This is a genomic window from Clostridium sp. DFI.5.61 (genome assembly GCF_024462915.1).
Classification (GTDB): domain Bacteria; phylum Bacillota; class Clostridia; order Oscillospirales; family Oscillospiraceae; genus Lawsonibacter; species Lawsonibacter asaccharolyticus.
In genome coordinates this window covers 56238-160001 of the sequence record NZ_JANGBZ010000001.1, presented here as the reverse complement: position 1 = coordinate 160001, position 103764 = coordinate 56238, and the positions used below count along the sequence as shown (strand labels likewise).

159 protein-coding genes and 2 pseudogenes (2 of these 161 running past the window's edge) are annotated in these 103764 nt (G+C 53.6%); 15 read left to right on the top strand and 146 right to left on the bottom strand.

Annotated elements, in window-relative coordinates:
• The 22 genes from NE584_RS01075 to NE584_RS00970 form a co-directional block, all read right to left on the bottom strand.
• A protein-coding gene (locus tag NE584_RS01075; RefSeq protein WP_256181414.1) for a class I SAM-dependent methyltransferase crosses the window boundary here: on the bottom strand, positions 1-310 show its 5' portion. It extends 62 nt beyond the left edge of the window; 310 of the gene's 372 nt are visible here — the first part of the coding sequence; the start codon lies at positions 308-310; the stop codon falls past the left edge of the window.
• On the bottom strand, positions 307-690 hold the full coding sequence (locus NE584_RS01070; RefSeq protein ID WP_256181413.1) for a hypothetical protein: 384 nt from the start codon (positions 688-690) through the stop codon (positions 307-309). Before NE584_RS01070 ends, NE584_RS01075 begins: the two co-directional genes overlap by 4 nt.
• 12 nt (positions 691-702) lie before the next feature.
• Positions 703-963, bottom strand: coding sequence for a hypothetical protein (locus NE584_RS01065; protein WP_256181411.1), 261 nt, complete (start codon positions 961-963; stop codon positions 703-705).
• Positions 964-977: 14 nt separating this feature from the next.
• Positions 978-1193 (bottom strand): hypothetical protein, encoded by a 216-nt coding sequence (locus tag NE584_RS01060; RefSeq protein ID WP_256181410.1) that lies wholly within the window; start codon positions 1191-1193, stop codon positions 978-980.
• Positions 1194-1400: 207 nt separating this feature from the next.
• Positions 1401-1769 (bottom strand): hypothetical protein, encoded by a 369-nt coding sequence (locus NE584_RS01055; protein ID WP_256181409.1) that lies wholly within the window; start codon positions 1767-1769, stop codon positions 1401-1403.
• Positions 1766-1987: a hypothetical protein gene (locus NE584_RS01050; RefSeq protein ID WP_256181408.1), complete on the bottom strand. Its 222-nt coding sequence runs from the start codon at positions 1985-1987 to the stop codon at positions 1766-1768. The genes NE584_RS01055 and NE584_RS01050 overlap by 4 nt, the downstream gene beginning before the upstream one ends.
• Positions 1988-1998: 11 nt before the next feature.
• The gene (locus NE584_RS01045; protein WP_256181407.1) at positions 1999-2430 is read right to left on the bottom strand and encodes a hypothetical protein; all 432 of its coding nucleotides are present in this window, start codon (positions 2428-2430) and stop codon (positions 1999-2001) included.
• Positions 2409-3011 carry a hypothetical protein gene (locus NE584_RS01040; RefSeq protein ID WP_256181406.1) on the bottom strand — a complete coding sequence of 201 codons (603 nt, stop codon included), beginning with the start codon at positions 3009-3011 and terminating at the stop codon, positions 2409-2411. The genes NE584_RS01045 and NE584_RS01040 overlap by 22 nt, the downstream gene beginning before the upstream one ends.
• Before the next feature lie 14 nt (positions 3012-3025).
• Complete coding sequence (locus NE584_RS01035) at positions 3026-3364, bottom strand: hypothetical protein (protein ID WP_256181405.1); 339 nt, start codon at positions 3362-3364, stop codon at positions 3026-3028.
• Positions 3361-3693, bottom strand: a complete 333-nt coding sequence (locus NE584_RS01030; protein ID WP_256181404.1) for a hypothetical protein — start codon at positions 3691-3693, stop codon at positions 3361-3363. The genes NE584_RS01035 and NE584_RS01030 overlap by 4 nt, the downstream gene beginning before the upstream one ends.
• The gene (locus NE584_RS01025) at positions 3690-4010 is read right to left on the bottom strand and encodes a hypothetical protein (protein WP_256181403.1); all 321 of its coding nucleotides are present in this window, start codon (positions 4008-4010) and stop codon (positions 3690-3692) included. Before NE584_RS01025 ends, NE584_RS01030 begins: the two co-directional genes overlap by 4 nt.
• A complete protein-coding gene (locus NE584_RS01020) occupies positions 4007-4360 on the bottom strand; it encodes a hypothetical protein (protein ID WP_256181402.1) in 354 nt (117 codons plus the stop codon). Before NE584_RS01020 ends, NE584_RS01025 begins: the two co-directional genes overlap by 4 nt.
• Entirely contained in the window at positions 4332-4511 is a 180-nt protein-coding gene (locus NE584_RS01015; protein WP_256181401.1) for a hypothetical protein, read from the bottom strand. Before NE584_RS01015 ends, NE584_RS01020 begins: the two co-directional genes overlap by 29 nt.
• Before the next feature lie 127 nt (positions 4512-4638).
• On the bottom strand, positions 4639-4938 hold the full coding sequence (locus NE584_RS01010) for a hypothetical protein (RefSeq protein WP_256181400.1): 300 nt from the start codon (positions 4936-4938) through the stop codon (positions 4639-4641).
• A gap of 7 nt (positions 4939-4945) precedes the next feature.
• On the bottom strand, positions 4946-5197 hold the full coding sequence (locus NE584_RS01005) for a hypothetical protein (protein WP_256181399.1): 252 nt from the start codon (positions 5195-5197) through the stop codon (positions 4946-4948).
• Positions 5194-5517, bottom strand: coding sequence for a hypothetical protein (locus NE584_RS01000; protein WP_256181398.1), 324 nt, complete (start codon positions 5515-5517; stop codon positions 5194-5196). The genes NE584_RS01005 and NE584_RS01000 overlap by 4 nt, the downstream gene beginning before the upstream one ends.
• A 9-nt stretch (positions 5518-5526) precedes the next feature.
• Positions 5527-5883, bottom strand: a complete 357-nt coding sequence (locus NE584_RS00995; RefSeq protein ID WP_256181397.1) for a hypothetical protein — start codon at positions 5881-5883, stop codon at positions 5527-5529.
• A 209-nt stretch (positions 5884-6092) separates the two neighbouring features.
• Entirely contained in the window at positions 6093-6251 is a 159-nt protein-coding gene (locus tag NE584_RS00990) for a hypothetical protein (RefSeq protein WP_256181396.1), read from the bottom strand.
• A 222-nt stretch (positions 6252-6473) separates the two neighbouring features.
• Complete coding sequence (locus NE584_RS00985; protein ID WP_256181395.1) at positions 6474-6638, bottom strand: hypothetical protein; 165 nt, start codon at positions 6636-6638, stop codon at positions 6474-6476.
• A gap of 121 nt (positions 6639-6759) precedes the next feature.
• On the bottom strand, positions 6760-7260 hold the full coding sequence (locus tag NE584_RS00980; protein WP_256181393.1) for a hypothetical protein: 501 nt from the start codon (positions 7258-7260) through the stop codon (positions 6760-6762).
• Positions 7257-7520 (bottom strand): hypothetical protein, encoded by a 264-nt coding sequence (locus NE584_RS00975; protein ID WP_256181392.1) that lies wholly within the window; start codon positions 7518-7520, stop codon positions 7257-7259. Before NE584_RS00975 ends, NE584_RS00980 begins: the two co-directional genes overlap by 4 nt.
• A 199-nt stretch (positions 7521-7719) precedes the next feature.
• Positions 7720-8046 carry a helix-turn-helix domain-containing protein gene (locus NE584_RS00970; RefSeq protein ID WP_256181391.1) on the bottom strand — a complete coding sequence of 109 codons (327 nt, stop codon included), beginning with the start codon at positions 8044-8046 and terminating at the stop codon, positions 7720-7722.
• 142 nt (positions 8047-8188) lie between these two features.
• Between NE584_RS00970 and NE584_RS00965 the strand changes: the two genes are divergently transcribed.
• Entirely contained in the window at positions 8189-9208 is a 1020-nt protein-coding gene (locus NE584_RS00965; protein ID WP_256181390.1) for a DUF4236 domain-containing protein, read from the top strand.
• Positions 9209-9212: 4 nt separating this feature from the next.
• The gene (locus tag NE584_RS00960) at positions 9213-9848 is read left to right on the top strand and encodes a hypothetical protein (RefSeq protein ID WP_256181389.1); all 636 of its coding nucleotides are present in this window, start codon (positions 9213-9215) and stop codon (positions 9846-9848) included.
• A gap of 70 nt (positions 9849-9918) precedes the next feature.
• On the opposite strand, the gene NE584_RS00955 is transcribed toward NE584_RS00960, so the two are convergent.
• The 25 genes from NE584_RS00955 to NE584_RS00835 form a co-directional block, all read right to left on the bottom strand.
• A complete protein-coding gene (locus tag NE584_RS00955) occupies positions 9919-11877 on the bottom strand; it encodes a hypothetical protein (RefSeq protein ID WP_256181388.1) in 1959 nt (652 codons plus the stop codon).
• Positions 11867-12511 (bottom strand): hypothetical protein, encoded by a 645-nt coding sequence (locus NE584_RS00950; RefSeq protein ID WP_256181387.1) that lies wholly within the window; start codon positions 12509-12511, stop codon positions 11867-11869. Before NE584_RS00950 ends, NE584_RS00955 begins: the two co-directional genes overlap by 11 nt.
• 478 nt (positions 12512-12989) lie before the next feature.
• Positions 12990-13415, bottom strand: a complete 426-nt coding sequence (locus NE584_RS00945; RefSeq protein WP_256181386.1) for a hypothetical protein — start codon at positions 13413-13415, stop codon at positions 12990-12992.
• A gap of 1 nt (position 13416) precedes the next feature.
• Entirely contained in the window at positions 13417-13647 is a 231-nt protein-coding gene (locus NE584_RS00940; protein WP_256181385.1) for a hypothetical protein, read from the bottom strand.
• Positions 13634-13837 (bottom strand): hypothetical protein, encoded by a 204-nt coding sequence (locus NE584_RS00935; RefSeq protein WP_256181384.1) that lies wholly within the window; start codon positions 13835-13837, stop codon positions 13634-13636. Before NE584_RS00935 ends, NE584_RS00940 begins: the two co-directional genes overlap by 14 nt.
• On the bottom strand, positions 13834-14190 hold the full coding sequence (locus NE584_RS00930; RefSeq protein ID WP_256181383.1) for a hypothetical protein: 357 nt from the start codon (positions 14188-14190) through the stop codon (positions 13834-13836). The genes NE584_RS00935 and NE584_RS00930 overlap by 4 nt, the downstream gene beginning before the upstream one ends.
• The gene (locus tag NE584_RS00925; RefSeq protein ID WP_256181382.1) at positions 14187-14777 is read right to left on the bottom strand and encodes a hypothetical protein; all 591 of its coding nucleotides are present in this window, start codon (positions 14775-14777) and stop codon (positions 14187-14189) included. Before NE584_RS00925 ends, NE584_RS00930 begins: the two co-directional genes overlap by 4 nt.
• A gap of 14 nt (positions 14778-14791) precedes the next feature.
• Positions 14792-16402 carry a hypothetical protein gene (locus tag NE584_RS00920; RefSeq protein ID WP_256181381.1) on the bottom strand — a complete coding sequence of 537 codons (1611 nt, stop codon included), beginning with the start codon at positions 16400-16402 and terminating at the stop codon, positions 14792-14794.
• A 38-nt stretch (positions 16403-16440) separates the two neighbouring features.
• On the bottom strand, positions 16441-16890 hold the full coding sequence (locus NE584_RS00915) for an ASCH domain-containing protein (protein WP_256181380.1): 450 nt from the start codon (positions 16888-16890) through the stop codon (positions 16441-16443).
• A 404-nt stretch (positions 16891-17294) separates the two neighbouring features.
• Positions 17295-17570: a hypothetical protein gene (locus NE584_RS00910; RefSeq protein ID WP_256181379.1), complete on the bottom strand. Its 276-nt coding sequence runs from the start codon at positions 17568-17570 to the stop codon at positions 17295-17297.
• Positions 17571-17574: 4 nt separating this feature from the next.
• Entirely contained in the window at positions 17575-18093 is a 519-nt protein-coding gene (locus NE584_RS00905) for a hypothetical protein (RefSeq protein ID WP_256181378.1), read from the bottom strand.
• Positions 18077-18733, bottom strand: a complete 657-nt coding sequence (locus NE584_RS00900; RefSeq protein WP_256181376.1) for an HD domain-containing protein — start codon at positions 18731-18733, stop codon at positions 18077-18079. Before NE584_RS00900 ends, NE584_RS00905 begins: the two co-directional genes overlap by 17 nt.
• Positions 18730-18999 (bottom strand): hypothetical protein, encoded by a 270-nt coding sequence (locus tag NE584_RS00895; RefSeq protein WP_256181375.1) that lies wholly within the window; start codon positions 18997-18999, stop codon positions 18730-18732. Before NE584_RS00895 ends, NE584_RS00900 begins: the two co-directional genes overlap by 4 nt.
• On the bottom strand, positions 18981-19286 hold the full coding sequence (locus NE584_RS00890) for a hypothetical protein (protein WP_256181374.1): 306 nt from the start codon (positions 19284-19286) through the stop codon (positions 18981-18983). Before NE584_RS00890 ends, NE584_RS00895 begins: the two co-directional genes overlap by 19 nt.
• Positions 19283-19636: a hypothetical protein gene (locus NE584_RS00885; RefSeq protein ID WP_256181372.1), complete on the bottom strand. Its 354-nt coding sequence runs from the start codon at positions 19634-19636 to the stop codon at positions 19283-19285. The genes NE584_RS00890 and NE584_RS00885 overlap by 4 nt, the downstream gene beginning before the upstream one ends.
• Positions 19637-19642: 6 nt before the next feature.
• Positions 19643-20065, bottom strand: a complete 423-nt coding sequence (locus tag NE584_RS00880; protein ID WP_256181371.1) for a hypothetical protein — start codon at positions 20063-20065, stop codon at positions 19643-19645.
• Positions 20062-20343, bottom strand: coding sequence for a hypothetical protein (locus NE584_RS00875; RefSeq protein ID WP_256181370.1), 282 nt, complete (start codon positions 20341-20343; stop codon positions 20062-20064). Before NE584_RS00875 ends, NE584_RS00880 begins: the two co-directional genes overlap by 4 nt.
• 17 nt (positions 20344-20360) lie before the next feature.
• Positions 20361-20603 (bottom strand): hypothetical protein, encoded by a 243-nt coding sequence (locus NE584_RS00870; protein ID WP_256181369.1) that lies wholly within the window; start codon positions 20601-20603, stop codon positions 20361-20363.
• The gene (locus NE584_RS00865) at positions 20563-20994 is read right to left on the bottom strand and encodes a hypothetical protein (protein ID WP_256181368.1); all 432 of its coding nucleotides are present in this window, start codon (positions 20992-20994) and stop codon (positions 20563-20565) included. Before NE584_RS00865 ends, NE584_RS00870 begins: the two co-directional genes overlap by 41 nt.
• Positions 20995-21055: 61 nt before the next feature.
• Entirely contained in the window at positions 21056-21373 is a 318-nt protein-coding gene (locus NE584_RS00860; protein WP_256181367.1) for a hypothetical protein, read from the bottom strand.
• Positions 21370-21612 carry a hypothetical protein gene (locus NE584_RS00855; protein WP_256181366.1) on the bottom strand — a complete coding sequence of 81 codons (243 nt, stop codon included), beginning with the start codon at positions 21610-21612 and terminating at the stop codon, positions 21370-21372. Before NE584_RS00855 ends, NE584_RS00860 begins: the two co-directional genes overlap by 4 nt.
• Positions 21613-21628: 16 nt before the next feature.
• Positions 21629-21946: a hypothetical protein gene (locus NE584_RS00850; RefSeq protein WP_256181365.1), complete on the bottom strand. Its 318-nt coding sequence runs from the start codon at positions 21944-21946 to the stop codon at positions 21629-21631.
• Positions 21936-22367, bottom strand: coding sequence for a hypothetical protein (locus NE584_RS00845; protein WP_256181364.1), 432 nt, complete (start codon positions 22365-22367; stop codon positions 21936-21938). Before NE584_RS00845 ends, NE584_RS00850 begins: the two co-directional genes overlap by 11 nt.
• Before the next feature lie 14 nt (positions 22368-22381).
• On the bottom strand, positions 22382-22618 hold the full coding sequence (locus NE584_RS00840; RefSeq protein ID WP_256181363.1) for a flagellar biosynthesis anti-sigma factor FlgM: 237 nt from the start codon (positions 22616-22618) through the stop codon (positions 22382-22384).
• The gene (locus NE584_RS00835; protein WP_256181362.1) at positions 22618-22956 is read right to left on the bottom strand and encodes a hypothetical protein; all 339 of its coding nucleotides are present in this window, start codon (positions 22954-22956) and stop codon (positions 22618-22620) included. The genes NE584_RS00840 and NE584_RS00835 overlap by 1 nt, the downstream gene beginning before the upstream one ends.
• A gap of 486 nt (positions 22957-23442) precedes the next feature.
• On the opposite strand from NE584_RS00835, the gene NE584_RS00830 reads away from it, so the two are divergent.
• Positions 23443-23742, top strand: coding sequence for a hypothetical protein (locus NE584_RS00830; RefSeq protein WP_256181361.1), 300 nt, complete (start codon positions 23443-23445; stop codon positions 23740-23742).
• Between the two features lie 87 nt (positions 23743-23829).
• Here NE584_RS00830 and NE584_RS00825 read toward each other — a convergent pair whose 3' ends face one another.
• The 57 genes and pseudogenes from NE584_RS00825 to NE584_RS00545 all read right to left on the bottom strand — a co-directional run bounded on the left by NE584_RS00825 (position 23830) and on the right by NE584_RS00545 (position 68054).
• Positions 23830-24300, bottom strand: coding sequence for a retropepsin-like aspartic protease (locus tag NE584_RS00825; protein ID WP_256181359.1), 471 nt, complete (start codon positions 24298-24300; stop codon positions 23830-23832).
• A gap of 84 nt (positions 24301-24384) precedes the next feature.
• Positions 24385-24624 carry a hypothetical protein gene (locus tag NE584_RS00820; protein WP_256181358.1) on the bottom strand — a complete coding sequence of 80 codons (240 nt, stop codon included), beginning with the start codon at positions 24622-24624 and terminating at the stop codon, positions 24385-24387.
• Positions 24625-24864: 240 nt separating this feature from the next.
• Positions 24865-25479 carry a hypothetical protein gene (locus NE584_RS00815; RefSeq protein WP_256181357.1) on the bottom strand — a complete coding sequence of 205 codons (615 nt, stop codon included), beginning with the start codon at positions 25477-25479 and terminating at the stop codon, positions 24865-24867.
• Between the two features lie 190 nt (positions 25480-25669).
• Entirely contained in the window at positions 25670-26875 is a 1206-nt protein-coding gene (locus NE584_RS00810; protein ID WP_256181511.1) for a LysM peptidoglycan-binding domain-containing protein, read from the bottom strand.
• A gap of 7 nt (positions 26876-26882) precedes the next feature.
• Positions 26883-27077, bottom strand: a complete 195-nt coding sequence (locus tag NE584_RS00805) for a phage tail tip lysozyme (protein WP_256181356.1) — start codon at positions 27075-27077, stop codon at positions 26883-26885.
• Between the two features lie 12 nt (positions 27078-27089).
• Entirely contained in the window at positions 27090-27545 is a 456-nt protein-coding gene (locus NE584_RS00800; RefSeq protein WP_256181355.1) for a hypothetical protein, read from the bottom strand.
• Position 27546: 1 nt separating this feature from the next.
• Entirely contained in the window at positions 27547-28110 is a 564-nt protein-coding gene (locus tag NE584_RS00795; protein WP_256181354.1) for a hypothetical protein, read from the bottom strand.
• 361 nt (positions 28111-28471) lie between these two features.
• Positions 28472-28603, bottom strand: a complete 132-nt coding sequence (locus NE584_RS00790) for an XkdX family protein (RefSeq protein ID WP_256181353.1) — start codon at positions 28601-28603, stop codon at positions 28472-28474.
• Between the two features lie 20 nt (positions 28604-28623).
• A complete protein-coding gene (locus NE584_RS00785; protein ID WP_256181352.1) occupies positions 28624-29409 on the bottom strand; it encodes a hypothetical protein in 786 nt (261 codons plus the stop codon).
• 105 nt (positions 29410-29514) lie between these two features.
• Positions 29515-29931, bottom strand: a complete 417-nt coding sequence (locus tag NE584_RS00780) for a hypothetical protein (protein ID WP_256181351.1) — start codon at positions 29929-29931, stop codon at positions 29515-29517.
• 21 nt (positions 29932-29952) lie between these two features.
• Positions 29953-30708, bottom strand: coding sequence for a hypothetical protein (locus tag NE584_RS00775; protein ID WP_256181350.1), 756 nt, complete (start codon positions 30706-30708; stop codon positions 29953-29955).
• Between the two features lie 98 nt (positions 30709-30806).
• Positions 30807-31361 (bottom strand): hypothetical protein, encoded by a 555-nt coding sequence (locus tag NE584_RS00770; protein WP_256181349.1) that lies wholly within the window; start codon positions 31359-31361, stop codon positions 30807-30809.
• 80 nt (positions 31362-31441) lie between these two features.
• Positions 31442-31966, bottom strand: a complete 525-nt coding sequence (locus NE584_RS00765) for a hypothetical protein (protein WP_256181348.1) — start codon at positions 31964-31966, stop codon at positions 31442-31444.
• The gene (locus NE584_RS00760) at positions 31966-32382 is read right to left on the bottom strand and encodes a hypothetical protein (RefSeq protein ID WP_256181347.1); all 417 of its coding nucleotides are present in this window, start codon (positions 32380-32382) and stop codon (positions 31966-31968) included. Before NE584_RS00760 ends, NE584_RS00765 begins: the two co-directional genes overlap by 1 nt.
• 70 nt (positions 32383-32452) lie before the next feature.
• Positions 32453-33160, bottom strand: a complete 708-nt coding sequence (locus tag NE584_RS00755; protein ID WP_256181346.1) for a hypothetical protein — start codon at positions 33158-33160, stop codon at positions 32453-32455.
• A 38-nt stretch (positions 33161-33198) separates the two neighbouring features.
• A complete protein-coding gene (locus NE584_RS00750) occupies positions 33199-33510 on the bottom strand; it encodes a hypothetical protein (protein ID WP_256181345.1) in 312 nt (103 codons plus the stop codon).
• Between the two features lie 16 nt (positions 33511-33526).
• Positions 33527-34969: a hypothetical protein gene (locus NE584_RS00745; protein WP_256181344.1), complete on the bottom strand. Its 1443-nt coding sequence runs from the start codon at positions 34967-34969 to the stop codon at positions 33527-33529.
• 33 nt (positions 34970-35002) lie between these two features.
• Positions 35003-36034, bottom strand: a complete 1032-nt coding sequence (locus NE584_RS00740) for a phage tail protein (protein WP_256181343.1) — start codon at positions 36032-36034, stop codon at positions 35003-35005.
• Between the two features lie 35 nt (positions 36035-36069).
• A complete protein-coding gene (locus tag NE584_RS00735) occupies positions 36070-36912 on the bottom strand; it encodes a DUF2612 domain-containing protein (RefSeq protein WP_256181342.1) in 843 nt (280 codons plus the stop codon).
• Positions 36905-38356, bottom strand: a complete 1452-nt coding sequence (locus NE584_RS00730; RefSeq protein WP_256181340.1) for a hypothetical protein — start codon at positions 38354-38356, stop codon at positions 36905-36907. The genes NE584_RS00735 and NE584_RS00730 overlap by 8 nt, the downstream gene beginning before the upstream one ends.
• Positions 38349-38702, bottom strand: a complete 354-nt coding sequence (locus tag NE584_RS00725; protein ID WP_256181339.1) for a hypothetical protein — start codon at positions 38700-38702, stop codon at positions 38349-38351. Before NE584_RS00725 ends, NE584_RS00730 begins: the two co-directional genes overlap by 8 nt.
• A gap of 133 nt (positions 38703-38835) precedes the next feature.
• Entirely contained in the window at positions 38836-39174 is a 339-nt protein-coding gene (locus NE584_RS00720; RefSeq protein WP_256181338.1) for a PAAR domain-containing protein, read from the bottom strand.
• A gap of 15 nt (positions 39175-39189) precedes the next feature.
• On the bottom strand, positions 39190-39741 hold the full coding sequence (locus tag NE584_RS00715; protein WP_256181337.1) for a Gp138 family membrane-puncturing spike protein: 552 nt from the start codon (positions 39739-39741) through the stop codon (positions 39190-39192).
• A complete protein-coding gene (locus NE584_RS00710) occupies positions 39741-40610 on the bottom strand; it encodes a hypothetical protein (protein WP_256181335.1) in 870 nt (289 codons plus the stop codon). Before NE584_RS00710 ends, NE584_RS00715 begins: the two co-directional genes overlap by 1 nt.
• Before the next feature lie 554 nt (positions 40611-41164).
• The gene (locus tag NE584_RS00705) at positions 41165-41485 is read right to left on the bottom strand and encodes a hypothetical protein (RefSeq protein WP_256181333.1); all 321 of its coding nucleotides are present in this window, start codon (positions 41483-41485) and stop codon (positions 41165-41167) included.
• A gap of 130 nt (positions 41486-41615) precedes the next feature.
• Positions 41616-42236 (bottom strand): phage baseplate protein, encoded by a 621-nt coding sequence (locus tag NE584_RS00700; RefSeq protein WP_256181332.1) that lies wholly within the window; start codon positions 42234-42236, stop codon positions 41616-41618.
• A 13-nt stretch (positions 42237-42249) separates the two neighbouring features.
• Positions 42250-44718, bottom strand: coding sequence for a tape measure protein (locus NE584_RS00695; protein ID WP_256181331.1), 2469 nt, complete (start codon positions 44716-44718; stop codon positions 42250-42252).
• 19 nt (positions 44719-44737) lie between these two features.
• Positions 44738-44902 (bottom strand): hypothetical protein, encoded by a 165-nt coding sequence (locus tag NE584_RS00690; protein ID WP_256181330.1) that lies wholly within the window; start codon positions 44900-44902, stop codon positions 44738-44740.
• Between the two features lie 20 nt (positions 44903-44922).
• Positions 44923-45453 carry a phage tail assembly chaperone gene (locus tag NE584_RS00685; protein ID WP_256181328.1) on the bottom strand — a complete coding sequence of 177 codons (531 nt, stop codon included), beginning with the start codon at positions 45451-45453 and terminating at the stop codon, positions 44923-44925.
• A gap of 63 nt (positions 45454-45516) precedes the next feature.
• Entirely contained in the window at positions 45517-45933 is a 417-nt protein-coding gene (locus tag NE584_RS00680; RefSeq protein WP_256181326.1) for a phage protein, read from the bottom strand.
• A 17-nt stretch (positions 45934-45950) separates the two neighbouring features.
• Positions 45951-47510, bottom strand: a complete 1560-nt coding sequence (locus NE584_RS00675) for a DUF3383 family protein (RefSeq protein WP_256181324.1) — start codon at positions 47508-47510, stop codon at positions 45951-45953.
• Positions 47507-48250, bottom strand: coding sequence for a hypothetical protein (locus NE584_RS00670; RefSeq protein WP_256181323.1), 744 nt, complete (start codon positions 48248-48250; stop codon positions 47507-47509). The genes NE584_RS00675 and NE584_RS00670 overlap by 4 nt, the downstream gene beginning before the upstream one ends.
• A complete protein-coding gene (locus NE584_RS00665; protein ID WP_256181322.1) occupies positions 48247-48699 on the bottom strand; it encodes a hypothetical protein in 453 nt (150 codons plus the stop codon). The genes NE584_RS00670 and NE584_RS00665 overlap by 4 nt, the downstream gene beginning before the upstream one ends.
• 3 nt (positions 48700-48702) lie before the next feature.
• Complete coding sequence (locus NE584_RS00660) at positions 48703-49158, bottom strand: hypothetical protein (protein ID WP_256181321.1); 456 nt, start codon at positions 49156-49158, stop codon at positions 48703-48705.
• 3 nt (positions 49159-49161) lie between these two features.
• Positions 49162-49557, bottom strand: coding sequence for a DUF4054 domain-containing protein (locus NE584_RS00655; protein WP_256181320.1), 396 nt, complete (start codon positions 49555-49557; stop codon positions 49162-49164).
• Positions 49558-49572: 15 nt separating this feature from the next.
• Positions 49573-49821 carry a hypothetical protein gene (locus NE584_RS00650; RefSeq protein ID WP_256181319.1) on the bottom strand — a complete coding sequence of 83 codons (249 nt, stop codon included), beginning with the start codon at positions 49819-49821 and terminating at the stop codon, positions 49573-49575.
• Positions 49822-49922: 101 nt separating this feature from the next.
• Positions 49923-50957, bottom strand: a complete 1035-nt coding sequence (locus tag NE584_RS00645; RefSeq protein ID WP_256181318.1) for a DUF2184 domain-containing protein — start codon at positions 50955-50957, stop codon at positions 49923-49925.
• A gap of 23 nt (positions 50958-50980) precedes the next feature.
• A complete protein-coding gene (locus tag NE584_RS00640; RefSeq protein ID WP_256181317.1) occupies positions 50981-51634 on the bottom strand; it encodes a hypothetical protein in 654 nt (217 codons plus the stop codon).
• A 1-nt stretch (position 51635) separates the two neighbouring features.
• A complete protein-coding gene (locus NE584_RS00635; protein ID WP_256181316.1) occupies positions 51636-52610 on the bottom strand; it encodes a hypothetical protein in 975 nt (324 codons plus the stop codon).
• A 102-nt stretch (positions 52611-52712) separates the two neighbouring features.
• A pseudogene (locus NE584_RS19795) lies at positions 52713-53180 on the bottom strand (DUF2213 domain-containing protein); the annotation flags it as partial.
• A 64-nt stretch (positions 53181-53244) separates the two neighbouring features.
• A complete protein-coding gene (locus NE584_RS00625) occupies positions 53245-53883 on the bottom strand; it encodes an AP2 domain-containing protein (protein ID WP_256181314.1) in 639 nt (212 codons plus the stop codon).
• 122 nt (positions 53884-54005) lie between these two features.
• Complete coding sequence (locus tag NE584_RS00620) at positions 54006-54323, bottom strand: hypothetical protein (protein WP_256181313.1); 318 nt, start codon at positions 54321-54323, stop codon at positions 54006-54008.
• A gap of 130 nt (positions 54324-54453) precedes the next feature.
• Complete coding sequence (locus tag NE584_RS00615; protein ID WP_256181311.1) at positions 54454-54627, bottom strand: hypothetical protein; 174 nt, start codon at positions 54625-54627, stop codon at positions 54454-54456.
• A gap of 5 nt (positions 54628-54632) precedes the next feature.
• Positions 54633-55565 (bottom strand): minor capsid protein, encoded by a 933-nt coding sequence (locus tag NE584_RS19790; protein ID WP_256181310.1) that lies wholly within the window; start codon positions 55563-55565, stop codon positions 54633-54635.
• A gap of 54 nt (positions 55566-55619) precedes the next feature.
• Positions 55620-55976 carry a hypothetical protein gene (locus NE584_RS00605; protein ID WP_256181309.1) on the bottom strand — a complete coding sequence of 119 codons (357 nt, stop codon included), beginning with the start codon at positions 55974-55976 and terminating at the stop codon, positions 55620-55622.
• 131 nt (positions 55977-56107) lie between these two features.
• Positions 56108-59470 (bottom strand): phage portal protein, encoded by a 3363-nt coding sequence (locus NE584_RS00600; protein ID WP_256181308.1) that lies wholly within the window; start codon positions 59468-59470, stop codon positions 56108-56110.
• 29 nt (positions 59471-59499) lie between these two features.
• On the bottom strand, positions 59500-60894 hold the full coding sequence (terL, locus tag NE584_RS00595) for a phage terminase large subunit (protein ID WP_256181307.1): 1395 nt from the start codon (positions 60892-60894) through the stop codon (positions 59500-59502).
• Between the two features lie 12 nt (positions 60895-60906).
• The gene (locus NE584_RS00590) at positions 60907-61482 is read right to left on the bottom strand and encodes a hypothetical protein (protein ID WP_256181306.1); all 576 of its coding nucleotides are present in this window, start codon (positions 61480-61482) and stop codon (positions 60907-60909) included.
• An 87-nt stretch (positions 61483-61569) separates the two neighbouring features.
• Positions 61570-61800 (bottom strand): hypothetical protein, encoded by a 231-nt coding sequence (locus NE584_RS00585; RefSeq protein ID WP_256181305.1) that lies wholly within the window; start codon positions 61798-61800, stop codon positions 61570-61572.
• The gene (locus tag NE584_RS00580) at positions 61790-62674 is read right to left on the bottom strand and encodes a hypothetical protein (protein ID WP_256181304.1); all 885 of its coding nucleotides are present in this window, start codon (positions 62672-62674) and stop codon (positions 61790-61792) included. Before NE584_RS00580 ends, NE584_RS00585 begins: the two co-directional genes overlap by 11 nt.
• 179 nt (positions 62675-62853) lie before the next feature.
• Positions 62854-63579: a hypothetical protein gene (locus NE584_RS00575; RefSeq protein ID WP_256181303.1), complete on the bottom strand. Its 726-nt coding sequence runs from the start codon at positions 63577-63579 to the stop codon at positions 62854-62856.
• A complete protein-coding gene (locus NE584_RS00570; protein ID WP_256181302.1) occupies positions 63576-63878 on the bottom strand; it encodes a nucleotide modification associated domain-containing protein in 303 nt (100 codons plus the stop codon). Before NE584_RS00570 ends, NE584_RS00575 begins: the two co-directional genes overlap by 4 nt.
• Positions 63878-64564, bottom strand: a complete 687-nt coding sequence (locus NE584_RS00565; protein ID WP_256181300.1) for a WbqC family protein — start codon at positions 64562-64564, stop codon at positions 63878-63880. Before NE584_RS00565 ends, NE584_RS00570 begins: the two co-directional genes overlap by 1 nt.
• Positions 64561-65250, bottom strand: coding sequence for a PIG-L deacetylase family protein (locus NE584_RS00560; protein WP_256181299.1), 690 nt, complete (start codon positions 65248-65250; stop codon positions 64561-64563). The genes NE584_RS00565 and NE584_RS00560 overlap by 4 nt, the downstream gene beginning before the upstream one ends.
• A gap of 1 nt (position 65251) precedes the next feature.
• Positions 65252-66232, bottom strand: a complete 981-nt coding sequence (locus NE584_RS00555; RefSeq protein WP_256181298.1) for an SDR family NAD(P)-dependent oxidoreductase — start codon at positions 66230-66232, stop codon at positions 65252-65254.
• Positions 66229-67428, bottom strand: a complete 1200-nt coding sequence (locus NE584_RS00550; protein WP_256181297.1) for a DegT/DnrJ/EryC1/StrS aminotransferase family protein — start codon at positions 67426-67428, stop codon at positions 66229-66231. Before NE584_RS00550 ends, NE584_RS00555 begins: the two co-directional genes overlap by 4 nt.
• Positions 67425-68054 (bottom strand): hypothetical protein, encoded by a 630-nt coding sequence (locus tag NE584_RS00545; RefSeq protein WP_256181296.1) that lies wholly within the window; start codon positions 68052-68054, stop codon positions 67425-67427. Before NE584_RS00545 ends, NE584_RS00550 begins: the two co-directional genes overlap by 4 nt.
• A 238-nt stretch (positions 68055-68292) precedes the next feature.
• Between NE584_RS00545 and NE584_RS00540 the strand changes: the two genes are divergently transcribed.
• Positions 68293-68469: a hypothetical protein gene (locus tag NE584_RS00540; protein ID WP_256181295.1), complete on the top strand. Its 177-nt coding sequence runs from the start codon at positions 68293-68295 to the stop codon at positions 68467-68469.
• A 137-nt stretch (positions 68470-68606) separates the two neighbouring features.
• Positions 68607-69158 carry a hypothetical protein gene (locus NE584_RS00535; RefSeq protein WP_256181293.1) on the top strand — a complete coding sequence of 184 codons (552 nt, stop codon included), beginning with the start codon at positions 68607-68609 and terminating at the stop codon, positions 69156-69158.
• Between the two features lie 656 nt (positions 69159-69814).
• Here NE584_RS00535 and NE584_RS00530 read toward each other — a convergent pair.
• The 28 genes from NE584_RS00530 to NE584_RS00395 all read right to left on the bottom strand — a co-directional run bounded on the left by NE584_RS00530 (position 69815) and on the right by NE584_RS00395 (position 83776).
• Positions 69815-70189 carry a DUF262 domain-containing protein gene (locus NE584_RS00530; protein WP_256181292.1) on the bottom strand — a complete coding sequence of 125 codons (375 nt, stop codon included), beginning with the start codon at positions 70187-70189 and terminating at the stop codon, positions 69815-69817.
• Between the two features lie 18 nt (positions 70190-70207).
• Positions 70208-70489 (bottom strand): hypothetical protein, encoded by a 282-nt coding sequence (locus NE584_RS00525; RefSeq protein ID WP_256181291.1) that lies wholly within the window; start codon positions 70487-70489, stop codon positions 70208-70210.
• Between the two features lie 12 nt (positions 70490-70501).
• Positions 70502-70720, bottom strand: coding sequence for a hypothetical protein (locus NE584_RS00520; RefSeq protein ID WP_256181290.1), 219 nt, complete (start codon positions 70718-70720; stop codon positions 70502-70504).
• 48 nt (positions 70721-70768) lie between these two features.
• Complete coding sequence (locus tag NE584_RS00515) at positions 70769-70906, bottom strand: hypothetical protein (RefSeq protein ID WP_256181289.1); 138 nt, start codon at positions 70904-70906, stop codon at positions 70769-70771.
• Positions 70903-71130 (bottom strand): hypothetical protein, encoded by a 228-nt coding sequence (locus NE584_RS00510; RefSeq protein WP_256181288.1) that lies wholly within the window; start codon positions 71128-71130, stop codon positions 70903-70905. Before NE584_RS00510 ends, NE584_RS00515 begins: the two co-directional genes overlap by 4 nt.
• Before the next feature lie 14 nt (positions 71131-71144).
• Positions 71145-71417 (bottom strand): hypothetical protein, encoded by a 273-nt coding sequence (locus NE584_RS00505; RefSeq protein ID WP_256181287.1) that lies wholly within the window; start codon positions 71415-71417, stop codon positions 71145-71147.
• Positions 71414-71806 carry a hypothetical protein gene (locus NE584_RS00500; protein WP_256181286.1) on the bottom strand — a complete coding sequence of 131 codons (393 nt, stop codon included), beginning with the start codon at positions 71804-71806 and terminating at the stop codon, positions 71414-71416. The genes NE584_RS00505 and NE584_RS00500 overlap by 4 nt, the downstream gene beginning before the upstream one ends.
• A 218-nt stretch (positions 71807-72024) precedes the next feature.
• Complete coding sequence (locus NE584_RS00495) at positions 72025-72549, bottom strand: hypothetical protein (RefSeq protein WP_256181285.1); 525 nt, start codon at positions 72547-72549, stop codon at positions 72025-72027.
• 19 nt (positions 72550-72568) lie between these two features.
• Positions 72569-72907 (bottom strand): hypothetical protein, encoded by a 339-nt coding sequence (locus tag NE584_RS00490; protein WP_256181283.1) that lies wholly within the window; start codon positions 72905-72907, stop codon positions 72569-72571.
• Between the two features lie 14 nt (positions 72908-72921).
• Complete coding sequence (locus NE584_RS00485) at positions 72922-73338, bottom strand: deoxyuridine 5'-triphosphate nucleotidohydrolase (RefSeq protein WP_256181282.1); 417 nt, start codon at positions 73336-73338, stop codon at positions 72922-72924.
• Between the two features lie 4 nt (positions 73339-73342).
• Positions 73343-74122, bottom strand: coding sequence for a DUF5131 family protein (locus tag NE584_RS00480; RefSeq protein ID WP_256181281.1), 780 nt, complete (start codon positions 74120-74122; stop codon positions 73343-73345).
• 12 nt (positions 74123-74134) lie between these two features.
• Complete coding sequence (locus NE584_RS00475; RefSeq protein WP_256181280.1) at positions 74135-74569, bottom strand: single-stranded DNA-binding protein; 435 nt, start codon at positions 74567-74569, stop codon at positions 74135-74137.
• Entirely contained in the window at positions 74559-75257 is a 699-nt protein-coding gene (locus tag NE584_RS00470) for a putative HNHc nuclease (RefSeq protein WP_256181279.1), read from the bottom strand. The genes NE584_RS00475 and NE584_RS00470 overlap by 11 nt, the downstream gene beginning before the upstream one ends.
• Before the next feature lie 26 nt (positions 75258-75283).
• The gene (locus tag NE584_RS00465; protein WP_256181278.1) at positions 75284-75442 is read right to left on the bottom strand and encodes a hypothetical protein; all 159 of its coding nucleotides are present in this window, start codon (positions 75440-75442) and stop codon (positions 75284-75286) included.
• Between the two features lie 11 nt (positions 75443-75453).
• Entirely contained in the window at positions 75454-75633 is a 180-nt protein-coding gene (locus NE584_RS00460) for a hypothetical protein (protein ID WP_256181277.1), read from the bottom strand.
• 1 nt (position 75634) lies between these two features.
• Positions 75635-76546 (bottom strand): hypothetical protein, encoded by a 912-nt coding sequence (locus NE584_RS00455; RefSeq protein ID WP_256181276.1) that lies wholly within the window; start codon positions 76544-76546, stop codon positions 75635-75637.
• A 15-nt stretch (positions 76547-76561) separates the two neighbouring features.
• Positions 76562-76795 (bottom strand): hypothetical protein, encoded by a 234-nt coding sequence (locus tag NE584_RS00450; RefSeq protein ID WP_256181275.1) that lies wholly within the window; start codon positions 76793-76795, stop codon positions 76562-76564.
• Positions 76796-76847: 52 nt separating this feature from the next.
• Positions 76848-77285 carry a RusA family crossover junction endodeoxyribonuclease gene (locus NE584_RS00445; protein WP_256181273.1) on the bottom strand — a complete coding sequence of 146 codons (438 nt, stop codon included), beginning with the start codon at positions 77283-77285 and terminating at the stop codon, positions 76848-76850.
• On the bottom strand, positions 77275-77469 hold the full coding sequence (locus tag NE584_RS00440) for a hypothetical protein (protein ID WP_256181271.1): 195 nt from the start codon (positions 77467-77469) through the stop codon (positions 77275-77277). Before NE584_RS00440 ends, NE584_RS00445 begins: the two co-directional genes overlap by 11 nt.
• A gap of 6 nt (positions 77470-77475) precedes the next feature.
• Positions 77476-78369 (bottom strand): ATP-binding protein, encoded by an 894-nt coding sequence (locus NE584_RS00435; protein ID WP_256181269.1) that lies wholly within the window; start codon positions 78367-78369, stop codon positions 77476-77478.
• A complete protein-coding gene (locus NE584_RS00430; RefSeq protein WP_256181268.1) occupies positions 78369-79166 on the bottom strand; it encodes a hypothetical protein in 798 nt (265 codons plus the stop codon). Before NE584_RS00430 ends, NE584_RS00435 begins: the two co-directional genes overlap by 1 nt.
• Positions 79167-79212: 46 nt before the next feature.
• Positions 79213-80130, bottom strand: a complete 918-nt coding sequence (locus tag NE584_RS00425; RefSeq protein WP_256181266.1) for a hypothetical protein — start codon at positions 80128-80130, stop codon at positions 79213-79215.
• 34 nt (positions 80131-80164) lie between these two features.
• The gene (locus NE584_RS00420; protein WP_256181264.1) at positions 80165-80875 is read right to left on the bottom strand and encodes a hypothetical protein; all 711 of its coding nucleotides are present in this window, start codon (positions 80873-80875) and stop codon (positions 80165-80167) included.
• A gap of 100 nt (positions 80876-80975) precedes the next feature.
• The gene (locus tag NE584_RS00415) at positions 80976-81602 is read right to left on the bottom strand and encodes a PD-(D/E)XK nuclease family protein (protein WP_256181262.1); all 627 of its coding nucleotides are present in this window, start codon (positions 81600-81602) and stop codon (positions 80976-80978) included.
• Entirely contained in the window at positions 81586-81993 is a 408-nt protein-coding gene (locus tag NE584_RS00410) for a hypothetical protein (protein ID WP_256181260.1), read from the bottom strand. Before NE584_RS00410 ends, NE584_RS00415 begins: the two co-directional genes overlap by 17 nt.
• Positions 81994-82204: 211 nt before the next feature.
• Positions 82205-82912 (bottom strand): transglycosylase SLT domain-containing protein, encoded by a 708-nt coding sequence (locus tag NE584_RS19785; RefSeq protein ID WP_256181258.1) that lies wholly within the window; start codon positions 82910-82912, stop codon positions 82205-82207.
• 34 nt (positions 82913-82946) lie between these two features.
• Positions 82947-83459, bottom strand: coding sequence for an XRE family transcriptional regulator (locus tag NE584_RS00400; RefSeq protein WP_256181256.1), 513 nt, complete (start codon positions 83457-83459; stop codon positions 82947-82949).
• A gap of 89 nt (positions 83460-83548) precedes the next feature.
• Positions 83549-83776 carry a helix-turn-helix transcriptional regulator gene (locus tag NE584_RS00395; RefSeq protein ID WP_256181254.1) on the bottom strand — a complete coding sequence of 76 codons (228 nt, stop codon included), beginning with the start codon at positions 83774-83776 and terminating at the stop codon, positions 83549-83551.
• 188 nt (positions 83777-83964) lie between these two features.
• On the opposite strand from NE584_RS00395, the gene NE584_RS00390 reads away from it, so the two are divergent.
• From NE584_RS00390 to NE584_RS00375, 4 genes and pseudogenes are all read left to right on the top strand, one after another.
• Positions 83965-84336: a helix-turn-helix domain-containing protein gene (locus NE584_RS00390; protein WP_256181253.1), complete on the top strand. Its 372-nt coding sequence runs from the start codon at positions 83965-83967 to the stop codon at positions 84334-84336.
• Positions 84296-84766: a hypothetical protein gene (locus NE584_RS00385; RefSeq protein ID WP_256181251.1), complete on the top strand. Its 471-nt coding sequence runs from the start codon at positions 84296-84298 to the stop codon at positions 84764-84766. The genes NE584_RS00390 and NE584_RS00385 overlap by 41 nt, the downstream gene beginning before the upstream one ends.
• Positions 84759-86279, top strand: a complete 1521-nt coding sequence (locus NE584_RS00380) for a recombinase family protein (protein ID WP_256181250.1) — start codon at positions 84759-84761, stop codon at positions 86277-86279. Before NE584_RS00385 ends, NE584_RS00380 begins: the two co-directional genes overlap by 8 nt.
• A gap of 19 nt (positions 86280-86298) precedes the next feature.
• Positions 86299-86628: pseudogene (locus tag NE584_RS00375) on the top strand (manganese catalase family protein); the annotation flags it as partial.
• A gap of 121 nt (positions 86629-86749) precedes the next feature.
• Here the strand turns inward: NE584_RS00375 and NE584_RS00370 are convergent.
• From NE584_RS00370 to NE584_RS00360, 3 genes are read right to left on the bottom strand one after another with little or no spacing between them, the layout of a single operon-like run.
• Positions 86750-88024, bottom strand: coding sequence for a hypothetical protein (locus NE584_RS00370; protein ID WP_256181249.1), 1275 nt, complete (start codon positions 88022-88024; stop codon positions 86750-86752).
• Positions 88008-89048 carry a hypothetical protein gene (locus NE584_RS00365; RefSeq protein WP_256181248.1) on the bottom strand — a complete coding sequence of 347 codons (1041 nt, stop codon included), beginning with the start codon at positions 89046-89048 and terminating at the stop codon, positions 88008-88010. Before NE584_RS00365 ends, NE584_RS00370 begins: the two co-directional genes overlap by 17 nt.
• A 24-nt stretch (positions 89049-89072) precedes the next feature.
• Positions 89073-89999 carry a YafY family protein gene (locus NE584_RS00360; RefSeq protein ID WP_256181246.1) on the bottom strand — a complete coding sequence of 309 codons (927 nt, stop codon included), beginning with the start codon at positions 89997-89999 and terminating at the stop codon, positions 89073-89075.
• Positions 90000-90179: 180 nt separating this feature from the next.
• Here NE584_RS00360 and NE584_RS00355 point away from each other — a divergent pair, with 180 nt between their 5' ends.
• Positions 90180-90512 carry a helix-turn-helix domain-containing protein gene (locus tag NE584_RS00355; RefSeq protein WP_256181245.1) on the top strand — a complete coding sequence of 111 codons (333 nt, stop codon included), beginning with the start codon at positions 90180-90182 and terminating at the stop codon, positions 90510-90512.
• Here NE584_RS00355 and NE584_RS00350 read toward each other — a convergent pair.
• From NE584_RS00350 to NE584_RS00330, 5 genes are all read right to left on the bottom strand, one after another.
• Positions 90509-91063, bottom strand: a complete 555-nt coding sequence (locus tag NE584_RS00350) for a recombinase family protein (protein WP_256181244.1) — start codon at positions 91061-91063, stop codon at positions 90509-90511. The two genes, NE584_RS00355 and NE584_RS00350, sit on opposite strands and share 4 nt — an antisense overlap.
• A 360-nt stretch (positions 91064-91423) precedes the next feature.
• Positions 91424-91813, bottom strand: coding sequence for a DUF3846 domain-containing protein (locus tag NE584_RS00345; protein ID WP_256181243.1), 390 nt, complete (start codon positions 91811-91813; stop codon positions 91424-91426).
• Entirely contained in the window at positions 91794-92729 is a 936-nt protein-coding gene (locus tag NE584_RS00340) for a hypothetical protein (RefSeq protein WP_256181242.1), read from the bottom strand. The genes NE584_RS00345 and NE584_RS00340 overlap by 20 nt, the downstream gene beginning before the upstream one ends.
• 103 nt (positions 92730-92832) lie before the next feature.
• Positions 92833-93846, bottom strand: coding sequence for an amidoligase family protein (locus tag NE584_RS00335; protein ID WP_256181241.1), 1014 nt, complete (start codon positions 93844-93846; stop codon positions 92833-92835).
• On the bottom strand, positions 93843-93965 hold the full coding sequence (locus NE584_RS00330; RefSeq protein ID WP_256181240.1) for a hypothetical protein: 123 nt from the start codon (positions 93963-93965) through the stop codon (positions 93843-93845). Before NE584_RS00330 ends, NE584_RS00335 begins: the two co-directional genes overlap by 4 nt.
• A gap of 250 nt (positions 93966-94215) precedes the next feature.
• On the opposite strand from NE584_RS00330, the gene NE584_RS00325 reads away from it, so the two are divergent.
• Positions 94216-94428 carry a helix-turn-helix domain-containing protein gene (locus NE584_RS00325; RefSeq protein ID WP_256181238.1) on the top strand — a complete coding sequence of 71 codons (213 nt, stop codon included), beginning with the start codon at positions 94216-94218 and terminating at the stop codon, positions 94426-94428.
• 107 nt (positions 94429-94535) lie between these two features.
• On the opposite strand, the gene NE584_RS00320 is transcribed toward NE584_RS00325, so the two are convergent.
• Complete coding sequence (locus NE584_RS00320) at positions 94536-96683, bottom strand: hypothetical protein (RefSeq protein WP_256181236.1); 2148 nt, start codon at positions 96681-96683, stop codon at positions 94536-94538.
• Positions 96684-96852: 169 nt separating this feature from the next.
• On the opposite strand from NE584_RS00320, the gene NE584_RS00315 reads away from it, so the two are divergent.
• The 4 genes from NE584_RS00315 to NE584_RS00300 all read left to right on the top strand — a co-directional run bounded on the left by NE584_RS00315 (position 96853) and on the right by NE584_RS00300 (position 99414).
• Positions 96853-97119, top strand: coding sequence for a hypothetical protein (locus NE584_RS00315; RefSeq protein WP_108981235.1), 267 nt, complete (start codon positions 96853-96855; stop codon positions 97117-97119).
• Positions 97101-97577 carry a relaxase/mobilization nuclease domain-containing protein gene (locus NE584_RS00310; protein WP_256181235.1) on the top strand — a complete coding sequence of 159 codons (477 nt, stop codon included), beginning with the start codon at positions 97101-97103 and terminating at the stop codon, positions 97575-97577. The genes NE584_RS00315 and NE584_RS00310 overlap by 19 nt, the downstream gene beginning before the upstream one ends.
• A 63-nt stretch (positions 97578-97640) precedes the next feature.
• On the top strand, positions 97641-97790 hold the full coding sequence (locus tag NE584_RS00305) for a hypothetical protein (protein ID WP_157954755.1): 150 nt from the start codon (positions 97641-97643) through the stop codon (positions 97788-97790).
• Between the two features lie 67 nt (positions 97791-97857).
• Entirely contained in the window at positions 97858-99414 is a 1557-nt protein-coding gene (locus tag NE584_RS00300; RefSeq protein ID WP_256181233.1) for a recombinase family protein, read from the top strand.
• A 101-nt stretch (positions 99415-99515) separates the two neighbouring features.
• On the opposite strand, the gene cas2e is transcribed toward NE584_RS00300, so the two are convergent.
• The 5 genes from cas2e to cas7e form a co-directional block, all read right to left on the bottom strand.
• Entirely contained in the window at positions 99516-99869 is a 354-nt protein-coding gene (gene cas2e / locus NE584_RS00295) for a type I-E CRISPR-associated endoribonuclease Cas2e (protein ID WP_108981238.1), read from the bottom strand.
• On the bottom strand, positions 99866-100798 hold the full coding sequence (cas1e, locus tag NE584_RS00290) for a type I-E CRISPR-associated endonuclease Cas1e (protein WP_108981239.1): 933 nt from the start codon (positions 100796-100798) through the stop codon (positions 99866-99868). Before cas1e ends, cas2e begins: the two co-directional genes overlap by 4 nt.
• A gap of 1396 nt (positions 100799-102194) precedes the next feature.
• Positions 102195-102809 (bottom strand): type I-E CRISPR-associated protein Cas6/Cse3/CasE, encoded by a 615-nt coding sequence (gene cas6e, locus NE584_RS00285; RefSeq protein WP_157954756.1) that lies wholly within the window; start codon positions 102807-102809, stop codon positions 102195-102197.
• Positions 102790-103485, bottom strand: a complete 696-nt coding sequence (gene cas5e / locus NE584_RS00280; protein ID WP_108981241.1) for a type I-E CRISPR-associated protein Cas5/CasD — start codon at positions 103483-103485, stop codon at positions 102790-102792. Before cas5e ends, cas6e begins: the two co-directional genes overlap by 20 nt.
• A 10-nt stretch (positions 103486-103495) precedes the next feature.
• A protein-coding gene (cas7e, locus tag NE584_RS00275; RefSeq protein ID WP_256181232.1) for a type I-E CRISPR-associated protein Cas7/Cse4/CasC crosses the window boundary here: on the bottom strand, positions 103496-103764 show its 3' portion. Its footprint extends 874 nt past the window's final position; the window shows 269 of its 1143 coding nt (coding positions 875-1143); its start codon lies beyond the right edge, outside the window — the gene reads right to left on this strand; the stop codon is at positions 103496-103498.

Below are 103764 nucleotides of genomic sequence, written 5' to 3'. Positions count from 1 at the left end.
AAACGATATTCCGCTTCAAAATCTCCTCCGTTCCTGGCAGGACTTCCAAGAGCCTCGCTCTGGCCTCAACAACATTGTCCTGGAGGATGTCAATACCGAATATCGTGCTGGCGGCCTCGTCCGGTGTCATACCGGCAGCGTGCTTCCGCCTTGCGATTTCAACCAGGAAGTTCCCATTCCCGCAAGCGGGTTCAAGGACATTCCCGGTCCACTTCGGTATCAGGTCGCACATTGCCTTGACCTCCCGTTCTGCGGTGAACACCTCTCCATGGTCTCTGACCCGTTTCTTGCTCTTGATCTGGCCGCTCAACCGTACACCAGCTCCCCGAATATCGCATACTGGATGATGGCATCGGCGCACCCGGCGTCGATGTTGCAGCAGTCAACCTCGGAGCCTTGGACAGCGCCATATTGGTCTCCGCCGTTCTCAATCCAGAGCTGAAAGCCCTTCAGGAACTTTTCCAGGTCGAGCCAATACTTCTCCCCGCTTTCCATGTCGTAGAGCTTCAGCATCCCGCCCCGGCTGATCTGCTCGCTGGCGTACTCCCCCAAATAGTCCCCGATGACCTCCGCTTTGAAGCACCAGTAGTCAATTCCGCCTTCAAGGGCCGCTACCATGATGTCGTCGATATCCTGCTGGGTCAGATCGACGTTGATTTCCGCCTTCACGGGAAACTTCTTCTTTTCCATGTTTCATCCTCCTCAATACTGGAGCTCGTACAGCTTCCTGACAGATGCGTACACAGCCCCACGGCTTCTGTTCTTCAGCAAACACCACTTAATCGTCGTTTCCTTTGGATAGTTGGTGCTGTGGAGCGTTTCAACTCCGACAACATCAAGATTTTCGTCGAGCAGTTGAACGGAGAATACCGCTTCTACGACAGCTTCCTGGTCGTCCTCCACATATTCATCCAGTTGCGGAAGGCTGTCGTGTACGCTTCCGTCTCTCTTGAGATATTTCATGGCGATTCCTCCCTTCAGAACGTGTATTCCACGTCTTCCTCGATGGGCCACTCCCGGTCGCCCGCCGGACAGCCGGGGATATAGGTTTCTCCGTCCAGACTGAATTTCCCGATGTTGAACAGATCCTGAATCATGCCTTTTCCGGCCGGGCCGCCCTTCTCGATTTCCGTAATCTCTCTTTCGGATAACATTACGGTAACGCCCAGGCGCATCCATACCGCCTTCTTCACTGTGTTGACCTCCTATCTATCTTCTATGGTGGTGTTTTGATCTACAATCTTATCTTACAATGCCTACCGCCGTGGTCAATAGAGAAATACACGTTTTCGTTTATTTTTCTAAATGAGTGGGCCACCTATGCTTTTTGACGAATTCCAAATGGGTGGTAGGTTGCTGCGGGCCGCTGGAAACGCTCCTATCTGGTCCGGCCCCAGTCATCAGGAATGCCGGACTTCCCCAAATAGAGCAAACTGAACGATGCAGTCCGCATCAATCATGGTGACATCCTCTGGGACAAGATGCCCGTCCTCTACCCGAACGTGGCAGCCCTCCTCCAGATAGAGCCGGACTCCCTTTTCAAATTTTTCCGGCGTAAGGCTGTACGTTTCTCCGCCGATCCGGTCGTGGATCAGCACCCTCCCGCCAAGGCCGACCTGCTCGCATACCCTTTCACCGAGCTTTCCGCCGCTGGCCCAGATCTTATCGGCCCAGAGCGAGATCCCGCCAGCGTTGAAGGCGCTGAACAGGATAGAATCCACATCTTCCTTTCGGATGTTGACCTCAATCCTAGCTACCAATTTCATCACGCTCTCTTTCTCTTCTGATTGAAGCGGCAACTATCAGTCTCCCGGTCATAGTCACAGGGTAGCGCATCATCTGCGTGTTGGCACTCATCGCAGAGCATGAGCCGGTTTCCACAGGCCGGGCAAAATGACTTATAACCCCTGTCCTCGACGTTCCAGGTCATCTCAATCTCGCTTTCGCAGTGTGGGCACCATTCAGTGACCGTGTACTCTTCGCTCATAATTTCCTCCATCAAAACTTGTAATAGGAAATCTGCCGGAGTTCGGCGTGGCCTGTTTCGTATGCGCCGGTTGCCACCGCCTCCTGAAATCCATATCCGATTTCGTAAAGGATGCCGCTCTCCTCAATATCGCTGCCGAAGAACCCCCAGCAGGAATCAAGCTGATTCCAGTCGTCTTCATCGTCCCCGGGTTCTCTTTCATAGAGTGTGTATCTGTACACGTCTCCGGTGAGCATCTTATCGTACAGCTCCACATCACCCTTCATAGCCTCGACAGCACGACCCCTCCAGGTCTTATCGGTCAAGGCCCGGGTGAGGTAGCTCCAGGTGGACGGTGCTCCCTCATGCTTGTGCTCAATACGAATACGCTCCCCGTTTTTGTCAAGAACGTATTCGGCCATCTCTCGCATAACGGTTTCTTTCAGAGCGATGATCCATCCCACACACCCAGAATCCCAGCGATCAGCGTACTGCCCGACACGGGCGCCGCAGGACATCGTGATCCCCGAGTGGGGTCATACAGCCAAAGTGGCATCCACTCCGCATACGGCTCCATGAGGGTCATGCAATGGCCCACATTCAGGTCATCCATCAGGTGATAGACCACGCTGTCCTTCGCAACATCCTCATACTCCAGAGTCTCCTTCGGCTCAGTGCTCCCAACCGCCGTCCTCCAGTAGCAGGTTTCGTAGATGTCATAGATCCCTTTGGCCTTCCATTTCAGGCGAATGCCTTGGAGCTTTCCGTCTCTGGCCGCCTTGAACACCTCCTCTTCCGGCACGTTTTCACGCACAAGCCGCCGCCAGAAGTCCTCCGGCTCATCATCCTCGATCTTGTCACCAAGACGATACCGCCGGTGCCAGCAGGCCATGATCGTTACATTGTCCATATCCGCTCGTGGGTTCATCGGCATTTCGTCCTGCTGGATGTGTAGGCAGTAGCACTTGCCCTCGTTCTCCCACTTCACCGTATCATCATCGTACAGGTTGAGAGAAGCCGGCTTGGCCTTTTTCAGTGCAAGCATTTCTATCCCTCCAATCAATCGTCGTCAATTACTTCGTCCACTGCTGAGGACGGGTGCTGCCAGTCGCAGTACCAGAACAGGCGCTCGGCCAATTCAAGACTTCCGTTACATTCCTCGATGAAGTCGTTGCCGGTGTAGCAGTTTCCGACCACTTCGTCAATAGTTTCATCATCAGTGATGCAGGTGCTTCGCGGAATCATGTTCAGATACACGTCCGGGATATAGATGATTTCATCCCCGGCTCTGAACTGATCCGCCTTGAAAATATCGCAATCCTGCCCGGGGACGAAGTCGAAGGCATCATCCATGGAGTAGCCGGCCTTCAAATGGTCCCGCAGTTCCGCTTTTGTCATGCCGCATCACCTCTCAATTTCAGGCCATACACGGGGACCCGGTTCTTCACGGCTCCGATCTCCCACCAGGACCCGTCTCCGTAATAGTCCTCAGCATAGACCGTCCGGCGGTCTGTGGTGACCAGGGCGCTGATCTGGCGCCCGGTGTAATCCCGGTATCTGAAGTTCTTCATGGCCGCCAGAATATCTACATCGTCGAGATCCGCACCCACGGCAGGCTCGACCTCCAGCGTTCCCAAGTAGAACCGCTCATTTTCCTGCCAGCCGCTTTCATCCAGAAACACGTCGAGCAGATACACCTCGAACTTCTGCTTCTTATCTTCGTTCATTGGCTCGCCTCCCTATCTCCGATAAGCCACTCCATACACTCCATCCTGCCAGGAAACTCCTCCGTCCAAGCGTGGCCGGTTTCATTGTCGATTCCGACGACTTCAATTCCGGTATCGAGCAGAAACAGTCCCCTCGGCTCCCGGGTGTTGATGATGTCCTCTGCCTCCTTCTGGCTAATACACCGATACCAGCTCCGGTCCTCATGGACTACACCGCACTTTTGGCAGGCCCAGACCGGAGTGCCAAACTCGTCGATCTGGATATTCCGAACAGTGAGTTCTCCGCAATCCGGGCAGACAACCGCTTCCAGAATCATCCTGCCACCTCCTTCTGGTATTCCTCCTCTGCCTTTCGCAGAGCATCGGCCAGCTCGAACGCCATTTCCTTGATGGCGTCCGCATCATCAATGAGGGTGCGGATACTATCCGGCACTCCCCTTTTCCCTCTGCTTTCCACCCACATCTCAGCGTGCTCGTCGGGGTCGAAATCGTATGCGTATTCCCGAACCTGCTCTGCCACACGGGCTTCATCGTTTCCCGTGATGGTGAAGATGAAGTCCTCCCCCGCCGGGCTGTACTTTTCAAACTCGATGCAGTCGTCGTAGATATGTACGGACCAGTCCAGCAATTCAGCGGCATCAATGAGCACATCCATTAACTTCGGCATGAACCTCACCTCCCTCGGGCTTGTAGAATTCTGCGGCCATATTATCGGCGCACATCTGGTCAATACCCATCCGCTCAAACCGGCGGTATGCCCGCTCCTTTTCCCCCTGGTCTCCGGCGGTCAGCAGGTCCATTATCAAATCGAACAGCATTTCCGAGACACCTCTTTTTGATACCAAACGGTAATCTAACTATATCTTTACTTTACGACACCGACCACCTAAGTCAATAGACCGGGCAAAAGTTTTCAAAAATATTCGGAACCGTTTATCTTGCTATTCAAGCATAGTCAGAGGCGAACTGAGCAAGTTCTTTCGTGGAGCCAATCTCCTGCCCAAACAGGTGGTTCTTCGGCACCAGCTCACACTCCCCCGTCTTCTTCTGGTGCAGGTAAACCGGGAACTCCTTCACAGCCTCCAGGATCTTCTCCATGCTTTTGGTGGAGAGATCAGAAAATATATCTTTAGGCACCTCGAAACCGTCTGGCTCCCCATCTCCGAAGTAGCAGCTGCACTGCTGGTAAAACCGGTCTTTCCGGTGGTTCCTTGCGTGGCGCATGGCCTGTTCATAACCGGTCACGCTGTCATCATCCCCATCTCCCCCTCCACCACTCCAGATCCGCCGGGTCAGCCGGAACGGGTCTCACCTGCACCAACTCGACATCCTTCCAGTTTCTCTTTTCATCCAGGCGGTTCCAGCCGTTGAACATGAACAGCTTTCCGTCCTTCTCGAAAAACTTATGAGTCGCCGTGCTTACATCCGGCGTAATATCCACGAACCCCGCATCTTCGATGACGGTGACGGCGTCTACATGGTGTCCGCTTTTTAGAACGATCATGGTGCCTCCTCCTTTCTTCCCTCCCGGAACTTTTCCAGTTCCTCTTCCCAATTTTCAATCCTGTCAATGTTGGTTCCACAGCCGGCACTTCTGCACAGATCTACCGTATCATTTTTTCTTATGATTCCGCTCAGAAATTCGTACTCTCCTTTATCGTGTCCTGTAAAACTGGAAACAAGTGCCTCGCTTGCTGCAAGGCGGAGCCGGAGATCGCAGTTTTCCATCCTCAATGCTCGGTTTTCGTAGATGATTTCTGCAACTTCGAGCATCATATTCTCCGCTTCTATGCGCCGAATATCTCTCTTATAGTGATTTACCATAAACCCCTCTTATTCAATCTCCCCACAGGCCATCAGCCGTCGGGTCTCCGCATCGGCCAGGTGATAGCGCAGCCACCAGTCCTCAAGCCGCTTCCATTCTTTCTCCTGTTCCCGCTCAAATCCTTCCCGGTCTTTCCGATCCATGGCATAGACGTACCCCTCGAACTCTCCCTCAAAGCAACACCAGTAGTCGGTCCAGATCCCCCGGGTGTGCCAGAGCAGATTCAGGATGGCCGTCATCTCCTCACGGCTTTCGCAGATGAACCGTGCCCGCCGGTATCCGAACTTAACGTCCTGCCAAGTCAAATGCAGACCGTGCTTTCTAGCAAACAGAGCCATCCTCTGTTCAAACTTTGGATTTTCCATAACATCACCTTCTTTTACCATCTGGTAATAAACAAGCATAGTAAGCCTCTAGCAGGCCGCAGAAGGCCCGGTATCTTTGGGTATGAAATTATACCACCCACTCCCTGTTCCTCCGTTCCCGGCCTTTTTCCGGGATTTTGCAAGGTCATACGAAGTTCAACTGGATTTCATCCAGCACCTCAATCAGAGTTGGTGTCTCCCGGACCTTCTCAATGTGGTGTGAAGCCAAGATCCGAGCCATCGCTGGACTCCTCCATCACATATTCCCGGTCCTTCTTGCAGAGGTCGATGGCCGCTTTCTTTGTTTTGCAACCTTTACGATCAGACAACTCAACATCGTCGTTGGAGTACGCTCTCCAAACAATCATCTTTATCCTCCTTTTCGTTAGGGCCGGATGGGAATATCGACTTTGTACCTGCTGATCTCGCAGTCCTCGTCGATGATCCCTTTCCGCTTCATGTCTTTCAGATCCTTTTCGACCTGCTCCTCGGTTCCTCCGATTTCGACGGATTTCCCGGTCCTCTAGTTGTAAACTCTTGCATAGGTCTTCTGGGTGAACACTTCCGCAGGTTCAGGTCCACTCTTCCTTTTATCCAGCAAGCTCGACATTGAACCGAACCCCCATTTCCATCAGCTTCTCTTTACCGTTGTGGGCGATGCACTCTTCAATCAGAGCGTTTACGTCATCTACGGTTCTGCCAAATCCGACCAGAACCAGGTGTCCTGACGGGTAAACAGCTACTACTGCGAACATCTTCTTCAACTCCTTCAGGTAGTTTGGATTTTCTACAATCTTATCTTAACAGACCCACCTGCGGTGTCAATATGTTTTCAATGATTTTATAAAATATTTTCCTATATACACGTTTTCGATATTAAAGACTGCTCGCGCCCGCCGCCAGAGACCGCTTAATTTCAAGAAGCTCAAGCAGGATGCTGTCGATTCTCCTGCTGATGTCCTCCTTCTTTTGGGCAGGGGCTTTCTTCTTTTCAGCAATAGACTCATCTTCTTGCGATGCTCGGCCTGCCTTGGTGGCACGATATGTAAGCACTTCTTCCAGGAGCCATTTCTTTGTCTCTTCTGGGCATGTCGTGTACTTCACCAGTCGCTTTCCAACGCCGCCTGTCACGAAGTTCAGCTTTACCCGCCGGTATCCCTGTGTGGTCTTGACCGGATACTCAAGCTTCGACGTAACGATGTCCGGCCGGTCGCTCGTATTCCGCTCCATCCACTTTGTCGGGGCCTTGATTCCACAGGCTTTCAGAATGTCAACAGCAGAGAAGTATGTCTTATCTCCATGGACAAGCACCCGAATCGTATGGGCTGTGCTGCTGATCTCCAGTGCATTGTCATCGAGGTCGCTTCTCTCAATCATTTTTGTCCCCTCCTTTTTGCTTCATTGGCTGCAAACACCGCGTCGCAGACCTCCATGTGGCCGCTCAGTTCCTCCAGTTCGACGATGATCTTCTGGAGCATATCCCGGAGGCCGTAAAAGGCCATCGTCCCCACTTCTCTCTCCCGTTCATCCGGGGCTTCATCTCCTACATCTACAAGGTGGAGGAAGCTGCGCTCAAAAGCCTCCAGGAGAGCATCTGCTTTCGCTGCATCATTTCTGATTTTATCCGGCGTTACCATATACCTGTCATCCTTTCAAAAGTTCAGGAAATCACCGGTTTCTACCGATATTCATTTGATTTCCTGTAATCTTATCGTAATATACCTAGCGTCTAAGTCAATAGAGCCAGAAAATGTTTCCTATGCGGTAATTTGTAGTACCATTTGGTATCCATACGACAAACAGAGCCCCAGGTCATTTCCTGTGGCTCCGATTATTTCAGTCTTCGGTTGCGCCCAGAGCAGCCCTAATCATGGCTGTCATCATGCGGATCTGGCTCGGGGTGGCATTTTTCAGCAGGTCGGTCAGTTCATCTAAATCGGTAGCGCCAGACCCCTCCAGCACATCGGCAAGCAGGTAGCTCGGCGATACCCGTAGCTCTTTGCAGATCGTCACAAACACCGGCAAGCTAGGTATCTTAGCCCCAGATTCTATCTGCCGCATATAAGTATCATTGATGTTGCACAGCTCAGACAGGCGTTCACTCGTTATGCCTCGGTCCTTCCTCGCTGCATTGATTCTCCGCCCAAGTAGCTTGTCACCCACTCATAGCACCTCCTAACTGTAATCTAACAGTATATATTTCGTGCTCTTTTAGACTACAATCCGATTGACGGTCATAATAGCCACTGCTAGAATACAGTATGTAAGCCTATGGACTACACAATATTGAACGGAGGTCAAATTTATGGGTTGGAGGTACAGAAAGAGCATCAACCTGGGAGGGGGATTTCGGGTTAATCTGAGCAAGAACGGCATAGGGTATAGCTGGGGCGTCAAGGGCTACCGGATGACCAAAACCGCAGATGGCCGGACGCGGCAGACCGTGTCCATACCGGGCACCGGAATCAGCTATGTCGAGGAGCATGGGAAGCGGCCGGCAGGCCATCAGGCGGGTGCTGCACAGCAGCAGCGAGATCCGATGGCGGACTACACCGGCGCTCAGAGGGTGACTTCTGCTGATGCCAACACACTCCGGTCCCCCGAGTACGACGAGCTGTTCAAGGAAGTCAAGAGGGTCAAGCTCCTGCGGACTGTACTGATCGTGCTGGCAATCCTGACTGTGGCGGCTACTCCGGTGTGCGTTCTCTGCCTGGTGGCGCTGGCAGCCCTCTTCATCAAGGGCCGCCCATCCATCATCTACGAGTTCGAGGATGATGAGCAGGTGAAGTGGGACCGGTTCTCCGCTGCCTGGAGAGCCGTGGCTGCCAGCCAGTCCTTGCAGGAAATCACCCTCACCGCCACCAGCAAAAACTCCAGGAAGACCGCCGGCATCAAGAACGCAGTTGATACCATGAAGATCTCCGCCGGCGGCAAGCTCCCCTGGTATCTGAAAACGAACATCTCTCCGGTGGTATTCAAGCTCCAGAATCAGCAGATGGCCGTCATGCCGGACCGGCTCCTCATCTTCGGCAAAAAGCAGTTCGGCGCTTTGGATTACAGCGAGATCAAGTTTGACATCTCCGCTTTCGGGTTCCTGGAGGGCGGCCAGGCTCCTACCGATTCCGAGGTGGTGAAGATGGTATGGGCCTATTCCAATAACGACGGCTCCCCGGACCGCCGCTACGCCAATAACAAGCAATATCCCGTTCTGAAGTACGGCAAGATCATCGTCACGTCCCAATCCGGCTTGAACATTCAAATCATCTGCTCAAACGAATCGGCATCCGACGCACTGAACACCATCATCAACGGCCCGGAGGAATGAGCGCATGGATATGAAACACAAGGTCCTGAGTGGCGGCGAGCTTTTCGAGTTTGAAGGCTCCCCGCTTCCGGCATCCATCAAAGATTTCTGGGCGTGGTCGATGTCCAGGCTCATCGCAGACGGCCCCAGGGGCGACCTGGCCGAGTTCATCGTCAACACCGCTCTGGGCATGGACATGAGCGAACCGAAGCGTGGCTGGGGCGAGTGCGACATTCTGTATCCGCACGAAGGCAAAACTATTCACATCGAGGTCAAATGCTCCACACGCCTTCAGGCATGGGAGCGGCCCTCTCCCCCAAAGCCGGTGTTCTCCATCGCCAAAACGCTCAACTGCGACATCGAGGACACCGGAGACGGATACCGGTACATCGGCCGTGACGGTTCCCCGCCCATCCGGCGGTCCGACATCTATGTGTTCTGCCTTTTTTCCGAGCAGGACCGCAGCGTAGCAAATCCCATGGTGCTGGATCAGTGGCGCTTCTACATCGTCCTGACCCGGACCATCGACGATCAGCTTGGCGATCAGCGCAAGATTTCCCTGAAAGGGTTGGCCCGCATTGGCGCCGTAGAGTGCGATTACGGAGGTATCCGGTCAGCGGTAGACCGCATGGCCGACAACATCAAGGGCGCAGAGGCTTAGCCTCTGCGCCCTTGATGTTTTTTGTACCTATTCTCTTGTAACCTCCTGCTTGCACCGGAAGGAATATTTGTTATCCGGCCAGCTGATAAGTTATATTTATTCTACGGTCATAACTACCGGCATTTATAGGGGCAACATACAAATCTACAATATTATTCGCTGCGGAGGTGGCATTTCCAAAAGGATTTATTACGGCGGAATACCTCACGGCAGTAGCATCAGTTCCAAACGGAATAATAGAACCAGAGGCCGTTTCCTTAACGAACCTTACTGAATTTGTTGTGGATCTAACTCCCGAAAAATCTATGACAACCTCCAAATCCTGCGGCGACGTGCTGCTGTTCGGGCGCAATTCAAATGGCTTTAGGCCAAATGATTCAAGTGTGACAGATATAGATTTCTCGGTCGTGGTGGGGGTATATCTGTTAATGTGACCGTTAGACCAGCTTGCGTTGGAAGGAATCACACTAGCAAAAAAGTGATCGGGCAAAGTGATATAAGCTCCCAATTTTTTGAATGCTTCAGCAAAAGAACCAGAGCTGTCATACTGTTGAATTGCCCAGGTTATGGCGTTTTCAAGTTGGGTTTCTGACATATCCTTTGACCCAACAGAATTCAATCGTTCATATATCTTCCGAATGGTAGCGGAGCCTCCGTAAGCCACATCAATAGCCATCGGAAAAACACCGTTTCCGTACTTTGTATCTTGCATAGTGGTTTCCGGGCTAGAAAGATATTTCTCGAATTGTCCCTTTGCTCTGGTTATAGAACCAGAATATTTAGCGGCGAACCAAACTGCCGCAGCCTCCTTAAACCAACCATTTTGTTTAAAGTATGCATTTTGGACCGCGTGAAAATACTCATGAGCAACCGTTTCTTTATCCTGTGCAGATAGACCATTGAGATTATAAATTTTGATGTAACTCCATGAAGTGTTTGAACTATCATTGGAATGATAAGTTTCGCCATTCGCCTCACTATTAGTGTTAGAGGTAAGATAAACCTGAAGTGTCGAGTATCCGCTTTGATTTATCGGCGCGTTAAACCCTAAACTTGACGACTTATTTCTGAGTGTAGATAAATAATTGAGAGTATTCTGTGCAACTGTCTTAGTGACGGTGTCGTCATAATGAACTGTGAAATAGCTGTTGCTGACAGAATTCGGGTATTCAGCCTCAAGGTCTTCATCATCACTAAGTTCTTCAGGGGTCTGAATCAAATTTTCAATTTCTATTTTTAATGATGCCGGTGCAGTTTGATATTCATCCGACTCATAGAACTCAAGAATTTCACCTACGATGGGGGTGGAACAAATCGAACCGCTTGTTCCATCCTCGTATATCTCAATATACTTTTCAATTCGCTCTACTTCATCTATCGCCCCCACATCATAGAGCAGTTCGACCTTGCCAATAGCATCTAACTCTGGAAGATCAACATTGGAAGATACGTTGTACGAGATATCTCCATTTAGGTTTACAGTTCCGCTTATCTCAACGATATCATCGTTTCTGGGAAGCACCTGATAAGTTGGCTCAAACTCGTAGACGGCATATACTTCTTCGCCGTCAGCATTGAAGAGCATGATCTCTGGATATTTCAAGCTGTCGGCTACTATCTCTGCTTCATCCACAATAGATAGTGTAAAGATATCTGAAGTGATTTCAGGTGAGTACAGGCTGGTATGGTGGCTGATACCATAGCCATCAGGCAGAGAATCTACCTGTACCGTAATGGAAAAGACCGACGAGGGACGATCAAATGTAAAGATACCATTCTCATCTGGATAAACTGAAAAAGCATATTCCTCACTATATATGGTGTAAGATTCATCTGTTTCGATAGGAGTGGACTGATATACTTCAATTTCAATCTCGCCTAAGTTCAAAAGTTTAGGGCTCTCTGAATCCACGATAATCGTCCCGGTAAAAGTGGATTCACCCAAATCATCAACTGCATATGCGTTTGCAGAGAGCAGCAGGACGAGAGCAAGAATAACGCATGTAACACGTCTGATCTTATTCGTCATGGTTTTTTTCCTCCTTAACTTCGTTCACATATTGTTCTAATGCAGAGTAGACTGTCTCCTTGGAGTCTCCATTTTTGAAGTACCGGTGCCCCGCAGGCGGCAGCAAGTTCATGTCAAAGGCCATTACTTCATCGTCTGTCCTAGATACAATCTCTACAATGGGCTCTGCGTCAAACTGACCATCAATAATCGGAAGTAATTGCCATGTGCTTAATTCAAATATTTCTATACTGGAAGGGATATCAAGGACATCTTCTCCTTCAATATTTTGGGTGTAGCCAATATTATTTTCCCCTACTTCCTCAACAAACATCATACACTCTGGACTATCCTTAAATACTGTTGGAACGATTTCTCGTCCATACACAATCATAGAATCAACATCTTCAGACAAAGATCTCAGCGATTCAATGACAGATTCATCCAATCCCGCGATGTCGATCCATAGGAAAACAGTAGAATTGGGTTCTACCCATTCATCATTTCCGCATGTTGACGGTGCCCGAAAAAAGATGTGTTCGACTGTGCAATCCACGACGAGAAATTCATCGCCTTGGTAGCCCCCGTCATAGATGTAGTCAAAAACACGATTGACCGTTACATCGCAGATAGTAAACGCCGGATCGTACTTCAACAGATAGAGCTCACTGAGATAGGGAGAACGCGAAGAATCTGGTGATGGAGTGCTTACACTTCCTTCCGCATGACATCCACATAGTACAGTCAAACAAATTATGAGTTCAACTAAAATGGGCCAAATAGACATGCGACGCATTTTATTCCTCCAGGCACATGGGCGTGGTTCTTTAGTCTCCAATTTGGGTCCTATTTTTGCTTTTCTGCTGCGGCTGTGCAACTAGCCTTACTTGCCCATTGGCTTGCTCCTCTCTCTGCCCGCGTGGGTGTGGGCCAAAATCATTTATCCTTTGGCAACATAATATCAGGCTTGACAAGTTTTGTCAATTATTCCCATGAATAATTGTGTAATTTTACAAATAACTAGCAAATAAAGTTTATGTCAACTCTTGAAACAATTTGTTACGCTCAAAATGCCTTCTATCGGCCTATTATGGTAAAGGAGGTAACGGCCTCCTCCATCTTTACCAGCGGCGTCAGTAATCGCTTCCTGGCCCGAGTTGAAGTTGGCCGCCCTGGAACGCCTCATATAACGTCCGCTCGTTCCAATCAACCAGCTTCGGCAAGAACAGCTCGTCCATAGTGGCCTGCTCGGTCTCCACCAGAGCGATTTGCGCCGCAATCCAGTCTTTGACGTTTCTCCAGGCAATGCGCTCTGCCTGCGCTGGGTCGCACTTTGTCCGTTCCTTTGCCATTACAGACAACACGCCATCGGGCTTTGCCTCCAGTCGGAAGCCTCGTAACATACCGCAGCAGTCAAGGGCGAAGGTGACGGCAAGTACCTTGCCGTCATCTCCATAATCCATCATCACCTTCCTGGCGCCATGGGCTGCCAGAATCCCCTGGATCTCTCCCACAGTCTGAACCGCCGGGACCTTTGTGGTGTAATTCTTTATGGGCACCTCACTCAACCTCCTCCTTGCACCAGGAGGCAAAAGAGGCCAGGGACATGTTGTGCTGCTCTCCGGCGGTTCTGTTCTTCTTGTTTCCGTCTCGGACGATCTCGTACCTCATGTTCTCATCACACCCCTGCCCATCGTAGAGCTTGTACTGCGGCCCGATGTCAACGACCTTTCGGAGCCGCCCCTTTCCGTTGGAGTAGGTATGCCCGATCTTGATGTCAGACTTTTTCACTTAAACTACCCGCTTTCTCAATTTTCTTTTGGCATTGGGTGCAGAGCCGGGCATTGCCCGGTACTTCCTCAGAAATACCGGTGGGCGAAATCCACTTCCCGCAGAAAGTGGACCAGTATCCGCCCAAGCCGTTCCCGCTACCTTCCACAATAATATGGGCGATTTTCTTCTTTGTGGTGCCGTATTTCATAGCGCCTTCTCCTTGTCCATTCTTGCGGTACACTCAGGGCAATGCTTATATAGGCTGGCTTCTGCCTCTTCCTCGCTTGAGGTGAGCGGGATTTCAAACCCGCATACGCTGCACCGCTGGTACGGTGCCCAATGCTCAAAATGAATCTCCCAGCGGCCGTGCCGCTCCGGCTCTCCTACATCAGAGCCGGTGATTCTGAACGGCTCCATGTCCCCATTCCTGGGATTCAGACAGGCTCTCTCCGCTTCGTCCCGGCGGGCAAACAAGGCCCGGTGCCGATTGCTGGAAGCCCAATAGGTGTAGACCGGCTCCTTCGTATCAATCTTCCGAAGGCCCCAAAGCTCATGTCTCATGTTCCCGGTGCCTCCCTATCCAGAAACTGCACGGTTTCTGCCGGGCAGCTTACGATCCTGCCATCCTCCAGTTCGATAATGGCGGTGGTGAAGACCCCGGGGCCGCCGTCAAATTCCTCATAGTTATTGCCCCAGCAGTGGTATCTGCCGACTACGTCCACCGCTTCTCCCTTCTCGTAGACAACCGCTTTACATGGACGCAGCCCCTTCACCGGTTCGTCGTTTCTGGTCGGACCCTCCAGCCAGCTATGAAAATTCGTAATCTGATCCACCAGCTTTTCAGGGTGTCCATCAAATCGGATGGCTCGGTCGTCGATGTAGCAGATCGCCGGAGGCTTCTCCATCATCACGTCATCAACAATGATCCCGTTGTCCCGGAGAAAACGTCGGACAGCCCCCATTCCTTCGGCGGTTGAGCACCGGGTCGATACGACCACTACCCTATACCCGAGTTGGCGGAGTTTTGTAATTGCTTCCCCAATTCCGGGGACCGGCGGGTCGGGGATCTCTGCTGTACCTTTCCAGCCGGACGTGTAGCTGTGGATGACGCCGTCGAAATCAAATACAACAGTAGGCTTGTAGTCCATCTCTGATACCTCCCTCAATCCCAGCGGTCTAGCTTGTAGATGGTGGTGCCGATGTCCGTAGTCACCCGGAACTGGGCGTTCCAGTTTAGCCCCTTCTGGAGCCGGACGCCGCAGGCGGATGCCTCATCTGCACCGCCGAGCTTTTCACTTTTGGAGTACGCCTCGATGGTGGACCGCACCTCATGCAGCTCCGACTTCAACACCTCCGGGAACAGGGCGAGGCCGGTACTCCTACGGTCCCGGTCCTTTGCACCATTCAGGATGAAGATGACGCTTGCGCCTCTGTGCTCATATCCAGGCTGCCAGAGGTTCGGCTGCAAAGTGACTCCGGTGACCTCCACATAGCCACGCAACAGGTTCCATCTGGACGGGGTTGAGCCGCCAGAGTACACATACCAAGAGAAGGGGTTCCGGTTCTCCTCCGTATCCCACAGGATGATAGGAGGCGCCTCCTGGTCCTCGGCGGTCAAGATTGCCGTGTAGCATTCCTCCTTCCCGGGCACATAGAACTCGATCTTTCTGGCAGAGCCCAGAACCGTCCGCCGGAACTTCTCCCAGGTGATGGTCACGGTCGGCCCGCTCATTGCGTTCGGACTCTCCCGCTGCTGCTCCTTGGTGGCTACCCGGGCGAATACGCCAGCGGATACCCCTCCCGCCTTCTTGACCGGAATCGGTCTCCAAATCGTCTGGATCTCATCCAAGCGGGCATAGCGCCGCTTCAGAGAGTTGGCAATACCTAGCTTTTCGACGATCCTCTCCGCCTGGGCCACATTCCCGGCAGAAGGGGCGGCCTGCGGCCGCTGGTACTGGAGCGGATTCATCTTCTCGGCGAACTTTCGGCTTACGGTGTTGAAGTCATATCCGGCTGCTATGTCATCCAGCAGGGTCCCGATTACGTTGGAGGAGATATGGCAGAAGCCGACCGGTGCCGTGGCCGCCTTGTACCAGATGATGTTCCGGGTGGCCCGCTTCTCCTTCACCAACTGGAGCACTTCCAAGAACCACTCAGCCATGCCCAGCACATTCTCGCTCCGGTACAACGCCTCGGATCGCAGCAGGTTCACGGCGGTCTCCACGGTTTCGGTGCGGTACTTCCCGATTGCAGAGGCCAGGAGCCCATAGTCCTCAGCCTTCTCGGCGGCCTCCTGAAATGCGTTCTTCAGCCGCTTGCGGTGTACCATGGGCTCCGGGACCTTGACGGCCATGTGTTCCCAGCTTCCAGTCATCGGTGTTCCGAGCTGCCTTTCAGAAGTGATGAATACGCCGGTGACCGTAGCGGCACTCACCTTCCGCCGGATCTTTTTCACGGCCTCGGAGAAGAAGGCCGGGGCCTTTTCAGGCCACATCACCGGCGTCTGCTTTCCGGTCTTCTCGTCAATTTTGACCAGCCCACCATACCGGTTGACGAAATGCCGGCAGGCATTGCAGTTGTAGTGCTGGCGGGCCTCCTCCGGGATGCCATCCAGCAGCAGGCCGTACAGGTCCCCGGCGTTCGTGGTAAAGAGCGGGGCACTCCCGTCCTTTGTGCTCTTGTCGAACTCCTGGCGGATGCCGGCAAGCAGCTCTCCGTACCCGTCGTTCTCCCGCTGGGTGTCAACCTCATTCATTGAAATGATGTCTTTCATATCTAACCTCCATTTCCTCGGCGCATTGGCACCGGCTTTCATATTTCTTCTGGCTCCCAATCCCAAATGCCCTGCTTCCCTCTGGCGGGTATAGGCTTTTCAAACAGTAGCGGGTTAGAGAGAATCCATCCATATCGCCCCGGGGACCAGTTGCCAAACGCCCTTTCCCGGGGCGTATCCAGTGCATAGCCTTCCAGTTCCTCCAAGGGCAGGCAGTTCACCAGCGTTACCTTTCCGACAACCGCCCCATACGGTAGGTTCAGGATGTCGTTGTCGCCGTGCAGGCCAGCTTCGGCGAATATATCCATCTTCTTTCCGTCCATGCCCATAAAGAACATATCGGGGCGGAACTTACCGGCGTGAATCGCCAGGGGCCCCCGGTAGCCCGTCTTCCAACTTCGAGTTTCCACGCTCTTGAGCGGCCTTCCATTCTGATCCAAGGAGACAATCAGGCTGGCCCACGGTTGCCGAATCGTGATTGTCTTCATCGGCACTCTCCTCCTTCCATAACTTCTTTTTGACGCCGGTGGTCAGTCTCCCCAAGAAGGTTTCGTCAAGCCATCTTCGGCACGGGCTATCATGATACCGGTTCTCCCTGTCGGTCTTCCGAATCACAATGTCAGGGCCAACCAACCCATACTTTCCGCCCGGCAACTCGACAACCTGTGCCCCAGGCCAGAGCGAGTATGGGAGCTGCCCACTTGCTTCATACAGGCAGTTCATCCACGGCTTCCCTTCGGGCATCCCCTCCGTCAATATCTTTTGGCTGCGCCTGATGTCCTTGCAGCCCAGCCGTTCAAGAGAGACTATAAGCTGCTGGAGGAATATCGGGGTCCCATCACAGAGCGAGAACAGGTAGAGGCGCCCATTCTCGTCGATGTAGGGCTTGTACTCACTCATTTCTTTTAACCTCCAAGCGGACAGTAGCAATGATGTCATCAATCATTGTCGTCTGCCCGTACAGGACGGTCGGAAAAGCCTTGGTGTCCGACGGGAGGACCACAATCACTTTACTATCCTTGTCTCCGATGATGAGGTTGCCTTTGCATCCTCTCTGAATAATAGTAGCTCGGGGGAACATCCGCTTCAGGGCTACCGCATCCGTCAAATCATCGCTGTGGTGACATTTTTTGTCTCCCCTGTTCAATGGCTTCAATTTGATTTTCATACGCCTATCTCCTTTGCTCGTATCGGTAGTCATGGTCATCCAGACAGAACGGGTCTTTCACTCTTCCGTTGCATCTGGCCCAGATTGAGTTCTGGCTGATAAAGTTCTTCTGAGCCGCCTCCCTGGCCGAAGCGTAGATCGCTACCACCTGCCCGTTTCGATCAACCTTCTCCACCGCCCGCCGCCTGGATCTGCATGAGATGCGCCCGCACGCCTTTAATGGCAGGAACTTCAGGTTTTCCAGTTCGCAGTCGAGCTTGGCTCCATTTCGATGTACGATCCCGTATCCGGGCCGCCGGCCGCCCATAAAGGCATCGGCCATGAGCCAGACAAGAGGCACCTCGATTTTGCGGTTGTCCGTGCTTCGCATCTTCACCATGGCCCTGGAGCGTCCGCCTCCGATGTAGGGCTTCAGGGTGTACCAACTCCCGTCCTCAAGCTGCTTCTGGACGCATCCCTTCCGGTTTATGCGATACGGCCACCGGTATCCGCTGATGGCGACCCACTCATCCGTTCTTCCCATTCTGGTCCGCCTCATCGAGATAGGTGGCCTGGAGATCGGCGATATGAAGCATGACGGCGAGGCTGTACCGCTCAAAAGCCTTGCCTGCATTCTGCTTCTCCCCGTCTTGCCATGCCGCCATGTGGAAACGAATGGCCACAGCCTCCTCCCTGGTCAGCTTCATATAGGCAGAGGCGATGTAGACGCTCTTTTCGCCATGACCGTAAACGAAGTCCTCGTCAAACTTGTAGACCATGACAGTCTCCCAGATGAAATCGCCGAGGTCATCGTGCTTGACCTGCCACTTCTGGGCCTTCTTCACCTTTTCGGGATCGTAGGTCTTCTGGTTCTTCGGCTCCTGCTTGTAGCATCCGACTTTACAGATGTCGTGGAGCAGACCGCAAATGGCAATCTTCTCCTCGTCCTCGTCGGACAGGATGACGGGCCCGTCGGTGTCCCTGGCGAGCTCGTTACTGTAAAGCTCCCGCAGCCGCTCATAGACGTGGACGCTGTGCTTCACCAAGCCGCCCGGCTCCGAAAGATGGAAGCGGGTCGAGGCCGGTGCCGTAAAGAAGTCGGACTTCTCCAGCCAGGCCAGAAGCGCATCTGCCCCGGGGCGCTTGATGTGGTCATTGAAAATCTCGATAAACTGATCTTTCATTTTTCTGTGCCTCCTGTATCAATCATTTTCTGTTCCGCCTCGTCCAGGCGGTAAATCAAATCTTCCACGATGCGCTCGAACTGATTTCCCTGGCGCCAGACATCTGGGTCGATCTCCCAGGGCATCAGTTTTACGCAGATGATGAAATCTCCTCTCCTCGCCCTCAAAGTCATCACTTGTCGTTCCTCGAAACTCATGGTGAGCTCGGCGCCCGCCTTTGATGCCTTCAGGACGATAGCTTTTAGGTCTACTCCAATTCCGGCCATTCGATAAACTCCCCTTCCTCGTTCAAATCTTCATCTGTGCCGCCGATACAGAGGGCTTCTTCGTTCCCGTTGAAGTCTACGCCCCGAAGCTCCACGCACGGGTTCATCCAGCAGCCGTCAAGGAATACGTCAACGGCTCGGTCGGCATCGTGCTCGACCTGGATGGTGGGCTCCCCCTGCTCCCGCTGCCAGCTTGTCTCATCGGCGCAGATCACGAAATGGTCATAGCCAAGGCCAGCGATCCGGCTTACAGCCTCCTCGGCGCTGTTGATGGGCGTGTACCTCATTCTGCTCCCTCCTGCTTTCCGAACATTTCTTCTGCGATACGGCCATACTCCCGGAAGATAGCGTCAAAAGCTGCCTCCCAGGCAGCACCATGCTCGCTCTCGATACCGACGACCACATGGGCCAGTTCGTGCGCTAGGACCTCCACGGCATTTGATACCCGGAGGTTGGCATCTACCGCTACAAGGATGGAGCCGTCCTCACAGAATTCAGTGAAGCCGTAGCCCTGCTCAGACAGCTCATCATCCTCAATCCCCGGTTGCCACTGTACCTCGCAGTCCTTACCTGGGTACAGGTTCTTAAATGCCTGCCACACCATCGCAAACGGGTCATTTACAAACGGACTTTCCATTTTCGGTCACGCCTTTCCTTGTTTTGATAACGGGAACGGTTCCCCGCAGATCATGCAGAATCTCGCCCCGGGCAGGTGCTCGGTGTTGTGGCAGACGGGGCATACATACCGCTTCCGCTCCCCCTGTGCCGCTCGGCGCTCAATGCAGGCCGGACACATACACTCTTCAGCCACGATGGCCTCGACCGTGTCCTCATCGTTGCAGGCAAACCGGTCAATGTTGTAAATCCAGCCGTGGCTCCTTGCAATGCGGTCGCTACGCCTCCACCAGCCTCTGGCAATCATCCCTTCGACGCTGCCGCTCTCGTCGATGTTCGGGTGTACGCTGACGCCGAGACCGGTCCTATGGTCTTCGGCCCAGGCGATCCCGGTCACGGCATCCCGGAACAGCTCCACCCCAGGTTCGATTTCACGGATAAACTGGCTCATTTTCTACCCTTCCCTTCATTCATCATCCAGTGGCGCCACTTCTCTGATTTTTTGAGCCGGATGGCGGGGTCCGGCGTTTCACATACAGTGAACAGGTCTCGCAGGGCGTCGGCCATTTCAACGCTTTGCTTTACGACCATCCTTTGGAGCCGTTCAACTTCGCAGGTAAGACCCTGCATGGTCCTCTCCCTACAAGCAGTCCTGTTTCTGCTCGGGCAATCGTTGCAGTCTTTCAGGTCGCAGCACTTCGCAGAGTAAATTAAATCCTGGACATTCATCGAATTCTCCTCTCAGATCAAAATCCGTTCCAGATTTGCTTCCCACAGTATTCAAAGCACTCAGCATCGTTACAGTCCTCGTCGGTCAGGTCCATGAGCCGCTTCCGGCACCGGCTGATGAACAGGTCGCTGTCCATGGGTGGCTTCGGGTTCTTGTCCCGCAGCAGCTCATCAGATGCAGGGCCGATGACTGCATCCCGGCGCCACAGGAAAGAATTTTCAATGGAAGGCTCCTCCGTTCTCCATTGCCAAATCGACAATGCCTTTCTTGAGTTCGTCCAAGCCATCAAGGACCTGCCCTATCGTTCCCTCGATACTTCCATATCCGTCGTCGTCAACAGAACAGGCAATCCAGCGTGGGTATGCCGGCGGAGTGTACTCATGGGCGCTGGCATCCGCATTGAAGACGGCCTCCCGGACAGCGGCCAGTTCCACGTCGCTCGATACAAAGTACCACTCCCACGCGAAATCCGGGTCAATCCATTGCGGAGAGTAGGTGAAGTGCGGCAGCTTTGCCACAATAAACTTGGAGTTCCTTTCAGCGCAGTCCTGCTCATATTGCCTGCAATCCTGCGCCGTTTGAAACTCCGTCCCGTCATCAGCGACGAATATCCGCTTCTCGACCTCGATCTTTTCTACCCTTTCGGTCATTTCAGCACCTCCATTTTCCTAAAGATTATCTTTTGTTGCCGATTGGTAATTTCCGGGCAAATTAAAATCTCCTGTCCTGCCGGAGATATTGCTGTATTGTCGGCATTCTGTTTTTCCAGAGATTCAGGTATCCATCTCGTATCAGCGGCGACGCCCCATAATGCTTCTCGAACAGGCCGACAACCGCATTGTACTTATCATTCAGCTCCCGCAGAACAGACACTGCCGCCCGGTCCGTATTGACATTTCTGGCCTTGAGCATATTCTTGGACTCATCGTTCAACTCCAAAACGAACTGATTGATGGCTGCCTGCACTCTTTTCTCGTCACCGCAGGTCATCTCTTGCCGGTGCTTCTCAAAATACTGTCTGGCTTTCATCTCGTTTTCCCCTTTCGTCTTGCTCGGCACCGTGCCCACCGCTCCCGGCGCTCCTCTTCGTATAGGTGGGCGATCTCCGCATCATCCTCATACTCAGGCAGGCTTTCAAGCCATTTCTGGAGAAATGGGATGTGCGGAAATACGAAATCGGCAATCAAGCAGCCGGCCCCCAGTATCACTAGAAACACGCACAGGATCGCCAGGTTGATAACCAGGTCAGCCATGAATTCAGGATTCATACGGTTCTTCCCTCCCTCAAAGCAGATATGGAAGTTCGTATTTAACGAAGTTAGCTTCCATTTCCGCCGCCTCAGCGTCCAGATCCACGCTCCAGGCAGCAAGGTATTCGTCCCGGGCGGCCTTGTTGCTCCAGTTGTCCTTGTGTAGCCCAGCAGTATCCATGACCATGTATCCATCGGTGTCAATCTCATAGATGCGGGAATTGTGGGTTTTCTCCCACTCCTTTTCAAGTGCAATGTCTTCGGCTTCGGCCTTGAATATGTACTCGACCACACTATGGTCGAAATCGTAGCGGAACAGCTTCCCGTCCAGTTTATAGGGCTTACTCTTCATCCTCATAGCCTTCCTCATCATATTCGTAATCGGTGTTGATTTCGACCATGCGCCCGTCAGGCAGGCTCACGGTGAACAGCCCATTTTCGGCGATGAACTCCGCCTCTCCGGGCATCTTGAAGATTTCGCCGAGCCGGCCGCCCTGCGGCTCCTTCTCTCTGGATACCAACTCCAGGGGAACCAAACCGATCACACCCGCATCGACGGGGAACTCGGCCCCATCGCTTCCGAGGTAGCGACCGTCTCCGTATGCTGTTCCTGCGACGGCCACCTCAAGTCCCGTGTCTGGGTCCTTAAATGTGCCGTCTACAAATCCATGCTGGTCTCCCCAGACTCCATGATAGAGCCGGTCATCAAGGACATAGCAGATGTCTCCAATGTAGAATCCAATGTCGGAACGTATCTTTACTGACACATTCATCTTCGTATCCCCCTTCACCAAGTAAAATCAGCTTCGCAGAGGCAGCCGATCCAGTAGGACGGACCGGGGTTGTGCCGGTACACGCCGCTTTCGAGCCTCTGCTTCACTTCCTCGATCTTGGACTCCCGCTCCTCCGGGTGCTCCTTGAAAAACTTTCTGGCATCCTGGCGGCCACGCTCATAGGCGTCACCGTCGAAAGCCTCTCCCATGATGGCCCGGAGGGCAAATGCACTCATCTTCGCAGTGTTCATTACTTTTCCTCCCAACTCCCAGTGAACTGATTGGCCTCAAAGATTTCAGCTTCGGTCATCGGCCTCGACAGGTAGTAGAAAATCTGGGGGCCGCCATCCAGGTTATCCCGGTCAGCTACTCTCACGGTCACCTCTACGGTGTGCCTGAAGTTGTTCCGGCGGATCTCGCAACTCTGGCCAGATCTCACAATTTTCACGGTCAGTTCAAAAAGTTCCTCCGCCTGACGTTCGTTCAGGTCAGTTTCTTCGCTATGAAATCTCCAGGAATTCACGAAGTTCTTTTTCGCCACATATCCGAGAGCTTTCAGTTTCTCGACCGTTACTTCTGATCTTTTCATATCGCTCTTCCTTTCGGTTATGGTATTTAATTACCGTAACTTAACTATACATTACCAACTGGCAAAGTCAAGATAATTTTCTTTATTTTTAGAAAAATTTTTACTTATAAACGGTTTAGGTGATTATGCTCGTAGAAGCCCTTAGAATCAGTTTTGGCGGGTTTTACGCTCGAAGGTATAAGTATATCTGGAGTTTCTAAAAAGCCCGTGAGAACATTTTGTAAAATGCAGACTTTGAGAATTGGGCATTATGTATATTGATTTTCCCTGCGGTGTTGTTCCCAAAGACAGAGATGCTTGACTCTGGCATTTTGGTATGCTAAAATCTGTTTCAGCCCTGCTTCATGCGATTTCCGTATTTAATGAGAGCTCCCTGCTTAACCGCCGGAGCCAAAAAATATTGCAGGGCAAAGCACCCATGAAAGTGGGTGCTTTTTTATTGACAATACAGAGCCATTCCTGTATGATACGGGGCAGGTGATGAATATGTTCAAGAAAAAACCAGAAAAAGCGGATTATAAACTCTTATGTCACTTCCTCAGAGGCTCCGCAGCCGCTTTCTCCCTGTTCGCACTTGAAAGCGAGGGAGAGTTCATGGCTCTGGCTGCCAAGTTTGAAGCGAATCAGGCCACGGACGACGACCGCAAACTGGTCCTTAGAATCCTTCAGGATGCAGTTACGCACTTCAGGCAGTCGCCGGACTCTGATGAAAAGCCTTTCGGACTGCTGGAGGCTGGTCTCCTGATCCAGCAGATGGAGCTGGAGCTGAGAGGCGAATTTATCTGATATCAGGCGCATCACAACTGAATTTCTCGACGAAATGCGAAAACACCCCCACTCAGCCGTTCGGCTAAGTGGGGGTGTTTTGGAGTCTTATCTTTTTTTGGCCTTCCGCTTTCCGTTTCCTTTTCCATGCGGAGTCCCAATTTTGTTTTTCATCACAAGCTGATTGACAAAGTCAATGGAGCCCACCGAAGGGCAGCGGTATGTAAAGATCGTCCTCCCGTTGTGATTCGTGACGGCAAAATCACCCCGGCCGATGATGTCCATACCGACCAACATCCCTATCGGCTCTCCTCCGGCGGTCTGTGAGCCGATTTCAGAGTCAATCACGATGATCCCTTCAAAATTCACATTGTTTGGGAGCATCGTGTCCACACAAAAGGTGTCTACTTCTTTACTGCCCGTCGGAGTTGCTACTATTTGCTTCCCAATCGGTACGAGTTTCAGGTCCTCCGCAACGCTATGGGAGATGGCACTCATTGTAGCTCCAGTATCCCAAAGAGCACGGACCGTAACCTTTTGTCCGTTTGCCGAGATGCAAACTTCGTTGTGCAGCTGCATCAGCAGCCCATCCGATCTCGTCGAAAATGCATGACAAGGGTCCATATCCTACCCTCTCTCTTTCGTATTTGCTGCGCCGTAAGCCTACGGGGCGATAACCTGCGAATTCGCAAAATAGTTGGTGTATCCAGATTCATCGCCATTACACAGCTGGACAATGAAACTCCCGACGGGATGTTCCTTTGAGACCTCCGAGATGGCATCTTTGGGGCTATCATATGCCCCCAATACTGCCTTGTCCTTTATGGCGAGGTAGCAACACCCATACTTTTTGAACAACTCATCGTAGTTTTCGATAAACCACTTGAAGTCTTCGTCCTGCACTTTCCGCACCTCCTCGCATACAATATATGCGCTTCTCGGATTCCTATCCCTTCAGGAGCAGATCCTGTGCTTAGATTTTATAGCATCCCGCCCAGGTTTGCAAGTAGCTGGAAAATAAAAATTCCCCCTACCCAGGGCAACGCCTGGATAGGGGGCATATATACCGTCATTCAGTTTTCTGGGCTGGCGAGGGGGCGCCAACCCCTGCATGACGGGCGTATCGGGCGGAGGCAGACCCGTTTACGCTTTGCTCAGGATGGTCGTGATGATTGCCTGGGCGATGTCCTTCTTCTGGGTCAGGCCATCAATATTGGCGCCGCACTCCTCCGCCTTTTTCTTCAGCTCGGCGGCGCTCATTCCCATAAGCTCGCTGATCTGGATGGCGTAGGCGGGGTCAACGCCGGTTCTGCTTTCGACTACCACAGTCTCTGGGGAATCGGCGGCAGCAGAGCCGGTAACCGCTGTCAGCGTAATTTTCTGGCTCCGCACCTCGGCCTCGATTTTGCTTGTCAGGTAGTCATTCAGATTGCCATAGATCTCTTCAAGGGTGCTCTGTGCAGTTTCGGACAGAAGAGACACGGCCTTATCAAGCGATTTTTGCAGGGCCTCTTTCTGGGCGTCCGCATCAAATAAGCCGTCTTTCTTCAGGGCATCAACGAAGGTCTGGCTGGTGTAAGTAACTGCCGTAGTTACGGCATCGGTCACCTGCTCCAGCAGGTTCTTCAGCTCAACACTGTCGGTCTCTGCCGCAATCTGACCGGATTTCTGATTCAGAAAGCGAATCAGGAACGAGGCGCAGACCGTGATGGCCGCAATGATGACGGCCTGGAGTAGCTGGGCTAGGAATTCAGACATAGTACACCTCTTTCTTCAAAATCAGTGGACCTCGTGCTTTTCACAGTGGAACGGGCAGGACGAGCACTGCGTTTCATCACAGTGCTTCTCCCCGTCCTATCTGGCAAGGCAAACGATCCAGTAAACGACAAAGGCCAGCCCCGCCACAGCGGATGCCAGCCCCAAAACTCCTATTGCGATCCCTTCCATATCAGCTCGGAATCTTCAGCTTCTGGCCGACCACAATGGTCGAAGAGGTCAGGCTGTTCAGCTTCGAGATCTCCTGCCACCGGGCGCCGCTGCCGAGCTTCTTCTGGGCAATCCCCCAGAGCGTGTCACCGGCAACTACGGTGTAGACCTCTTCTCCACCGGATGCGGCGATGTCAGCGGCATCGACCCACCCATATACTGTGGAGCCACCGCCCGCCTCCTTGATGAGATGGTACGGGTGATTTGCGCCCTTTGCAATGCTGGTGACCTTTGCCGTGCCCGGCTTGCACTTGACACCGGTGGCGGCGTTGCTGTTGGTGTAGTGGGTGTCGCCGGTGAACTCCACGATATCGCCCACCTTTAGGTCCCCGACGGCCGTAGTGGCGCCAGTGGTGGGTTTCGTGGTGGTGCTGCTCCCGGCAGACGGGGTGCTGATGCTCTCTCCGGTGTAGGTCACATAGGGCAGCTTGCCGTGCTTGGTCCAGGTCCGGGTATTGTAGCCAGACTTGGCGCCGATATTCCCCACGGCGGTCACCTGCACCTGGTTCTTCCAGGCCGGAGTACACTCAACGGCGAGGCCATTGCCGATGTAGACGCCGATGTGGCCCTTCACCCACAGGGCTTCGCCTACCTCCATGTTGGCCCAGCCCGTGGTGGACACATCCTTGCACTTGGTAATCATCGTGTCGGCCCCGAGGTCCGGGACGCCGTTGCTCGCATAGCTGGTGCCGCCGTAGGTCTTGGACTTATCGCCGCACCACCCCCACAGCAGGCCCTTGATAAGACACACGCAGTCAAAACCGAAAGTATCGGCGCTGGCGGCGTTAATCATCTTCGTCCGAGCGGCCTGCTTGTTGTAGCTGTGGTTCTGGGTGTACCGCTTCTTATTGGCTGCCGTCAGGGGGGCGCCAAAACAGCCCATAACATACAGAGTCTTATAGTTCTGGGCCACGTCCAGGCATCGCTCTGCGAGCTGGGCAGCGGTCGTAATCTTGGTTGCCACTGTCGATTCCTCCTTCTCGGCGGTTTTCGCCGCATATTTTTCGTAGTAAGTCTGTCCGTACCCGGCCCGCTTGTCCTGCACTGCTGCACTCTGGTTGGCCGACCGCTCAAACTGGAGCAGGACGGCGTTGGATGCGGCCTTCACGGTCGTTGCAGATCTCAGCGTGGTCAGAACGGCCTTGTAGCTGGTAGACAGCTCTTTCATTAGCAAGTCAAGCTGGACTTCCAGGTCGCCGACTGATTGGGGTAGCCAAGCTTTTTTCGTAGCTGTTTTGGAGGTTTATAGGGTTCAGGCCGCTCTCAGCCTTCAGGTTGCCCATGCGCCCTGCCTCTCCGCAGTCGGATAGTCCAGCAGCCTTGGGGTAGTTCCAAATCTTCTCTGCGTTTGCCTTGCCAATGAGGCCCATAAAACTCCCCCTTTATGGGTCGTTCCGCTCAGAAGTTTCCGCAAGGTTCGCAGCTTCCTCCATCCTTTTTTCATCCTCAATCTGCCACCTACGATCTGTCTGCCGCTCTTTTGTGGTCTTGATCCACCCCATTACGCCGCACTCACCGCCGCACACGCCGAACACCATCGTAATCAGCGTATCGGGAACGGCTTGGTACATTTCAAAGAGCTGGATCATCTTCTGCGTAAACAGCAGCAGAGTTATTCCCATGATGACCAGAATGAGGTCCATCTTCCCAATGTGAGGCTTGCCATTTCCGGCAGTCTTCCTCGCCTCGGAGGCTTCGGATTTGCGGTTTCTTGCATTTGTCTTTCTTCGTTCGTCCCTCTTTCTGTGGATTACTTCCGCAAGCGACAGCAACGCATAGAGGCTTACTGCTCCTCCGAGGAAAGCCCCGATAGAAGCCAGAATGATGCTGTTTCCCATTTCAGCTCTCCTTTATCGGGTACTGCCCGTGAATCATAACAGGGGGCCCGAGCCGGTCAAGGTCGTCCATCTCAATGATGGTCAGCGCCTCCATCTCGGGGATAATTTTCGTGTGAACATATCCGTCGCCGTTGTAGCCTTCATAGTCGCGGATGATCTCCCAGAAAGCATCAGCTTCCATGCGGTTCCACACCTGTCTAGGGTTCCTTTCTTTATCGGTGTAGTACCGGTGGCTTTGGATAATCATGTCTCGGAGCTTATTTCTTTCGCTCCGGCGACGCTCCTCCTCGATTTCCTCAAGCCTCCCTCCGAGCTCAGCGATTTTATCGTTCAGCTCTTTCTGTATCTTCAAACTCTGTTTGCGGTAATTGGGGTAGTTGCTTACCACTTCCAAAGCTTCTTTCAGTTGCTGGTCCTTGGCTTTATTTGCCTCATACCGCTTTACCAGATAGTCTTTGACTCTCTTGTAAACGAACAGCAAAAAGACCGCCGCAAGCACCAGTTCAATCACGTTCAGCACAGTAATGTTGCCGAACAATTTCTCAAACTCATTCAGTCCCGTCAAAACAACACTTCCAATCTGCCTGCGGCCTTTGCCAAGGCAAGAATTTGGTTCCCACTTCCTGCGGGGCTAATACCATGAAATTGGCGGGGGCTGCATCAGCCAGCCCCCGCCTTTTCCAGGCCTCTTGTTAAACTGCTTATTGTGGGTATCTCTTTCCTTCGCCTTATCAAAAGTCGATAACACAATCAAGGCCATGACTTCAGAAGAGAAACAAAAATACGTGTCTCTACTCACTCAGGATTGACCGTCTCTTGCCCGTCCCCTGTACCACGTGCAGGGGACTTCTTATGCCCCAACCGTTCTCCCGGCTTTTTACTTCGGTTCTGGGGCATCCGCCCTGCCTTTGATTTTCATAAGGAACTCAGTTTCCCGTGTGTTTATCGCCGGTGATTTCTTCATACTGCTCGGCAGTAATCCACCCCTTCTTGACCGCGTTGGAGACGATAACCGAGTCACCGGATTTGGAGTACAATCTTTTGATGGTTTCAAACATAGTGGATTCCTCCTTAAATTTTATTGCTTGACGTACCAGTAGCCGTCGGTATGCTTTCCGTTTGTCGGATATGCGTTGGGATTCTCACTGGTCACTTGGTCAACATAGTCCCCCCGGTCAAACTTCACATTTACCAAGAGCTTATACAGGCTATCAGTGGCGGCATCTGTTGTGCCTAATCTGAATCGAGAAAATGTGTGGTGAGTATATCCAGAGGAAAGACCATTCTTCGGATTACTTGGATCTCGGAAACAAATAGACGCACCATACAAACTACTTCCACTGTAGTACACATATTGTGGGTCCATTACATACTCCCAATATCCACTATCACTATCAGTGTGGCTTATATAGCTGAACCCACTTTGCGGTCCGAGATAAAAATATCGGGCATATCCAACATTAACGCTATCCTCATTATCATTTATGAGGGTATCAATGTGTTCGTTTACTGTCCGAAAATTAAATCCACCGGTGCCGCTAGAATTTATGGACTTAACCTTTCCGTCATCTGTGACAACTAGGTTTACCCCACTACCAGCTGTTGCAAGATACCAGCTACCTGATGCATTTAGGCTGTATGTTCCGACATAGGTATATGTGTGAAGTATGTTCCTCGTGATCGTGCTGGCATTGACGATGGTATATCGGCTCCAAGTGGTGATTCCTGGAAAGAACTGCCTCGCCACACCGCTGACTCCGACATATCCGCTCTTTACCTTGCGCGCGATGCCGCTCACACCGACATACTCACCGCTGTCCTTGCGTGCGATCCCGCCAACGCCAATATATTGTGCCTTAGCCATGCGGGGTCACCCCCGTATAGAAAATGTTAGAATTTAGGAGGAGACCCCCCCGCTTTAACGCGTTAAAGTGCATAAGTATCCCCCTTAAAGTTGTGTTTGACCCGATCACTGCATTAGCGCATCCATGACCAGCACGTCCACCGTGTCGGTCAGGCTCGCCAGCTGGCTCTCGGTATAAGTGCGCTGGCTCATGGAGACGGTGATCCTGTCCTCATAGACGGCCTCCGCCTCCTCGGTCGCAGGCGTGACCTCGACGGCCTCCTTTTTCAGGCCGGCCCGGATCGTATAGCCCTTGTGGAGGTAGCTCTGTTCCGTGGTAGTTCCGTCTAGGACCTCTACGGCTTCCAGGACTGTGATGCTCTCGCAATTCTCCGCCGAGAAAGCGGCGTCCAGCGCCTCCATACCCTCAGTGGCGGGGAAGATAAAGTTCAACGTGTCCCGGTTTGCTCCCTGTACATAGCGGGTCTCGCCTGTTGCAAGGATGGGAGAAAGGACCGTGCCGTTGGAAAGTTTAATGTTCATGTGTTTTCCTCCTCACAAAATTTATTGTTTGACATACCAATATCCATCAGTGTGGATGCCGTTTTCGGGATAAGCGTTTTCGTTCTCAGATGTGACATCGGAAACATATTGATTGATACTGCCCACCGGCTTTAACCGCCTGATATCAACAGCTGTAGGGCCAAGTATTGCGCAGGACGTAAACATTCCATTCTCTGAGTAGCTGGTTGTTTCCCCTGGCCTCATATGCAGTGTTCCTTGCATCAGCTCTTCACAAGTCAAATCAACTCGATTTCTATAAGTTCCAGTATCAGTGTCTATTGTGCGCGTAACTTTCGTATCAATTACCCCTGGAACAAAAACACAATATGTTGTTGACGTGTAATTATATCCATAGCGGGTGTTTGCATAACGACTATTGCGGTTTGATGACATTGCTGATGCGCTTACGCACATGCAAACTGTATCATCACAATATCCAGTCTCGTTGTAACCTCTCCACCTACCATAACTGGCTTCACTTCCATACCATACGTTTGGCCTGTTCATTGATAGGTAAAAATCCCATTTATCTGATTCAACGAGTGGAATGGTCTTATACGTTTCTACAGTTGAAGTGTTTTCGTATCGAACCGTATATTTCTTCCAAGTGAATTTCCCCAGAAAGAATTGCCTCGCCACACCGCTGACTCCAATATATCCGCTCTTTACCTTGCGCGCGATGCCGCTCACACCGACATACTCACCGCTGTCCTTGCGTGCGATCCCGCCAACGCCAATATATTGTGCCTTAGCCATGCGGAGTCACCTCCGCATGGGGGTCAGTTCTTAGGGAGTACCCCCCCCCCACTTTAATGCGCTAAAGTACATGAATATCCCCCTTAAAATCGTAAAATTTATAGCTTAACATACCAGTATCCATCAGTGTGGATGCCATTGTCCGGATAGGCGTTCTCATTTTCGGAGGTGACTCTGCCGAGATATGAGCCTTGAGTTTGCGGTCCACTACCTTTGACCACCTTATAAAGAACACCATAATTCTCTCCAGCCACATGAACTGCATAATCAGAAGTCGAACCGCTGTCCATAAATGTCGGGGTAAAACTCTCGTTATCGCTGTCGTAGACGTAGCTGGAGGCCATGAAGGTATAACCAACTGCCGAACCGGGGTCTTTGTTTTTGTAGTTGGCTGGCAAAGTTATTGTGCCGGTTTTTGCAAATCTTCCGGTTGAAATGGCTGCGTCTGTCCTCTGCGTTGTACACCAAGTATGGCTGCTTGCATAGTTGGGTGGACATTGCGAATCCCCATTGCATCCCCTTTCAATTACTTTTTCACAAGTGTATTTCACCTCGGTTTTTACACTGTATTTATTCCAAGTAAATACATCTGGAAAAAACTTTCTAGCGATTTCATTCACACCCACATATCCATCGCTGATCTTCCGTGCCACCCCGGAAACTCCCACATGTGGCGGATTAACCTTCCTCGCAATACCCGATACTCCAATAAAATGCGGCATGTCAGCTCACCTCACTCATACACCAGATAGATACATCCGGTGGTCAGGCTGGTGCTCCCCGAAGTCATGTCGGATGTCCCTGCATAGATCTGGCGTACCCCTTTTGTGGTGACCGCCGGGGTGAGGGTGGTCTGCCCTGTTCCGCCCCGGGCCGCAGAGAGGGTCCCGCTGGTTATGTTGGAGGCGGTATGGTTGTGGGAGGCCGCAGCAAACAACGCCCTGATTTTGCTCCACAGCACCCGTTTTGAAATATTTTTGTCTTCGCTGTCTGTGATTAGCACAGCATCATTATTATTTGGAGCGTTCTTCTGATCTGTGTTGACAAAAGCTTCGGAAACATTTATATCGGGGAGCTGTTCTTCGGACAGCTTTCCGCTCTCATTCAAATCTGCCTTTTTCTTGAACACGGTATCGAGTGCGTCCTGAACATTGGTGGCGTCAGTCTCAGATTTCTTGTTGTCGTAGCTGATGTTGACTGCGGCACCGGCCATCTCAGGGCCAGGGCCACCGCCAATATTAACCGATCCAAAAGCCATTATCTGTTCTCCTTTCCGGCTTCAAGCCAGTATTCTGCTGAAATAGGGGTTGTCGGAGCACTTTTTGCCCTGATGCGGATAGCACCTGTCACAGTTTCACAGGTCGGACACAGATTACAGGCAATAGCTACGGACATACTCTCGGGAGCAATCATAACCGATGCTCGGTCCTTGTCTGTCACACTCTTGTCCACTATGTCGTAGTAGGACGGATAGGCAGTCATGCCTTCATCATCCTGCCAACCAGTGGCCGGGATAGTCACCGAAACAGAGCCAGGTTTGTCTGCCTTGACTGTTTCAAACTCCTCCAGGGCTTCCGTTACCGTCTGGGCCAACTGCCCAATAAGGCCGTTGGTGAAGTTCTTTGCTGCCTCCGCACAGGCTTTCAGATGCTCCGCAAGTGTTACTTTACCCATGCGTAATTACCTCCGTGAGAATGAGCGAGGGCGGGGATGCTCCCCCGCCCTCCTGTATTCCGATTCCAGATCAGCCCTCGTCATCAGTGCCAGCAGCGAATACCTCGTTGAGCATTTCGGTCACCTCTTCATTGCCCGCAATCTGAACAACGGTAACCTCAGAGCCGTTGACCTTGATAGCGCCGGGGGTGCTACTCGCTTCAACCTTAGTAGCTCCCTCCGCCACGCTATCCAGTTTGGTCTTGTCGGCGGCAGACATGGCACCGGCGGTGCTGGTGCTGGCAAGGTTCAACTTAAAGCCGGCGGCGGTAACCTCCAGGCCGTTAGCGTTGGCAGTGTCCACCTTGGCGGAAATCACGCTCTGAGGGCTGACCTCAATGCCGTTGCCGCCAGTATAGACATCCACCAGTTCATTGACAGGCAGATAGATGTGGGTTGCGGTGTCATCGGCGTTTTTGGAGTTCACCACAAAGTCGATATAGAGATCGCCAACCTCAGCTCCATCATAGGGCTGATCTGCCTCCTCCACCTCCAGAATGTCGGCGCTATTGACCAGGAAGTCCTTGGGAATGTTGATCTTCTCGCCAACAGGGCTTCCGCCCTTGGTGAGCTGGTAGGTGGCGAGATAGCCGCTCTCCGCCGTTCCCTGCTTAGTAATGCTATACTCCGGGACCTTGATAGCGGCCAGCTCATCCTTGGTGGCGTAGTCACTCTTGATCCTCTCGGACAGACTTTTCAGTGCGCCGAGCTTTACCAGCTTGTTCACATCGTAAGACATATTCTTTTCCTCCTGATTATTCAAAAAATATTTGGCGTTTAGGCTTCGGTGCCAAACACCTCATCGAACATTTCACCGACCTCTTCATCAGTGGCAACAGAAACAGCGGCGGCACCCAAGGGCTCCAGCTCACCAGCTTCATTCTTGATCTGATAGGCAGTGGAAGTTCCCGCCTCGACGACGGAGATGTGCTGCCCCACATAGGCCAGAGGGCTCGTCTTAGCATAGGTCTTCGCCTCATCCAGAGAGTAAAACACAGAACTCTTATCCAGAGGGAAGGCATCCTGCCGTGACATACTCAGGGGGAACTCCATGAAGGCAAAAGACTTGTCAGAACCATTGATAGCCATATTTCATTCCCTCCTCTCAGCCCAGAGTGACCTTTAGGGTGGCGGCGTTCTCATACGGCACAGCCGGCTCAAACACCCAAACCTTGTAATCCTGGGCAGTATAACCATTGGCGCCCTCGACAGCCACGGTGGACTGGACGAAGGTGCTGGTCACATCGGCGTTCATGGCGGTCTCGTTGATAACCTTGGTTACGCCGGTCTTATCGGCCAGGCAGGCGATAGCCACACGCTGCGCCCCTGCGGGTACATTGATCGTGATGGTGCCGGCGGCATAAGCCTTATTGCTCTTGGTCAGGCCCCGGATGTAGGCGCTGTCGAGCCCAGGCTTCTCCTCGGTGGCACCATAGAAGTAGTTGCGGTACGGGGTGTAGGCGCCGGTGGTCTTCTCCTTCGTACCAGCAGCAATCTTCACAGCGGGTTCGGACTCGCCGCCCAGGTTGTCCTTGGCGGTCACGCCGGCTCCGTGAGTAGCAGTCACCTTGTACTTCAGGCTGGAAACGACATTCTCTCCGCCCTTGTCACCGATGACAAAGCCTGCTCCGCTATTGTCATCGGAACCGGCGTCCAGAGAGGCGGCGTCCACGCTGGCAATCTGCTCCGTGCCCTGGTCGGTGATCCGCTCAACCTTCCAGTTGGAGGCAGCAACACCGGTCTCCGGGCCGTACTGGTAGGAGCCGGGGGTCAGAGTGCCGGCGGTGTAGCTGGCGCTCTCCAGCTCAGTGCCCGCCTCCACCGCCTTTGCCCCGGACAGGTTGAAGCCGCTGATGCTGGGCTGCGCCGTGATGGTGGGCTGAAGCCGCTTGCTGAAGATGTCGGTCAGAATGTCGGCAACAGACATACCCTTCGTGGCAAACTCCGCAGTACCGTTCTGGTCCTTGGTCTTGTTGCCAACCTGCGTGTAGTTGCCGGCCATGGTGATGTTGTCCCGCATGATGACCTTATCAGCGTCAACATTACCGGTGATAGCGACCCACTGCTCGCCATCGTACCAGTAAGAGGACATCTCATAGGTCACCCCACCAACAAGGGTAGTGACGATGAACACATCGCCTTCCTTTGGAGTGGGGGCCTCCTCTTCGTCGAAGAAGGCAGAAATCACATCGGAGTCGGCAGTGGTAAGGTCGGTCTTGGTTCCGGCATACATGGTGCCGGCGCCCAGGTCTTCGAGAGCCTGGGCCAGCTCCTCCTCGGTGATATATCCATCGAGGGCAACGGTCGTGTCGTCAATCAGCTCTACAACACCATCCACCAAGGCGTAGATGTCATAGTGCTGTGTCTCAGCGTTCTTGACCAGATACAGGACATTCTCCTCCGCCGCAGCCGCTTCCGGTACGGCATCTGCCTTCTGGAACCGGGCGTGGCCTGCCTTGGAGATGGCAGACAGGTACTCCGCCTTAATGCGGGTCGCCGTGTCCTTCAGGGCCTGGAGGTTTGCAAGTTTCGTAGAATCGTAGGCCATACTTTTTCCTCCTGATGATTTGTTATTGCTCTGTTAGGGTTCCGGTGGGAACACCTCATCGAGCATTTCCCCGGTCTCCGCAGTCGATGCCATGTCCTCTTTGGAAACAGAGGCACCGGTTGCAGAAATCGTACCGTCGGCTGTCACGCTGATGTTATCGCCAATCTTCACGCCGCCGAGCCGGGTCTTGGTCGCTACTGGTAGCACATAGGCCCCACCCCCTCCGCTGCTCCCGCCGGAGCCACTGGATAGCAATGCAACCGTTGCGGCCATATCTGCGGCGGGTTCCTTCTTTGCCCAAAACCGCAGAACGCCGGCGAGAGACTGAGCCGTTGGACAGAATCCCGCCTCATTTGCGGTATGCAGAGCGCTTTTATGCAGGACAACGTCAGGGAAATGTTCGTCGGTTGCCTCAGCCACAGCTACTTCCATACGGTAGCGGTAGCTGTCCTCCCCTGCTTCGCCCGATTCATCAAGATCCGGGTCCAAGGTCCAGCCCGTGGCCGGAATCGTGATGTCTTTGATGATGGTGGTGCCTACACTTCCGATGATCTCCGTGATGGACTCGTTCACCATGGCCTGGACAAGCTGTTCAGCCTCTTCCGCCGTAATGAAGGCCCCGGGATTGTAGGTAACCTGAATGTCGGCATCCACCTCCAGTGCAATCGTCACCGGATAGCGCCGAATGTCGATGCGGTTATCCTGGTAGGCATTGACCGGCTGCGGGCTGTCCCCCAGAGTAGCGTAGTAGAGCAGGACTTCCTCGCTGTTGGCAGTCTTTGCGTAGATGCCAAACTCCCGGAGCCAGAAGCCGGTCTTCAGACCGCCGTTCATGTCGTTTCGGTACTCCACCACCAAGGACAGGACGCCATTCTCAACGGTAGGCACCGTCGAGGAGGCTTCGGCGACCAGGTTCACTAGGTCTTCCATGTCGATGGGTTCCACGCCTTCAGGCATTTCCCCGGAGCCGACAACGATGCGGGTGAACTCAATCGTTTCCCCAGCAATCAGGCTGGTGATGAGGTCACGGCCTTTTACTGTGATCGTTCCGCCGTAGTAACTCATTTGCGTAGTTCCTCCTTCTTATCGTTTTGGGGACATTACTCCTGGATTGAAATGCCGTTAATGGGCGTCTCCATGATGCTGTGGACTGTGCTGCCGGAATCGAGCTTGGCGGCATAAGAAATCCCCCGCTCAAGGAGCGGGAGATCATCCTGGCTCACACTCTGGAAGCCCGTTCCGAGCCTAATCTTGTGGTGCAGCTTATAATCACGCTCAATTCCAGGAAGCGTGTCCTCCGTAATGGTTTGGATGCCGGAACCGACCCGCACCCTGGCCCCGTAGTCAATCTGCCTCTCCAACACAGGCAGCGTAGTCACCGTCACAGCGTATCCGAGTCCGCTTCTAATACGAAGCCATGCGGTCTCCATCTCCACGGTTGTCCGGGCAATCAGCCGCAGGGTGATGCCTGCGGCCCGGATAAGCGGGGTCTTGAACAGCGGTGTGGTATCCACGTTTCCCGGGAGGTCCCCAGTATCGAAGATCATGGTGGCCGGCTCATCTGGGTCCTCGGTGTAGTACAGAGGCCGGTCCCAGAACATTCGGAATGCCTTGATGATGTCGGGATAGGTGCAGTCGCAGGTGTTCTTCAGAATCTTGTAGATGAGGTACTGCCGGTAGGTATCATCGTCAATGACTTCAAAAGGGATTGGCTTCCCGGCAAGCTGCCCTGCTTCTTTTCGGGTCATCACAGCAATGTCACCCACGCCGTCAAGCTGCTTGCCCACGGCGGTATAGACATCCCGTTCATTTCGGAGTTGTTCGTAGAAGTCATAGACCGCCTGAAGCTGGATGCCGATGACTTCCACCAAGCCCTCGATGTTCTCTTTGCCCCGGAACTGTTCGACCAAGTCGGCCTTCAGGGCGGATACAAAGTCAGCCATCAATATCCACCTCGATCATATCTTCCGAAGTGTAGGCTCTCTGGCGGGCCGTAATCACGGCGCTTCGGACAGGATAATCCGTAGGCTCTGCCCCGGCGTCTGCCGTTGTGAAGAGCTTGATGTCGATGTAACTGATGCCGGAGCAGGCTTTGTAGAGTTCAGACATGAACTGCTGGGGGACCACATCCGCCCCAGCCTCCAGGGCAGTCATATTCTCCAGAACGACCTCCCGCAGCAGATCCACATAGTTCGGCGGGATGGCCTCGGTCTTACTGAGCGTGATGCCCAGGTGGAACCAGGTGTAGATGGTCGTCGGCCGAGAGAACCGGATCGTGATGTCCTCGTCGTAGGCCCCGGCCAGAACTACGGAGGTATCTCCGTAGGTGTTGATACCGCCAGCCTTTTTCTGGAGGATTTGCTGGGCAATTTCTGTGGAATCGCCCCCATCCACTACAATCTCGATGCTGTGCGGCGGCCGCCCGTACTCATCCCACTCATGGGTAGGGTTCTCATACGGGGCCACACTGGTCACGCCCTGCACGTTGTTCAGGATAGCGGACCGGATGCTCTCCAGCATCATGGAGGACCGGTTGAAAATCTTATCGGCGTAGGACTGCCGGAACTCCGTATCGGTCTCCTCATTCCGGCCGGCGATGTAGGTACATATATTCACCACGCTCAGGAGGCCAGCGTCCGCTTTCACGATGTTCGTGATGACGCCCTCCGGGAGCAGAATGTCGCCGGTGTCCACGGTGCCGAACGTGATGATGGTCGTGACGGCATCCGTGGTCAGATTCTCCGACAGCACCAGAACATTGGTCGAGGTGATGTCCTTAGCCTCAATCCGCAGTAGCTCATTCTCTTCATCCACGGTAGCTGTGAAGTCCTCGTCCTTGATGGCCGCCGCCAGCCCTTTCAGGATCGCCACAGTGCCAGGGTCCGTCGGGGCATAAGAATACACCGCCCCATTGATGGCGACGGTGTAAACATCCCCGGTGCCCAGGGAAGATATTTTGATGTCCGCCTTATTGAAGGCGCTCCGAGTAATCTCCCGGGTATCGGTGATGGTGAGCTGCGTGGTGGGGTTCATGGTCGATGAAATCATGGTCCCAGCGGCCAGCTTCGTCCCATCTCGCCCGGTGCAATGGATGGGGTAATAGGACTTCGCCGCTGCTTCTCTGGTAGAACCGCCGTACTGTGCTGCGTTATCGAGGCTCCGGCCCTCAGCGGAGGATGGATACTGCGAGTGGTACACATCCTCCCCCAGCTCCCAAAGCTGGGCAATCTGGTCGGACACATCGGTCAGCAGGTGATTGATGAAGGACTCCGGGTTCTGCCGGGTATTCACGCCCCACCGCTTCGACAGAGCCGTGTGCATCTCATCCAGGATCACGTCCAACCTCTTGATGTTCGGCCCGTTAGGGGTCAGCCCATATTCACTCATACAGCGTCACCTCCTCCCTGTATGTAGCTTCTCCAACCGAGCAGGTAAATACGAAGGTGGCCGCCCGCTTTGCCCGGTCATAGTTGACCGAAGTGACCTCGGCGGCGGTCACCTCTTCCACCTGCATGATTTCATCCCGGATGAGCGATCTGATCTTTACGGTGTTCGGGTTCTTCACGAACACCTCTTCAAACCAAGGGAAGCCAAGTTCAGGCCCGAGCCTCCATTCATCGTAGATCCAGCGCAGCCGAATCAGGACCGCTTGCCTCACGCTCTCCGTCAGGGAAATATCTCCGATGGCCGACACATCTATGTCGCCATCTCGATTGAGCTTGATGTCTACCAAATTGATACCTCCCTCCGAAAACTTGCCGTGAAATCAACTGAACGGCCGCAGGAAACGACCTTCCATCCTTTTGGTGTAGTTTTATCGCCACCAGGGAATCCCCTGAGAAACGCTGTAAAAGGCCCTGGCGGCCTTATCCGCCTATGTTCACATCGCCGCTGCCGGCGCTGATCTGGCCGGACCCGCTGTGCGGAGCCAGAGCGTCGCCCCGGCGGGCCGCCGGCTTCCCGTTGATGAAAACGCTGCCGCTTCCCACTGCCACACTTCCCCGGGAGCTGCCGCAGCAGCCATCACGCTCGGTAGTCGTGCTCCCTGCAACAGCGGCCGGTATTCCGTTTATGAATACATCGCCTGAGCACCCACCGCTGATCTCCCCAGAAAAGGTCTCCGGGGGGTGCGGAGGGACATGGCCGGAGTGCTCTCCAGCCGTTGTGCCGGTTACGGCGTCTCCAAGCCTTGCCGCCTGGGCCATACTGCCGCCCTCCCATCAGTTCAGATTGACCACGCCGCCCTGCGTGGTGAAGTTCCCACTCACGGTTACATTGCCGTTGAGCGTTATCGTTCCAGCGTCTACCTGGACGGAGCCGCCCTTGACAGTGACCTTCGTGCCCTTCACATTTACCACCACGGCGTTCCCGTTGCAGGCTTCCGCCATGACGGGGTTGGCCTTTGCGAATAGACCCGGGATGCAGATAGAGTTGGTTAGATCGAAGTCGAGGTCGGTATCGGTCTCCTGGCCGTAGAGCCAGTAGTCTATGCTCTGCTCGGCCACGATGATGAGGCAGCCATCCCCGGCCTTCACCGGGTAGGCGATGGTGGCCTGCTGCCCCATAGACTGCGGGAACACAACGGGGACTCCGGTGACCTGGGGAAAATCAACTGTGGTGCCGTCCGGTTTCTTGAACTTCATGGTGGGCAGCACCGTGGCGAGGCCAGTCCCAGGGTCAAACGATACTATGGAGCCGGGAATCGCCGTGTGGACGCCCTTCAGGGTATCCTTGACGGTATCAGTGACCTCCTGGACAAATTCCTGCATCATTACCCGCTCACCTCCAGCAGTCTTGCCTTACAAATCCAGTCTCCAGATACATTGTCGCCAGAGATCTCCAGCGAGTAGACCCGGAAGTAGCCGGTTACCGTTTCCGATTCCAGCTTCACATAGTCGTCGATGTTGATTGCGCCGTTCAGGAAATACTCAACGTCCCATCCGAGGGTGTTCTTCCCGGTGGCCTCATCCTGGGTGATTACCACCCGGGCCGGTATGCCCAGCAGGCCGGTATCCGGCGAAAGTACATAGACCTCCCGGGACATCACATCTCCGGGCTTCTTGACCTGCATGACACCGTTCTGGATGCTCCAGGACAGATTACAGCACTTGCAGCCCTTCGTCATAATATCCCGAGCCAGGCCCACGAAACTGAAGCCGTTGGAGATGTCCACGAACTCGGCGTTATAGGAGTAAGACACTGCCACCCCCATCTGGGCAGCCACATCGTCGAAGATGATCTTCCAGTTCACCGTGCCGTTGTAGGAGACCGACACATAGGTATCCCGGATCTCGACCAGGTTGTCAATGACCTCGATCTCCGTCTTTCGGTCGGCACTGTCAATGGTGGTACTGACATAGCTGACGATGCCGTCGAAGATCAGCGCCAGCTTGCTCCCGTACCCAGCCTTCAGAGATACCACGCAGTCCTTTTCATTCAGGACCGCAAGCTGGGGCGGATTCAGGTTCCACAGGGTCACTCGCCCCGTGTTCTGGGTCTCCAAATCGCTCTTCTGGAGGAAGAAATTTATATGGGGGGCTACGGGCTGCGCCTTCGAGGTCTCCCCCACCTCGAAGCCGATCCCCCCTGCCGGCCCTGCCGCCAGACGGTATTGCCTATCGAAATTGTCATACCCGGCCACAGGGCCTCACCTCCATGTGCTCAATATGGTCATCCGGCAGAGCCGGAGCTGCTTTCAAAATCAGAGGTCAAAACAGGCGGTCAAACTCGCTTTGACCAAATGTTTTTACGATAGTAAAAACATAATAATATATATAAGGGTTACGGTAACGGTTACGGTTACGGTGTACCACTGGATTTTCCGCGGACTGTCCCAAGGATTGTCCGCAGGACCGTCCGCGGGACAAGCCAAAATTACAGAAATTATGTAATCAAAAACTCGGATTGCAATTCACGATTTTCTGAAATCCTTATTTCCGAATGGTGGGTTGAAATCGGTGCAATGGTGGTGCAAAACGGCGTTTTGAACCTGTTGTCCGAGGATTTTCCAACAGAAATTTTTTGGACTTTCCACGGACTGTCCCAGGGACTGTCACGGGGACAATCCACAGACGCATCAAAAATGATGGTGAAAAGGCAGATGGGCGAGGACTATCCTTTGGACTGTCCGCATTTTCAGCAGAGGACTATCCGCAGGAATGTCCACGGATTTTCCGCAGACATTCCGTAGGACAATCACTCGCCAAAATCGACCGGGCAGAAGATGAACTGGGCATTTCCATTCTTGAAGTCGTTCCTCCCAATCCGGTCCAGCTTGCTCATTGCTCCGAACACCCCGGCGGGTATCCGGGTCAAGCCGAGGAAAACATTCAGGGGGAACTGCGGCACAATCTTCACGCCCAGGACTATCGGCACATTCTGGGAATCGTACAGGCTGAACTTCCAGTAGTCCTTGCTGTCGTTGTAGGTAAATCGAATCAGGTAGGCGGTCCCGGACAGCACCACCCGGGATACGCTGTCGTTCATATCCGGGACCTCGATGATGGTATAGTCCATAAGCGCACTCCCTTCGTGTTGCCCCGCTCGCCTCATGCAGCCGCAGCGGAGCATAGAAGGCCCGCGCCGCCTACATGAGCACCCCACGCTTAGAGCGCAGGGCTTCGGCGGCCGCAGGCCCATTTGGAAATCAGATTAAGCCGATGGAGCTTGCAGCGTTATACAGGATGCTTGAATTGCTATTCCCGTTGGAGCTGCTGCTTCCTCCCGCCCCGGAACTTCCGCCGCTGGAGCCAGATCCAGACCCGGAGCCACCACCGGAGCTACCAGTGGATGTACTGGCCGTCCCGGCGGATGCTGCCGTCTTTCCGCTCTTGCCATAGCTGTCGGGGATAGTGGTGGTCTTGGCCGTAGTGACCCGGATTTTCTTGAAGGAAATCGGGATCTGGCGGGCGTAGCCGGTTTCCAGACTCTTGCTGATGGTCAAACTCTCGATTGCCATGCTGGTGTAGGTGGCATCCGAGGTGACGATGGTGACCGGCTCCTTGGCGAAGTACAACTCCTCAAGCTGTTTGACCACACTCTCCACTCGGGTCGGGCTGGCGCCGTGGCGGCGATACCAGGTGACCGGAGTGTTGGTGACGAACAGGGTCATACTGAGCTGTTCAGGGCTGAGGATGATGGAATCACTCACCGAGAAGCCGGATTCAACGGAATACTCCGGGACTGTGGCCTCCAGAGTACGGCTCTCGTCGATAAGGGCATCGAATTCAAGCCCGTTGATGGATACGGGCTGCGTAGCTTTTCCCATTCATCCGCCCTCCTTACCGTGCGTATGCCAGACCCCGGGCCAGCTCAGAGGTAACATCCCGGGCAGACCGATCCATAGTCCCGGCCGCCTTCTGCTGGATGGCCTGGTCACCGTTGAAGGTGTTGTTGATGTTGGAATTCAGGACAACGCTCTTGCTGATCTGGCTGGTGCCGGCGGCCGTGGCAGCCGTTCCCCCGCTGACCATGTTGGCGCTCGCCATGACGGACATCTCTCCGGTGATACCTTCCAGGGCCTTACGGACCTTCTCCTTGCCGGCTGTGATGCCCTTACTCATCAGGTCAATCATGTCCGGCATATAGGTGTGGAAGTTGCTCAGAGGGCCTTCATCCGGTTCAGAGAAGCCGAGGAAGGACTTGATCTTATCGGCTACACCGGCCACAGCATCGCCCACTGCGCCGATAGCTCCCTTGATACCGTCTACAATGCCGTTGATGATGTCAGCACCCCACTGAAGGGCCTGAGCGGGCAGCGATTTGATCCAGTCGATGGCTGCCGTGAAGCCGTTGACGATGGCATCCTTGATGTTGGTTACCGTCGTCGTAATCCCGGTCAGGATATTGGTGAACGCCGTAGTGACGGTGTTCCAAATATTCTGGGCAACGCCAGAGATGAAGCCCCAGATCGTCGAAAAGATACTGGAGATTATGTTCCATACAGCCGTCAAGATCGTGCTTACGATATTGATGATGCCCCCGAAGATGTCGGAGACAAGCTGCTTCACATTCTCCCAGAGTGCGCCCCAATCGCCAGCAAATAGCGCAGAGAATACAGCGAATAGGTCTGCAATTACATCGAAGGCAGCGCCAAATACTGCTTTGATGACTTCCCAGACGCCCGTGAGCGCCGTGATGATGGTGTTCCCCCAGGTATCCCAAAATTTCTTCAGGTTATTGAACACAATCCGGGCAATCGTGCTGATGATGTTCCAGATGATCGTCAGCACGTTTTTGATGCCATTCCAGACGTTGACCAGAGCCTGGGTAATTTGTTCGCCGTGTTTCTGCCAGAAACTTTGCAGGCCGCCGAAAATGGTGGTCGCAACGGTCTTAATCACATTCCAGACGCCCGAAAGGATGCTCTGGATTGTATTCCATGCTGTGACGAGAGCATTTTTTATCTGCTCCCCGTGCTGCTGCCAAAACTCCTGCAAATCGCCGAAGACCGCAAGTGCAACAGTTTTGATGACATTCCAGACCGCCGTGAGGACGTTCTTGATGATGTTCCAGGCGGTCAGAAGTCCGGCCTTGATCTGGTCCCCGTGTTCCTTGAAGAAGTCACGGATACCGCCCCATATAGCGGAGCAGGCTTTTTTGATAGTGTCCCAGGCCGCCAACAGGAACGATTTGATTGCGTTCCAGGCGTTGATGATGGTCTGCCTTACGGCCTCCACATCGACGCCGGCCTTTTCCAGCAGGGAGCCGATGAGCGAGTCATTGCCCTGCATGAAGTTGATGAAATCCTCTACCAGCAGAGCAAGGAGCAGTGCAACCGCAATGATTGCCAGGGTCTTGACGTTGATGCTGGTGAGCAGCTTCGATATGGACGACAGGCCGGATGTGATTTTACTGAAGTTGAAAACCGTAAATGCTATACCGGCCGTCATTGCAATCAATCGGAACAGTTTATCAACGCCGCCCAGCTTATCGGCCAGCCAGGTCACTCCATTGCGTAGTCGGTTCAGGACGCCTATAACCTTGTTGAAGGCCGACACCATGAAACGGCCTATACCGTCCGTGATGCCGAGCGTTTCATTGGTTTGGGCCAGCCATAGCCCCCACTTACTTCGGATCACCGTTAGAGCGTCGGTGATCGTATATTTCACATTTCCGAACTCTGCCTCAATTTCCGTGGCGCTGTCAATGAATGCCGCTTTCAGGTCGGATACCTTCATGGCGCCGCTGGATGCCATTTCTTCGAGCTGGTCCGATGTGGTGCCCAGCCGTTTATTCAGCAGGGCCACGGCCTCCGGTGCCCGCTCCAGAAGCTGGCTGATGGTTTCGCTGTCAACATAGCCTTTCTGGAAGGATTTGTTGATGGCCTCCATCAACGAGGCAATATCCTCGTTCGTTTTACCGGCGCTCTTAAACAGCATCGTGGCGGCGTTGTTGAACTTCACCGCCTCATCCACATTGCTGAACAGCTCGGAGTTGCCCTTGACCAGCATTGCGACCACATTGGCCGTATCCGAGTATGAGGTCCGGGTAGCCTCCGCAGCGTCCAAAATCTGCTGCTGGATCTCCCTCTGATCTCCCAGAGCCGAGGTAGCATTGCGAATCTGGTTATTGACACGGGTGAACTCTTCAACAAGTTCATTTGCGGAGGTGAGGCTGAGGCCGATGCCGATGGCTCCCAAGAGCCTGGAGGCGGTGTTTTTGATACCAGCGATGGTGTTGTTTACCTTATCGACATCCTGCTCATTGACCCTGAATCCGATTCTGTTGATAAATTCGGAGATCGTCAACCGCCGTCACCTCTTTCGCTTATTTCTGATGATCCTGCTGCTTCAACTCCTCCGCCCTCCCCCTTTCGATATCCATATCCATGCAGTAGAGGGCGTACAGCTTCAGAGCTTCATCGAGGGTGTAGACCGTTTCAAGCTCCAGCTTCGATGCAATCCGGGCTTTGATGAGGATATACATTCTCATCTCCAGCTCCGTGAATTGGGTCAGGTCGAGGTCTCCCCATTTTTGGTACTCGGAGCCTGTTTCTGAAGAAGCTCCTTTAGGCTTCCAAATTGGGCTCCGATTTTCTTGAAAAAACCCTTGAAGTTCAGCCGGATCACCTCAAAGCAGAGGATATACAGGTCCTGCACGTCACCACAGAACACCTCGTTTGCGAGGTCGTAATTCAGGAGCTTCACTTCTCCATCCGTGGCCTCACATACGACCGAGATGTTTTTGTGGTCGATCAGGAGCTTCTTTGTCAGGCGCTCGAACTTGTCGCCGGAGATGCTGGAAAATGCGGAGGTCAGCGCCGGAAGGGCGTCCTCCACATCGACATCCATGATGTTCTTCGGCTTTTCGGAGGAGCCTTCCTCATTGGAGCCTCCGCCAACCAGGGCAGCAACGCCGCCCAGCAGCGGGGACAGGATAGCGGCGAGCTCGCCGCTGATATTCACGGCCGTGAAGGCCGGGAACGGCTTGATGTAGAAGGTGCTCTCACCGATTTGCTTTTCAGTGACTTCCATCTGTTTCATAATTCAATACCCCCTTATTGAATCGAGAGGGGCTGCCCAGGCGGGCAGCCCCTGCTCAGTGCTTTACTCGGTCAGGTTGCCGGAGCCGGTGTGCAGCTCCCACTCACGGTTGGTGGACTCCTTTCCGAATCCACGGGACGCCGGCTTGATGGGCCAGGCGGCGTCGGTACTGAAGACCATGCCGCCCTTCAAGTCCTTAATCAGGATCGGGAACATACCGTCGCCGGTCTGCCGGTCCTCGGCGAACCGCTCCTGAAGGAAGGAGTTCGTGTCGGAGGTCTGCAACACCGTGATCTTCACGATGTAGGTGTCGTCCGGGCTGATGCTGCGGACGATCTCCCCGTCGCACCCGACCTTTTTGGTCACGCCGTCGCCGTTGGGGTCGATGGTGATAAACGAGTCGTCTGCGTAGCCGGTGACAATGTGGTTGCCAAGGGCCATGGTGACCTCTTTCGGGTTATAGGTCTTGATCTTTCCCATTGCTCACTCCTCCTTTCTTACAGCTCATAGGTCAGGCTGCCGGACAGCTCCGCAAAGTGGATGGCGCCGGCCAGTCTGGCCTTAAAGGTGCATTTGGTCAGCCGGCGGGAGGCCCGCTCGGAGGCGGACAGGCTTGCCGCCAGAGGCACAGAGGTCGTGTACCCGGGGATGGAGTTGCCATCCTCATCGAACTCCTCCTCGGCGATGCCGCCGACATCCTGCCCAGCCTTCAGGGAGGCGAGCATCTGGTTCTGCACCAGGCCGATACCGCTGTCAGTGTAGGGCACCTTCGGGCGGGTGACAAACAGGTTCACCACCCGGACCTGCATATCGTTCTTCAGCCAATCCCGGAACCGGATAACGTCGGCCCATTCGCCGGCGACAACCTTGCCGTTCATGGTGATGTTCTTGTTGCCTACGGTGATGAAGTAATCCAGATTGGCGTCTGCCAGGGCCTTCATCTCGTTACTGGTCAGAGTGGAGGGGTACACGGCGGCCAGGGTCTTGAAGGCCGAGGTCTCGCTGCCGGATTCATAGTTGAGCCACTTCGCCACGGCCGCCACGTTCATGTAGAGGTTGGCGGGCGGGATATCCTCATCGGCCTGGCCGGTGCTCTCCCGGCCATAGATACCCTTGGTGCGGTAATAGACCGCACCGACGCTGGGCTGGTTCGCACCGTCCTCGCCGGCGCCGAAAAAGCCCGTCTCGGTGTAGCAGAACATCTTCTCCTGGGTCTCGATGTAGGCGGCGATGTCCTCGTACAGCGCGGGGTCAACGCCGGCGGTGCAGAGCACATACCAGCCGCTCATATCCAGGGCCCGGGCAATCGTGGTGGCCGGGGTCTCCAGGACCTTGTCGGGGGTGTCGATGGGAGCGTCATCCTCGGAGGCAGCGGTGGCCTGGGCGGCCGCTCCCCTTTTCCTGGTGTCGGGGTAGCTGACGGTCACGCCGTAGCTGACCGGCAGAGCACCCTCACGGCCGACGGAGACAACGAGGTTGATGTCCGGGCTCCCCTTCTCCATCGCCGCGATCTCGGCGAAGATGGGGAGCTTGGAGAGGTCCTCCAGGCCGGTGATGACCTCTCCGTCGATGGACACGGTGTAGCCCCTCGCGGTCAGCTCCTCGACGAGCTCCGTGTTGTTTATCCCGGAAATCGGCCCCTCCAGAACGATGTAGAGCCGCCGGGCGTTTTCATTGAAGGTAATCGTGCAGCCGGTGACGTTGCCGGCTGCTCCGATCTTGTCCTTGACGATCTCATTGGCTTCCTTGATCGTCTCAGCGGCCCCTTCCGCCTCCTTTGAGGGCTTCTGGACCGCAATATAGACCTGCGTGGGAGATGGACTCTGCGAGAAGGCCACGCGAGCGGCCACGCCGACCGGGTCTGCGCCATCTCCGCTGGTGACGAAGCCAGCGTCCTCCACCTCGGCGATGCTGGAGTAGACGCCCACATCCGGCGCCTGGCTCTCGCCCTTCGGAGCAGGTCCCATAATCAGCAGATTGTCAAAGCTGGTATCATCGACAATCGGGGTTGCGATGTCAATGTCAACGGTGGCAATCTGGTCATAGTTTTTGCTCATTGACTTTTATCCTCCTTGATCTCAACTTCGGTGAAGTAGCCGGTCTTCTGCTGCGCCAGCTCCTCAGACCCACCGCCGCTGGAGTTCTGCTCGAACTTTGGGACGATGATGTCATCGGCGTTTTGGCCGGCTCCGTTGAATTGGCCGCTGGAGCTTTCGGTATCTTCCGGTTCCTTCTCCGTGTAGGTGGGCGCTCCGGTATCCGGGTCAACCTCACCGGTGGAGTACTGGATGCTGCTCTCATCAAGAACAGCAGCATAGCCGACCGCCTTTTGGGTGAAATAAAACAGGACCGGCAGCCTAGAACGAAACTCGTAGTTGTTGTCGTTCACCAGACCAGTCAGGTCCTGTGCGTCACCATCGAAGGAGATTGCCACATCATGGGAGTGGCACCACTCAATGGCGTATTGGGAATTCAGGAAATCCGCAAAGGCGAGCATATCGTCCATAGCGGTGTTCTCGTAAGCAACCGTCTGCCCCGTTTCATCGTCTACGACAGGCAGCCCATTCGTAAACAGGTCCACCTGCATACTGATCCGGGACTGGTAGTAGCCCACCATCTCCCCGTTCACCTCTTTGTAAACAGGAGCGAGCGGGCGTTTCACATTCCCGGGGGTGATGGTGACGAGCGGGGTCTGTGGCTTCGCCACCCTGCTCTGCCGAGTAAAGGTGACCTCTGCTCCGGCAAAGTATTGAGCGGTCAGGGAGCAAAACAACTCCTTCGCTCGGGATACCCTCATGGCCCTTCACCTCCACCCTCCGGCGGCTCCTGTTCTTCCCCGCCCGGGACCTGCTCTGGAAAGACAGGATCTCCGACCGGCGGTTCCAAATCAATGGAGCCGGCGGCATCGCTGGGGACGAGCACAAACTGATAGTTCAAGTGTGACAGGATCGTGTGGTCCCAGACCTGCGAGGACACACATTCATACCAGTCGCCGTGGTAGTACAGCAGGTCTCCCTTCCGGTTCAGCTTTTCGTCGGCTACGACGAGGCCAGCCACGCCATGGGCTTCAAGCCGCTTTACCTTGCGCTGGCCTTCCGGGAGCGCCTGCATCTGGTCGGTACTGAGGGGATGGACATTCAGGCTGGCCCCGAAATCACTGTGCGTCGAAACAAGGTAGCCCTTGACATTCTTCTGCTCGCCGAATCTCCGGATCCAGTAGAGCTTGTTGAAAATCGTAATGTTCAAGGGCTATCCCCCTCTCCGCTTGATGACGAAATTGACCGACTGCCGCATGGTGCCGGTGTCAATCAGGGGCTGCTCGGAGCCTTTCTTCTGGATGGTGGATTCTGCGTTCGGGGCAAAATCGCCGTTGACGATCTCATCCTGGACCAGACCTTTTGCCATAGCCCCAAGCTGCTGAAGCGCCTGTTCGGCGCTGCCGCCGGAGTTGACGATGCGATTGGCTGCTTCACAGCCCGCCTTCAGTTCCGCTTCATGGTTCTCGAAGCTCTGCCGCATGAACGGCCGTTCCGGGGTATCCGAGGAGCCGAACTCGTTGTAGACGGCCACTTCCGCTATGCTGGTGCCGTCCTCATACTTCTGGTCGCCCTGGAAGCCAACCTGGACCTCCAGGTCTTGCAGCTTCTTCAGTTCCCGGAAGAACTTCCGGCCGGCGGGGGTCAGATCTGAAAACTGTCTTGCCATGGGCTATTCAACCTCGCTTTCCCCGCTGCAATGGATCGGCACAATGACCGACCTGCGGAGCTGGAGGAACTGGACGCCATAAACAGTCAGGCCGAGTTCGGCATCCGCTGCGAGGTTGGAACTCTGATTGGCTCCAAAGCTGACGCTGCTGCCGCCCTCAGACACGCTTCCAACAGCGAAGCCGATGCCGATAGTCCCGAGTTCTCCCAGCGGGTTTTCACCGAATCCGGCCATTTTCAGCTTGTGGCAGACGAGATAGGCAAGGCCCTGCTCGTACAGCTTGCCAAACTGCTTCCGGCTCACCATGGGGCGGACAATCTCCATCATCTTCTCGATAATGGCGTCATCCACGTTCTTGAACTCCCCGCCGGTAAGCCGGATGATCTCCATGGCCGTCATGGCACTCACCTCTTATCAGCCCTCCGCGCCGCTCGCGGGCGTAGTGCGCTTGAAGCTGCGCTTACCGGTCTTCGGTGCCTCGGCCTTATCACCGGAATCGTCGCCCTTCTTCTCGTTGTCCACGATCTTGATGTACTTCTTCACGGCGAATGCCTGAATGGCAGGCAGAGCGGCGACATCCTTGGACACGGTGATCTGGCTGTCAGGCATGAGGATTTCCGTTCCGATGTTGATAATCTTGCTGCCGATGTTCTTGATAATCATGGTGCAACCTCCTTAAAGTGAGGGCCGTCGGGTGCTCCCGACGGCCCTTTTTGTTTCCATAGTCCCCCCTTGTGATACCATCCGGTAACAAGAGGGCATAATTATGCCACGCCCACAGCAATCAGGCAGGACAGCGGGTAATACACGATCACACCGGCGGTCCGAGCCTCGCAGGGGATGACGGTCTCCAGGTTGCGGACCTGGAGGGGGTACTGGTAGAAGGGCATGGGGTTCTCCAGGGTCAGCTTGCGGGCGTCGTTGGTGAACAGGAAAGCCACGCCCTGTCCGCCGGTTGCCTTGGCGTAGGGGTTGGTGTCCACGCTGTCGGCATCCAGCTCGGGAGCAGAGATGATGTCCTTCAGATAGGGAGCGTGCTCCAGCAGGAACGCCTTGACGGTGGTGGAGGTATCGGGGATACGGCGGGTGCTGATGTCCATGTAGACATCGGCGGGGACACACAGGGTATCAGGACGCTCCACGTTCTTGGTCATCTTGGCGACCTGCTTCTGCATACCGTTCACGTCGTACAGGATCTCATCGGCGGTCTTCTCCAGCCAGGAGGTCTTGCTAGACTCGGAGCCAGCGCCGATAGTGTAGAGTGGGATGCTCTGCCCCTCGGACAGAACGCCCATCAGGCCAGACTCCTCATCACCACACCAGGCAATCTTGTTGGTCAGGTGGTCAATGGAGTACCGGGCAGATTCAGCCTTGCGGACATCCAGGGACTTACCGGCCAGGCGGGAGGCCCGCATCTCCTGAGCGGAGTAGCCGTAGCTGTCACCGATGGACTTCACCAGCGCAGTAGAGGGCTTGCCCTTCACATCGGCGCGGGGCAGGTCGGTGCTGTAATTGTCGATGATCTTGGCAAGGCCGCTCTTGTCGTAGGTGTAGTAGGTGATGGTCTCAGCGCCGGGGTCAGCCTCGGAGCTGATGGGGAACAGGTTCAGGGCTGTGAATTCGGGGTACTGGACATCGTAAGACTGAGCCTTGACGTGATCCAGCTCACGGGCGAAGAACATAGAGGCGTCCTCGGCGCTGTCGAAGCGGGTGCCGGGGGACGCCATGATAGCCGCCGGAATGGCGGAGTTCTTCAGCGCCCGCATTTCGGTGCTGTCATAGTGAGTGTGCTTTTTCATCTCAGTGCTTCCTCCTTCTCGCCTTATGCTCCGGCGCCGGTGTTGTCAGCGCCGGGCTTCCACTTGCTGTCGGCATCGCTGTACTTCAGGACCTGCCCGTCAGTGGCGGGGGTGCTGAGGTCAACATCGCTCAGGTCACCCAGCTTGGTAGCGCCGGCAGCAGAGCCACCAGAAGCATTGCCCCCAACGACGGGCTGACGCATCAGCTCAACAGGGGCGATGCCGTTGTCGATACCGCCGATGAAGCGACCGTTCACAGCAATGGTGGTGCCATCGTCCTCGGTGCTGGTGAAGCAGCCGGCCTCATCACCGTCGATGATGAGGTACAGGGGGTCACCATAGGCAGGCTCATCACCGGTCTCAACACGGACATAGATCCGACCGTAGCGCATGACGCCGATGCCGACGCCCTTGCGAACCGCCAGGTGGCCGTCCATGTCATACTCGGTGGTACGATTGTTGGTAGTCACGCCCTCAAACTTGTCGGCGGTAGCGCCGGATTCAGGGAGAGCGATGTTGACGCCAGGCTTGGAGCCCTGCACCACACCCATGCCGAACTTCATCACGCCGTTCTCCTCTTCGTTCAGGAAGGTGTCAACAGCATAGGGCGCCAAATCGACGATGCCGCCGGCGGCGCCAATAGGGGTTGCGTAACCGTAACGGGTCTGAGCACTCATCTTACTTATCCTCCTTCTTCTTGTTCTGCTGACGGTCGATCATGCGCTGCCGGGCCTTGATGGAGGAATCTCCATCATCGGCGGGGGCAGGCTGCCGGCCGTCCTGATTGAACATCTGCTTGATCTGGTACGAGGTGTCCTTCCGGTCCCGGGAGTTCACGTCCGCAACAGCGTAGTCGTAGGCGGCGTTGATGTACGCAGCACTCTTGCCATCCAGGCGCATACCGGGCCGAACAGCACGGATGACGGCCTTCTTGGCGGCCATGATGCCCATGTTCTCCAGGCCGTCCATGTTCAGAGCACGGCCAACGATGCCGAGCTGAATTCGCTGCCGGACGATCTGATCCACGGCATCCACATTCAGGACAGACTTGCCGACCTCGGAGGCATTGGTGGCGGGGATGTCATCATCATCGCCATCCGTGTTCTCCTCAGCGGGAGGCTCAACAGGGGTGCCCTCGTCATCACCGTTCTCCTTGGCCTTGGCAGGAACAGTAGCGGCGGGTGCGGGGGCGGCCCCTTCATCACCATCGCAGTTCTTCCCGTCAGTATCGCAGGCGGAATCAAAGTCGCGCTCCGCAAGCAGGGTGTCAATGATGTCGAACAGGATGTCCATATCGCCGTCCTGCTGGGCAATCACGCCCATGGCGGCCTCCTTGTCGGCAGGCTCCTCGCCCTCATCCCGGCGGTCCCGGCGGTCTTTGACCATCTGAACCTGATCGGCGATGTCGTCGCCATCAGCCTGACCGGAGGCGGCGATGACGGTGTCATCATCACCATCGGCCACGGCGGCAGCGCCCTCAGCGGGCTTGAGATCGGCCACGGGCACGGTGTCGTCCTCCTGGTCAGCCTGGGCCTTGGCGGCCAGGCGCTCGGCACGACGGGTCTTGTAGGCCGCAATGGCCTGAGCCAGATCCTCGGGGCTCATAACACCATCAGCCCGGCGAGCCTTTTTGGTCTTGGGGTTTGCACTCATACTCTTTGCTCCTTTCTTTTTTCGGTCACGGCTGTCAATATTCAGCCGTGCCTGCTCACCGGCCCTGGCCTCAAGGACAAGTGCCAAGTGATTGATAACGATGTTCCGCTGAACTGCATCATAGGGCTGCCCATTCCATTCGCCCGGGGTTTCGTCCAGATCCAAGTTGTAGCCGAGGGACAATTCCTTCAATCCGGCCAATTTCATCTCATCGGTGTCATGGATGATGATTTTGGCCCTTACCGATGCTCCATCTCTGAAGCCTTCGGACAAAATGGTGCCGACCGCATTTTCATGGACATTGTCCTTAGTAATGAGACCGGCGTCGTGTGTGATGCAAATTGGCTTCCCGCAATATGATGCAAGGCTTTCCGGTTTGAAAACCTCCTCCGGGAGCCGCAGTTCTCGCCTGATTGATCCGTCTGGATTCGTGTACTCAAAGATACCCGTCGAGGTCAAAATTGGGGTGTCCTCCAGATAACCTTCTGGCGTATATGTTGCTTTTACCAACGGGATACTATCCAGTCGGAGTACACGAGCAAGTTTAGGGGCATCTCTTATGGAACCCATATTCATCCTCCTCCCGGCAACAAAAAAGGGCACACTTTCGTGTACCCTTCATGCGGCCTCTCGGTCAAAAATATTTTTCCAGTATTTCAGTTAATCCTTCATCGCTGTAATAATACAAGGTCGTTCGCGGAATCCCGATGATTTCGCTCCATTCAGCTATGGTTTTCGTAATACCTCTTACGGTGATTTTCCTGTTCTTTGAGGTGTTGTTTTCTTGCATCTTGAGGCTGACCCATCTACAATTTTCGGGAGTATAATCTCCATCATTGTCAATGCGATCTATCGTCAAGTCCTCATGGTATCCATTTTCGTGGGCCCATTTGCTGAACGCTTCAAAACCAGTCTTTCCACTCCATTCTTTACACACCGAAATCCCACGTCCTCCGTACCTGGGGTACTTCTGATTTTTGGGATTATTGCATCGGGTGTTCATGTTCTTCCATATCCTGTGGAGCCGTGTTCCTGTTGCCCCATGGGTTCTTTTTGCCGCTCCGCTTTTAGCAAATTCGCGCTGGAGGCACCCGCAAGATTTTGACTGTCCTTTTCTAAGGCTTCCAGCGAGTACGTCCGCCTCATTGCCACACGCGCATTTACAGTGGTAGTGAGCCCTCTTTGCACCACTTGGCTCAATATAGTCATCGGTGCGATAGAGAACCGTCCATCTGCCAAATGTTTTTCCGGTCAGATCAATCAGTTTTCCCATGCCACTCACGCTCTCCTAGCTTTTATATATCGCACTTTAACTATAACATATTGCGGCTAAAGTGCAATATATTGCGGCATTTTATTACAGAAACACAGCTTTAGGCTCCTACTGGCGGTGCTTTATTCATCAGGCTCCTCCCCTACCGCACCTTCCTCGCCGTCCTTCTTGGCGTCGAGGTCGCCCGGGGCAAAGGCGCTACCATCACCTTCGTCGGTGTTGGCAGTCTCCTCCCCCACAGCCTCAGAGACAAGTTCAGTCAGTTTGAGCGTGAGCATCTGGATATGCTCCAGTTCATCCAGAAGCAGATTCTGGTAGGTATCGCCCAGATCTCCAATTCCCTGCTCGGTGTCCTGGACGCCCATAGCGAGACTGTCAATCTGTTCGCAGACTTTGACCATCTGCTGGCTCAAGCTGCTGATGGCGTAAGCGTTTTTCATGGCTTTCATCCCCTTCTATCGAATTTTTCTGCCCGGGAGGCCCTGTCGCCCGGTCGGGAGGGTCCCGGCTGTTCTTCAGCACATTCTCACTCATAGGTCATGTACCTTTCCTGAGCGTCGCGGCCTGCGGCTACTGCCCAAACCGATTGCGGCGGAAGGTACTCTTCCATCCAGCAAATTTGTCTCGCTCCACCACATCAGGCTCGCACTTTTTCCCGCAGCCCTTGTTGCTCCTCTTGCAGATGCAGATGGTCTTCCCATCCTGGATGTCGATATAGACCTTGATCTTTTCTTTCGTCTCCATTCCGGTCAGCCTTTCTTATCTGATTTCTGCATAGGGACATTGACGGTGTCATAGTCAAACACCGGGATTGCGACACAGCGGCAAAGGTAGTCCTCCCCAGGGTGGCAATGGCGGCCGGTGTAGACCCGGCCTGACTTCGTTTCGTACCACATCTCCGGCGGGTCATCCCAATCAAAGGTCTTCCCGTCCAATGCCCGGTGACAATCCCGCACCCGGCTATCCTTGGATGAGGACCACCGGTACTTGGTACAGCCAGCATCCTTTTGCTGGAGCTTCGAGAGTTGGGCGTTCAGGCTGCCCACCTGATCCCGGGCCAAAGCCTGGGCCTTACGGCGGGTCACCCCATACACCTGCTGGATCTCCTTCGAGATGTCGGTGACAGTACGGCCCTTTTTGAAGCCGTCCAGGATAATCTCACGCATGGAGCCAAGTGTTTCATTCGGGATGCTCTTGATCTTGCTGATGTTCTCATCTACCCAGCGGCGGAGGGCTTCTTCGTAGAAGTCGCCGTTGTAGTAGTCATCCATCAGGTCGATGCCGAGGGTATCCTTACAGACCCGCTTCCACTCCCGGAGTGAGTTGGTCTTGGTGAGCTTGGCGATCTTCTGGACGAGGCCATCCAGGCCGAAGGCGGCCAGCTTCTGCTCCAGCTCTTCAGCCACCTTCTGAAGCTCCTGCCTCACCTTATCCTCCAGATTCCGGGAGGCATCAAGGCGGGAATCATTCCGCTGCTCCCGCCGGTACTCATCCATGATGGCTGGCAGGTGCTCAACGAGGGATTTCTTCAGGAGCCGGATATAGCCATTCGTGACCCGCTTGAACTCCCGCTCCGCCGTCTCTGGGTAGTGCGGGACAGACCTGCTCTTGACGACCTTCCTGCCCCTGAATTTGGGCCTTACCGCCGCTTGGACGGCCAACTGGTGTTGTTTGTTGGTCACGGGCCTATACCCCCTTTCCCGGCCCTTTATGGAGGTTTGGCGGGGTATTCCGGCTTAGAGTGCCCCCGCCTCTTTCCAGGCGGAGTAGATCTTCGGACCCTGAATGGCAATCCAGTCCACCATTTCCTCATTCTTGGCCCACGGGCCTTCAACTTCAGAGGAACTACTTGCAAGCCCGCTTTCGTTGAAAAACGCATGGACGATCTCGTGCCGCAAGGTCTCTTTACGAGAGGCTTCGATGGTCTCGGGCGGCTCATGCTCCCAGCCTTTGCAGGTGTTCATGTCGCACAAAACGATCTGTTTGGTAAGGCCATCGCAGTAGCCCACGATCTTCAGGCGCTCAAACGCCTCGTCTTCGTCATATTTCTTTGTGGTCACCGTATATTCGGTGCCAAGCACATTTACTTTCATGTCTCCTCCTGCGAGGGCTCCTATGCCGCTGGGAGCCAGTCTAATGGGGTAGGTATTGCTGCGGATCATGGGAAACGCTGTATTCTGTTCTGCGGGTCTGGAAAAGTGCAGGAACAGCGCATCCGCCACAATCACGGATTTACGGATGCGGTTATGAACACCTGCCCGACCTGCTTTTTGCCGTTCTGGGTAAGGCTGAAATCTACCCTCTCTATTTTGTAGGACATACCCGGCTTGAAAGCGAGTTCGGTTTCGTAACTCATTGCTCCGCCGAAGATTGCCGCAGCAGAGCTTCTTCCACCTCCATACGCAGAGAGGTTCGTGATATCTACGGCCTTTGCGGTTTCGGGCACTTTGTAGATTATCTGAACTGGCAGTTTATCGAACCCTTCCAGGCTTGAATACAGCGAAGTGCTCGTCACGACAGGGCTTGTTACCTCTCTCCCTTCAAGGTCTTCCTTGAGCTTTTCGGCCGATGAGAAGTCGCCTCTAGCAACTTTGTTGAGCATCGTTTTCACTTTCGGGTTATCAGAGATGTGTGATAAATCCTGCTCTCCTCTGTACGCCAGAAGCGGAACACCGACTTCATGGTCAAGTGCCTCGGTTATTGCCTCTGCCGCTTTTTTGGCTTCTTCATCGTTCGTGCGTGTGCCGTTCAAATATTCGTTGACCCTCTGGTAGTTCACGCCATACTGTGATGTGTAACCATTTAGGGCACTTACCTGCTCTTTGGTCATTCCATCAATGGCGCTTCTGGTGGCTTCTTCAAACCTACTTTTTCCTTCCGGGTTAAGGTCTCTGTCGGTTCCAGAGTATTCCGAAATTTCTTCGTCGGTCAGAACGGAATTTTTGTTGAGGTTACTGTAAACAGGCGTTCCGTCAGTCTTTTTCAAGTACGCTTCCGGGATTTCCTCTTTGTTTTCGTGCAACTTGGGGTCTACCCCAGCCTCTTTGCAGGCCCTGATATATTCGTCCCTGCCCATAGTTCCAGCTCGGCTTCCAAAGTTGGCATAGTACGAAACATCAGAGTTTTCTCTGTATGATAACTCGGGGTCAAACACCTTGTAGGTGTCATATTCCTGGTCATACTCAACTTTCGCTCCGTCTTTTTCAAGCTGCTTTACAAATTCAGAGCGTTCCTCCGATTTTTGCTCATCGCTCATACCGAACCCCATGACATTGTCTTTCCGTTTGTTGATGAGCTCTTTTGTCTTGTCGGACTTTTTACTATACGGAACCGGATTCGAGCCTTTCGGAGCGGAGCCGCCCACTTTCCCAGGCACTCCTTCGTGCCCATGATTTCCAGAACCAGGGCCGCCATCCTCCTTCTCTGGGTCGCCCACAACGGCCTTTCCGACGCTGGAGACCAGATCGTCGTGCATCTCGCCCTCGTCGTCTCCGAAAAACAGAGCGGTGTCGATGCAGGTCTTCAGTATCTTCAGCCCATCGGCAAACGGCTGGAACATGGAGGCGGCCAGCTCATCCAGCTCCTCCATGGTGCGGAACCTCGCCCCGGACATCTCCAGATCGAGGCAGTTCGGTTCACCATCATAGTCGGTGCAGAGGTACAGGTGCGGCCGCAGGCCGGTATCCGGCTCATAGGGGCCGAGGCCGAGCGGGATCAGTTCCTTCGGACTGATGCCAAACTCCTCCTCAGTCTCCCGGAAGGCCGCCTGGGTCGGGGTCTCCCCTGGCTCCACATGGCCGCCCGGGCCACATACCAGGCCGTAACCGAAGTCGTTGTGGCGGGTGCCGGACAGGACCTTGCCGTCTGAGATCACCAGGACGCCCACGGATTCTTTAGGCCGGTTGATAATCCCATCTGCTCCATCGGTATTGTCTACGCCCTTCTCCGCCTTTTCGACAAGCTCTTCGGCGCTCATGTCCTCTGGCAGCTTCGTAGCCGCAGGGGCCGCAGCGGGGGCGTTGCCTCCCGTCTCCAGATCTGCATTGTGCTCTTCAACGCTGACATCCTGGACGTATTCGGCGAAGTTGCCCTCCTCAAAGATACTGGTGCCGGTTCCGGGTTGCACAGGTTGCCCCTGGGCATCAACAGGGTTTTCCGTTGCAATCTGCTCCGGGAACAGCTCGTCATCGTCGTATTCGTCCAGCATAGCCTCCACGTCGAACTCCTCGCTGTCAGCCAGCTTCTGGCGTACCTCGCTCGGGTCAATGGCCTGCATATTGACATAGATCTGGGCGGTCTGTGCCCGGGTGAACTTGGTCTGCTCCCGCTTCTGTTCAAGATCCGCCTGCTCCACATCGCTCAGAGACCAGAGCGGGTTGAACTTAATCTTGATCTTCGGGACCTCATCCACTTCACCGGTGGCGAGGCCGGCCTGGAAGATGATAGACAGCAAATAACGCAGGTTGCTCTTGAGCATCCTGCGCTGAATTCGTTCGACATAGTTGTAGTAGTTCTCCATGCTGGTGTCATCGGTGGAACTCATGCCTCCGACGGCCTGGCCGAATAGGATCGTCTGCGGGATATTGGACAACGCAGACAGCATATTGCAGGACGCACTCACCACATCATTGATGCCGCTGAACTGGAAGGTCTTGAAGTCATAATCCTCGCCCTCTGCGTCGATTACAAGGCTGTTCAGAAGCCCACGGGCCATATCAATAACCTGGAGGCGCCGCAACACCTTGCTCTCCCCCTCTTCTGTGGCAAGTTCCGCAGCGAGGTTCTGCATCTTATAGATAGGCTGAACAGAGCGGTCAAGCATTTTAGGGGCGCTCCTGTGGGCCACCTCAGCGTCCCGGATGGCCCGGTGCAGGCGAATGTATTCTGGTACGCCCCAGAGCTGGTAGATGGAATTCGTGGTGTTCTCGGGCAAGATACCGTTTTGAAAAACGAGGCACCTGCTGTCATGGACTGTAAAGCTCCCGTACTTGCTGAAGATCTGGTAATACTCCGGCAAGCCGAGGCGGCTGCCACGGGTGCTGAACGGGTCCCTGGGGTCGTAGTTAAACAGCGTCGTGTAGTCCGGCTGGATGACTGAGCGGTCGAATACCCGAATGTCGTCGATAGACTGGATATGCCGCCAGTCGAGCGGTTCATCCAGGCCACGGCCGTCATTGATGAGCATGACCGCCAGAGATCCACCGAAGAGACGTGCCCATTTGATGGCGGTCATGGCGGTCTCTTCCCAATCCAGCTCATCCAGGGCCTCAGTGTAAAAATCCTCTACCGCCTGATCCGATACATCTTTCAGCTCAAAACCATGCTTTATGGCTTCCTCTGCCGGCGTGTCGATGATTTTAGCAAACAGACCGTTCCCCTCATAGTACATGGTCAGCAGCTCGTCGGGAACAGCGTCTTCCGGGACGAACTTGTACTGCTCAGACGCATCCTTCTGCGTACCATACCGGGTCATCATGTTCACATAGCCATCAGCACGGTACGGCCGCACCGCCTTGCCAGCCTGTTTCTGAATCAGATCGGCATATCTAGCAATGCGGTCAAGCTGCGTGATCTTGTGCTTTTCCAATGCGCTTGCACCTCTTTCCGGTATCGTAATCAAATCAGGCTGCTGACATCAAAGGCGCTGGCCTCGATCTCCGCAAAGCCGTTGGCGGATGCGTCCACCATATCCTTGAACTTCCCATCCGGGAAATTCTCCAGTTGCAACAGGTACTCTTCATTCCAAGGGCCATAGACCAGGTCGAAATTGCCGGCCTGCCATTGGGCTGCCATAGGCTCCGCTCTGGCTTCCTTGCTGCCGGTTTCGGCCACAGTCTTCACATCGAAACCGGCCAGGTACTTAACGTAGGATTCCGCCTGTTCCTTGCCCGCTTGCCCGGGGTCCTTCGGGAGCCTGATGCGGACCCGCTTGTAGGCGGCCCGGTCGGCCTGGGCGGTGAGCTTGATGGTCTTTCGCACATCTGAGGCGGACATCTGCCGATTGATGACATCCGCTATTACATAGCGGCCATTCTTCCGCTTTCCAATGAGGACACCGGCGGTATAGGCCGGGTCTCCATCCTCGGTCTTCTCCGTAGCTGCCAAGTCCCAGCAGCGTACCCATCTGATGACATCGCCCGGAACTTTGTCCAGGATTTCTCCAATTTGGGTTCGCTTGAAAAACAGGCCGGCGGCCGCCTTGATCTTCCAGTTGCCGTTCAAGAGCCGTTCTCGCTCAATGACTGACAAGGCTTTCAGGTTTGCAAGGTATCCGGGGTTCACCCGGAGCAATTCCTGATTGTCGCTCAGTTTCGAGGCGATGAACGTGACCGAGCGGGGTTCCTGCCGCTCTTCCTCAGTCTGGAGGTTGAACTGCTCCCACAGCTCTTGCCGGGTGTTTGCCCAATACAGAGTCTCATTCCGACGAATGAACCAGCGGATTTTCCCGCTGCGCTCCGGTATCGGGTATCCGGTGTTTGGGTCAATCCACCACTCGATGAACTTCGCCACCCAGCTATCCGCATCTGGGTTACAGGTGGCCCGGACAAACGGGGTCACGCCGCAGGTGGAGCGGTTACGGGAAAGCATATAGAAGAAGGTCTTTTCGGAGAAGTGGGTTAGCTCGTCAAAGCCAATCTCGCAGATCTGGGAGCCCTGCCACTTGTGGACATCTTCATCTCGCTCAATGTGGGCAAAGGTCACCTTGGAAACGATGTTCCCATCCTTGTCCCTGAACCACCACTGGCCCCTTGCAAACTTCGGGTCCGCTCCACGGACGCCCCGGTAAATCTGTATAGATTCATCCCAAAGGCCGCCCTGAGCAAAAATCTGATTGAAATTGCGGCGGAAGATGGTGCAGCCAAAGCCGGAAACATTCTTGTAGCGGAGCGGTGACAGCAGCAGGCCGAATGATTTCCCGCCGCCGGCAGCCCCACCGTATATGCAGATAGACGCCGGTGTCGCCATGAACATTGTCTGAGGGCCTTCCTGCGGCTTCAGGATCAGTGACATCCAATCACCGCCTTACTGCTCAGACGACGCTTTATCGGTCTCCCCGGTATCCGGTTTGCCTGCCTCTTCCTTCATCTCGCAGCTCTCCTCCGAGGCGATCTGCGGCATATAGATGACGACATCGTTGTTGCCGTCCTCATCGCTCATGTTCACCGATGCGCTCATGCCCTCCGGGTTTGCACCCAGGGCAGCGACCTTGGCATCCAGTTCGACTTCCCGGCGCCGGTCGGCCGCAATGCTCTCGCGCTCCTTGCGGTTCTCCTCCGGTTCATACCCGGCCATCCGCATCAGTGTCGTGTAGGCATCAATGTTGCCGCCCATTGCCATAGTGAACAGCCGCGCCTGAAGGGCGGCCATGTTGGTCTGCTCATTGGCCGGAAAGCCAAGTTCCTTCAGGTTATCGGCAATCTTTCCTTTTGCGGCTAGGTCAAGCAGGTATCTGACGGCCGATTTGGCGTCCCTTTTCGCTCGTCTGGACTCCCCTGACTTCACCCCGCCAGCCCGCCCGCGCTTCTTAGCTTCCTCACTGGTTATGTCTCCCTTTTTGTAGGGCTTCAAATTGGCGTCCTGTTTCGGGTTTCGAGCCATCAGATCTCACCTTCTTTCTGCATAAAAATAGCCCCTCGCACAAAGGCGTAGAGGCCATTTTAAGGGCTTAGTTTTCTGGGGGTGGAGTTATATGCCGTAGAGCCTTTGCACAGTCTCCACGCCCTTTTGCGCAATTTCCGAGGGGTCTTTCCCAATGGATTGATAAAAGGCCCCATGGATCATGCACTCGTACCCTCGGCGCATATCGTCGGAGTCCTCTTTCGAGATCCCAAGGCGGAAGTCCTTGGCGATACGAAGCGCAGCTTTGAAGTCGCCGGCAGCCACCAGGCGCCGGACCGTATCACTCTTACGCTCCATACTTCTCCTCCGGTTTCCGCTTCCCGTCATCAAACGGGAACTGGTAACGGTTCGGGTTGTGTTTCTGGAGGCAGATGTTGATGTCCCGGTTCCAGGTGCAGTCGTCGAACAGGTTCTCCTCCAGCGGGGTCAGGATCTTCTGGTCATTCTGGATAGCGTGGACTGCATCACGCCGGAGTTGGTACTTCCCGTATGAGGTGTGCCAATTATACGCCCACTCCGGGAACAGGCCATTCACCCGCTGGCACTCCTCCACCGGTTTCGGGACCGGGATCGTATCCGGGTCAAGCAGATGGAAGAAATCCATCCCCTCCCACCCCAGGACCCCCTCCCGGGGTTCCTTTTCCGTCCACATCAGCACGATTGCCTTTGCAACGAAGATGGTCTCCTCCGAGGGCTTGCTGACCATGTCGTTCGCCCGGTTCAGGGCCACGACCTCATCCAACAGATGCGGGTAGAATACCTCTGCCGTCTGGGTCAGCATCTTCCAGAACTCCTTGCGGTTCTTTTTGAAAAGCTCCGCCGCCAGCCGGCCGGCCTTTACGACCTCCCGCTTGCGAATTGCCCGGTGCAGCTCTTTCGCCAGCTCATCCTTTGTCATCCCGGTCGGTTCCGGGCAGAACATCAGATTGCAGACGAAGTAATCTGCGTCCCGGTTCTTTTTCGCCGCGCACATCAGAGCGAGTGCCTGGGTCAGAGCCTTTTCGTCTCCGATTTCCGAGAGCGCCACGATCTCCTTTGTGATGACTCCAAAGCAATCCTCGGCAGAAATGACAAGGAACCGCTTCCGCAGGTACGGCGTGTACCCAGGAAACAGTTCCCATGCGCAATGACCGGCCAGCTCATAGTCTCCCTTTCGGATTGAGTTCTGCATGACGGACGTAACCTCCCAGAAACTGCGATTCGTCCGTGTCAGCATCTGAAATGCCAAATTTATCATCCTTTCAGCCTTTTTCAAGGCCAAATCTTAACATTTTTGGCCTTTACTATATCTTAACTGATACCGGCTAAAAGTCAATGGAAATGCAGATATTTGCGAAAATTTTTCAAAATCTACCGTTTCACATTGATGTGGGGCACATTCGTCTTCATGTTGTAGGAAAAATACTTCCCCCATTTGGACTTCATCAGATTGATGCTGGCGACCTGGTCCCCCCTCTTCTTCCCGGAGGCCCCCCCTTCATTGGTATCGGTCAGGCCCTTCGAGCAGAAGTATTTGGGCTTCAGAATCACCCGGTTCACAAGAAGCTCCTGGAGTACGAGGTCCAGGTCGTAGTTGTACTCCAGCTCTTTATGACATTTCGCTTTGAAAACCGGCCGGTTGACCCACCGGACCGCCCCGGCGCACCCCTTGAAAGAGAACTCACAGTCATAGTTCCATGGGCGGATGGTGGCGTCTGTGGCCCCGAATCCTATCTTCAGGTCAGACATGAGCTGCCCGATCCGCTCCAGCTCCGCCGTGACGACCTCGGGGGCCTCTAGGGACACCGTTTCATACATCCGGTAGTAGAAGTGGTGAATATCGTCGTCCAGGATGGCGATGACATCCTCCGGGGCATTGTCGATGAGCCACTGGTTCACTTCGGTCAGGCCGCAGATCAGCTCATCCTCCACGGCCCACACCTTGATATGGTCCTCCACATCCCGCAGGGCCTCCCGGTATTCCGCCTCCTCGCTTGCCCGGACGATGTACGTTCCGTACTGGAGGAAGCGGTGAGCCGTGCAGGTATTTGCCCGCTTATAGCTGGGGATATAGATGCCGAAGGTAGGCTCGCTCACGCTCCCCCACCCCCGGCCTCATCCATCTCAAGCACCGTCATAATGGCGTAGTTGGCAAGATCCAGCAGGGTGTCCCGCATGGATTCATCCGTAACCAGCTGCTGGTCGCTATCCGAGCAATCGAGCCTGGACAGGGTCTTGAACCGGCTGAGTTTGTCGCTCAGTCTGATTCTCACCATTGCAAGCCCCTCCTCCATGAAGGTGGCGTGGAAGCTGTCACCGTAGTCGTGGTTCTTCCGCTCATAGAGGGCGTTCAGGCCCTTGCAGATCTCCATGTGCTTTGCAACCTTGTTCTCCATCAAATCCACCCCCTTGGAAGTTCATATCCGCAGTTGAAAATGTAGTCCAGCACAGACAGGTTCGGGATGAACTCCCCGTAGAGCTGCTGGTACTGGACCGGCTCGTAGTCGGTGTAAATCAGGTCAATGCCGTGAAGCATATACTCATACGGCTCGTGGTAGTTCGCAGCTCCTCGGCCGCTCAGGTAGGTATCCGCTCCGGTTTCCTCGCACATCTGGAAGATGCGTTCATCCTTGTGTCCCTGGATACCCAGGGCGGAGGCCCGCAGGATCGCCAGAGGCTTGATACCGAACCTGTCCAAGATATGGAGGATGAGATTTTCGTTCATCTCAGTGAGCCAGGAGTTTCCGGGGCCGGAGAAGAACTGCATGATCTCCAGCAGCTCCGCCCCTTCCCCGTAGTGGGGGGCCGCCTTGCGGTAGTGCTGCTCAATCGTCTTCACCGCCCGCCCGATGCCATGGCCGGGGTCAGCAATCTCGACCCGGCAGAGCGGCGTGTCGTGGTGTGCATGGACCGGTATGGTCAGCTTCTGGGCGCCCGCCGGGGTCTTGATCCGGTTCCAGTTGTGCATACCGCTTTTGGAAAACTGGACATCATCGGACAGGACCAGCACATCGCTACGGGCCACCTTGTAGAAGAAGCCCATGTAGGGCAGGAAATCGGGCTGGTGCGAGGTCAGGATCATAGGTTTCCCCTCCTGAACACACATTCAAACGCCTCGGCCAGCGGATACCCTGCCTGTGCGCCCCGGAGAACAGGGAGCGCATACAGCGCCTTTGTGGACCGGGGGTGCGGGACCGGTCGGATCACGTTCTCATAGACAGCCAGGGCATCAACCTTAGCGTCTACCGCCTCCGGGGATACCTCGACGAAGGTGTTCGGCTTGAACCGATCCTCCGACGGGTTCAAAGCCCAATCCGTGGAGGACTGAACCTCCATCAGATACAGAGCCTCGACCGGATGGTACTCACCCCTACCCCGCTGCCACAGCCGGAACGCCTCCATGCAGGAGGCTGCCGTCCAGTAGTGGTCGGTGTTGATGTCCCCGGGGTGCTGCGTAAAGATGATGTCCGGTTGAAAATCGCGGATAACGCCCTCGATGTCCTGTACCATCTGCCGGTGATCTGCGTTATGGAAGTTGCTGTCGGTGTAGTAGAACAGGTCCCGGCGGATGCCACCCCCCAGGACGGCGTGGCTTCTCTCCAGGTCATTCACGATCCTGGTCTCATCATCCTGATACCGGGTGGTGTCGCAGTTGTTCAAGACGGCCACAGCCACCTTGTCGCCTCGGCGAATGGCGTCGTAGATGAAAGCGCCGGCGCCCAGGACTTCATCGTCAGGGTGAGCCACCACAAACAGATGTTTCTTCATGTCAGCTCACACCTCCTTCAAATACGCTCTCAATCAGCCGGAGCACCGCTGGCTCATCCATTCGCTCGGCCAAATCGGACCGATACGGTACATCCAGCTTTTTGACGCCCTTCCGGTCTCGGGACACTACCATGTAGTCCCCCTTGACCGTAGCGATCTCCGCCTCCTCCTCGGTGAGCAGAGCTTCGTGCATCTTCTCCCCGGGGCGAATCCCGATCTGCACGACCGGGTAGTCCGCCGACAGGTGCATATATTCGCAGACTGCCTTCGCCAGATCCCCAGTCGTACAGGCGGCCGACCGCTTCACCAGCAGCTCACCGTTCCGGCCAACAGCAAATGCCTGCCGGACCAGAGCCACGGCCTCCTTCACTGTCATCATAAACCGGGTCATAGCCGGGTCTGTAATGGTGATGGGCATACCGTTCTGCACCTGTTCAATGAACAGTGGCACAGCGGAGCCCCGGGAGGCTACCAGATTACCGAACCGAGTCACGCAGATTTCCGTGCCGCTCTGCTGCTCGGCCTTCTGGAAAGCCAGCTTCTCCATGTAGGCTTTCGTCATGCCCATGGCCGAGGTGGGGTACACCGCTTTGTCAGTTGATAAACAGACCACCTTCTGCACTCGCTTCTGGATGGCCGCCAGCAGCAGGTTCTCGCTGCCGTTGATGTTGGTCTTCACCGCTTCCATGGGGAAGTTCTCGCAGGACGGGACCTGCTTCATAGCAGCAGCGTGAAAAACGAAATCGACCCCATACATGGCGGCGTCGATAGATCTCTTGTCCCGGATGTCCCCCAGGAAGAACCGGACATTGCGGTTCTCCCGGTATCTCTGGGCCATATCATACTGCTTTTTCTCATCCCTGCTGAAGATGCGGATCTTATCCGCCCCGGCAGCCAGGCACTCATCCAAGAAAGCGTTCCCGAAGGTCCCTGTCCCGCCGGTAATCAGAACGGTGGCTCCCTGCAAAGTCGTGATATTCATAGGGCCTTCACCGCCCTCTCGACCGCAGCGCAGACCCGCTCCACGTCATCCACAGTCATGTGCGTGTGGTACGGAAGCGTAATCAGGTTCTTGTAGGTGTCGTAGGCAACCGGGTAGTCCTGAATGTCAAATCCCTCCCGGATATAGGCCGTGAACATCGGGAGCGGCTTGTAGTGGACGTTGCAGCAGATCCCATCATCGAGCAGGCTCGCAAACACCCGGTTCCGTTCATTCTCGCCTGCCTCTGGAATACGGATGGGGAACAGGTGCATGGAGCTGGTGTAGTCCTTTCCAAAGTGCTGAAGAGCCGCCTCCACACTGCCGGGCAGATTCAAATAATAGAGCTTTGTCAGGGCCTCCCTGGCGGAGTAAAGCTCCTTCATTCGGTCAAGCTGTCCAAGGCCGGCCGCAGCATCCACATCGGTCATAATGTGGTTGTAGCCGAACAGGGCTATGTCGTACTCCCACTCCCGGCCGTGGATGCCGGAGATATTCTTTCCTGTCTGCCCATGGTCCCCAAGGAGGGCCAGGCGCCGCTCCAGCAGGTCGTTGTCGATGTTATCAAAGTCACGCCAAACAACCGCTCCGCCCTCTCCCCCGGTGGTGATGGGCTTCAGGACATGGAAGCTGAAGCAGGTGAAATCGGCCACGCACCCAACAGGATAGCCTTCGTAGCTGGCGCCGAAGCTGTGGGCGGCGTCAGCCACAACGGCGACCCTGCCTATGCTTTTTTGTAGAGGCGTAGAGGGGTGATATAGGCTGGCTTTGCTGGAAATCGCTTGAAACAGGTCTCCGTACCGGCACGGGACCCCACCGTAGTCAACTGGTATGACCGCCTTGGTCCGCTCGGTGATGAGCTCCGGCAGCTTGCCGTAGTCCATCTCAAAGGTCCCGGGCTTCAGATCGCAGAACACAATCTTTGCGCCCACGTTCCGAATGACCTCAGCGGTGGCTGAGTAGGTGTAGGGGGTAGTGATAACCTCATCCCCAGGGCCAATGCCCAGCGCCCGCAGGCTCATCTCCATGGCGGCAGTGCAGCTATCATAGCAGACGGCATGGTCGGTGCCGCTTTGGTTGGCGACCTCCATGGCAAAGGCGGCCACCTTCGGCCCGCCGGTGAGCCAACCGCTTTTCAGCGTGGATTCCACCTTCAGGATCTCGGCGGAGGTAATATCAGGCTTTGCAAACTGAATCATTCCTCTGCCTCCCCGCTTCCGTCCAGTTCTTCCGCTTCCTCTTTGCTCAGGATGCGGCCCTTGTAGTCATCATACCAGATGGCCCGGCCCTTGATCTTCCGGCTCTTGGCTACCTTGACCTGGCCGCCTTCGATGCCGAGCTTCCGAACGAGGTCGTTGTAATCCAGCTCATTCCGGCAGGCGATCAGGACATAGTCATACTGCTCGTAGTGGATAGGCTCCATCTCCTTGATGGTCCGATCCTCAACGGGCTTCGGGGGCTTCTCCAGATCCAACTTGAAGCTGCCCATCAGGTCAGCCGTCCAGTCTCCCAGCTCGTCAAGATCCCACTCTCCGGCGTGACTGTTCAGCTTGATATTGATATACTTCAGCTCCGCCACCGTATAGCCGATGAGCATTTTGCACTCAACCATCATGTTCGGGTCTTTCTTCTGGAAAATGGTCACCCGTTGATTTCCGCCGATGACCTGGTCCTTATCGTTGATGACGATGATGTCAAAGTCGCCGTATTTGTCCAGGGACTCCTCCAAATCCTCCCGCTTCTGCTTCTTGATCTTACGGGGGTTGCCGAAGTCCAGTTTCAGGTCGCCGACACGGCGCTGCACCATTTCGATGCGCTTTTCCATTTCCTGTACCTCCAGTCAGCAAATAAAAAAGCGCCACCAGTCGGTGACGCTTTCTGGATTTCCCGTCCCCTAACGGTCCATCCAAATTTTCTGTTATACAAGATAGCACAGGAAAATGGTGCCTTACAATGCCTTTTAGTGCCTTTTTATGCCTTTTTGTTCCATATCTAAAAACACTTGTTATACAGCAAAAATTGACTTATACTGAGGCTGAAAGAAAAGAGATGGAGGCGATAATATGGAGCGAAAATGGCATGTCGTTTTTCATGTATGGCTTTTCGTGCTGTTTCTCACTGTTATATCTGGACCGCTAAATTTTGTTGGGCAATTACACTTGGGCGGTACATATCATAGTGCAGTTTCCGAAGACGAAGTATTGAGTACAAAATACGAATATACTCCTCCATTTTTGTAACAATATTCTATTGACTTTTCTTAATTATTTTGGTAATCTTGTAATATATTGGAGAGAGGTTGTGATTCCCATGCACAATGATTGTTTTTTCCAATCGCCACACTCAAAGATAATTAGCACATGAAAGGAGATATATCATGAAGCGTTCCACTTTTGTGCGAAACACAGCTTTGTCACTATGTCTCGGCTTAATATTCAGTATCTCTTCCGTATCGGCATCCGCTATGGATGTACCCCCCTTGACCAATAATTCGTCTACTAATATCGTTGATTACGACATTGCAAATGAAGATTTATATTCTTATGCTTTAAGCCTTGGTTACTCAGTTGATGAAATAAATTTCATTTTGACTGAATCTAAGAAGATTGCTTCTAATAATGATGACTCTTGGGCCTTTCCTCCTAATCCAGAAGTCGGGGACACCCATACACGCACGTTTTTCGTTTCAGAATCTACCATAATATCTTTTGGCACAACAGCATCCAGTATTGCATTAGGATTGGTAAAAGAAGGTATTGGTCTGACTATAGCTTTACTTCTAGGTGAGACCTTAGCTAATCTTATTGCGGATAATACTGCCTTTGAGGGCGTTGAACTTACAACAGTTTATGTATATGGTCCAACCAACGACGGCGGTTTAGATGATTGGAACACTGGGCCAACAACTTGGGAGATTATTTACTCATGATTTCAAAACGCTCTCTTTTTCTTTCTTATTCTGCACTTTTTTCCCTCTGTATAACCTCTATATGTAGTATATTTCAATTGTCGCGATTCCTTTTCTTCGTTTCTTTTCTTTTTTCCATAGTTGCTTTTATTCTCCTCGGAATAACGGATTTTCCTTTTTTACAAGCAATATTGAGGGGAACTAAAAAATCAAAAAAATACTCAAACTGTAGATCGCTTTTTTGGATACATTGTGTTGGCTGGATATTATTTTCCCTTTTAATTATCAAATTTCTTTTCTGAGTGAGTCTGCTTTTTTGCTTGGCTGTTTTTTTCACGTTTGGTATATATAGCACATTATTTTCAAAGTTTTTCTGATATTCTGGTTTTAATATTCCTCTTTGAATTAAATTTCCTCTGAAAGTTTTTTCAAAGAGAGGTGGGAGAAACTTTATAGTCTTCTTGTTATCAAATTAAACTAACGAGGCGGCCAATCTGGTCGCCTCGTTTTATCGTAGTTGTTTTATACTTATTGTCCTTCCGATTTTTCTTGGGTTACAGCACAAATCAGCTTTATTTATACAGTCAAAGAATTTCTGTGAGCACCTGCCTCCCTTGGACCGCAGGTATCTCAGTTGCTCACACCGCCCGTCTTTGATCGTGACGCTGGACAGTTTTTCATTGATCCATCCCTGGGTGCGGAGTGGGACATCCACCCCATACCGCTTCATCATTCAGGAACCGGCGGATCGCCGTAATCCTCTGGAGCCCATCGACGCACACGAAATCGGTGTAACCGCTCTGGTGGCTTTTGCCCATCCAGTTCGGGTTATTCAGGTAGATCGTCCTGCCAGACCTGCCTCCCTGAAGGACGAACTCCACGAAGGCGATCTGTTGCTGCTCGGTCCACACATGACCACGCTGGAAGTCCGGGCAGAGCTGCAACCCGTCTTCTTTCACCATTCTGTCGATCCACTCGATCATGTACTCCAAGCCCACATCTACCCGGTATGACCCATCGCTGATGAACTGCGGAATATCTCGGAATCTCATCGCTCTATCTCATTCCTTTCAAATTCTTTTGTGGAGCGCATACACAATCACTCCCTTGAGGTAGGCTACCCTGTCAAACTCCTCCTCATCCATCGGCTGAAGGTAAAACCGCGCTTCTTTCAGGTGCCCATCCTCGTAAATCTTCATGCCGTAGACCACATGGTCGGTGCCGGTCTCATCCAACAGCTTCTTGGCCTCCTGCTCAAATTTCTGAAGATTCAGTTGAATATCCCGCCATCGTATCTGACCTCCCTCGATTTGGCCATTACTGTCCCATCTGCTCCATCGAATCCATTCCATACCAACACCCCCTTACCAGATGCGGGTCAATCCGCCTGCCATTGTCTTCTCGATGACGATATATCCGATTTCAGAGAGCTGCGGATCATCGAAGTTGAAGGTATATGCCAAGGGCATCCCGTCCTTCAGATCCTCCATGTCCTGCTCCCATTCCTCTTCGTGCTTGCTGACGTACAGGTAGTCGTCCATTTTCCCATGTGTCGTGTAACTGCGGATCACCAGGTAGACCAAGGCGTCATGGTCCTCCTCGAACTGCTCGATGTGGTCGAGATCCCAGTCCTACGCCCAATATAGCTCCCCGAACGGAGGCTCACTGATGTTGACCTTTCCGTCTCGGTCGAACTGTTTGATGGCCTCCGGGAAGATGCCGATCAGTTTCATTCGGGCTAGGGCCTCAGCCTTTTGCAACTCTCTCACTTCACGACCTCCTTCTCCGTGATCCCCACCAAGAAGCACCCAGCATTGGTGATGGACGCCACCTGATCCTGAGCATTGTCGAAACCTTCAACCTCCACTTCCTGAAATCCGTAGCTTGAGCGGTAGGCTATAACAAACACACGTTTCCCTGTCCGGCCACATTCCGGGCAGAGGAAGCCGAGTTTCTTTTCGGCCCCGCAGTAGGGGCAGGTTGTGTCGTTCATGTTCTTTTCTCCTTTCATCCAAATGTAATACAAAATGGAACTTCCTGATGGTCCAGATACACAGCAAGAGCCTTGTAGGCTTCGTCGATGTTGGGAAAATCGGCCTTCTTTTCGATGCTCTCCACAATGGCCCAGGGCTGGCCTTTTTTGTCGTACCAGAGGCTCCCACAGTAGAGTTCCTGTTCCTTTCTGCGGTCAAGTTCGATGACAGGGACTCTTCGTTTGACAAGGTCTTCGTCGTAGTACCGACCGGCTGGAGCCGAGTTCATCCTGTAAAGGAATTTCATTTCGCATCCTCCTTGAAGCTGAACCGGAGAGCCGCAATCGTCTCAGGAAGATCGCTGCTGCCCCACCGCTCAACGTCGGCGATGTAATCCGCATTGTCGATGAAGCCGATCCCGCGTAGCTTCAGGCCAAAGGCGTCCATCACCGCCCACAGATCGAGTTGATTGCTGGACTGGCTGGTGATATACAGCTCATTGATGCCAGCCAGGGAAAGCTCCTGGGCGATGGCCGCCGCATCCTTGTCGGTGTGGATGGGATGGTCCAGACAGATCCGGCCGAACTTCTGATAGGCCGGCTGCTTGTACGCCCAAGCCAGTTCCCGCTGATTTCTTCCGACCTCCTCCCCGTTCTGAATACGGTCACAAATCTTCTCCAGATACTCGTTTTTCATATTCATCTACTCCTATCAGTGCCTTTTGGTGTTGATTTATTGTAACTTTACTTTACAACACCGGCCGCCTAAGTCAATATGTTTTCGATTATTTTTCAAAACTGTTTTCTAATATCAACGGAAACAAGTACAGGGCGAAGCAGTCCAATCAGACCGCTCCGCCCTGTTCAAATTGGCTCCTAAAACCGCTGGAAGGTTTCTGGATGATGGAATATAGGCTACATAACCGCAGGAACCTCTGTATCCGGCTCACCGTCCTCCATGATCTTCGCCATATTCAGAAGGGCGGAGCCATGGATTTTATGAACCCGCCGGATGTAGGTCCCCTCCCTGTCAAGGTAGTCCTCCACATTTCCGAAGATGACCTCGGCGACCGTAGACCAGCTCTCCCTGTCGTGATACCGTATGCGGATTACCGCCCGCTCATCCGAGTGCTTGAGTTTGGACAAGATAGCTTCAATCTTGCCCCACTCCTCTTTCTGGTCCCGCTCATCACTGCGAATATCCGCCTCCAGTTCTTCCTTTTCTGCAACGAGCTTTCCAATTCGGTCACCATCCGTCCCCTGGGATCTGGGCATATCAGTGATGGTCTGGGCCCTGACGCTGCTCATCTTAGTGACCAGACGCACCAGACGCTCGATCTGGTTGTCTATATCCCGCTCTTTCTCGCGGTATTCATTCAGACGCTCCTTCACCGCGGCGACATCATATCGTTTCTCCTCCATGGTCAGAAGCCCAATCACCTCGCTCTCCCCTGGCTGATTAGTAGACCTGCCTCTTGAGCCAGGGATACCGGTCTGCAAAGGGCACCAGTTTTTCTTTGAAAATCCTTCCAAGCCTGGAATCGAGCTTTTCCTGGAAGTAGTCGGCTTCCGGGATATTCTCCAGTGCTCCGTGGAAGGTATCGAAGTTCCTGCCGGCGGCCTCTACCACACACTTTATCCTATCCTCGCCCAGAACATCCTTTCCCATGACATCCGGGTCGTTCAAGGCGATCTGGAACATATCAGACATGAACTGGATGTAGGTCTCCTTCTCTGCCTGCCGGCAGACTCCGATCTCTACCTTCTTACGCTTGATATACCCGCTTTGCTTTGCCATGGCCCACCTCGCAGTCAGCTTTTCCCGGTGCTGCCCCATCCGCCTCGGTCTGGATTGCCGAGGTCATCGACCTGCTCAAACTCAATCGGCTCCGCCTGTTTGACCAACTGGAACTGGCAGATACGGGTGCCTTTCGGAATCTTGGTGCGTCGGATGGCAACGGCCGGGAATCCCCAGACATCGTTGTTTCCGCAGTAGCTATGCTCAATGATACCAATGCTGTTAGCCATGATGATGCCGTGGTTCTTGCAGGTGGAGGACCGGGGCACCACCTGGGCGTAGTAGCCTTCCGGCAGTTCCATGGCTACGCCGAGGGATATAATCTTGAAATCAAGCGGTCCCATCTCCACATCTTCTGCGGTGTAGAGGTCCACCCACTCCCCATGACTGACCGGCAGTTCATTCCCGTGTGTGTTGATTCTGATCTTCATGCGCTTAGTCCTCCCATGGAAATTCTGTCAACAGCTCTTTACCCCATACGGGCTTCATGCTGTCCTTCATAAATACCGGCTTGCCCTTGTCCTGGAATGCCTTCACAGCGCCTTCGATCCAGCTCCGCTCCGGTACGACCTTATCCATTCGGTTTCCGGTCTCGGCGCCAAAGATCGCCCAATCCGTGGTATCTGCGATACCGCCGGCTCCCGGGCCATCAAACGGCTCCAGGATTGGCTCAATGCTGACGAAGGTTTTATATCCACCTCCATAGAAGGCGGGAACCTCCGGCCCCGTTACTGTGCTTCCGTACCAGAAGTCATCCCGCCTCGGGAGGATACCTGCCTCGGCAAGTTCGGCATACCGGATGGGATTCTTCGTCAAGAACAGATAACGATGGCCCGGAGCGTCAAGGCAGGACCGGAACACTCTTTCAATCCAGGAATCCGGCACCCATGGGCCGAAGAGGTCCGCCATCGAGCATACGAATACGTTCTTCCCAAAGCCCTTGCTCTTCGGGTCATCAAGTCGGTATTCATGGAGTGTCGGAGTAAACCCGAAGGGGTAAGCAGCGGCTCTCTTTTTCCCGTCCTTGCTGGTGGCCTGGAGCCGGTGAGACAGTTCTATAATCCTGGCAAGCGAAGGGCGAATTCCACTTGGGCAGTTATCGCAGCCCTTCAGGCGGTTGGCAATCCTGCGGGCGTAGCAGTACGGGCAGTTGTTGTAGCACCCCGTTACCGGATTGTAGGTGCTGTCGGTCCATTCAATTTTGCTCTTCTCCATACCTATCTCCTATCAAAACGGACATTCTCCGTCTCCTTCGTCGATTTCGCTCCAGTCATTTCCTGCTCCACATCCGTCAGCATAGGACGGCGGATCGTTGTATGCGGACCCCTCCCCATCGTTATCGCGCTTGCTGTCTCCGAAGTAGATGTTGTCCGCAACGATCTCCGCAACTCGCCGCTTTTGGCCGTCCTTATTGGTGTAATCCCGGATCTGAAGCCGGCCCTCCACTACGGCCATTCGCCCCTTTGTGAAATGCTTGCTCACGAACTCGGCCGTCTGCCTCCAGGCAACAACGTCGATGAAGTCGGTCTCCCGCTCGCCGTCCTTGCCTTTGAAGTCCCGGTCAACGGCAATGCTGAATGTAGCGACGGCCGTGCCGGATGGCGTTCTCCGCAGTTCTGGGTCTTTGGTGAGCCGCCCCATGCCCTCCCATTTATTGAGCATTGTCTTCCTCCTTTGCCTTCAGTCCATACAGCTTGCACATTTTCCGGTCAAGGATGATGCCGCCGCTGATATGGTACTTGTCGTTGAAGGTAAGCTGCCCGATCTGGTGAACCTCCGTGTGGTGCTCACGGCAGAGGGGCAGCACCTCCATTCCTTCGTGAATGATCTCCTCTCTATCCCGACCAGCGCCAACATGATCCAGATGGTGCAGGTCGGTGTGCTTTCCGCAGATACAGCACTTCTTCGCTACCAGGCAGGCATACAGGTAGTCCTGGACATCGTCCACGAATTCGAGCAAGGGGATGCTGCATGGAATATCCCAATCCAGCATGAAATGGACCAGAAACCGCTGGAAGGCGCACACCAGGCTCATCGGAGCGTTGGATAGGGAGAACATCTGGTCTGCCGTTTCCTGCAAATCTTCAGTCAGGAACTTGATCTTCAGGTACTCCTTCGTGGGGTCAAGCCCCATTCCGGTGAACTTGGAGATGTCCTTCAAAAGCGCATAGCAGGTCCGGCGCTGCTTATCAGACAGGGGGCGCCCATCGATGAGCTGGATGTTGCAATCCCGGTACTCCCGCTTTGTCAGCATCATCCAGTCTGGATATCGGGCCTTGATGGTGACCTCGCTGGTTCTGGGGTCGTAATCAACGATCCGCCCCTTGATGATGTCGATTGGCGATTTCATATACAGTTCTCCCCTTGCTCTGTTACTTACAGAAGGGCCTCAACAGCGATGGACGCCAAAAAGAGAACCCCAGATACCAGAAACGTGCTGACGTATTCCTTGCGGCCACCCGCGCCGTCTGCGACCACCCCAAGGCCGGTGACCGCAAGGACGATGAGCACGGTTACTCTAAACGCAGTCATCATAGCCCCTACCCTCAATACTTCAGGATGGGCTGCCGGCTTCCCTTGTTCTGGCGCTTCTTCCCATAGAAGCCGGGGTAGGCCCCCTTCCCCAGAACCTCACGCCAATGACCATAAGCCATCCGCCTGTTCACCTTGGAGTATCCCATCCGCTCCATTTTGGCCTTCGCCATGCTCCGCAGTAGCTTTCTCATATCACTCAGCCTCCTTGTCGCTCTCGGGAGCCTCGTAATCGTAGTTCCCAGTGCCTTCTTCATTAACTGACGCAGCGATCTCCTCATCGGTCATCTCCACCACGCCCGGGGCGGTCAGCTCAAACAGAACCTCATTGCAGTCCTCGCACTCCACAGAGACATTGACGATTGCGCCGTTCTCGTCACCATAACCGACACAGGATACCTTGTGACCGACATGGGGAGCCAGTTTCTCGGCCGGGCAGTAGAACTGGGAGGTCTCACTGGTGGCAGAGGACAGCACGATCTTGTTCTCGGCGGTACGGACAGTATAGTTGCCCATCGCTTCGGTCACCCGCATATCCATGCCGGCGAACTGCTTCAGCCAGCCGAACGGCGTGGAGGTATCGTCGGGGGTGTTCACGGATTCGTTGGCGGAGTCAGGCTCGGTGTTTTCCGCCTCGTCTGTATCGGAGGTATCCCCCGCCTCTTCATCGTTCTGAGAGGCTTCAGGAAGCCCACGCTGGCCTTCGGGGAGTGCGGTGTAATCGGCGTCGATCACGTCACCAGCGGTCTGAGCACTGTCGAAGATGCTCACCTGTCCGTTATCAATGCGGCGCATCACATACTTCCCCTCTGCGGCATCCCACACCAGTTCATAATCGCCAGTGAGAGCGCCGGATTTCTTGTCCTTCACCTGCATCACAGAGCTGATGTCGTGCTTGAAGGACGGCTTTGTGATCTCCTGAAGGCCGCTCGGGCTGTTCACGCTGCTCTTTTCCAGGGAAATGCCCAGCTTCAGGGTCACAGTGGCTTCCTCGGCCCCCTTCATCTCCATGTTCCCGATGGTCCGGGCCAGGATGCTGTCGAAATCCTCTTTCAGCGCAGAGAAGGTCTCGCTCTTCAGGCTTAAACTCAGGTCATTTGCAAACATTTTCTGTTCCTCCTATCAAATCGTCTGATTTCTGATATAACGGTTCCGGCAGTCCTCGGAGCAAAAATCCTTCCACTGGCCGTTTACCTGCGTTGTGATCCAGCCCTTCTTTTCCCGGAGTTCCTTCCGGTGGGCTTTGGAGTCAATATCTTCGCTGTCGAAGCGAAAGCTCTCGGTTTTGTGGCAGCAGTCGCAGCTATAAACCGCTCTGCCCTCCCACCATCCATCAAATTCAAGTTCTCGGCTCATAATCTACCGGTCCTCTTTTCCAGTATATATCTTTTTAATACCAAATGGTAATTCACAGGCAAACAACATCGGGAGCCTCCTGGATTGTGACAACCACCCTGGGGTTTTCGCTGTAAAATTTCCGTAGCTGGCAATCAACGACCTGCACATCATCGTGGTAGGCCACCAAGTTCAGGGCGTCCTGGACCACCTTTACGATATTGTCATTGTCGGGCTTCTTCATCGGCCGGATCTTGAACTGCTCCATGAGAGCCCGCTTCTTCTTGCTGGTGCTCTTAGGTATGGAGTAGTAGGCCGTAATTCTAAGGTCAAGCGGCACCCCGTCCTCGAACTTGAAGTCATTGCACTGCCGCCGGTACTCCAGCTTAACGAGGTTTTCGTAGCTTACCGTCTTCTCTGGGGTATAGGTCTTTACATAAGGGCCGACGCTTCTGAATCGGGGGCGCCCTTTCCCGGCTGGCTCCCCGAGAACGGTGAATTTAACCTTCATCGCCGACCGCCTCCTCGTCCATGCTGTTCATCTGGTAGAACAGGAAGTATTCGTAGCTCTTCCCATTCTTTTTCCGACGGACCGGTCTCACGGTATAGCCGTTTTTATACAGAATGGAGGCCACAGCCACCCGGTCTGCCTCATTTCCGATTTTCAGGTATCCTCTTTCACCGACTTCCCCCATTGGGTATCAATCCTCCTCCAGCAGCTTCTCCATATCCTTGAATCTGCGACTCGCTTCGACCTTTCTCCAGCTCGGCCCGGTGAACTGCATCGGATAGCAGTTTTCAAAGATACGGTCGTAGATCCTGCTATACCGAACATCAACCTCCCGCTTCATCTCATCGAGGCTGAGGTTGGTTGTCAGGAGCATGGGCAGCCCCTTGCGATACCGGCTGTCGATGATGTTGTAGACCTTCTCCAGAGCATAATCTGTACCCCGCTCGGCCCCCAGGTCATCGAAGATAACGAGTCTGGCATATCCGAGTCTGGATAGGATCGCCGGTTCCTCCTCTCTGCTGGCCTGGATGACTTCCAGTAGCTTCACGAATGAGGTCATAATGACCGGGGCCTTTCGGTCAAGCAGGTAGTTTGCAATACAAGCCGCCGCATAGCTCTTCCCGGTCCCTACGTCGCCCCAGAATAAAAGCCCCTGATTTTTCTCCAGCATGAGGTCGAACTTCTCGGCATACCGCCGGCAGAGCTTCAGGTTCCTCTCGTTGTACTTGGTGGGCTTGAAGTGCTCAAAGGTGGCGTAGGAGAACTTTTCATCCATGAGGCTTGCCTTTTTCAGTTTTCGGGTTCGCTCCATGTCCTCGGCCGCCTGCTCCTCTCTCTTCTGCTGCTCCTCAATCTCCCGTTCGCAACGGCACATCGTAGCGACCTTGAGCTGGCTGGTGTGCTCCGGGTTCTCTGGTGTCGGATCGGCAAAATCCATGATCCGCTGCTTTGCTTCCCCACACTTCCCGCACATCAGCAGGCCATCCGGCCCTACATAATCCCCGGGGTTCCTGACCTGCTTGCTCAAGCCACGGGCTGCGATGTTCTTCATAAATTCATAAGTGTTGAGCATACCTTCTGCCATCAGGTATCTTCACCCCATTCTTCAAACGGATTTGTCTTCGCTGCTCCCGGGTCTTCCTGTGGCTTCTCCCTTTTGGGGAGGTAGTCCAGAAACGGGAGGCTGTCACTCAGGAAAGTCTTTGGGTGCTTGATGTACTCCTTCTCCGTCTTCCTTCGCCGGCAGTCTATCGCATAGTTCTTAGCTGCCTCAAGTAACTCGGCATCGGAGTACCCGTCCTTCCGGCGGGTTTGGTACTTCTTGTATGCCTCGCCCTTCCCGATCTTCCGAGGGTATGCCTGCCAGAACTCCTCGAACGCCGGTGCATATCTCGGTTCCTCCGGCTGTACTGGTGCCTCCGATCCCCCATCGCTGCCCCACAGAGCCTCCTGGTCGAGACCGTCATTCTTTTTGCCAGCGGCACCGGCCCGCGCCTTCCCAGACCGTTTGCCCTGCCGGTACTCAGCCTTTCGCTTCGCATCCTTTTCCCGGCGTTCAATGGCTTTGTACCATTGTTCCTGCCATTGGTCCCAATCGTGGATATACAGGACGCCCAGCTCCGGCTCATCCATCCATCTGGTCTTGACGAGCGTGTCAACTATGTCAACTTTCAAGCCGCTGACCAGCTTAACGCTGAACGCCTCCAAAACATCCTCCCGGTCGGCGCTCATCAGCTTGCCGTCCTTGTCGGCGTTGTTGAGACCCCATATCCAAAGCGACACCAGGATTCCCAGGGCCTCCTCTTGTGTGCAGCCGATTTCTTTTGCCAGTTCCCGGAGCTTACCCCCTATCACGTTGTCGTGTACGCTGACCCATGCCATTTCATCACCTGCCTTCGTGGCGGTCTGGCCGCCAGTTCACGATCCATTACTCGACAGGCTCTTTCTGGCTACCACCATCTTCCGGTACAGGCTCAGAGCTGGGCCGCTCCGCCCGCTTCTCCTCGGCCAAACGCATGATTTCGCTAACCACCTGATTGTAGATAGACACCGGCATCCCATTCGTGGATTCATACCCATGCTTTGCGACCAGCTCTTTCAGGATCTTGTTCGCATCGGTCCCCAAGTGTTCCTTTGCCATACGGAACAGGGATTGCCGCTGCTCCTGGGAAATCTGAGGATCAGGTTCAGATTCAGAACTGATAACTTCCCCGGTTTCAGGATTGACGATGAAGTCCTCGACAATCGGGCCATTGTAGCTGTCCCCCATGTCGATGACCTCCTCCTGTGAGTAGATGCCCATAATCATGTCGGGGCAATTCATGCGTCCGAAGAACGAAGCCGCCCGATACTGAATCATAACCTCCGGCATGGTCTTCCACTTGCTCCCGGATTTTGTGGACCATCCCTCATCCTGGGCCATTTTCATGGTGATCTTCGGGCCTTCTACCCGGTGCCCGGAGTAATCCTCCGCCCAAGCCTTACAGCTCAGGCCCCCATCAGCAGGATCGTGACCGAACTCAAACTGAAGCTCCGTCTTATACCGTTTGCTGCTGTTAATCATGGCGATGATCCACTGGCTGGACCACGCAGGATTCCCGTTCACGATATAAAGATTCTGCATGACCATCATCGGACTGGTGTTGATGCGGGAAGCCATCTCAATGGCAATCATACAGTTCCCCACATTCCCCTGATACGCCTTCGGGACCACCGTAGACTGCGCCAGGGCGGTCGCCATGCGCGTCGCCAAGTTGAAGCTCTCGGCGTTTGCAAAGACACTGAGCTGCCCACCTCCACTGGCCTTCTGCTTCGGAGCAATGGCCCCAAGATTCGAGTTTACCATTTCGTTCGACATATTGACCTCCTACTCTGCCCGGTTACGCCCGGACACTGATGCTGACCGAATCCCGGTACTGGACACCCGGAATCTGGACCGTTCCCTTGGACTCCTTGATGAGCCGCATAACTGCTTTGACATCGACCGGCCGGATCTCCACTCCTTCAAAGGAAACGGGGACCTTCGAGCTGTCGATGCTGACGATCTCCCAGGTCTTGCTCTGGCTCACTCCAGCCGCCTTCGGGGTCTGCGCCTGGATACTGCCGCTGATGGACACCCCTTCCATCACCTCTGCCTCCACCATAGCGAACTCGGCGCCGGCGGTGTCTCCGGCAGCCTCTGCCCGGGCAGCCTCCTCCAGCTTTCGGTTCATTTCCTGCTCGGCCAGCTTCCGCATGGCCTCCTCCTGTGCCCGGCGCTTCCGCTCCTTCTCCATGGAGTAGTCCCCCATCTTGCCTTTCAGGATCTTCTCCGCAGCCTCCAGAGGGTCAAGCATCTCCTTCTTGTGGGCCAGGACCTCATCATAGGCCGCCTTGGCGTTCACGCGCATCGGCTCCCAATAGTCCTTCACCTTCTTCTGCATCTTCTTGACTGCCTTCGTGAGATCGCCGGCCGCAGCGTATTCGGCGTCATTGGTGACAGCCACACTGCTGGCCTGCTTTTCAATCAGGCTGGCCTCCTGGGTCAAGGTGTCCTCCGGTGAATCGAGGACGAGGGCGTTGCTGCCTACGATTGCGAGGTTTTCGTTCATTTGCTACACATCCTTCCTTAATAATCTGTAACTTTACGATACAACACCTACCGCCTAAGTCAATGGAATTTCGTATTTTAGTAACATTTTTTCGCAATCTTCATTTAGAGGATTCGATATAGTCGTAGACCGTCTTCAGCGCCCCAAAGACCCGCCACCGGTTCACATCGTTCGCCGGGTAGTCTCGAATCGAATAGATTCCGTCTTTCTTGAGGTGCAGAATTCTCTTCCTCTGGACCCTGATTCCCATGTCGGCCAGGGCCTGGGCGTATGCTTCAAGCTGTACCCCGCAGGTCATATCGCTGATGACGTAGGTGCTCTTGTAGTCTACCAGCGTCAGTTCGTCGCCGATGTAGGCGACCAAGTCGGCAGTCCCGCCATATCGCATCAACCGGTGGCAGATCCTGACCTCGGAGCCGACCACCTCCGGCCTGAATTCATCCCACCAGGCCCGGAAGGCGTTGAAGTAGCCGATGTGCTCCGGCGGTATATCCTCAATCTCGAACTTGATCCAGTTCTCAATGCTGTTGTGGACCGCCGTTCCCTTGTCTGCCGCCCTATCCATCGTTCTCTCGCTGATACCAGCGTATTTTGCCTTGCTCAGAGGCCCCAGGATCGCAGACACGCTCGGTATCACCAAGCCGTCGAGCCTGTATGTATGCGTGGCGTCATCGAACTCCAGGCCCTCCACAACCGGGATCTCCAGCACCTTATCCGTCGTATCCATCGTAGATGTCCTCCTTGATCGCCATTTTCCAATCGTGGCCCGCCATGGTCACCAGTTCGCAGTACGGGAACTCATCAATGCACTCTTCGCAGTAGATACTCCCGTCCAAGGTCCCGAACTCCTCCCCCGGTTCAATCACTCTTCCGCAGGCTCCGCATTTTATGATGTGGTCGGGCAGAACGGTATCCCATTCCCCGCCAAGCAGCGGGACCAGCTCGCAGTATGGCATATCTTCGATGCACTCAGCACAGTAGTCCAGGCCATCAATCCTGGCGTATTCGTACCCCGGTGTAACAGATTCCCCGCAGCGGGCGCAGGTGGTTACAGCCGGAGGGTCAGGCGCATTTGGGCACACACTCAAACAGTGGGTGTGTCTGCAAACCTGGCACATTCGTTCAACCTCCCTTGCGCATTGATAACGGATCTGGTCACGAAGTCCCGAAGTTCATTCTCGAACAGAATCGGAACGTAGCCCTGCCCCTTTCCGTTCTGCCTTGCCTTTTGCTCCGTGTATTGAAGAATCTCGCAAACGTCTTTGTGGCGGAAGGTCCACCCCATTTTCGCTTCCACTCCGACCACAATGCGCCGGATTTCATCGGAACTCATTGTGAGACCACCTCCGCCCACTTTGCCTCCAGTTCCATGACGTGGCGGCTGTAACCGCTACTGGTGAGGCCCTGGCTGAAGTAGTGGTTGTAGGCGCCCGTCTCCCCGCAGTTGTAGCAGACAAGGGCCTTGTGCCAATCACCGTATTTGCCATACAGATCTCCGAGCATATAGATGCCGGAGTGCAGATTCTGGAGTGGGTCTTCCAGGTTGGTTACCCCGATTTCCTGGAACAGCCAGGATTTATTGATGCTGTTGATCTGCATATAACCGTAGCAACTTCCGTTCTCTGCGTCTGGCCGGAAGGAGCTTTCGGCCTCTATCACAGCCAGAGCCACGGAATAAGGCACCCCGTACTCCTCACACCAGCCCAAAACCTGGGCTTGTGTGTCGTGATTCAGCGGGACCGCATCGGACTGATATGACGGAGCTTCTTCCTCCGTTTCCATCAGGGCCTCCGTAGCGACCACATCTTTTTTGACCGTCATCTTCATCTCGGCTTCCTCGCTGAACCATAGCGGGAGCACTTCCACGGTCTGCTCCTTTTCACTTCCGGGGGCAACCGCTCCAAAGGAAGGGGCATCGTCAGCCTCGTCTGCCGCCCAGCTCGCAGTCAGGAGTACAACGACTAAAATTCCAAGTACGGCGGTAATCCGAATCCGGTGCCGTCTGGCTCTCAGTTTTCGTCTCTCCACTCTTGTCACAACGCTATCTCCTTTCGGTGTGTTCTCCGCGGGATCAATCATCATCTCCGACATCTCCGCCGTTCAGTGCAATCTTCCCGATAGTCTTCAGCTCACTGATAGTCTTTGCCAAATCATCCAGATAGTCCAGAATCTCCCGCAACTCCGGCTTTTCATCTTCTGTGATCCTGCCGTCCTCCGCAATATCGAGCAGAGAATCTTTTATCTCCTCCAGTTCATCGACCTTCAGGCTCTTCAATAGCTTGACGGTTACCCGGTCAATCCCCAGCAGTTTATCAGATAGAGACTGCCGGCAGCCAATCGGGCACTCATGCAGACAGTAGTAGTTCAGGAGCTGAGGAGCGTTGTACCGGTCCGCCATCAGAACCGCCTTATCCACGGGCATACACTTCGTCAGGCCCAACTCCGCATCTGCCAGAGCGGATACCGACATTCCGAGACTTTCGGCTGCCCCTTCCCGGCTACTTAGCCTGTCGTCATATTCAGCGGCCCGTTTCCTGGCTTCATACCATGGATTACCGACCGCTTTCCTGGCTTCACGCCCCATTTTTTTCACCTCCGAATTGTCCTATAATTACCTTAGAAGCAAAAAATGTTACCAATCGGAAATATTTAGGCATAAAAATACCGCCCCACTTAATTTGCGGAACCAATCGGCAACTCTCCATCAAACAGAAAGTCATTCATCTGCGCCGGCGTAAGCTCCAGCAGCTTTGTGACCTTGACTTTCTCCTTGTCGGTAAACCGAATGACACCACTCTCCTTTTTTCGGTAGGTGGCAACCGATATACCAAGGTTATCAGCCATATACTGTTGCTTATATCCCAGCCTAGCCCGGGCTCCTTTGATTTCAAGCGGTTTCATTTAGTTCACCTCCCCGTCCTTTTTATTTTGGGGTTTATTACCATAGTATTATCTTATATTACCATGTGGAAATTGTCAATATGTTTTAGGTCAATGTTAATATTTTTTGTTGCAGTACCACCCAAAAAGATATAAAATGTAATCCACAATCGGTAACAAAAATTAGCACTTCGGAAAGGGGTCAAACTATGGATTATATTCTGTTCAGAGAGCACATGAGGCAGCTTTGCGAATCTACAGGAAAGCCGCTCAGGGAAATTGCCGAAGGACTGAAGATTTCGGCTCCGACTCTCTCTCGCTATTTGACTGGTGACCGGCTGCCCGAGATCACCTATCTTGTCAAAGTGGCCGAGCATTTTCATGTCTCTCTCGATTGGCTGGTTGGTCTGAGCGGGGACAAGTATGAACTCATGCCCCCGGAGCTTCAGGAAGTCGCTTCTCTCTATGGTGCCGCCAACGCCGATGACAAGCGTGTTGTACAGGCTGTTCTGCAAAAATACAGACTGGAGGAAAAAGCTGATGATGGCAAACAATCGGGTGGAGACAACTCTGCACAGTAACAATCTAATGGGTAGCCTTGAGCTTCTGTATCCGGTGCAAACCAGGGATCATCCCAAGCTATCCTCTCTCATCTGCATTGGGCAGGACCTCACGGTTGACTGCGGTCTCTGTTGCATTGAGGTCTCAGGCATCTTCCTTTCGTCGGCGGGCGACTTGGCCTTTGTTCTGTCCCGGTCTTATCCGGCCCTTTCTGTGTATCATTTCATCTCGGAAATGAAGACTCGATCCTTCGATGATCTGGATTCTTTCGCCTCCGAGTTCACCTACCAAGTATCCGGGCAGGCATATCGTATCATCGACCTCATGGCACAGCGGGGCTATCTCTCCTTCTCTGACGCCGGGAAGCTCTCGGATGAGATTGACCGAAACTTGAGCAACGAGCATTTCTTCGTGTTCTGCGCCGGAGATCGGGGTGATTCGGTTGAGTAAACAGAGCAATGCTGTTCTGTACGGCAGGGTCGCCACGAAAGAACAAATTTCCGAATCGCCCAAGTTCCGCTTCGCAGCGGCCTATATCCGGGTATCAACGGACGACCAAGATGAGTTGTCTCCAGAGAGCCAACTGGATGAAATCAGGAAGTATGCCAAACGCGAAGGCATCATTCTTCTGGAAGACTGCATCTATATTGAAGAGCCGATCTCTGGCCGTAAAGCCAAAAACCGGCCAAAGTTTCAAGAAATGATCGCCAGGGCTAAAGAAAGCGATTGTCCGTTCTCCGTCATACTCCTCTGGAAGTTCGCCCGTTTCGCCAGAAATCAAGAGGAAAGCATCTTCTACAAGTCGATTCTCCGCTCCAAATGCAAGGTCGATGTGGTCAGCATCACGGAACCCCTGATTGCTGGTCCCTTTGGCAAGCTGATTGAGCGAATCATCGAATGGATGGACGAATTCTATTCCATCCGCTTGAGCCAGGAAGTAAAGCGCAGCATGAGGGTCAACGCCGAGAGGGGTAAGCGGCAGTGTACCGCCTCATTCGGATACAGGCTCGACGAAAGCGACAAAATGGTTCCAGATCCGGCGGAGGCCGACTATGTCCGCCGGATCTTCGACGAGTTCATTGCCGGCAAGGGTCTTTTCCCCATAGCAAAGGAGATGAACGCTCTCGGTGTCAAGACCCATCGGGGCAATCCATTCGAGAACCGGACCGTCGAGTATATCATTCGGAACCCGGTCTACATTGGGAAGCTGCGTTGGAACCCGGAGGGGCGCACCAGGCGGGATTTCTTCAACGAGAATATTATCATAGCAGACGGCGACCACGAGCCAATCATAGATTTGGACACCTGGGAAGCCGCCCAGCGCCGTATGGACGAAGTCAAGTGTCAGTGGGGCTACAAGGCTCGCCCCAGTACAGAGCTGAAGCATTGGATGTCCGGCATTGTCCGGTGCAGCGCCTGCGGCGCTACTCTCGTCTTTGCTAAACCCCACTACTTCAAGTGCGGCAACTACACCAAAGGCCGCTGCACCCATACCCAGCACATCCGGGTCGATCTCCTGGAAGACGCCATCATCTCCCGCCTGGGGCAAGATGCCACCAGTTCCACAGACATCATATATGATATAACCTACACCAATGCCAGCGAGGGCCGGGATTTGGTCCACCTGGAGGCCGCCCTTCGGATTCTGGAATCCAAAAAAGAGCGCCTACAAGAAGCGTATCTTGCAGGCGTCATTGAACTGGATGATTTTTCAAAGGCAAAGAAAGCCTTAGAGGAAAACATGGCTCAGACGGCTAAGGAGCTGGAGGAGCGAAAGTCCAACTCTGACGAGGAAATCACCAGGGCGGCCATCAAGGGTGCCATATCAACTGCTCTGGAAACGCTCCGGTCCTCCACGGCCACCACCGTGGAAAAGAATAACGCTGCCCGGTCAGTCATTGAGAACTGTGTATTCGACAAGGACAGCTACACCCTTGCGATAACCTATCGCATTATTTTGTGACCCATTTTATAGGCTATTGGAGTACGGCGGTCCCGACGGGGAGCTGGGCGCTTCCATGCGCTATCTGTCCCAGCGCTACTCTATGCCTTATGCCGAGGCAAAGGGACTGCTCACCGACATCGGTACTGAGGAACTGGGCCATATGGAGATGGTGGCTGCCATCGTCCATCAGCTGACCCGGAACCTCACTGACGAGGAGGTACGGAACTCCCCGTCCTTTGCCCCCTATTTTGTAGACCACACCACCGGCGTCTATCCCACGGCAGCTTCGGGCTTTCCCTGGAGCGCCGGCTCTATCCAGTCCACGGGCGACGTCATCGCTGACCTTACAGAGGACCTGGCAGCAGATGGTGCAATGGCGTAAGGCCAACATCTCTTAAAATGTATCAAACTCCCTGATTCCACTTTTTTGTGCGGAATCAGGGAGTTTTTATTCCATATCATAACAGTTTAGACCGCAGATGTGGCATTTACACCTCAGTTAATCCCGTCTCTGACAAAAGAAGATCCCAATTTTTCTGGATCACATCACGATTTTCCATTACAGTCTCGGCCGTACGATCCCGCATTGCCTCTTTGGCCATACTGCAGGACCGTCGAATCAATTCAAACCACTGTGACAGATTTAGGGCACAGGGGTTGCCACAGTTAGGGGGCAACAAAAACTTCACCGCATTTCCGCTGCTCCCAACGATATCAGAAATAAACAGCATTTTTTCTCGCTTCAACTTTGCATTTAGTTTCTGACGCTCTTGCTCTGCCACCGGCAAGAAAAGTTCATCTGGTGTTCTGGTCAGAGAAAGATAGGCATCGATCAACAGGTTCTTTATGGCAACCGGTACCGCTGTGGAAACCAAATGCCGCAGATCATATCCATCCAGATACATTCGCTCCGCAATTTTAGCCAGTGAATCGTCCCTTCCCCCGGCAGTAAAGAATTGAGTGAGACAAAAACCAGGTACTGGAATTCCCCTTGCTGTACATACATCCGAGATAATGTGCCCTATATAATAGAATACAGCCAGATACTTTTCCTGTTCGGGTACTTCTTTCGGCGAGAGGAGCACCCGAAGACGACCTTCCTCATCAATACACGTTGTGGTCCCGCACAGAATATCTGCCACGGCAAAAAAGAGTCCCCAAAAGGGGTCATGGGCAAAACTTCTCAGCCTGTGATTATTAGGATTCATTACCCCCTTTTGGAGAGACAGATCATACGGCACCTTACAGACATCGGAAAACCATTGAAGGATTGGAATCAACTCTCCATCTGCCGTTTTTCCGATTTTTCGGAGCGCGGCGGTCAGCAAACTCCCATCAAAACGTTCTCCGCCCCGATAAATCTTTACCACTTCCGGAGTCCCCACAAAAATCACATCGATCACAATCGATGCAATTCCGGCCAAGGAGGCAATCACATATTCTTCACTCCGGAGTTTTGGAAATACTCTGTCCGTATGGGAAAAGTCACAGATTGCCTGGTCTATATATACATCTATTTCTGACGTCTGGCCGTCAGAAAGCTCTGGCAAGCGGATCTCTGCTCCTGTTTCTTCCGCCAATTGATTGATTCCCACAATCAGTGCATTGATTGTCTCCCGTTCCTCCCGCCTCTCTTTCTCCAGGTCAGTGCAGGCTTTTTTTGTCTGATCTACATCGGATTGGATGAGGGACAAATCTTTTTGAAACTGAATGATCGATTTTTCCTTGGAGTCCTCATAGCTGTGATCATTCTTCTCCTTCATATTCCGCCCCTATCTCATAAGAAGACTTAAAAACTGCCATGTCTTGGTACGATTTTTGCAAATAGTTCAATGTTTTTTTCATATTTTTTATGGTATCTTTCTTTTCTTCGTCTTCCTTCTTCAACTTCTCTATTTCTCTCTGCAATTTATGAATTTCTCGACGCAGGTTCTCCATCACGGCCTGGGCACTCTGCACATCCTTTTGTGCATTGAGAATAATTTCTTTCAAGACAACTTCCAGCTTAGCGGCCTGACTCAGCGCAAAAGAGGGCATGGACTTTGCCAGTATGCTCACTGTCGATACTGCCGCTCCGCCGCCCGCAGCCCCAAGAAGCGCTCCTCCACCAACAATTGCCACAACGCCGCCTACCGCAATTGCACCGCCTCCCGCCATTGCCAGACAGGCCGATGTCAACGCCGCTCCGGTCACCCCCGCAAAGTTAGACCCAAACAGCGCAACAGCAACAGGTCCCGCAAATATGCCTGCGGTAGCAGCCGCGGCGGCCGAAATTGCCACAACCGATACCGCCCCCAGCGCCACTTTCTGCATTTTGCCTGAAAGCTTATTGATGGTCTTTTGATACGTCTTTTTGAATCGGTCTACAAAAACCGGATCCATCAGGCCAGAGGACTTAGCCAGACTTTTTAGAAACGCCGTCTGATCGGAGTAATGCAGTTTCTGATAGTGCTTATCCGCGTCTTTTGTCTCTCCCAGCGGCGTATATGCACGAAAAAGCGTTCCTTCGAGCATAATGAGATAGAACCATGTCTGATTGATACTGCTACTTGCCTCATTCGCGACGGTGTCCAGTAGTTCCTCATAAGTGTAGAAAGTAATCTCATCGTCCATCGTAGCCTGAAGACAGGCGGACCAATGCTCCAGCCAATGTTCTTTGTAAATAATATCTTTCTGGTTGGAGTTGATGTCCCTCTTTGTCAACAGATATTCCAACGAATACAAGATCTTGATCTGCTGTTTGGTGAGACCAAACATTTCAACTGTGCTGCGTACTTCATTTTCCATAATTCTCGACTCCTCTTTCTATTTTTATAGGATTTCAACGAATGCTCCCTGGCTTTTCATCCACATATCGATCCCCTTTCCAAATACCTCTGCCCGGATCTCATACGTTCCGTCCCGCTCGCCGACGATCTCCGCTGTGGGCAGCCGGTCTAGGACAGCCTCCACCGACGGCCCTTTATACAGAAAATGGACTGTTCGCAGCCTCCCTCCGTACATGAATTGGACCCGCTTTCGAAATTCCCCCTCTGAAAAGCGCTGACCATATGGGACGGTGAAGTGTTCCGATTGTACCTGGATCTGTTCCAGACGGTCCACCCGATAAATGGTAGGATAGGGGTCCTCCGGATATTCAAATTCCTGATTTCGGTCCACATTTTTCAAAAATGCCGCCAAATAAAAGTAGAACTCAGAGCACATCAGGCCCACTGGTTGGAGCCGGCGGTGCTTCTTTTCTCCTGTCTGAGTTCGATAATCCGCCTGGATCTCTGAGCGGCTTTGAATGGCCTGCCCCAGGGTCCATAGAATGTCTACCAGCGGTTTTCCGTGGCGGGGCTCCACATAAAAATGGCGCTCGTTGGAAATAATCTCCTGGAGCTTTTCCCGCTCCGGCGGCCGCATACCATGAACCAGGAGTTTATCCAGAATCTGATCCATCTCCCGCTTTGACAGCGACCGGCTTTCCAAGAGAATCTTGCAAACTGCCAGCATTTCTCCACAAGAGAGAAACGCGCCCTCACCCTCGGACAGCCGGTAGCAGTTCTGCCCCAGATCATAGTGAATCTCCAAAGGCGGGGTCTGCTCCGCAAAAAAGTTCCGAAGCTGTTCAATATCCCGCTGAATGCTGCGCTCAGACACGCCAAAGACTTGCGCGGCCTCTTTTTTCTGAATGCTCCCCCGGTTGACCAACTGATCATACAGAGATAGGAGGCGGAATCCTTTTTCCTCTGCCATTTCTCTCCCCCCTTCTCCATTATACCGACCGGGTTAGACGGAAACTGTCCATGAGAAGAAAAAAGCTCCTGTTTCTTATCCCTAATTCTACCCTAAAAGTTCCTCCATTTCAACACTTAAAGTTTATTTATAACAGGAACTCTCCGGAATAAACTGAATAAAACTACTGGGGGGCACAATATGGACTGGACGGCAATCGGAAGCAGAATACGAAAGCAGCGGGAATATCTTGGCTACACCAGAGAACAGTTTGCCGAACTGCTAGAGGTCACACCGAAATTTTGTTCGGACATTGAACTCGGTGTCAAAGGGATGTCTGTTCCGACCCTCTGCAAAATATCTTCCACGCTCCGCCTGACCACAGATTATATTCTATTTGGCAGAGCAGAGGTCCAGGCCGACGATCCGATCTCTCTTCTCCTCCATAGTTGTACAAATACAGAGCGGGAGTATGCCGAAAGTCTGCTGAAAACCTTTCTTTTGGCCATGAATACAAAAAAAGATTCGCCTTAGCCGGCGAATCTTTTTGCTTTCCGATAAAACGTGCTGGGTGACAAGTTCAGCTTTCTCATGGCCTCTGCTGCTGTTAGCTCTCCCGCCCGCCACCGCCGTATCACTGCGTCCAGACCTGGCGGCTCAATGGGTTTTCGCCCCTTGTATCGGCCCTGACCTTTTGCAGCCGCGATTCCCTCTCGCTGCCGCTGGAGGATGTATTCCCGTTCCAGTTCCGCCACCGCACCAAAGACGGTCAGCATAAACTTTCCAGTGGGTGTCGTAGTGTCGATCGCCTCCTTTTGGGATATGAACTCCACTCCTTTGCCTGTAAGGCGCTCTACCAATTCGAGCAGATCGCGGGTGTTCCGAGCAAACCGGCTGATCGACTCGACAATAACGGTATCCCCCCTTCGCACATACTCCATCATTTTCTGCAGTTCCGGTCTCTGTGCATTTTTCCCACTGGCCCGATCGATGTAGAGCTCATCCACGCCCAGGCGTTCCATCAGAATCTCCTGGCGAATCGTATTCTGCTCTTGTGTGCTCACTCTGATATAGCCAATTCTCATTGTTCATTCCCTTTCTCTTGTCAAGTTTACAGTTCTTTGGTATACCAAAATTGATTCACAACGATGAGGTGCTGCTATATGAAGCCTCTTGATCGTGATACCCACATCCTGGAGCATATTGTCTCCTATTGTCAGCAGATTGAAGAGACCGTTGCCCGTTTTGGCAACGATGGCTCTATTTTTTCCTCAGATCCTATTTATCGAAACGCAGCCGCTCTCTGTATCCTGCAGAGAAGGTTTGAATATTTCTCAAAAGGGTCGGTTTCCAAATTGTCACATGCCAAATCTCAGAAACCGACCCTTTTGAGATACATAATCCGTGTGCCACTAGGGTATGCCCTATTGGCACACGGTTTTGGTTTATTCAGGTAGGATCAGCAGACTTCCGCTGATGTTCAGGAACTGCTCTGGTCGCTGGAAGATGCTCATATATCTCTGAATCTGTTCCTCAGTCAGGGAAGCAAAGCTGTCCCCGGCCAGTCCGCACACAAAGAAAGGGCCGGCGATCATATCATAGACCGTCCCATCTTCCGTTCGCAGGGCTCGATTCAGGGGCAGCTTCAGCAGCTTTCCTTCCTCGTGACACACAAGGGCGGCAGAATCCTGAAAGGGATAAACTGCTTGGATTGGGCCGCCCACCACCTGCTGCATTGCCTTCAGACCCTGTGAGATTTCTCTTACAGAGGGCACTTTTCCTGGCTCCACCACTAGAATTTTCATGCGCTTTTTCTCACCATAATTCTCTGCCATATAGAGCATCCTCCAACTCTTCGGGCGTAAATCCTTCCTGGTACAGCTGATCAATGTCCTCCGGTGTGTATCCAAAGGCGGCAGCCACTGACTTGATTTCCTCCAGGTAAGGGTCCGCTTCTTCCGTCTTTTCTCCAAACCTGCGCCAACTGCTGTACGGACACCATCCCGGCCATCGCCAGGAGGAAAACAATTTACTGTCGTCAAACTCTCCGTAGGAGATATGTCCGTCCTCATCGATTTTCAAAATCCCTCCGCTCTGAATTGAGACCGGCATCGGTTTTCCAAACGGCAGACGCAGACGCCGCAGCACCCGGTTCAGAATCTCCTCAGTAGACGCATACAGGTAAAGTCCCACACTTGGGTAGTGGTAGAGACACATGGGGTTGTCCCCCTTGATGAAGTACAGCTCATTCTTAGGCCCCAGCAGCGTGACGGTGTAGGAGCCCTCCAGCTGTTCAGCCATCCACCGGAGGCTGTCAAAGTTCAGCGCTCCCTCCCGCTCCAGGAGCTGGACCGCCACATAGCTGTCCGTCTCTATCCTGGTCCTGGGCAGCCGCAGCTTTTTCCGCAGCGACCGGTCGTTCTGGATCACCCCGTTGTGGGCCAGAGCAAAGGGGCCCTCCTTGACACGGCCCAGAAATGGGTGGTTGTTGTAGTTACGTTTTTCACTTCCCTGGGTAGTCATGCGGGTGTGCCCCATCACCACCCAGGCATCCCCGGGAATCCTCCAATGCATGGCATGGGCGGGCCGTGGACGCTTGTAGATGTGGAGCTGTCCCCGGCTGTGGTAGGCGATTCCGGCGGCATCCGTTCCCCGTACCTCGCAAGCTGTGGAGAGAATGGTGAGAATCCGGTTTCTCTCCCCTTTGGACAGGCTGTGGCCGTAGTCGATCAGACCGAATAGGCAGCACATGTTACAGCTCCTCCTCTCCATTTACCGGCTCATTCACATATAGGCGGCGTTCTTTCAAATACTGCACCAACTCCGGGGTCTGACAGCCAGAGACAAAAGTGGTCTAGGACATAGCCTTCAGCTCCTCGTCAGACAGAAAAATCGCCACATCGCAGATTCGTTCAATGAGCTGCAATGTGGCGATCAAGGTGTTGTATTTTAAGGTACCCCGGAAAATCCGAAACTTGATGGTACTGTCGTTCTGGAGATTGACACAGGTATAGCGGCTTCTATTGGCCCCCTTCTTGGCGTGGTCCAGGATGTCCTTGGGATATTCTTTGTAGCCGTATCGGGCCGCCCAGTGCTCCAGCTGGCGCGGTGTCCGGCGGCTGAACTTCAGCAGTTCCTCCCAGTGCTTCTCAAAGAAGTAGAGCACCCGGGCAATGGCGCTATCCTGCTCCTGATGGGTCTCACCGAAGGCGGCGCGGCTCACATGGACATGGAGCCCGCAGGTCCCGACCTGATGGCTCCGGTACCCCATGGAGACCGCCTCCCGCAGGATCTCACTCCAGGGCATGTTCTTCTGGTGGAACTCCAGGGCCATGGGATGGGTCACGATCTCAAATCCGTCATTCAAAGAGCCGTCGTGCTTACAGTAGACCAGTTCCCGATCCCCGTTGGCCAAGTCCAGAATCTCCTGGGCATTCTCGCTGCACTCTCCCGCTCCATCAATCTCCAGCTCCACCCCAAAATAACGGGGGCCTTTGCCGTAAAAGATCGGGTCAGGCTTGTAGTAGTAATCCTGGATAGCCTTGTGGTCAGCGGAGCGGGAGTAACAGTCGCGGCACAGGGGCTCCTCGTTGCCCACATCGTCCCAGGCGTAGAAGACGCGGGCGTTAGGAATCAGCGCTCCACAGCGGGTGCAGTTGGTATAGAGCCGCTCATAGTAGCTTTGGCAGAGGGGCGTATCGGAGTCACCGGCGTTGTTGTCGCTCCAGATTCGTTCTCCGCAGACGGAACAGGTTTCCGTCTCTTGCTCCAGGCAGTCCGGGCAGAGGTCCTGGTCGTCGAACTCCCGCCGCTGGTCCAGATCGTACTCACCGCCGCAGACGACACATGTAAAAGTTTCTCCTGTCATGGTTCTTCGTCCTCCTGCTTGATCACATAGTCGATGGCCGCGCACAGCAGGGCTGCCGCAGCCGCCAGAAGAACCCCGAGCAGTTTCTCTCGGGCCTCCTGGCGGTCATCCTGATTCACCCCACGGTGGTGCAGACTTGCCGGAACAGTTGATTCACCAGTTCCACGATGACGGCGCGAATGACGGATAAAAGCGTTTTCAGCATGGTTTCCCTCTCCTTTCCAACGTAAAATGAAAAAAGCCGGAAGCTGTGATCGAGGCGTAAACCTCAGCAGTTTCCGGCTTTCTATTGAAATGATATATTTTTGAAGGGGACAGGAAAAGCAAACAGGGTGCAACAGGGGAATAATACAAAAAGGGGGAATTCATATGTACCGTGATTCACTCGACTACGCCCAGGACCGGTTCACAAACGTCCTGGAATCCTGCGCCGTCCTTACTCCGGCTGAAGTAATGGAAGTTCTTGGAATTGGGAAAAATAGTGTCTATACACTCTTGAATTCCGGGAAGCTCCGTGGATTTCGGATTGGAAGAAGCTGGAGGATTTCAGCAGAGGCACTGGAGGAATTCATTGCAAAATAAATCGCTAAATCGACTGATATTTTTAAAAAATATTATTTAATAGATTTAGTGCGTATAATCAGTCTCGTTTCAACCACCTTTATCAAAAAAACGCGCCGGCATTCTCTTCAGGAAGTGCCGGCGCGTTTTTTCTTATTTAGCCGTGAACCCGAGCGGTAAGAGCTTGTGTCTTGCTCCATCTTCTGCAGTGCAACGTGCACGATTTTATGAGCCAAAAATTTCTCCGACAAAATTTGGGCGCGGATTTTCAGGACGGATACTTTTTCAGAACTCCCCACCTTGGTTCGAATCTCAAAAGAGCGGCGGGTCTGATTGTCTCGCTGTACTGTCTCCAGAAAACCTGCCTTCTCCATCAACAGTTCCCAGCTCCGTTTTGTAAGTTTTTGATCTTCTGCAAACAGATTTTTTAGCTCAGGAAAATAGGAATTTTTTAGCAAGAACATTCGTTCCCTCGGGTCGTACCAGAGGCAAACAGTTTCCCTATCACTACCTTTCCCACGAACACGGGCATATCGATTTTCGGAAATCAGTTTTTTCAAGTATGCCTCTAGGACATCCCGAACTGGAAACTCCGGCTGGAACTGCTGCCACTCTCTCAGGAGTGCACGTTCCAACTGTGCGAGCATAGGTCCTCGCTCCTCCTTCGGAGCGCACAACCGTAAGAAATGCCGATATGCTGCCAAAAGATAAGTAACCTTTTTCTGCGATTCCACATCCAGGTCGTATTTTTTTACATCCTCCACTACGTCCTCGTAAAGGTGTTTGAGCGTATGCCGTTCTACCGAAACTTCTCTCTGAGCAGCCCGGATTTTTTTATAGGCCTGCCGGAAAAGATGACGGAACTCTTCCTCCAGGTGATTTATTTGAGCGATTCGATCAGATTCCCCGTCTCTTGTTTCATCTCTGGCATCCTCGACATCTGTAAAAACAAGCTCCTCCAGTGATTCTGATCGTAATATCTCAGGCTTTCGATACCAATCCTCAGGGGTATCACCTGAGAAGGCAAAATCGTGCCTATCGGCTGCCGCCATGAGATCATGAACGAGACGCTCAATGATTTTGGATGACTTTTGGGAGACAATCTTTTGCATGGCCGTCCAGTTGTCGATGGACCTACCGCACAGCTTCACTGTGAAGTACGCCAAAAGCGGCTGCAAAAAGGGCTCTGCAGGGAATTTTGCTGCCGCTGGGATGGTAAGAGACAGGCACAACTTTTGGGCCGAGACTTCCACAGAAGGTTTTCTGCCCACCCACAATACACCGGCCTTCTGAAGGATCTTCGCCTCAAATTCGGACATCGAAATATCCTTACGTACCATTTTCTCTGTGGCTTGAAAGATCTTTACCCCATCTACAATCTGGAAACGCGGCGGAAGTTTAGGGACGATATCACAGCACAACTTTGCCAGCTGGGTTGCTTTGTCCAGGTCCATGCAGGAAACACAAATTGCAAGCTGTTCAGAAAAATGTTTTTTTACTTGCAGATACGGCGTCGACCGGTCCAGTCGATGGAACTGGGGAAAAAACGGCTTCAGGACCGAGAACAACGTAAAGCCCAGCAGTATGGCTGCAATATCCCCTGCATTCGATTGAAGCAAACTTTTGAGGCGGTTCCATGCCTGATCCTTCGCTTCGGTCAATTCGGGTCCTAATATTGTATACGGACATCCTAAATAGTAGGCGATTCCCTCCTTTGTAAACTGCCAGACTGGAATGGGCCCCATTCCCCAACACCGAACCAGAAAATTATTGAAGAGAACTTTGTTAATCCGCGCTACCTGCTGTTTTGGAAAGGGAAAAACCGGAACTCCTATACTGCCTGACTGGTGTTCTGTGCTGCACCTAAGAATCCGACCGGATCTATCAGTTTCGATCAAAGAGAGGCGTGTATTTGAGGCCCCATTTAACGTCCAGCTCTCCGCCAAAATATATCGAAACTTGAGGGCTTCCGGCGCCATGGAATACTTTCTGCATTCAATATCGATTGGTTTAAGGAACCAAATACTCTTTTTCTCTTCTTGATGTTTTTTGGGGGGATTCTTAAACCATTTGACGCGCTGTTTGCCCCGTTTGTTATGATACGAACATTTGCAGATACAAATACTGGAGACCGCATTCGCCAAATATGAGCTCTTGGAGGATGGCCGGTAAAGAGTAATATTGTTTCGGGAGAGGCGAATCAAAAGTTCTTTGCCGCAATCTTCCCAAAAACTTTCCGCCAGCTCTCTGTCTTCTTGCGATATGGGCGTCACCACGTCTCCTGCACCTCCTTTGCCCTCTTAGGTTTCCTAGGGCTTATAAAAAATTATACCAGCCCAACACAGTCCATAACGGGTTCCCCAGGGAATGCTCACTGCACAGAAATATTGCGGGCATTCCCCGCTTGCGGAAATCGTACCAAACAAGGAGTGAAATGAACTCACAATGAAAAAAAGAAAACCAATCCTGGTCTATCTTACATCGGATGAACTGCAACACATCACCGAATCGGCCAAGAATGTTGGGATGGATCGCTCTGCTTATATCCGGCACCGGTGCCTCCATGAGAATCCCAATCAGGAGTCCATCAGCCGCAACCTAGCGCAGCTCCTCTGCGACTTGGCGAACACGGCACAGGAGCTGGACTGTGGCAAGGAGCTTCTGGGGCGACTCAGCAGCTTGGAGGAACTGCTTTGGCAATCTATCGGGTAATCCATCGGCCAGAAAAATACCACGATTGGAATGCGATCCGAGATTTACTTCAATATGTCACCTCTCCCAAAAAGGCAAAGAACGGACTTATCTTTGGCGGAGCTCTCTTTCCGAACATTGCAGCATACTCTATGGAGGGACTCTGCCGGGCGTTCGATAAGACAGAGGGACTTCTGCTCCGGCACTCGATTCTCAGCTTCTCCCCAGAAGAGAGGATCGATGCCTGGGACGCAGCGGACATCGCAACCCGAGCCATCCGCTATTACGAACAGCAGTACCAGATCTTAGCAGCTGTACATGAAGACAGACCTCATATTCATATCCATTTCGTGATGAACACCCTCAACTACCGCACAGGGAAGAAGTATCCCGGAGATCGAGCTGATTACTATGGCTTCCTGGCATACCTTGGTAAAATTTTAAAACCCTATGGACTAAAGGTCAAGCTAGAAAAATAATCAAATATCATCCTATTAGAGAAACAGCAATCATAAAATGACTGAGAAAGGAGCACACCCTTTATGAATCGACTTCCTCTCCCTACCCCATCCTGCCGGAGCGTATTCCGGAAATCCGAGACTCCCCTGACGGCGGAACGATACACCAAGATCTGGATCCAGCTGATCAACCAGATGGAGCGCTCCAGCTCCATCGCTGCAGGGCTCCAGTAACAGCCACAAAAGCGGTCTCTTGACGAGCATTGTCAGGGGGCCGCATTTTTTATAGGAGCGATGTCCAATGTCCAAAGCCGCAATCTACTGCCGTCTGTCGGAAGAAGACCGGAATAAGGCCTCCGCCGAGGACGACAGTGCCAGCATACAAAACCAGAAGTCCATGCTTCTACAGTACGCCATACAGCAGGGCTGGGAAGTATTTCACATTTACAGCGACGATGACTACACAGGTTCTGACCGAAACCGTCCGGAGTTTAGCCGCCTTCTAGCGGATGCTCAGGCCCATAAATTTGATATCATCCTCTGCAAAACTCAGTCCCGCTTTACCCGTGAGCTGGAACTGGTAGAAAAATACATACACGGTCTTTTCCCGCTGTGGGGAATCCGTTTCGTCAGCATTGTGGACAATGCGGATACCGACAACAAGGGGAACAAAAAATCCCGCCAGATCAATGGTCTGGTAAACGAATGGTATCTGGAGGACATGTCCGACAATATTCGCAGCGTCCTCACCAATCGCCGGGAACAGGGCTTTCATATTGGCGCCTTCGCCCTCTACGGATACCAGAAGGACCCGGCTCAGAAGGGCCATCTGATCATTGACCCAGAGGCCGCCGCAGTCGTGCGCCGGGTCTTTACCTTGTTTTCACAAGGATACGGAAAAACGGCCATCGCCCGAATTCTGAATGAGGATGGGATCCCCAATCCCACCGAGTATAAGCGCCAGAAAGGATTGCGGTACCAATCTCCCCCTGGAAAAACAGGAACGCTGTGGAAATATCCTGCCATCTCCCACATGCTGACCAATGAGATCTACATCGGCAACATGGTCCAGGGGCGGTACGGCAGTGTATCTTATAAAAGCAAACAGAACAAGCCCCGCCCCAAAGATCAGTGGATCCGGGTCGAACACACTCACGAGGCAATCATCGACCAGGACCTATGGGAGCGGGTTCAGGCCTTAATAAACGAAAAGACAAAACCCTTTACAGGTGGGTCGATTGGGCTCTTTGCCAAAAAGGTTCGCTGCGCCAATTGCGGATACACTATGCGCTCCACGAAAAACCGCGGGCGGCACTATCTCCAGTGCTCCAACCGGCGCGTTTCAAAAGAGGCCTGTACCGGCGCATTTATTTCCGTGGAAAAGCTGGAACGCATCGTGGTCCAGGAATTGAACCGGCTTTCCGCGCAGTATTTGGATCAAGATAAGCTGGAACGAAACCTGGAGTTTTCCAGCTCTCTCCTGGCTCAAAGACAGAAGGTGCTGGATCAACGTTCCAAATATCAGGCACAGCATGAGGAGTTCCAGACGGGCCTGCGAGAGCTCTATCTGGATAAGGTACGGGGAATTCTGTCCGAGTCGGATTTTCTCAGTCTCTCCCAGGACTTCTCCAAGGAAAAGGAACTGCTCGAGGGAAAAATCGCGGAAACCAACCGTCGGCTGGAAGAACTGGACGCCCGGATTGCCGCCGGGGACAACCGCCGGGAACTGGTCCAGCGTTACACTAATCTGGAGCACCTGACCCGTGAAATGGTGGAGGCCCTCATTGACTATATTTTAGTGGGAAAACGCCAGCCTGGCGAAAATGATCCGCCGGTTGAAATACATTGGAATTTCTAAATTAGAGATAAATATTCGCCTAGGAAAAGAAACTCATGTTTCTTTTCCTAGGCTTTTAATCAAACGATTTTCTCGCTTCATGGAGACCCACATAACAATACTCATCTATCCTCTTCTTCCAGAAGTTGAAGTTCAAAGGGAAATTCGAAACATTCTTCCGCTTCTGTATTTCTATATACCTCCTCTGATACCGTGATCAGCTGAATTCCTTCAAAATCGTTTACCTTTCTTTTGGGATCGCCAGAAACTTTCATTTCAAACCCCTGCTCGTTAGGGGCAGAAAAAACCATAACTGCTCCTGCCGCAGAGTCAGTTTCACATATCCGCTTCCACAAGAGATCCCGAATCCTGGAATTGACCCTTCCGACAAATACCCCAGGTTTCAACTCTAGAAACCACCGAGTCAGTTCTCCACGCACGCTCTCCGGAGCAGAATCCATTGCAATCACTGTCATAGAAGGTCCCTTTCCGCAGCATAGTTTTTTCCTCCGTTGATTGTATCCTGGCGGTCATCCCACAGGGAGCCTACAGTTGGACCGTTGACCATTTCTTCCTCTACTGTCTCCTGGAAAATCCATTCCAGATCTTGAGCAATTCGAGACAAGATACGTGCATTTGCAAAATATGCCCGGCAAGTTAGTCGAATCCGCTTTTTTTGCGGCTCACCCTGTTTCATTTTCTGGATTGCTTCAAATGCAGCCGGAATGGTTGTCTCCGCTTTATATAAATCTGCAACGTCATATACAAACGAGAGCTGCTTTCCTGTATGAATAAATCCCAGTCCTGGTGAGTAGCCCAATGAAACAATAGCAGCATGGCACAGACCATAGAGCAGAGCATTAGCCTCAGACAGCGCTTGATTGACTGGGTCTGCCTGATCCCACTCCTCTGTTTTGTACGAACGTTTTTTCCAGCGAACTCCAGTTGTCCTCGCTGCTAGTTCATAGGCCTTCCGAACCCGAATTCCTTCCATTCCCCGCAGTTGTTGTAACGTCAATCCCTCCGTTTTTAAGTTCGAAAACCGAATCTGATACATCCTTTTTGCCACTTCCAGATGCCGCTCTGCGTCCATACATGCTTTTGCCTGGACCAACAGATTCTTCGCACTTCTAGTCTCCCCTACTCCCGCAGCATAAAACCGCTCGGCATGTTCTCCACACCAAATCGCCATACATCCGTTATTACAAATCGCCCGAATCGCTGCATGGGTCACACTGGTTCCCGGTCCTAGCAACAAGCATGTCATGCCGGCAATTGGGATGGGTGTCCGCCCCTGCTTCTGAATTGCTACAATCGCAGTGTCGTTCTGCTCAATGACAGCATGTTCTAAATATAAATAACTGATGCTGTCTTTCAATTTAGGCAATTCCTGTAAGTTCTTCAACAATATTCCCTCCCTGCATTGAAAATCTTCAGTTTCCAGACGACGGATAGACGTGCCCACTCTTCACATGCGTGGGGTTTACTCAATATAGAGTGGCAGGTCACCGGCACTGATCGGTCCATCTCCACGTACGTGAGGTTTACGTCATGGATAATGTCTATCTTGATACGTATTACGGTCCATCCCCACACATGTGGGGTTTACTCCTCCATGTTGCAGTCACGGGCAGCGTTCTGCGGTCCATCCCCACGTGCGCGGGGTTTACGGCCTGCTCAAAGGTGGTCTTGTCATCCACCATCAGTCCATCCCCACGCACGTAGGGTTTACGATCCCGAATGGCCATGCAGGCTGCGGCAAGACCGGTCCATCCCCACATGCGTGGGGTTTACGAGGGATTCAAGCTAGACGACACCCCCCACTACGGTTCATCCCCACGTGCGTGGGGTTTACCGTTGAGTAACGCCGAGATATGTTGCGATTGCCGGTCCATCCCCACATACGTGGGGTTTACGTCGAAGAACCGCCGCACCGCCAGCCACCGATCCGGTCCATCCCCACATACGTGGGGTTTACTGCTTCGCCGGAAGCGTCCACTCGACCCGGGCCGGTCCATCCCCACATACGTGGGGTTTACTCTGGAGCCGCCCCTCTACCACAGCCTGCTGGCCGGTCCATCCCCACATACGTGGGGTTTACTCATTGATCTGATCTACCAGCTCCTCCATGTCCGGTCCATCCCCACATACGTGGGGTTTACCTCAAGTGAGAGCCGCGTGACCAAAATCCCATCGGTCCATCCCCACATACGTGGGGTTTACAAGAGGGTTCTTGGTGATATTGGTTGCGCCCCCGGTCCATCCCCACATACGTGGGGTTTACTTCTCGATTCCCTACAGAGGGAATCACAATAACGGTCCATCCCCACATACGTGGGGTTTACGGCAAAGGATGTGGGCACAAACGGACAAATGACCGGTCCATCCCCACATACGTGGGGTTTACTGTGATATCCCTGACTAACATCTTTTCAGCCGCGGTCCATCCCCACATACGTGGGGTTTACTATCGAGATCTTGAAGTCCCATTTCGGTGTTACGGTCCATCCCCACATACGTGGGGTTTACGCTCGCCCTGCGGACCGGCGGGGCCTGTATCGCCGGTCCATCCCCACATACGTGGGGTTTACCCATTGGAGGAGAGCAGTCGGGACACATGATCTGGTCCATCCCCACATACGTGGGGTTTACTCCAGACTTTTCTAACCTCGCATTCTGCTCACAGGTCCATCCCCACATACGTGGGGTTTACACTGAAATAAAATCAAAAATTTCGCGCGCAAGCAGTAAAACAGCACTTTTACCAGCGGAAAAATTCAAAATTTTATTTCTAGTAAAAATCAAGAGCTCAGCAGCAGCATTCCAAGTCCATACGATTTTCCGGGACCAATTCCCTCCCGGACTGCATTTTGAAATAGCACTGCATCTGTAATTTGGAGCGTTCCCTGATAGTGATATTGATCCAGATACATCCGGCCGCCCCGCGCTGGCACATGACGGCCAGTCAGCTGGCTGCCCTCCAACTCCTGACAACTCAGTAGCCGAAACCCATTCTGCTCTCCTTTCCTGGTTAGCCATGTACAGCGTTCTTCCAGAGTCCTGAGAATCCGGCGCTGGCTGTTTTTCCCGTTCTTCTGCGCCACCTTTTTTGTAGGCGATGCCAGCAGATCAAATCTCCAAATCTGCCCCTCCTGCATGGCATTCAGCCAGGGCGTCAGATCCCGCTCCCCAGAAAAATGCATACCCGGCAACAGGCGTTCCCGATTCGCAGGCCGATTGGAATAGAGATAGATTGCCAGTGCGTACCTGTCCTCACGGACCCGATAGATTACGCCCGAGCTTTTCCGATCACTCTCAAAAAGCCCCATAATCATTTGATGAAGCTGCTGGCAGTCGCCCAATGCCTGCCGGATACCACGCTGCTGAGGAATCAAGTCAATTTTCGTCAGATACATCTTGTCCCTCCCTGGTGATAACCCCTCGATAGACGGTTCGAAGGCCAAACTCTCGTCCCCCTGAGAGTCTTTCGTCAGGCCGGGTAAAACTCCCCACCCCGTCTCCTGGAATCTCACATTCATAGTACAACGCCTGCGGAGCGGATTTGTCTCCCTTCCGCATACAGACCGGGTAGCGCTGGATCGCATCCAATAAGTCGGAGTATGCCTCTGTCACTCCTTCAAACACAGGTCGGGATGGGACACAGCTCTTTCGTCCCAGGTAGATGGGCCACACCGGCTGCTTCAGAGCCGCTGTCACCCGCTCCCGCCAATCATCCGGCAGATCCAGCACCACCAAAAAACTGGCGTCCTGGAGATACCAGCGAGGTGAGATGACCGTGTTGCTTGACCGGGGCTTCCCCTCCGCGTTATAAAGCGGATACCCCTGTACCGTGTGGAAATCCAGCACACGGATCCCGGGGCGATCCACCCGCACCGCCATATGTAGGGCTGCGGACAGAGCTGCAATCTCCGGATCTCCCCGCTCTAATCCCATAGCGCACGACAAAAGACCTACAACGCCGGATTTGCTTGGAAAATCCCCACTGTCCCGGACGTCCCATTTAGAGTGGTCCCCCCAGGACTGCAGCGCCCCTTCCAGCCGCAGGATCAGCAAAGTTTTCTTTTCTTCCATCACATTCGCCTCACGCCAGAGCAGCCGCCACCTGTTCGATCAATTCTGTCAGTGTCTTGCACACCGTAGTCTCACATTCTGGTACGATAGAGCATGCTGTGGGACAGAACCACAGCCGTTGTTTCACGTTTAATCCAAAACTGTTCTGTATCGTGTCAACTTGACTAGCCAGCGCCTGAACACTGCCCTTCACCAAATCGTAGTCATTGGCCAGCTCCGGTTTAATCGGCCGCACAAAGGCGTTGACCATACTGACCGGCACCTTCTCCTCCTTGCATT

Coding starts and splice junctions, on each gene's coding strand:
- NE584_RS01030 (WP_256181404.1), bottom strand. CDS start 3,693: ATGAACGAAGATAAGAAGCAGAAGTTCGAGGTGTATCTGCTCGACGTG.
- NE584_RS00350 (WP_256181244.1), bottom strand. CDS start 91,063: ATGAGAATTGGCTATATCAGAGTGAGCACACAAGAGCAGAATACGATT.
- NE584_RS01035 (WP_256181405.1), bottom strand. CDS start 3,364: ATGACAAAAGCGGAACTGCGGGACCATTTGAAGGCCGGCTACTCCATG.
- NE584_RS00435 (WP_256181269.1), bottom strand. CDS start 78,369: ATGGCAGAAGGTATGCTCAACACTTATGAATTTATGAAGAACATCGCA.
- NE584_RS00420 (WP_256181264.1), bottom strand. CDS start 80,875: ATGAACGAAAACCTCGCAATCGTAGGCAGCAACGCCCTCGTCCTCGAT.
- NE584_RS00750 (WP_256181345.1), bottom strand. CDS start 33,510: ATGGCTATCAATGGTTCTGACAAGTCTTTTGCCTTCATGGAGTTCCCC.
- NE584_RS00765 (WP_256181348.1), bottom strand. CDS start 31,966: ATGGCTTTTGGATCGGTTAATATTGGCGGTGGCCCTGGCCCTGAGATG.
- NE584_RS00525 (WP_256181291.1), bottom strand. CDS start 70,489: ATGGAATGGATTCGATGGAGCAGATGGGACAGTAATGGCCAAATCGAG.
- NE584_RS00930 (WP_256181383.1), bottom strand. CDS start 14,190: ATGAGACATGAGCTTTGGGGCCTTCGGAAGATTGATACGAAGGAGCCG.
- NE584_RS00910 (WP_256181379.1), bottom strand. CDS start 17,570: ATGAAAATCAAATTGAAGCCATTGAACAGGGGAGACAAAAAATGTCAC.
- NE584_RS01000 (WP_256181398.1), bottom strand. CDS start 5,517: ATGGTAAATCACTATAAGAGAGATATTCGGCGCATAGAAGCGGAGAAT.
- NE584_RS00690 (WP_256181330.1), bottom strand. CDS start 44,902: ATGAGAATGTATATCCTCATCAAAGCCCGGATTGCATCGAAGCTGGAG.
- NE584_RS00865 (WP_256181368.1), bottom strand. CDS start 20,994: ATGACCGAAAGGGTAGAAAAGATCGAGGTCGAGAAGCGGATATTCGTC.
- NE584_RS00345 (WP_256181243.1), bottom strand. CDS start 91,813: ATGGCAGAGAATTATGGTGAGAAAAAGCGCATGAAAATTCTAGTGGTG.
- NE584_RS00650 (WP_256181319.1), bottom strand. CDS start 49,821: ATGATTATCAAGAACATCGGCAGCAAGATTATCAACATCGGAACGGAA.
- NE584_RS00415 (WP_256181262.1), bottom strand. CDS start 81,602: ATGGATACGACGGATAAGGTGCTGGAGATCCCGGTTGTGGAGGGCCTG.
- NE584_RS00785 (WP_256181352.1), bottom strand. CDS start 29,409: ATGGCTAAGGCACAATATATTGGCGTTGGCGGGATCGCACGCAAGGAC.
- NE584_RS00760 (WP_256181347.1), bottom strand. CDS start 32,382: ATGGGTAAAGTAACACTTGCGGAGCATCTGAAAGCCTGTGCGGAGGCA.
- NE584_RS00425 (WP_256181266.1), bottom strand. CDS start 80,130: ATGGTAAACTCGAATCTTGGGGCCATTGCTCCGAAGCAGAAGGCCAGT.
- NE584_RS00775 (WP_256181350.1), bottom strand. CDS start 30,708: ATGGCTAAGGCACAATATATTGGCGTTGGCGGGATCGCACGCAAGGAC.
- NE584_RS00565 (WP_256181300.1), bottom strand. CDS start 64,564: ATGATCCTGACCTCGCACCAGCCCGATTTCCTGCCCTACATGGGCTTC.
- NE584_RS00860 (WP_256181367.1), bottom strand. CDS start 21,373: ATGAAAGCCAGACAGTATTTTGAGAAGCACCGGCAAGAGATGACCTGC.
- NE584_RS00340 (WP_256181242.1), bottom strand. CDS start 92,729: ATGTGCTGCCTATTCGGTCTGATCGACTACGGCCACAGCCTGTCCAAA.
- NE584_RS00715 (WP_256181337.1), bottom strand. CDS start 39,741: ATGATGCAGGAATTTGTCCAGGAGGTCACTGATACCGTCAAGGATACC.
- cas6e (WP_157954756.1), bottom strand. CDS start 102,809: ATGTATCTGACGAAAATTGACTTGATTCCTCAGCAGCGTGGTATCCGG.
- NE584_RS01020 (WP_256181402.1), bottom strand. CDS start 4,360: ATGCCGAAGTTAATGGATGTGCTCATTGATGCCGCTGAATTGCTGGAC.
- NE584_RS01015 (WP_256181401.1), bottom strand. CDS start 4,511: ATGCTGTTCGATTTGATAATGGACCTGCTGACCGCCGGAGACCAGGGG.
- NE584_RS00455 (WP_256181276.1), bottom strand. CDS start 76,546: ATGTTTGCAAATGACCTGAGTTTAAGCCTGAAGAGCGAGACCTTCTCT.
- NE584_RS00555 (WP_256181298.1), bottom strand. CDS start 66,232: ATGAATATCACGACTTTGCAGGGAGCCACCGTTCTGATTACCGGCGGG.
- NE584_RS00370 (WP_256181249.1), bottom strand. CDS start 88,024: ATGAAGGAGAAGAATGATCACAGCTATGAGGACTCCAAGGAAAAATCG.
- NE584_RS00300 (WP_256181233.1), top strand. CDS start 97,858: ATGTCCAAAGCCGCAATCTACTGCCGTCTGTCGGAAGAAGACCGGAAT.
- NE584_RS00440 (WP_256181271.1), bottom strand. CDS start 77,469: ATGGGGGAAGTCGGTGAAAGAGGATACCTGAAAATCGGAAATGAGGCA.
- NE584_RS00605 (WP_256181309.1), bottom strand. CDS start 55,976: ATGAAAGTAAATGTGCTTGGCACCGAATATACGGTGACCACAAAGAAA.
- NE584_RS00545 (WP_256181296.1), bottom strand. CDS start 68,054: ATGGAAAAGCGCATCGAAATGGTGCAGCGCCGTGTCGGCGACCTGAAA.
- NE584_RS00755 (WP_256181346.1), bottom strand. CDS start 33,160: ATGTCTTACGATGTGAACAAGCTGGTAAAGCTCGGCGCACTGAAAAGT.
- NE584_RS00510 (WP_256181288.1), bottom strand. CDS start 71,130: ATGAACGACACAACCTGCCCCTACTGCGGGGCCGAAAAGAAACTCGGC.
- NE584_RS00585 (WP_256181305.1), bottom strand. CDS start 61,800: ATGGAGCGTAAGAGTGATACGGTCCGGCGCCTGGTGGCTGCCGGCGAC.
- NE584_RS00975 (WP_256181392.1), bottom strand. CDS start 7,520: ATGGTAACGCCGGATAAAATCAGAAATGATGCAGCGAAAGCAGATGCT.
- NE584_RS00935 (WP_256181384.1), bottom strand. CDS start 13,837: ATGAAATACGGCACCACAAAGAAGAAAATCGCCCATATTATTGTGGAA.
- NE584_RS00965 (WP_256181390.1), top strand. CDS start 8,189: ATGGGTTGGAGGTACAGAAAGAGCATCAACCTGGGAGGGGGATTTCGG.
- NE584_RS00390 (WP_256181253.1), top strand. CDS start 83,965: ATGGATTATATTCTGTTCAGAGAGCACATGAGGCAGCTTTGCGAATCT.
- NE584_RS00620 (WP_256181313.1), bottom strand. CDS start 54,323: ATGAAAAACGCTTACGCCATCAGCAGCTTGAGCCAGCAGATGGTCAAA.
- NE584_RS00505 (WP_256181287.1), bottom strand. CDS start 71,417: ATGAAATTCCTTTACAGGATGAACTCGGCTCCAGCCGGTCGGTACTAC.
- NE584_RS00720 (WP_256181338.1), bottom strand. CDS start 39,174: ATGGCCCAGGCGGCAAGGCTTGGAGACGCCGTAACCGGCACAACGGCT.
- cas5e (WP_108981241.1), bottom strand. CDS start 103,485: ATGGAAGAAAAGAAAACTTTGCTGATCCTGCGGCTGGAAGGGGCGCTG.
- NE584_RS00560 (WP_256181299.1), bottom strand. CDS start 65,250: ATGAAGAAACATCTGTTTGTGGTGGCTCACCCTGACGATGAAGTCCTG.
- NE584_RS00890 (WP_256181374.1), bottom strand. CDS start 19,286: ATGAGGTACACGCCCATCAACAGCGCCGAGGAGGCTGTAAGCCGGATC.
- NE584_RS00885 (WP_256181372.1), bottom strand. CDS start 19,636: ATGGAAAGTCCGTTTGTAAATGACCCGTTTGCGATGGTGTGGCAGGCA.
- NE584_RS00410 (WP_256181260.1), bottom strand. CDS start 81,993: ATGTGCCAGGTTTGCAGACACACCCACTGTTTGAGTGTGTGCCCAAAT.
- NE584_RS00325 (WP_256181238.1), top strand. CDS start 94,216: ATGTACCGTGATTCACTCGACTACGCCCAGGACCGGTTCACAAACGTC.
- NE584_RS00570 (WP_256181302.1), bottom strand. CDS start 63,878: ATGGAGAACAAGGTTGCAAAGCACATGGAGATCTGCAAGGGCCTGAAC.
- NE584_RS00385 (WP_256181251.1), top strand. CDS start 84,296: ATGATGGCAAACAATCGGGTGGAGACAACTCTGCACAGTAACAATCTA.
- NE584_RS00580 (WP_256181304.1), bottom strand. CDS start 62,674: ATGCAGAACTCAATCCGAAAGGGAGACTATGAGCTGGCCGGTCATTGC.
- NE584_RS00980 (WP_256181393.1), bottom strand. CDS start 7,260: ATGATTGAGAGAAGCGACCTCGATGACAATGCACTGGAGATCAGCAGC.
- NE584_RS00655 (WP_256181320.1), bottom strand. CDS start 49,557: ATGACGGCCATGGAGATCATCCGGCTTACCGGCGGGGAGTTCAAGAAC.
- NE584_RS01025 (WP_256181403.1), bottom strand. CDS start 4,010: ATGATTCTGGAAGCGGTTGTCTGCCCGGATTGCGGAGAACTCACTGTT.
- cas2e (WP_108981238.1), bottom strand. CDS start 99,869: ATGACAGTGATTGCAATGGATTCTGCTCCGGAGAGCGTGCGTGGAGAA.
- NE584_RS00925 (WP_256181382.1), bottom strand. CDS start 14,777: ATGGACTACAAGCCTACTGTTGTATTTGATTTCGACGGCGTCATCCAC.
- NE584_RS00315 (WP_108981235.1), top strand. CDS start 96,853: ATGAAAAAAAGAAAACCAATCCTGGTCTATCTTACATCGGATGAACTG.
- NE584_RS00895 (WP_256181375.1), bottom strand. CDS start 18,999: ATGGCCGGAATTGGAGTAGACCTAAAAGCTATCGTCCTGAAGGCATCA.
- NE584_RS00460 (WP_256181277.1), bottom strand. CDS start 75,633: ATGAGAAAGCTACTGCGGAGCATGGCGAAGGCCAAAATGGAGCGGATG.
- NE584_RS00465 (WP_256181278.1), bottom strand. CDS start 75,442: ATGATGACTGCGTTTAGAGTAACCGTGCTCATCGTCCTTGCGGTCACC.
- NE584_RS00395 (WP_256181254.1), bottom strand. CDS start 83,776: ATGAAACCGCTTGAAATCAAAGGAGCCCGGGCTAGGCTGGGATATAAG.
- NE584_RS00995 (WP_256181397.1), bottom strand. CDS start 5,883: ATGGAAAATCCAAAGTTTGAACAGAGGATGGCTCTGTTTGCTAGAAAG.
- NE584_RS00740 (WP_256181343.1), bottom strand. CDS start 36,034: ATGAGTTACTACGGCGGAACGATCACAGTAAAAGGCCGTGACCTCATC.
- NE584_RS00355 (WP_256181245.1), top strand. CDS start 90,180: ATGGACTGGACGGCAATCGGAAGCAGAATACGAAAGCAGCGGGAATAT.
- NE584_RS00900 (WP_256181376.1), bottom strand. CDS start 18,733: ATGAAAGATCAGTTTATCGAGATTTTCAATGACCACATCAAGCGCCCC.
- NE584_RS00490 (WP_256181283.1), bottom strand. CDS start 72,907: ATGGCAAAGCAAAGCGGGTATATCAAGCGTAAGAAGGTAGAGATCGGA.
- NE584_RS00685 (WP_256181328.1), bottom strand. CDS start 45,453: ATGAAACAGATGGAAGTCACTGAAAAGCAAATCGGTGAGAGCACCTTC.
- NE584_RS00835 (WP_256181362.1), bottom strand. CDS start 22,956: ATGAAAAGATCAGAAGTAACGGTCGAGAAACTGAAAGCTCTCGGATAT.
- NE584_RS00845 (WP_256181364.1), bottom strand. CDS start 22,367: ATGAATGTGTCAGTAAAGATACGTTCCGACATTGGATTCTACATTGGA.
- NE584_RS00640 (WP_256181317.1), bottom strand. CDS start 51,634: ATGAGTGCTCAGACCCGTTACGGTTACGCAACCCCTATTGGCGCCGCC.
- NE584_RS00645 (WP_256181318.1), bottom strand. CDS start 50,957: ATGAAAAAGCACACTCACTATGACAGCACCGAAATGCGGGCGCTGAAG.
- terL (WP_256181307.1), bottom strand. CDS start 60,894: ATGTCACTGATCCTGAAGCCGCAGGAAGGCCCTCAGACAATGTTCATG.
- NE584_RS00450 (WP_256181275.1), bottom strand. CDS start 76,795: ATGAGCCGAGAACTTGAATTTGATGGATGGTGGGAGGGCAGAGCGGTT.
- NE584_RS00480 (WP_256181281.1), bottom strand. CDS start 74,122: ATGGAGAAGAGCAAAATTGAATGGACCGACAGCACCTACAATCCGGTA.
- NE584_RS00735 (WP_256181342.1), bottom strand. CDS start 36,912: ATGGCTGACTTTGTATCCGCCCTGAAGGCCGACTTGGTCGAACAGTTC.
- NE584_RS00790 (WP_256181353.1), bottom strand. CDS start 28,603: ATGTTTGAAACCATCAAAAGATTGTACTCCAAATCCGGTGACTCGGTT.
- NE584_RS00550 (WP_256181297.1), bottom strand. CDS start 67,428: ATGATTCAGTTTGCAAAGCCTGATATTACCTCCGCCGAGATCCTGAAG.
- NE584_RS00680 (WP_256181326.1), bottom strand. CDS start 45,933: ATGGGAAAGATCAAGACCTATAACCCGAAAGAGGTCACCATGGCCCTT.
- NE584_RS01005 (WP_256181399.1), bottom strand. CDS start 5,197: ATGATCGTTCTAAAAAGCGGACACCATGTAGACGCCGTCACCGTCATC.
- NE584_RS00875 (WP_256181370.1), bottom strand. CDS start 20,343: ATGAATGTCCAGGATTTAATTTACTCTGCGAAGTGCTGCGACCTGAAA.
- NE584_RS00540 (WP_256181295.1), top strand. CDS start 68,293: ATGGAGCGAAAATGGCATGTCGTTTTTCATGTATGGCTTTTCGTGCTG.
- NE584_RS00475 (WP_256181280.1), bottom strand. CDS start 74,569: ATGCTCAATAAATGGGAGGGCATGGGGCGGCTCACCAAAGACCCAGAA.
- NE584_RS00700 (WP_256181332.1), bottom strand. CDS start 42,236: ATGGGAAAAGCTACGCAGCCCGTATCCATCAACGGGCTTGAATTCGAT.
- NE584_RS01065 (WP_256181411.1), bottom strand. CDS start 963: ATGAAATATCTCAAGAGAGACGGAAGCGTACACGACAGCCTTCCGCAA.
- NE584_RS00430 (WP_256181268.1), bottom strand. CDS start 79,166: ATGGCATGGGTCAGCGTACACGACAACGTGATAGGGGGTAAGCTCCGG.
- NE584_RS00880 (WP_256181371.1), bottom strand. CDS start 20,065: ATGAGCCAGTTTATCCGTGAAATCGAACCTGGGGTGGAGCTGTTCCGG.
- NE584_RS00615 (WP_256181311.1), bottom strand. CDS start 54,627: ATGGAGACGAAAGAAAAGATCAAGGTCTATATCGACATCCAGGATGGG.
- NE584_RS00535 (WP_256181293.1), top strand. CDS start 68,607: ATGAAGCGTTCCACTTTTGTGCGAAACACAGCTTTGTCACTATGTCTC.
- NE584_RS00670 (WP_256181323.1), bottom strand. CDS start 48,250: ATGAGGGTATCCCGAGCGAAGGAGTTGTTTTGCTCCCTGACCGCTCAA.
- NE584_RS00840 (WP_256181363.1), bottom strand. CDS start 22,618: ATGAACACTGCGAAGATGAGTGCATTTGCCCTCCGGGCCATCATGGGA.
- NE584_RS00805 (WP_256181356.1), bottom strand. CDS start 27,077: ATGGGCCTCATTGGCAAGGCAAACGCAGAGAAGATTTGGAACTACCCC.
- NE584_RS00830 (WP_256181361.1), top strand. CDS start 23,443: ATGTTCAAGAAAAAACCAGAAAAAGCGGATTATAAACTCTTATGTCAC.
- NE584_RS00810 (WP_256181511.1), bottom strand. CDS start 26,875: ATGAAAGAGCTGTCTACCAGCTACAAGGCCGTTCTGACCACGCTGAGA.
- NE584_RS00500 (WP_256181286.1), bottom strand. CDS start 71,806: ATGAAAAACGAGTATCTGGAGAAGATTTGTGACCGTATTCAGAACGGG.
- NE584_RS00305 (WP_157954755.1), top strand. CDS start 97,641: ATGAATCGACTTCCTCTCCCTACCCCATCCTGCCGGAGCGTATTCCGG.
- NE584_RS00745 (WP_256181344.1), bottom strand. CDS start 34,969: ATGGCCTACGATTCTACGAAACTTGCAAACCTCCAGGCCCTGAAGGAC.
- NE584_RS00635 (WP_256181316.1), bottom strand. CDS start 52,610: ATGAGTGCAAACCCCAAGACCAAAAAGGCTCGCCGGGCTGATGGTGTT.
- NE584_RS00960 (WP_256181389.1), top strand. CDS start 9,213: ATGGATATGAAACACAAGGTCCTGAGTGGCGGCGAGCTTTTCGAGTTT.
- NE584_RS00825 (WP_256181359.1), bottom strand. CDS start 24,300: ATGCAGCTGCACAACGAAGTTTGCATCTCGGCAAACGGACAAAAGGTT.
- NE584_RS01050 (WP_256181408.1), bottom strand. CDS start 1,987: ATGAGCGAAGAGTACACGGTCACTGAATGGTGCCCACACTGCGAAAGC.
- NE584_RS00985 (WP_256181395.1), bottom strand. CDS start 6,638: ATGTTCGCAGTAGTAGCTGTTTACCCGTCAGGACACCTGGTTCTGGTC.
- NE584_RS00365 (WP_256181248.1), bottom strand. CDS start 89,048: ATGGAAAATGAAGTACGCAGCACAGTTGAAATGTTTGGTCTCACCAAA.
- NE584_RS00850 (WP_256181365.1), bottom strand. CDS start 21,946: ATGAAGAGTAAGCCCTATAAACTGGACGGGAAGCTGTTCCGCTACGAT.
- NE584_RS00590 (WP_256181306.1), bottom strand. CDS start 61,482: ATGGCTCGAAACCCGAAACAGGACGCCAATTTGAAGCCCTACAAAAAG.
- NE584_RS00990 (WP_256181396.1), bottom strand. CDS start 6,251: ATGATTGTTTGGAGAGCGTACTCCAACGACGATGTTGAGTTGTCTGAT.
- NE584_RS00905 (WP_256181378.1), bottom strand. CDS start 18,093: ATGGGAAGAACGGATGAGTGGGTCGCCATCAGCGGATACCGGTGGCCG.
- NE584_RS00530 (WP_256181292.1), bottom strand. CDS start 70,189: ATGAGATTCCGAGATATTCCGCAGTTCATCAGCGATGGGTCATACCGG.
- NE584_RS01070 (WP_256181413.1), bottom strand. CDS start 690: ATGGAAAAGAAGAAGTTTCCCGTGAAGGCGGAAATCAACGTCGATCTG.
- NE584_RS00360 (WP_256181246.1), bottom strand. CDS start 89,999: ATGGCAGAGGAAAAAGGATTCCGCCTCCTATCTCTGTATGATCAGTTG.
- NE584_RS01040 (WP_256181406.1), bottom strand. CDS start 3,011: ATGCTTGCACTGAAAAAGGCCAAGCCGGCTTCTCTCAACCTGTACGAT.
- NE584_RS00730 (WP_256181340.1), bottom strand. CDS start 38,356: ATGAGTGAATATGGGCTGACCCCTAACGGGCCGAACATCAAGAGGTTG.
- NE584_RS00625 (WP_256181314.1), bottom strand. CDS start 53,883: ATGGGAAAACTGATTGATCTGACCGGAAAAACATTTGGCAGATGGACG.
- NE584_RS00815 (WP_256181357.1), bottom strand. CDS start 25,479: ATGTCTGAATTCCTAGCCCAGCTACTCCAGGCCGTCATCATTGCGGCC.
- NE584_RS00855 (WP_256181366.1), bottom strand. CDS start 21,612: ATGAATCCTGAATTCATGGCTGACCTGGTTATCAACCTGGCGATCCTG.
- NE584_RS00920 (WP_256181381.1), bottom strand. CDS start 16,402: ATGAAAGACATCATTTCAATGAATGAGGTTGACACCCAGCGGGAGAAC.
- NE584_RS00915 (WP_256181380.1), bottom strand. CDS start 16,890: ATGAAGACAATCACGATTCGGCAACCGTGGGCCAGCCTGATTGTCTCC.
- NE584_RS00335 (WP_256181241.1), bottom strand. CDS start 93,846: ATGACAGGAGAAACTTTTACATGTGTCGTCTGCGGCGGTGAGTACGAT.
- NE584_RS00660 (WP_256181321.1), bottom strand. CDS start 49,158: ATGGCAAGACAGTTTTCAGATCTGACCCCCGCCGGCCGGAAGTTCTTC.
- NE584_RS00485 (WP_256181282.1), bottom strand. CDS start 73,338: ATGAAGATCAGAATCAACACACACGGGAATGAACTGCCGGTCAGTCAT.
- NE584_RS00780 (WP_256181351.1), bottom strand. CDS start 29,931: ATGAACATTAAACTTTCCAACGGCACGGTCCTTTCTCCCATCCTTGCA.
- NE584_RS00800 (WP_256181355.1), bottom strand. CDS start 27,545: ATGGGAAACAGCATCATTCTGGCTTCTATCGGGGCTTTCCTCGGAGGA.
- NE584_RS00470 (WP_256181279.1), bottom strand. CDS start 75,257: ATGAAATCGCCAATCGACATCATCAAGGGGCGGATCGTTGATTACGAC.
- NE584_RS00400 (WP_256181256.1), bottom strand. CDS start 83,459: ATGGGGCGTGAAGCCAGGAAAGCGGTCGGTAATCCATGGTATGAAGCC.
- NE584_RS00955 (WP_256181388.1), bottom strand. CDS start 11,877: ATGACGAATAAGATCAGACGTGTTACATGCGTTATTCTTGCTCTCGTC.
- NE584_RS00445 (WP_256181273.1), bottom strand. CDS start 77,285: ATGAAGGTTAAATTCACCGTTCTCGGGGAGCCAGCCGGGAAAGGGCGC.
- NE584_RS00675 (WP_256181324.1), bottom strand. CDS start 47,510: ATGAGCAAAAACTATGACCAGATTGCCACCGTTGACATTGACATCGCA.
- NE584_RS00705 (WP_256181333.1), bottom strand. CDS start 41,485: ATGGACTATACCATCATCGAGGTCCCGGATATGAACGACAGCGTATCC.